The organism is Nosocomiicoccus sp. HMSC067E10, assembly GCF_001810835.1.
GTDB classification, from domain to species: domain Bacteria; phylum Bacillota; class Bacilli; order Staphylococcales; family Salinicoccaceae; genus Nosocomiicoccus; species Nosocomiicoccus ampullae_A.
Window position 1 is genome coordinate 1 of the sequence record NZ_KV802761.1, and the last position, 115343, is coordinate 115343.

General features: G+C 35.8%; 123 protein-coding genes, 2 tRNA genes, 1 pseudogene and 1 riboswitch (1 of these 127 running past the window's edge). Of the genes and pseudogenes, 25 read left to right on the top strand and 101 right to left on the bottom strand.

The window, feature by feature from the left end; genetic code table 11:
• Positions 1–68: 68 nt before the first annotated feature.
• Both HMPREF2767_RS08735 and HMPREF2767_RS03050 read right to left on the bottom strand, forming a co-directional pair.
• Positions 69–230: a hypothetical protein gene (locus tag HMPREF2767_RS08735; RefSeq protein WP_168162116.1), complete on the bottom strand. Its 162-nt coding sequence runs from the start codon at positions 228–230 to the stop codon at positions 69–71.
• A 598-nt stretch (positions 231–828) separates the two neighbouring features.
• A complete protein-coding gene (locus tag HMPREF2767_RS03050) occupies positions 829–1578 on the bottom strand; it encodes a hypothetical protein (RefSeq protein WP_148128995.1) in 750 nt (249 codons plus the stop codon).
• Positions 1579–2498: 920 nt separating this feature from the next.
• Here HMPREF2767_RS03050 and HMPREF2767_RS03060 point away from each other — a divergent pair.
• Positions 2499–3628 (top strand): IS3 family transposase gene (locus HMPREF2767_RS03060; protein WP_148128996.1). Its coding sequence is split into 2 segments (ribosomal slippage): positions 2499–2745 and positions 2745–3628, totalling 1131 coding nucleotides; the frame shifts between segments, so codons are not numbered across the junction.
• 463 nt (positions 3629–4091) lie between these two features.
• Here HMPREF2767_RS03060 and rpsI (HMPREF2767_RS08930) read toward each other — a convergent pair.
• The 5 genes from rpsI (HMPREF2767_RS08930) to HMPREF2767_RS03080 all read right to left on the bottom strand — a co-directional run bounded on the left by rpsI (HMPREF2767_RS08930) (position 4092) and on the right by HMPREF2767_RS03080 (position 8610).
• Positions 4092–4157, bottom strand: coding sequence for a 30S ribosomal protein S9 (gene rpsI / locus HMPREF2767_RS08930; protein ID WP_083302051.1), 66 nt, complete (start codon positions 4155–4157; stop codon positions 4092–4094).
• Positions 4158–4384: 227 nt separating this feature from the next.
• The gene (locus HMPREF2767_RS03065; RefSeq protein WP_070622593.1) at positions 4385–5287 is read right to left on the bottom strand and encodes an ABC transporter ATP-binding protein; all 903 of its coding nucleotides are present in this window, start codon (positions 5285–5287) and stop codon (positions 4385–4387) included.
• Positions 5288–5299: 12 nt separating this feature from the next.
• A complete protein-coding gene (locus tag HMPREF2767_RS03070; RefSeq protein ID WP_070622594.1) occupies positions 5300–6493 on the bottom strand; it encodes a tetratricopeptide repeat protein in 1194 nt (397 codons plus the stop codon).
• Positions 6494–6497: 4 nt separating this feature from the next.
• Entirely contained in the window at positions 6498–7628 is a 1131-nt protein-coding gene (locus HMPREF2767_RS03075; RefSeq protein ID WP_070622595.1) for a hypothetical protein, read from the bottom strand.
• Positions 7629–7653: 25 nt separating this feature from the next.
• The gene (locus tag HMPREF2767_RS03080; RefSeq protein WP_070622596.1) at positions 7654–8610 is read right to left on the bottom strand and encodes a lanthionine synthetase LanC family protein; all 957 of its coding nucleotides are present in this window, start codon (positions 8608–8610) and stop codon (positions 7654–7656) included.
• 290 nt (positions 8611–8900) lie between these two features.
• On the opposite strand from HMPREF2767_RS03080, the gene HMPREF2767_RS03085 reads away from it, so the two are divergent.
• A complete protein-coding gene (locus HMPREF2767_RS03085) occupies positions 8901–9245 on the top strand; it encodes a tyrosine-type recombinase/integrase (RefSeq protein ID WP_070622597.1) in 345 nt (114 codons plus the stop codon).
• Between the two features lie 109 nt (positions 9246–9354).
• Here HMPREF2767_RS03085 and rpsI (HMPREF2767_RS03090) read toward each other — a convergent pair whose 3' ends face one another.
• From rpsI (HMPREF2767_RS03090) to HMPREF2767_RS03265, 36 genes are all read right to left on the bottom strand, one after another.
• Complete coding sequence (gene rpsI / locus HMPREF2767_RS03090) at positions 9355–9747, bottom strand: 30S ribosomal protein S9 (protein ID WP_040929559.1); 393 nt, start codon at positions 9745–9747, stop codon at positions 9355–9357.
• 19 nt (positions 9748–9766) lie between these two features.
• On the bottom strand, positions 9767–10204 hold the full coding sequence (gene rplM, locus HMPREF2767_RS03095) for a 50S ribosomal protein L13 (RefSeq protein WP_040929560.1): 438 nt from the start codon (positions 10202–10204) through the stop codon (positions 9767–9769).
• A 155-nt stretch (positions 10205–10359) separates the two neighbouring features.
• A complete protein-coding gene (truA, locus tag HMPREF2767_RS03100; RefSeq protein WP_070622598.1) occupies positions 10360–11130 on the bottom strand; it encodes a tRNA pseudouridine(38-40) synthase TruA in 771 nt (256 codons plus the stop codon).
• Positions 11127–11924, bottom strand: a complete 798-nt coding sequence (locus tag HMPREF2767_RS03105; protein ID WP_070622599.1) for an energy-coupling factor transporter transmembrane component T family protein — start codon at positions 11922–11924, stop codon at positions 11127–11129. Before HMPREF2767_RS03105 ends, truA begins: the two co-directional genes overlap by 4 nt.
• Positions 11917–12771 (bottom strand): energy-coupling factor transporter ATPase, encoded by an 855-nt coding sequence (locus tag HMPREF2767_RS03110; protein ID WP_070622600.1) that lies wholly within the window; start codon positions 12769–12771, stop codon positions 11917–11919. The genes HMPREF2767_RS03105 and HMPREF2767_RS03110 overlap by 8 nt, the downstream gene beginning before the upstream one ends.
• A complete protein-coding gene (locus tag HMPREF2767_RS03115) occupies positions 12768–13556 on the bottom strand; it encodes an energy-coupling factor transporter ATPase (RefSeq protein WP_070622601.1) in 789 nt (262 codons plus the stop codon). The genes HMPREF2767_RS03110 and HMPREF2767_RS03115 overlap by 4 nt, the downstream gene beginning before the upstream one ends.
• 139 nt (positions 13557–13695) lie before the next feature.
• Positions 13696–14073 carry a 50S ribosomal protein L17 gene (rplQ, locus tag HMPREF2767_RS03120; protein WP_040929565.1) on the bottom strand — a complete coding sequence of 126 codons (378 nt, stop codon included), beginning with the start codon at positions 14071–14073 and terminating at the stop codon, positions 13696–13698.
• Between the two features lie 19 nt (positions 14074–14092).
• Positions 14093–15037 (bottom strand): DNA-directed RNA polymerase subunit alpha, encoded by a 945-nt coding sequence (locus tag HMPREF2767_RS03125; protein ID WP_068129220.1) that lies wholly within the window; start codon positions 15035–15037, stop codon positions 14093–14095.
• A gap of 61 nt (positions 15038–15098) precedes the next feature.
• Positions 15099–15494, bottom strand: coding sequence for a 30S ribosomal protein S11 (gene rpsK, locus HMPREF2767_RS03130; protein ID WP_068129219.1), 396 nt, complete (start codon positions 15492–15494; stop codon positions 15099–15101).
• Between the two features lie 27 nt (positions 15495–15521).
• Entirely contained in the window at positions 15522–15887 is a 366-nt protein-coding gene (gene rpsM, locus HMPREF2767_RS03135; RefSeq protein WP_070622602.1) for a 30S ribosomal protein S13, read from the bottom strand.
• 21 nt (positions 15888–15908) lie between these two features.
• On the bottom strand, positions 15909–16022 hold the full coding sequence (rpmJ, locus tag HMPREF2767_RS03140; RefSeq protein WP_029091518.1) for a 50S ribosomal protein L36: 114 nt from the start codon (positions 16020–16022) through the stop codon (positions 15909–15911).
• Between the two features lie 28 nt (positions 16023–16050).
• The gene (infA, locus tag HMPREF2767_RS03145; RefSeq protein WP_040929569.1) at positions 16051–16269 is read right to left on the bottom strand and encodes a translation initiation factor IF-1; all 219 of its coding nucleotides are present in this window, start codon (positions 16267–16269) and stop codon (positions 16051–16053) included.
• Between the two features lie 108 nt (positions 16270–16377).
• On the bottom strand, positions 16378–17025 hold the full coding sequence (locus HMPREF2767_RS03150; RefSeq protein WP_070622603.1) for an adenylate kinase: 648 nt from the start codon (positions 17023–17025) through the stop codon (positions 16378–16380).
• 28 nt (positions 17026–17053) lie between these two features.
• Positions 17054–18349 (bottom strand): preprotein translocase subunit SecY, encoded by a 1296-nt coding sequence (secY, locus tag HMPREF2767_RS03155; protein ID WP_068129215.1) that lies wholly within the window; start codon positions 18347–18349, stop codon positions 17054–17056.
• Entirely contained in the window at positions 18349–18786 is a 438-nt protein-coding gene (gene rplO, locus HMPREF2767_RS03160; RefSeq protein ID WP_068129213.1) for a 50S ribosomal protein L15, read from the bottom strand. The genes secY and rplO overlap by 1 nt, the downstream gene beginning before the upstream one ends.
• Positions 18787–18814: 28 nt before the next feature.
• A complete protein-coding gene (gene rpmD, locus HMPREF2767_RS03165) occupies positions 18815–18994 on the bottom strand; it encodes a 50S ribosomal protein L30 (RefSeq protein WP_040929573.1) in 180 nt (59 codons plus the stop codon).
• A 15-nt stretch (positions 18995–19009) separates the two neighbouring features.
• Positions 19010–19513, bottom strand: a complete 504-nt coding sequence (rpsE, locus tag HMPREF2767_RS03170; RefSeq protein WP_040929574.1) for a 30S ribosomal protein S5 — start codon at positions 19511–19513, stop codon at positions 19010–19012.
• A gap of 22 nt (positions 19514–19535) precedes the next feature.
• A complete protein-coding gene (rplR, locus tag HMPREF2767_RS03175; protein ID WP_040929575.1) occupies positions 19536–19898 on the bottom strand; it encodes a 50S ribosomal protein L18 in 363 nt (120 codons plus the stop codon).
• 24 nt (positions 19899–19922) lie between these two features.
• The gene (rplF, locus tag HMPREF2767_RS03180; protein WP_070622604.1) at positions 19923–20459 is read right to left on the bottom strand and encodes a 50S ribosomal protein L6; all 537 of its coding nucleotides are present in this window, start codon (positions 20457–20459) and stop codon (positions 19923–19925) included.
• Between the two features lie 21 nt (positions 20460–20480).
• Complete coding sequence (rpsH, locus tag HMPREF2767_RS03185) at positions 20481–20879, bottom strand: 30S ribosomal protein S8 (protein WP_040929577.1); 399 nt, start codon at positions 20877–20879, stop codon at positions 20481–20483.
• A gap of 32 nt (positions 20880–20911) precedes the next feature.
• Entirely contained in the window at positions 20912–21097 is a 186-nt protein-coding gene (locus HMPREF2767_RS03190) for a type Z 30S ribosomal protein S14 (RefSeq protein ID WP_040929578.1), read from the bottom strand.
• 15 nt (positions 21098–21112) lie between these two features.
• The gene (gene rplE, locus HMPREF2767_RS03195; RefSeq protein WP_040929579.1) at positions 21113–21652 is read right to left on the bottom strand and encodes a 50S ribosomal protein L5; all 540 of its coding nucleotides are present in this window, start codon (positions 21650–21652) and stop codon (positions 21113–21115) included.
• Between the two features lie 26 nt (positions 21653–21678).
• Positions 21679–21987, bottom strand: a complete 309-nt coding sequence (rplX, locus tag HMPREF2767_RS03200) for a 50S ribosomal protein L24 (protein ID WP_068129209.1) — start codon at positions 21985–21987, stop codon at positions 21679–21681.
• 33 nt (positions 21988–22020) lie between these two features.
• Positions 22021–22389 (bottom strand): 50S ribosomal protein L14, encoded by a 369-nt coding sequence (rplN, locus tag HMPREF2767_RS03205; RefSeq protein WP_040929581.1) that lies wholly within the window; start codon positions 22387–22389, stop codon positions 22021–22023.
• Between the two features lie 32 nt (positions 22390–22421).
• The gene (gene rpsQ, locus HMPREF2767_RS03210) at positions 22422–22685 is read right to left on the bottom strand and encodes a 30S ribosomal protein S17 (protein WP_070457125.1); all 264 of its coding nucleotides are present in this window, start codon (positions 22683–22685) and stop codon (positions 22422–22424) included.
• A 19-nt stretch (positions 22686–22704) separates the two neighbouring features.
• Entirely contained in the window at positions 22705–22914 is a 210-nt protein-coding gene (gene rpmC, locus HMPREF2767_RS03215; protein WP_068129207.1) for a 50S ribosomal protein L29, read from the bottom strand.
• Positions 22904–23338: a 50S ribosomal protein L16 gene (gene rplP, locus HMPREF2767_RS03220; protein WP_040929584.1), complete on the bottom strand. Its 435-nt coding sequence runs from the start codon at positions 23336–23338 to the stop codon at positions 22904–22906. The genes rpmC and rplP overlap by 11 nt, the downstream gene beginning before the upstream one ends.
• Before the next feature lie 18 nt (positions 23339–23356).
• Positions 23357–24004 carry a 30S ribosomal protein S3 gene (rpsC, locus tag HMPREF2767_RS03225; protein ID WP_040929585.1) on the bottom strand — a complete coding sequence of 216 codons (648 nt, stop codon included), beginning with the start codon at positions 24002–24004 and terminating at the stop codon, positions 23357–23359.
• Positions 24005–24022: 18 nt separating this feature from the next.
• A complete protein-coding gene (rplV, locus tag HMPREF2767_RS03230) occupies positions 24023–24391 on the bottom strand; it encodes a 50S ribosomal protein L22 (protein WP_070457126.1) in 369 nt (122 codons plus the stop codon).
• A gap of 21 nt (positions 24392–24412) precedes the next feature.
• Positions 24413–24688: a 30S ribosomal protein S19 gene (rpsS, locus tag HMPREF2767_RS03235; protein WP_040929587.1), complete on the bottom strand. Its 276-nt coding sequence runs from the start codon at positions 24686–24688 to the stop codon at positions 24413–24415.
• Between the two features lie 61 nt (positions 24689–24749).
• Positions 24750–25580 (bottom strand): 50S ribosomal protein L2, encoded by an 831-nt coding sequence (gene rplB / locus HMPREF2767_RS03240; RefSeq protein ID WP_068129206.1) that lies wholly within the window; start codon positions 25578–25580, stop codon positions 24750–24752.
• A 39-nt stretch (positions 25581–25619) separates the two neighbouring features.
• A complete protein-coding gene (rplW, locus tag HMPREF2767_RS03245; protein WP_040929589.1) occupies positions 25620–25892 on the bottom strand; it encodes a 50S ribosomal protein L23 in 273 nt (90 codons plus the stop codon).
• Positions 25892–26515 (bottom strand): 50S ribosomal protein L4, encoded by a 624-nt coding sequence (gene rplD / locus HMPREF2767_RS03250; RefSeq protein WP_068129204.1) that lies wholly within the window; start codon positions 26513–26515, stop codon positions 25892–25894. The genes rplW and rplD overlap by 1 nt, the downstream gene beginning before the upstream one ends.
• Before the next feature lie 20 nt (positions 26516–26535).
• The gene (gene rplC / locus HMPREF2767_RS03255; RefSeq protein ID WP_068129202.1) at positions 26536–27192 is read right to left on the bottom strand and encodes a 50S ribosomal protein L3; all 657 of its coding nucleotides are present in this window, start codon (positions 27190–27192) and stop codon (positions 26536–26538) included.
• A 26-nt stretch (positions 27193–27218) separates the two neighbouring features.
• A complete protein-coding gene (gene rpsJ / locus HMPREF2767_RS03260) occupies positions 27219–27527 on the bottom strand; it encodes a 30S ribosomal protein S10 (RefSeq protein WP_040929592.1) in 309 nt (102 codons plus the stop codon).
• A gap of 266 nt (positions 27528–27793) precedes the next feature.
• A complete protein-coding gene (locus HMPREF2767_RS03265) occupies positions 27794–29128 on the bottom strand; it encodes an NCS2 family permease (protein ID WP_070622605.1) in 1335 nt (444 codons plus the stop codon).
• A 146-nt stretch (positions 29129–29274) separates the two neighbouring features.
• On the opposite strand from HMPREF2767_RS03265, the gene HMPREF2767_RS03270 reads away from it, so the two are divergent.
• The 5 genes from HMPREF2767_RS03270 (at position 29275) to HMPREF2767_RS03285 (ending at position 31975) form a co-directional block, all read left to right on the top strand.
• Positions 29275–29928 carry a PepSY domain-containing protein gene (locus HMPREF2767_RS03270; RefSeq protein WP_070622606.1) on the top strand — a complete coding sequence of 218 codons (654 nt, stop codon included), beginning with the start codon at positions 29275–29277 and terminating at the stop codon, positions 29926–29928.
• A gap of 107 nt (positions 29929–30035) precedes the next feature.
• Complete coding sequence (locus tag HMPREF2767_RS08740; protein WP_168162117.1) at positions 30036–30206, top strand: SE1832 family protein; 171 nt, start codon at positions 30036–30038, stop codon at positions 30204–30206.
• Positions 30207–30214: 8 nt separating this feature from the next.
• Positions 30215–31378 carry an MFS transporter gene (locus HMPREF2767_RS03275; RefSeq protein WP_070622680.1) on the top strand — a complete coding sequence of 388 codons (1164 nt, stop codon included), beginning with the start codon at positions 30215–30217 and terminating at the stop codon, positions 31376–31378.
• Positions 31375–31689 carry a hypothetical protein gene (locus HMPREF2767_RS03280; protein WP_070457129.1) on the top strand — a complete coding sequence of 105 codons (315 nt, stop codon included), beginning with the start codon at positions 31375–31377 and terminating at the stop codon, positions 31687–31689. Before HMPREF2767_RS03275 ends, HMPREF2767_RS03280 begins: the two co-directional genes overlap by 4 nt.
• Before the next feature lie 13 nt (positions 31690–31702).
• A complete protein-coding gene (locus HMPREF2767_RS03285; RefSeq protein WP_070622607.1) occupies positions 31703–31975 on the top strand; it encodes a hypothetical protein in 273 nt (90 codons plus the stop codon).
• A gap of 17 nt (positions 31976–31992) precedes the next feature.
• Here the strand turns inward: HMPREF2767_RS03285 and HMPREF2767_RS03290 are convergent, their stop codons facing one another.
• A complete protein-coding gene (locus HMPREF2767_RS03290) occupies positions 31993–32916 on the bottom strand; it encodes a hypothetical protein (RefSeq protein WP_070622608.1) in 924 nt (307 codons plus the stop codon).
• Positions 32917–32956: 40 nt separating this feature from the next.
• Entirely contained in the window at positions 32957–34189 is a 1233-nt protein-coding gene (locus tag HMPREF2767_RS03295; protein WP_070457131.1) for a lipid II:glycine glycyltransferase FemX, read from the bottom strand.
• Between the two features lie 63 nt (positions 34190–34252).
• Here HMPREF2767_RS03295 and HMPREF2767_RS03300 point away from each other — a divergent pair, with 63 nt between their 5' ends.
• The gene (locus HMPREF2767_RS03300) at positions 34253–34504 is read left to right on the top strand and encodes a hypothetical protein (protein ID WP_040929601.1); all 252 of its coding nucleotides are present in this window, start codon (positions 34253–34255) and stop codon (positions 34502–34504) included.
• On the opposite strand, the gene HMPREF2767_RS03305 is transcribed toward HMPREF2767_RS03300, so the two are convergent.
• Positions 34501–35343, bottom strand: a complete 843-nt coding sequence (locus HMPREF2767_RS03305) for a DUF368 domain-containing protein (RefSeq protein WP_068129185.1) — start codon at positions 35341–35343, stop codon at positions 34501–34503. The genes HMPREF2767_RS03300 and HMPREF2767_RS03305 overlap by 4 nt on opposite strands.
• Positions 35344–35487: 144 nt before the next feature.
• Here HMPREF2767_RS03305 and HMPREF2767_RS03310 point away from each other — a divergent pair, with 144 nt between their 5' ends.
• A complete protein-coding gene (locus tag HMPREF2767_RS03310; RefSeq protein ID WP_070457132.1) occupies positions 35488–37155 on the top strand; it encodes a Na/Pi cotransporter family protein in 1668 nt (555 codons plus the stop codon).
• A gap of 53 nt (positions 37156–37208) precedes the next feature.
• Here HMPREF2767_RS03310 and HMPREF2767_RS03315 read toward each other — a convergent pair whose 3' ends face one another.
• The 4 genes and pseudogenes from HMPREF2767_RS03315 to HMPREF2767_RS03330 form a co-directional block, all read right to left on the bottom strand.
• Complete coding sequence (locus HMPREF2767_RS03315) at positions 37209–38420, bottom strand: metal-dependent hydrolase family protein (protein WP_070622609.1); 1212 nt, start codon at positions 38418–38420, stop codon at positions 37209–37211.
• Between the two features lie 10 nt (positions 38421–38430).
• Positions 38431–39585 carry a hypothetical protein gene (locus HMPREF2767_RS03320; protein ID WP_070622610.1) on the bottom strand — a complete coding sequence of 385 codons (1155 nt, stop codon included), beginning with the start codon at positions 39583–39585 and terminating at the stop codon, positions 38431–38433.
• 125 nt (positions 39586–39710) lie between these two features.
• On the bottom strand, positions 39711–42068 hold the full coding sequence (locus tag HMPREF2767_RS03325) for an FdhF/YdeP family oxidoreductase (RefSeq protein WP_070622611.1): 2358 nt from the start codon (positions 42066–42068) through the stop codon (positions 39711–39713).
• A 94-nt stretch (positions 42069–42162) separates the two neighbouring features.
• Positions 42163–43404: pseudogene (locus HMPREF2767_RS03330) on the bottom strand (OFA family MFS transporter).
• A gap of 106 nt (positions 43405–43510) precedes the next feature.
• Here HMPREF2767_RS03330 and fdhD point away from each other — a divergent pair.
• Positions 43511–44305 carry a formate dehydrogenase accessory sulfurtransferase FdhD gene (gene fdhD, locus HMPREF2767_RS03335; protein ID WP_083302039.1) on the top strand — a complete coding sequence of 265 codons (795 nt, stop codon included), beginning with the start codon at positions 43511–43513 and terminating at the stop codon, positions 44303–44305.
• Positions 44306–44314: 9 nt separating this feature from the next.
• Here the strand turns inward: fdhD and HMPREF2767_RS03340 are convergent, their stop codons facing one another.
• From HMPREF2767_RS03340 to HMPREF2767_RS03365, 6 genes are all read right to left on the bottom strand, one after another.
• Positions 44315–45100 (bottom strand): N-acetylglucosaminidase, encoded by a 786-nt coding sequence (locus tag HMPREF2767_RS03340; RefSeq protein WP_070622613.1) that lies wholly within the window; start codon positions 45098–45100, stop codon positions 44315–44317.
• A gap of 41 nt (positions 45101–45141) precedes the next feature.
• Complete coding sequence (aroF, locus tag HMPREF2767_RS03345; RefSeq protein ID WP_070622614.1) at positions 45142–46155, bottom strand: 3-deoxy-7-phosphoheptulonate synthase; 1014 nt, start codon at positions 46153–46155, stop codon at positions 45142–45144.
• Positions 46156–46272: 117 nt separating this feature from the next.
• Positions 46273–47067 (bottom strand): hypothetical protein, encoded by a 795-nt coding sequence (locus HMPREF2767_RS03350; protein WP_068129165.1) that lies wholly within the window; start codon positions 47065–47067, stop codon positions 46273–46275.
• A gap of 113 nt (positions 47068–47180) precedes the next feature.
• Positions 47181–48656 (bottom strand): malate dehydrogenase (quinone), encoded by a 1476-nt coding sequence (gene mqo / locus HMPREF2767_RS03355; RefSeq protein ID WP_070457139.1) that lies wholly within the window; start codon positions 48654–48656, stop codon positions 47181–47183.
• An 87-nt stretch (positions 48657–48743) separates the two neighbouring features.
• On the bottom strand, positions 48744–49073 hold the full coding sequence (locus tag HMPREF2767_RS03360) for a hypothetical protein (protein ID WP_068129161.1): 330 nt from the start codon (positions 49071–49073) through the stop codon (positions 48744–48746).
• 12 nt (positions 49074–49085) lie between these two features.
• A complete protein-coding gene (locus HMPREF2767_RS03365) occupies positions 49086–49748 on the bottom strand; it encodes an HAD family hydrolase (protein ID WP_068129159.1) in 663 nt (220 codons plus the stop codon).
• Between the two features lie 129 nt (positions 49749–49877).
• Between HMPREF2767_RS03365 and HMPREF2767_RS03370 the strand changes: the two genes are divergently transcribed.
• Positions 49878–50858 carry a YeiH family protein gene (locus HMPREF2767_RS03370; protein ID WP_070622615.1) on the top strand — a complete coding sequence of 327 codons (981 nt, stop codon included), beginning with the start codon at positions 49878–49880 and terminating at the stop codon, positions 50856–50858.
• Positions 50859–50922: 64 nt separating this feature from the next.
• On the top strand, positions 50923–51270 hold the full coding sequence (locus HMPREF2767_RS03375) for a DoxX family protein (protein ID WP_070457141.1): 348 nt from the start codon (positions 50923–50925) through the stop codon (positions 51268–51270).
• A gap of 44 nt (positions 51271–51314) precedes the next feature.
• On the opposite strand, the gene HMPREF2767_RS03380 is transcribed toward HMPREF2767_RS03375, so the two are convergent.
• The 4 genes from HMPREF2767_RS03380 to HMPREF2767_RS03395 all read right to left on the bottom strand — a co-directional run bounded on the left by HMPREF2767_RS03380 (position 51315) and on the right by HMPREF2767_RS03395 (position 55349).
• A complete protein-coding gene (locus tag HMPREF2767_RS03380; RefSeq protein ID WP_070457142.1) occupies positions 51315–52187 on the bottom strand; it encodes a DegV family protein in 873 nt (290 codons plus the stop codon).
• Positions 52188–52322: 135 nt separating this feature from the next.
• A complete protein-coding gene (locus tag HMPREF2767_RS03385) occupies positions 52323–53078 on the bottom strand; it encodes a class I SAM-dependent methyltransferase (RefSeq protein WP_070622616.1) in 756 nt (251 codons plus the stop codon).
• A gap of 47 nt (positions 53079–53125) precedes the next feature.
• Entirely contained in the window at positions 53126–54571 is a 1446-nt protein-coding gene (locus HMPREF2767_RS03390; protein ID WP_068129147.1) for an amino acid permease, read from the bottom strand.
• A gap of 178 nt (positions 54572–54749) precedes the next feature.
• A complete protein-coding gene (locus HMPREF2767_RS03395) occupies positions 54750–55349 on the bottom strand; it encodes a TetR/AcrR family transcriptional regulator (RefSeq protein WP_070622617.1) in 600 nt (199 codons plus the stop codon).
• Positions 55350–55487: 138 nt separating this feature from the next.
• Here HMPREF2767_RS03395 and HMPREF2767_RS03400 point away from each other — a divergent pair, with 138 nt between their 5' ends.
• Positions 55488–57182, top strand: a complete 1695-nt coding sequence (locus HMPREF2767_RS03400) for a YhgE/Pip domain-containing protein (RefSeq protein WP_070622618.1) — start codon at positions 55488–55490, stop codon at positions 57180–57182.
• A gap of 35 nt (positions 57183–57217) precedes the next feature.
• Here the strand turns inward: HMPREF2767_RS03400 and HMPREF2767_RS03405 are convergent, their stop codons facing one another.
• The 4 genes from HMPREF2767_RS03405 to HMPREF2767_RS08905 form a co-directional block, all read right to left on the bottom strand.
• On the bottom strand, positions 57218–57604 hold the full coding sequence (locus tag HMPREF2767_RS03405; protein ID WP_068129141.1) for a YolD-like family protein: 387 nt from the start codon (positions 57602–57604) through the stop codon (positions 57218–57220).
• Positions 57605–57685: 81 nt separating this feature from the next.
• Entirely contained in the window at positions 57686–58090 is a 405-nt protein-coding gene (locus HMPREF2767_RS03410; RefSeq protein WP_070622619.1) for an HIT family protein, read from the bottom strand.
• A 64-nt stretch (positions 58091–58154) separates the two neighbouring features.
• Positions 58155–59768, bottom strand: coding sequence for an aryl-sulfate sulfotransferase (locus HMPREF2767_RS03415; protein WP_070622620.1), 1614 nt, complete (start codon positions 59766–59768; stop codon positions 58155–58157).
• A gap of 99 nt (positions 59769–59867) precedes the next feature.
• Positions 59868–59999, bottom strand: a complete 132-nt coding sequence (locus HMPREF2767_RS08905; protein WP_256388417.1) for a hypothetical protein — start codon at positions 59997–59999, stop codon at positions 59868–59870.
• Between the two features lie 192 nt (positions 60000–60191).
• Here HMPREF2767_RS08905 and HMPREF2767_RS03420 point away from each other — a divergent pair, with 192 nt between their 5' ends.
• Positions 60192–61607, top strand: a complete 1416-nt coding sequence (locus HMPREF2767_RS03420) for a pyridoxal phosphate-dependent decarboxylase family protein (RefSeq protein ID WP_070622621.1) — start codon at positions 60192–60194, stop codon at positions 61605–61607.
• An 88-nt stretch (positions 61608–61695) separates the two neighbouring features.
• Here HMPREF2767_RS03420 and HMPREF2767_RS03425 read toward each other — a convergent pair whose 3' ends face one another.
• The 9 genes from HMPREF2767_RS03425 to HMPREF2767_RS03465 form a co-directional block, all read right to left on the bottom strand.
• Positions 61696–63120 (bottom strand): sodium:solute symporter family protein, encoded by a 1425-nt coding sequence (locus HMPREF2767_RS03425; RefSeq protein ID WP_070622622.1) that lies wholly within the window; start codon positions 63118–63120, stop codon positions 61696–61698.
• Between the two features lie 17 nt (positions 63121–63137).
• Positions 63138–63806, bottom strand: coding sequence for an ABC transporter ATP-binding protein (locus HMPREF2767_RS03430; protein WP_070622623.1), 669 nt, complete (start codon positions 63804–63806; stop codon positions 63138–63140).
• A gap of 9 nt (positions 63807–63815) precedes the next feature.
• Complete coding sequence (locus HMPREF2767_RS03435; protein WP_070622624.1) at positions 63816–64865, bottom strand: ABC transporter permease; 1050 nt, start codon at positions 64863–64865, stop codon at positions 63816–63818.
• Between the two features lie 18 nt (positions 64866–64883).
• Complete coding sequence (locus tag HMPREF2767_RS03440; RefSeq protein ID WP_070622681.1) at positions 64884–65246, bottom strand: YbgA family protein; 363 nt, start codon at positions 65244–65246, stop codon at positions 64884–64886.
• Positions 65236–66120, bottom strand: a complete 885-nt coding sequence (locus tag HMPREF2767_RS03445) for a TIGR01777 family oxidoreductase (RefSeq protein ID WP_070622625.1) — start codon at positions 66118–66120, stop codon at positions 65236–65238. Before HMPREF2767_RS03445 ends, HMPREF2767_RS03440 begins: the two co-directional genes overlap by 11 nt.
• Before the next feature lie 167 nt (positions 66121–66287).
• A complete protein-coding gene (locus tag HMPREF2767_RS03450) occupies positions 66288–66584 on the bottom strand; it encodes a rhodanese-like domain-containing protein (RefSeq protein WP_068129133.1) in 297 nt (98 codons plus the stop codon).
• 43 nt (positions 66585–66627) lie between these two features.
• Positions 66628–67827: a 3-phosphoglycerate dehydrogenase family protein gene (locus tag HMPREF2767_RS03455; RefSeq protein ID WP_068129130.1), complete on the bottom strand. Its 1200-nt coding sequence runs from the start codon at positions 67825–67827 to the stop codon at positions 66628–66630.
• 3 nt (positions 67828–67830) lie between these two features.
• Positions 67831–68910 carry a 3-phosphoserine/phosphohydroxythreonine transaminase gene (gene serC / locus HMPREF2767_RS03460; protein ID WP_070622626.1) on the bottom strand — a complete coding sequence of 360 codons (1080 nt, stop codon included), beginning with the start codon at positions 68908–68910 and terminating at the stop codon, positions 67831–67833.
• An 18-nt stretch (positions 68911–68928) separates the two neighbouring features.
• On the bottom strand, positions 68929–70083 hold the full coding sequence (locus HMPREF2767_RS03465; protein WP_168162119.1) for an HAD family hydrolase: 1155 nt from the start codon (positions 70081–70083) through the stop codon (positions 68929–68931).
• Positions 70084–70231: 148 nt separating this feature from the next.
• Between HMPREF2767_RS03465 and HMPREF2767_RS03470 the strand changes: the two genes are divergently transcribed.
• Together HMPREF2767_RS03470 and abc-f are read left to right on the top strand one after the other, a co-directional pair.
• A complete protein-coding gene (locus HMPREF2767_RS03470) occupies positions 70232–71368 on the top strand; it encodes a tyramine oxidase subunit B (protein WP_070622628.1) in 1137 nt (378 codons plus the stop codon).
• 20 nt (positions 71369–71388) lie between these two features.
• Positions 71389–72861 (top strand): ribosomal protection-like ABC-F family protein, encoded by a 1473-nt coding sequence (gene abc-f, locus HMPREF2767_RS03475; protein ID WP_070622629.1) that lies wholly within the window; start codon positions 71389–71391, stop codon positions 72859–72861.
• 151 nt (positions 72862–73012) lie between these two features.
• A riboswitch (SAM riboswitch) is annotated at positions 73013–73110 on the top strand.
• A 33-nt stretch (positions 73111–73143) separates the two neighbouring features.
• On the opposite strand, the gene HMPREF2767_RS03480 is transcribed toward abc-f, so the two are convergent.
• The 4 genes from HMPREF2767_RS03480 to HMPREF2767_RS03495 are packed head-to-tail and all read right to left on the bottom strand — an operon-like array spanning position 73144 to position 76507.
• A complete protein-coding gene (locus HMPREF2767_RS03480; RefSeq protein ID WP_068129121.1) occupies positions 73144–73245 on the bottom strand; it encodes an SE2200 family small protein in 102 nt (33 codons plus the stop codon).
• A 21-nt stretch (positions 73246–73266) separates the two neighbouring features.
• The gene (gene lqo / locus HMPREF2767_RS03485; RefSeq protein ID WP_070622630.1) at positions 73267–74763 is read right to left on the bottom strand and encodes an L-lactate dehydrogenase (quinone); all 1497 of its coding nucleotides are present in this window, start codon (positions 74761–74763) and stop codon (positions 73267–73269) included.
• Between the two features lie 2 nt (positions 74764–74765).
• The gene (locus tag HMPREF2767_RS03490; RefSeq protein WP_070622631.1) at positions 74766–75299 is read right to left on the bottom strand and encodes a GrpB family protein; all 534 of its coding nucleotides are present in this window, start codon (positions 75297–75299) and stop codon (positions 74766–74768) included.
• Positions 75300–75346: 47 nt separating this feature from the next.
• Positions 75347–76507: a GNAT family N-acetyltransferase gene (locus HMPREF2767_RS03495; RefSeq protein ID WP_070622632.1), complete on the bottom strand. Its 1161-nt coding sequence runs from the start codon at positions 76505–76507 to the stop codon at positions 75347–75349.
• Between the two features lie 205 nt (positions 76508–76712).
• On the opposite strand from HMPREF2767_RS03495, the gene HMPREF2767_RS03500 reads away from it, so the two are divergent.
• On the top strand, positions 76713–78518 hold the full coding sequence (locus tag HMPREF2767_RS03500) for a M3 family oligoendopeptidase (RefSeq protein ID WP_070622633.1): 1806 nt from the start codon (positions 76713–76715) through the stop codon (positions 78516–78518).
• Between the two features lie 106 nt (positions 78519–78624).
• A complete protein-coding gene (locus tag HMPREF2767_RS03505) occupies positions 78625–79359 on the top strand; it encodes a glucose 1-dehydrogenase (protein WP_070622634.1) in 735 nt (244 codons plus the stop codon).
• A gap of 216 nt (positions 79360–79575) precedes the next feature.
• On the opposite strand, the gene HMPREF2767_RS03510 is transcribed toward HMPREF2767_RS03505, so the two are convergent.
• The 24 genes from HMPREF2767_RS03510 to dnaA form a co-directional block, all read right to left on the bottom strand.
• The gene (locus HMPREF2767_RS03510; protein ID WP_246828763.1) at positions 79576–80874 is read right to left on the bottom strand and encodes an NtaA/DmoA family FMN-dependent monooxygenase; all 1299 of its coding nucleotides are present in this window, start codon (positions 80872–80874) and stop codon (positions 79576–79578) included.
• Between the two features lie 488 nt (positions 80875–81362).
• Positions 81363–81842 (bottom strand): 23S rRNA (pseudouridine(1915)-N(3))-methyltransferase RlmH, encoded by a 480-nt coding sequence (rlmH, locus tag HMPREF2767_RS03515; protein ID WP_070622635.1) that lies wholly within the window; start codon positions 81840–81842, stop codon positions 81363–81365.
• Positions 81843–81954: 112 nt separating this feature from the next.
• Complete coding sequence (locus tag HMPREF2767_RS03520; protein ID WP_371440757.1) at positions 81955–82755, bottom strand: MBL fold metallo-hydrolase; 801 nt, start codon at positions 82753–82755, stop codon at positions 81955–81957.
• Complete coding sequence (gene yycI, locus HMPREF2767_RS03525) at positions 82752–83504, bottom strand: two-component system regulatory protein YycI (protein ID WP_070622636.1); 753 nt, start codon at positions 83502–83504, stop codon at positions 82752–82754. The genes HMPREF2767_RS03520 and yycI overlap by 4 nt, the downstream gene beginning before the upstream one ends.
• Positions 83504–84814 carry a YycH family regulatory protein gene (locus HMPREF2767_RS03530; protein WP_070622637.1) on the bottom strand — a complete coding sequence of 437 codons (1311 nt, stop codon included), beginning with the start codon at positions 84812–84814 and terminating at the stop codon, positions 83504–83506. The genes yycI and HMPREF2767_RS03530 overlap by 1 nt, the downstream gene beginning before the upstream one ends.
• Positions 84807–86654: a cell wall metabolism sensor histidine kinase WalK gene (walK, locus tag HMPREF2767_RS03535; protein ID WP_070622638.1), complete on the bottom strand. Its 1848-nt coding sequence runs from the start codon at positions 86652–86654 to the stop codon at positions 84807–84809. The genes HMPREF2767_RS03530 and walK overlap by 8 nt, the downstream gene beginning before the upstream one ends.
• A complete protein-coding gene (gene yycF / locus HMPREF2767_RS03540) occupies positions 86655–87353 on the bottom strand; it encodes a response regulator YycF (protein ID WP_068129103.1) in 699 nt (232 codons plus the stop codon). It lies immediately after the preceding gene.
• A 188-nt stretch (positions 87354–87541) separates the two neighbouring features.
• Positions 87542–87614: transfer RNA gene (locus HMPREF2767_RS03545), tRNA-Asp, on the bottom strand.
• Positions 87615–87641: 27 nt separating this feature from the next.
• A tRNA-Glu gene (locus HMPREF2767_RS03550) sits at positions 87642–87713 on the bottom strand.
• A 167-nt stretch (positions 87714–87880) separates the two neighbouring features.
• Positions 87881–89167, bottom strand: a complete 1287-nt coding sequence (locus HMPREF2767_RS03555; RefSeq protein ID WP_070622639.1) for an adenylosuccinate synthase — start codon at positions 89165–89167, stop codon at positions 87881–87883.
• A gap of 107 nt (positions 89168–89274) precedes the next feature.
• Positions 89275–90681 (bottom strand): replicative DNA helicase, encoded by a 1407-nt coding sequence (gene dnaB, locus HMPREF2767_RS03560; RefSeq protein ID WP_070622640.1) that lies wholly within the window; start codon positions 90679–90681, stop codon positions 89275–89277.
• An 11-nt stretch (positions 90682–90692) separates the two neighbouring features.
• Complete coding sequence (gene rplI / locus HMPREF2767_RS03565; protein ID WP_068129086.1) at positions 90693–91139, bottom strand: 50S ribosomal protein L9; 447 nt, start codon at positions 91137–91139, stop codon at positions 90693–90695.
• Entirely contained in the window at positions 91136–93112 is a 1977-nt protein-coding gene (locus HMPREF2767_RS03570; protein WP_068129083.1) for a DHH family phosphoesterase, read from the bottom strand. Before HMPREF2767_RS03570 ends, rplI begins: the two co-directional genes overlap by 4 nt.
• Positions 93113–93115: 3 nt before the next feature.
• Positions 93116–94036: a DUF2232 domain-containing protein gene (locus tag HMPREF2767_RS03575; protein ID WP_070457163.1), complete on the bottom strand. Its 921-nt coding sequence runs from the start codon at positions 94034–94036 to the stop codon at positions 93116–93118.
• 62 nt (positions 94037–94098) lie between these two features.
• Complete coding sequence (serS, locus tag HMPREF2767_RS03580) at positions 94099–95376, bottom strand: serine--tRNA ligase (protein ID WP_070622641.1); 1278 nt, start codon at positions 95374–95376, stop codon at positions 94099–94101.
• 296 nt (positions 95377–95672) lie between these two features.
• A complete protein-coding gene (gene hutI / locus HMPREF2767_RS03585) occupies positions 95673–96911 on the bottom strand; it encodes an imidazolonepropionase (RefSeq protein WP_070622642.1) in 1239 nt (412 codons plus the stop codon).
• The gene (hutU, locus tag HMPREF2767_RS03590; protein ID WP_070622643.1) at positions 96911–98569 is read right to left on the bottom strand and encodes a urocanate hydratase; all 1659 of its coding nucleotides are present in this window, start codon (positions 98567–98569) and stop codon (positions 96911–96913) included. The genes hutI and hutU overlap by 1 nt, the downstream gene beginning before the upstream one ends.
• Positions 98570–98622: 53 nt before the next feature.
• Positions 98623–100119, bottom strand: a complete 1497-nt coding sequence (gene hutH, locus HMPREF2767_RS03595; protein ID WP_068129073.1) for a histidine ammonia-lyase — start codon at positions 100117–100119, stop codon at positions 98623–98625.
• 94 nt (positions 100120–100213) lie between these two features.
• Positions 100214–102685 (bottom strand): DNA gyrase subunit A, encoded by a 2472-nt coding sequence (gyrA, locus tag HMPREF2767_RS03600; protein WP_083302045.1) that lies wholly within the window; start codon positions 102683–102685, stop codon positions 100214–100216.
• A gap of 13 nt (positions 102686–102698) precedes the next feature.
• Entirely contained in the window at positions 102699–104618 is a 1920-nt protein-coding gene (gene gyrB, locus HMPREF2767_RS03605) for a DNA topoisomerase (ATP-hydrolyzing) subunit B (RefSeq protein ID WP_070457168.1), read from the bottom strand.
• Between the two features lie 14 nt (positions 104619–104632).
• Complete coding sequence (recF, locus tag HMPREF2767_RS03610) at positions 104633–105730, bottom strand: DNA replication/repair protein RecF (protein ID WP_070457169.1); 1098 nt, start codon at positions 105728–105730, stop codon at positions 104633–104635.
• Complete coding sequence (gene yaaA / locus HMPREF2767_RS03615; RefSeq protein ID WP_040928956.1) at positions 105717–105944, bottom strand: S4 domain-containing protein YaaA; 228 nt, start codon at positions 105942–105944, stop codon at positions 105717–105719. Before yaaA ends, recF begins: the two co-directional genes overlap by 14 nt.
• Positions 105945–106120: 176 nt before the next feature.
• A complete protein-coding gene (gene dnaN / locus HMPREF2767_RS03620) occupies positions 106121–107254 on the bottom strand; it encodes a DNA polymerase III subunit beta (RefSeq protein ID WP_070622644.1) in 1134 nt (377 codons plus the stop codon).
• Positions 107255–107420: 166 nt separating this feature from the next.
• Positions 107421–108749 carry a chromosomal replication initiator protein DnaA gene (gene dnaA / locus HMPREF2767_RS03625; protein WP_068129066.1) on the bottom strand — a complete coding sequence of 443 codons (1329 nt, stop codon included), beginning with the start codon at positions 108747–108749 and terminating at the stop codon, positions 107421–107423.
• Between the two features lie 447 nt (positions 108750–109196).
• On the opposite strand from dnaA, the gene rpmH reads away from it, so the two are divergent.
• From rpmH to HMPREF2767_RS03660, 7 genes are all read left to right on the top strand, one after another.
• The gene (gene rpmH, locus HMPREF2767_RS03630) at positions 109197–109334 is read left to right on the top strand and encodes a 50S ribosomal protein L34 (RefSeq protein WP_040928948.1); all 138 of its coding nucleotides are present in this window, start codon (positions 109197–109199) and stop codon (positions 109332–109334) included.
• Between the two features lie 106 nt (positions 109335–109440).
• Positions 109441–109776: a ribonuclease P protein component gene (gene rnpA / locus HMPREF2767_RS03635; protein ID WP_068129064.1), complete on the top strand. Its 336-nt coding sequence runs from the start codon at positions 109441–109443 to the stop codon at positions 109774–109776.
• 14 nt (positions 109777–109790) lie between these two features.
• Entirely contained in the window at positions 109791–110648 is an 858-nt protein-coding gene (jag, locus tag HMPREF2767_RS03640) for an RNA-binding cell elongation regulator Jag/EloR (protein ID WP_070622645.1), read from the top strand.
• A 12-nt stretch (positions 110649–110660) separates the two neighbouring features.
• On the top strand, positions 110661–112037 hold the full coding sequence (gene mnmE, locus HMPREF2767_RS03645) for a tRNA uridine-5-carboxymethylaminomethyl(34) synthesis GTPase MnmE (protein WP_068129060.1): 1377 nt from the start codon (positions 110661–110663) through the stop codon (positions 112035–112037).
• 11 nt (positions 112038–112048) lie between these two features.
• Entirely contained in the window at positions 112049–113929 is a 1881-nt protein-coding gene (gene mnmG, locus HMPREF2767_RS03650) for a tRNA uridine-5-carboxymethylaminomethyl(34) synthesis enzyme MnmG (RefSeq protein WP_070622646.1), read from the top strand.
• A 42-nt stretch (positions 113930–113971) separates the two neighbouring features.
• Entirely contained in the window at positions 113972–114688 is a 717-nt protein-coding gene (rsmG, locus tag HMPREF2767_RS03655; protein ID WP_070622647.1) for a 16S rRNA (guanine(527)-N(7))-methyltransferase RsmG, read from the top strand.
• Between the two features lie 13 nt (positions 114689–114701).
• A protein-coding gene (locus HMPREF2767_RS03660; protein ID WP_068129056.1) for a ParB/RepB/Spo0J family partition protein crosses the window boundary here: on the top strand, positions 114702–115343 show its 5' portion. The gene runs 168 nt beyond the window's last position; only the first 642 of its 810 coding nucleotides appear in the window; the start codon lies at positions 114702–114704; its stop codon lies off the right edge, out of view.

The window sequence follows — 115343 nt, forward strand, 5'->3', positions numbered from 1 at the left end:
AGTGGCTAACTTAAACTTGAAATTTAAGATTATTTCGTATGATAAATATCATGAATAAAAAATATATTCTATTCCATCTCCATATCACTTTCTCTTTGTTTGTGTAAATATTGATTTTTAAATAATGGTTTTGATTTTTCAAAATCTGAATAAGATTCTCCCTCTCTCTTAATCAGTAAATCGTTCCAATCTTTCACATGTTCGGATTTTGAAGGTATGTCAAAATACATAGGTACTTCTCCTAATTCATGATGCACAGCTTTATAGCTGTTTTAAGTCTAATGTTGCGAATTGCCTATACATATCTTATATAGCTATAATCAAAAGTGGCAATTGCCCCAAAAAGGGTGGACCTCATGATTTACAATATTCTAAGCATGTTTGTAGCACCAATTATTGTCGGTGTCATCTTGCTATTGATAGAGCGTTAACTAGACACGCATCACAACAAGTAGACAGTTGCCGTAAATTTAGGCACAAAAAAACCCATCGGTACCAACTACCGATGGGTTTTGTGTTCCTCATGAACAATATTCTAAGTCTTAATTACATTATAACACGAATTATTAGTTTTTAAAATGAAATATATATTTCTCGTCTAGATATTGATATTCACCTTCCTTATTTAAATAATCATTAATCAGTTTTACTTTAATTTCAAAACTGTGTTGTTTACTCTTCATACAAAAACACCCCTAAAGTTGGATTTTAGTGTCCAACTTTAGGGGTGCAGCTCAATACAGTGAGATATCAATTTTGCCTATCGACAGCTTTTGTGTTTTTAAGGTCGCCGTTGGTTCACACCAAAAGGAAATTGGAATAAAATAGTTATATTTGAATTGGACAGTTTTTAGTTTCCCAGTAGCCTCTTGCACAAACTTTATATTTAGGTACATAACAACCTATTAAGTTAGTTCCGTAACATATTAAACTCCCCACTTTTGTGAAAGCGCCTATGAATGCACAGGCTGTACCAGCAAGCATTGCACAGTTACCACTATAATCTCCGCCACCAGATATATATTGTTGGCAAATCCAATAGCTACAACCAGGACGATATCTTGGACTCATTTCTTCTGATTTGTCAGGGATATTGCCAGATGCTATCTCTTGAGAAGCTTGTGCCATTGTTTTTTGTTGATTAGTTTCTATTTCATTTACGATTTCTGCTAATTCTTCATTTTGTGTTTCAGATACTGATATTACATCGACAGTATCACTTGTTAGATTTCTTAGATATATATTTTCTTCTAATTCTATATATGAATAATCAATCAATAGTACTTCCATGACATTCTCTTCTTCGTTATATAAAAATGTTAAAAGAGAAGTTATTGTGGTTTCTAGATAAATTTCGCCTTCTTCTGTGTTTTCAATAGTTTGTTGATCGCTTACTAGTTCGACTTCATATTGTGCTAAATAACCTTTCTTTTGTTCGTTTTCATCTAATAAATCATTAAATATGTATGGATCTGTAGATAACATTTGGCTTTCATATTCTTTGAAAATAGAATGTGTTTCTACTTCTCTTAAGAATAATCTTTTTGCTAAATCATCGTTTTCATTTGTTTTAGCCATACTAATTGGTTGTAAAAAAGTTATGATAATAATGCTCAAAGTCATAAAAGATAAAATAATTTTTCCATATATTTTTACCCCTTCTCTAATACTTTTTTTTGTTGTGTAGAAATAAAGTAATTAACATAAAAATTATTGTAACCGGTATGAAAAATGAAGGTTTTATACCTTCTGGCGATAAATAATGAGCGAAAGTTATAATGATGAGATAAATGATACTGCTGATGAGATAATAAAAATTAAAGATTGATAACAACTCCTTAATAATATAATTTTAAAAAAATTGAAAATTCTGATTTATATACTTATATAATATCATAATTAAAGAGATTATAAAATGATTCGCTTAAAATCCATCGGTATTATTCTTAGCATCACAATAATGAGCAGTCCCCTCCCAGAGTGGCACACTATATTTAACACGCTTTATTAAGTATATTACAAACAAAAAAGTGTTAAGAATATTTACCAGAATTCTGAGTTATACATGACGGTTGTGAGTTATTGTAACAAAAAGAAAGGAAACTAATTATTTTTATGAAAGTGATACTAATAAATTCTATCAGCAACAGACAATATAATTCTAAACTGGAGTGTTACAAGAGATTCATCTACAAAAAAATAATATTACAATTAATATGGCCGTTAGAACTGATATTATTAATATAATAAAATAAGTCAAGTGCAATTAAACAATTCAGCAAACTAAATTTGTATATGATTTTTTCTTCAATGAAATCCTAATTTTTTATGTAGCACTTCACTCTTATTAGAATTTGAGTCTTATAGGCAAACATTCATAATTATAATACAATGAGTGTAGTTTGATAAAATAATGCACTCATTGAATCGTCTACACTTAATTGGACAACTCCCCTGAGGGGATTTATTGTTAAATTAAGAAAGTAGGCGATTTATTTATGGCTAGAGCTAGAAGAACATTTACACCAGAATTTAAACTTCAAATGGTACGATTATTTGAAAATGGAAAATCTAAATCTGATATTGTTAGAGAATATGATTTAACACCTTCGGCGTTAGATAAATGGATTAAGAATCATCAAAATAGTGGTTCGTTTAATGCTGCTGATAATCTAACCTATGAAGAAAAAGAGCTCCGAAAATTGCGTAAAGAAAATCAACAATTAAAGATGGAAAATGATATTTTAAAGCAAGCAGCGCTGATCATGGGACGAAAATAGAAGTCATTCAACAGAATGCACATCAATATTCTGTATCAGCAATGTGCAAAGTCCTAAAAATACCAAGAAGCACTTATTATGATTCAATAAAACGAACTCCAAATAAACTAAAGAATGATGATTCAGAATTAGAAAAAACTATTGTTAGTACTTTTAACTCAAATAGAAAGAGCTTTGGTACAAGACGAATTAAAAATGAGTTAAATAAATTAGGTATTATTGTATCTAGACGAAAAATAGGTCGTATTATGAAAAAATATAATTTAATTTCAGTTTATACAAAAGCTAAATATAAAAATCATCAGAAAGAAATAAATGAAAAATTAATAAAAAACCACTTGAATCGTTCATTTACAAAGGAACATCCATTAGAAGTTTTAGTCAGTGATTTAACGTATGTTAAAGTCGCAGGAACATGGCATTACATATGTTTATTTATTGATCTCTTCAATAGAGAAATCGTTGGTTACAGTGCAGGTAAAAATAAAGACGCCCATTTAGTGACGAAAGCAATGAGTACAATTAATCATAATTTAGAACAAATAGAATTATTCCATACAGATAGAGGTAAAGAATTCGACAACAAATTGATAGATGAAGTATTAAAAACATTTAACATCAAAAGATCATTAAGTACAAAAGGCTGTCCTTATGATAACGCCGTTGCAGAAGCAACGATGAAAGCAATAAAAACTGAATTTGTAAAACAAATGAAATTTGAAAACTTGAACCAGTTAGAAACCGAATTATTTGATTATGTGAATTGGTACAACAGTTTTAGACCACATTCTTCATTACATTATTTAACGCCTGTGGCGTTTAAAAATTTACACATGAAAAGTGTCTAATAAACTGTTGACATTCCAGTATTAGCAAACGCTGAGTATGTGGACCAAATATCTTTTGGTAATTCACCCTTACCAAGTTTACATTCTAGCTGACTATGTTCTCCGAATTTGATTAACTCTAAGATATCTTGTTCTTTCAATGCACATCACCCACTTTTACTCTTAATAATTTAATTATAAACTAAAAGTTCTTGTTATATGAACCGTAGAAATAATTAATTATATTCTTCACTTTATACTTTTGAATAATATTACATGTTTACTTATGTATGAATCCCAGAGAAAAACCAGGTCATTTCATATGCTCTCATACAGTTTCACATAATTGGATTTTAAACAGTTTACAAACAAAACTGTTCCCCTAGGGGTAACTAAAAGGTAACTGAATCTATAAATAAAAATGCAAAAAAGCACTCTTTGGAATAATCCAAAGAGTGCTGTAAACATTGATATAACAAGCATATTAACGTTTAGAGAATTGTGGTGATTTACGTGCTTTCTTAAGACCTGATTTTTTACGCTCAATAATTTTTGAGTTTCCGTATTAAATCATAGATTTCATTATCCTTGATATAACAATGTTTCTATCGATTATTAACATCATATAATTTCGTACTGTTTCAACAAAGGGTATTAATTAGGTATTAAAATTTATGCTGGTCGGCAGTTACTATTTATTACAAAACTATTTTAATAGCACTATTTAAAGCTCATTATAAGAAATAGAGTTTTAAAATCTCTACATTAGTAAAACGATTATGAATTATATTCAATACTATAATGATCTAATAAATCTAATGGACCGATAATATAGCTCAATTTATATTTTTCTGTAATGATGTTTTTTAGGTATTCTATTTCTTGTTGTGATAGTTCATTAACTTTCACAATAAGACGTTCATTACTTAATTCTTTCAGGTTAATCTTAGGATATTCTTTATGAATGTCCCTAACAATATCTTCATTTTGTCTTGAAGAAAATTTTAAATAATAATCTTCATTATTTATCTTGTTATAATCTCTTTCATAAACAAAATGTCCATTATTTAAGAAAAGAATGCGATCTGCATACTTCTCTAAATTCTCGAGTAAGTGAGAAGCAATTAAAATGACTTTGCCTTCTCTCTTTTTTTCTTCCAATAATTTCGAAATGAGTTCCACATTATCCGGATCCAAGCCATTCATCACTTCATCCATCAACATATATTTAGTGTTTGCGACCATTTGCATTGCGAAACATAGTCGCTGTTTCATTCCGAGTGAGTAAGTTCTCGTTTTATTATTAACATAATGTCCCATTTTCAGTCTTTCTACAACTTTGCTTGGATCTATAGAAGTCTCTTTCCACATATCTGCATAAATCTTTAAATGATCTATCCCACTTAAGTGTGGATACAAATCACTCTGATCTGCCATCATAGTAATATGCTTTCTTATTAAGGCTTCTCTACTTTTACTTGTATACTCTAAAGATTCCCCAATAATAACTTTTCCAGAAGTCGGAGGTAAATAATTCATCAAAACATTCAGTAACGTTGACTTTCCCGTCCCGTTTGGCGCAACTAACCCGATAATCTCTCCATCATTAAATGTAGCACTTATATTATTTAAAACTTTTCGGTCTCCAAATTGTACAATTATGTCTTCTATTTGAATCATTTATATTCCTCCTTACGTCAACTTTTTCGTGAATTTAACCAATATAATATCTATTAAGATAATAACTAATAGTGTTAATCCTAGAATCAATACACCAAATTTAAACGATGGTGTATCTAAATAATAAAGATAATTTGACTTTCCTATAACGATATTGCCAATATCTGCATATGTTGTGAAAAAATAGCTAACATATTCATTAATCATCGTCCCACGCTGTAAATAAGCACTTCCTATAAATAGAACTGAGATGAATATTAAATTTACATATTCATTTTTAAATAGAATACTGGACAAGATAACTAGTCCAATAATAATTCCGACCCATATTAAAAATAATGAGAATACTTGAACTAGGTAGTGTCCCATCGAAATAGTATAAAAGTTTCCTAGATTTAGAAATTCAAAATCATATACAACTACTGGTAATTTTAAATTACCAAATCCATTCTTAATCCCAATTAAAATAAATGCCGGAACCATGAGAATAAGTAGAAATAATGTTCCTATGAATGCTACGAGGCTTTTGTACAATAACTTTTTAAATGACGATATTGGAAACCCCTCTACAATAGAAGGATAGAGTCTATCTTTTGTAACAATATCATTTGTTAATAAAAACGTTAGTACGAGTAAAATGCTAATTAGTCCTTGATTTAATAAGCGTTCTAGCGTTTGAAGTGCTGTTTGTTTATTAAATATATCAATTGAAAGTGGATAATCTGCTTTTGCATAAGCTTGATATTCTGTTGCAGACACATTATATCCGTAATGCCCATCATATTTTGCGAATCGATTTCCATATGAATAGTATTTTGGATTGTATCTCAAACTATCAAATTCGTTAAAATAAATAATTTCATCCATGTAACGATACCAATTGGACGTCATTTTTGAATACTTTGTATAATCTTTATCCTTTAAAGCATCTAGTCTTCCCTTATCATATTGATTTAATTCTGGAAATACATGTGCAGCAAAGGCTGTCATAGGATGAGTTCCTTCTCCAACTTCTACATTATCTAGAAATTCTTTTTGATCTTCATAACGCGTCAAAATCTCAGACTCATTAACACGTTCGATGGGTTTGTAATCACTTGATTGAAAGAAAGCATAATAGAGACTGACTGAAAAAAATAATACGTAAATCAAAAGATTTTTCTTGTTTCTTAAAAAATCTTTTAACTCCCATTGGATGTACCCCATACTATCACACCTCTTTCTTTCTTATGTTCGTACTTGATAGATGGAAACGAATATAAATAAATACGACAAGGAATATGCATGTAATCATTAAAGACAGTCCGCCAAATAGAATATTTGCTTGTATAGGATTTGTTGTTTCAGCAACAATACCATTAAAAACGTTTGTATAATTTAGATAATGATATGGTAGCATCCACGTAAACCTCGAAAATATACTGGATAATCCCCCTAGAAAAAAGAATCCCATATGAATAAAAATAATAATGTAAATATTTTTGATGAAATAGTTTAAGAGAATTGAAACTAATACTGCTGTGATTGTTAATATAACTAAATATCCCCAACTGATTAATATAAATGTCATTACATCAACTGTTTGATACTTCGTTCCGAGTATAGCAATAGGATAACTAAAATCAGCATTATACTTGATTAGCCCTAAAATCATCGATAAGATAATGCCACCAGTTAGAAAGCTTACTAATAATAAAATATAGTTCACAGTTTTAGATAGTAATTTTTGTCCAATACTGTACGGATAATTATTAACAATAGAACTATGTCTATCGTCGTTAATTAAAATATCAGAACTTAATATCCCACAATATAAATACCAAAAATATCCAAATGTTGTAATGACGAGAAGAATATAAGAAGGTAAATTATTATTTTTTATGTAAACACTTCTATTTTCCTTCTCAAGTGTTTGATATTTCACCAGATCTAATTGGTTCTTGCGTGTTGAAGGGATATATTCTTCTATTTCTTTAAAACCCCTTAACTGATATATGTTTTGACGCTCTTTTGCGAGTGCAAGAGAGCCTTCTATTATAGTATCACTATCATTAAATTTCATTCCGAGGGTACGAGTTCCAAGATGACTTGTTTGTTGAATCAGATTGCGATAAATAGGAGATGATTGTTCCGTGTCCGTTGCATCGACTTTTCTAAATTGATCTAGTGCCGAATTCATTGCAATGACTTCGCCCGCAGCACTTTCTTCCAAATCATTAAATGAAGCTCTATCTAGATAGAAGATACATCCAACAATCGTAAATAGTAAAATAATAAAAGCCGCTTTAAACTTGATATTTTTAGCTTCAACTTTTAAAAAAGTTTTAAGCATATTTTTCATAGGCTGTTCCTCCTTACGATTATTATCAATAAAATACCCAATCTGCTTTGAATCTTTCCTTCTTTATATAACTTATTAATACAAGATATACTCCGAGATTGCCTACTAGTAATCCGTGTTTTACAATTGATTCCTCCCCTGGGATTTCAGAAGTATCTTTAAAACTGCAATATTCTATATCTTTAAGTAATTCTTCAAATAAAATTTTTGGTAACTGACCTGTTTCAAAATTAAACTCATTTATCAACAAACTGCTATAAAGTATTCCTGCTTTACCATGACAAAAAATGTCACTGTTCATATCTATCGTATTTCCAATTTCTTTAAGATTCCATGTAGCTAAGCTTTTCTTAACCCCCTCCCTTAGGGTTAAATTGTTAGAATAAATTAAACTTTTAAGAAGAGCTGGTAATATACCAGGTAACCCATAACACCACGAATTGTTAACTCCTAAATTATAATTACAATCATTATTATTCAGAATAACAAAAGCGTTATTTTTATTTAAGGTAAACGTATATTCTTTTTGTAAAAGAGTTAAGCTTTTTTTAAGCATTTGCTCATTAATCAATTCCCTTTGGTATAAGGATATTAATACACTTATGAAACTGGCTATCCCATGCGCTGCACCTAAAATTATGCCCCCTTCTTTAAAGCTGTTTTTTAGATTCCCAATCATATTTTTGTTTGAAATAAAAAACTTTTGCTTTCCGTCTAAACATTCATCATTTATAAAATTTATAAATATATTTTTTCCTCTTTCTAAAAGTTTTATATCTTTTAATATGTTTTTTTGATTTGAATATAACAAATACTTTAAAATACCAGTTAAACCGCTAAACAAATCAAAATCTCCATAATTTATTTCTTGACAATCTTTAGATTCCAGATAATTAAAAAAATTTTCACACTCATTCTCTATTACTTGCTGCAAATCGGAAATGACATCTTCAAGATCATTAAAAGAGTTTAATAAAATCAATGATGTATTTATTCCGCATAATCCAGACCAAAGCCCGTTTTACCTTACGGACGGATTGGGCATGGCGGATTAACGCATGAACATGATGAATAAGATGTATAAGCCGAACCTTTAGTAGGTTTTTCAACTTTTACTTTCTCAACATCCAATTTGAGTTCTAACTTCATGACCTTTCTCTCCTTTCTAATGGATTAAATTCAATATTATACAAATAATCAAAAAATGCAAACGCTTTCTTACAATCACATATTATTGATGTAGTTTTCGATATACTAATTATTTTATTTTTATTGTATTATGAAGAATTTGGTTTTAAAATCAATAGTGATTATCAACAACCAATATTTACTACTTATCATCAAAAGCTCCATAAAATGAATTACATGAGAGTGTCTACCCCAAATGATAAATTAGATGCCTTTTTAAAAAGACATCAAGATATACACAGAATTAAAGTTCATGGGTTTAGACACACTCATGCTTCACTATTGTTTGAAGCAGGTGCGACTATTAAAGAAGTACAATCAAGATTAGGTCACAGTGACATTAAAACTACAATGGATATTTACACTAATATAACTACTTCATCTAGAAAAAGATTAGCTAAAAAGTTTCAAAATCACATCGATTTTTAAATTAATTTCATAAAAGGGTATTAAAGGGGTATTATTTTCTATCACAAAACAAAAAAGCACCTCTCGAATTTTTTCGAGAAGTGCTTGTAACCCTTGATAAAAAGGGATATTAACGTTTAGAGAATTGTGGTGCTTTACGAGCTTTCTTAAGACCTGGTTTCATACGCTCTTTCATACGTGGGTCACGTGTTAAGAGACCAGCACGTTTTAATTCAGCGCGGTGTTCAGGGTTTGCTTCTAATAATGCACGCGCAATTCCGTGACGGATTGCTTGAGCTTGTCCTGTGAATCCACCACCGTGTACGTTTACTAATACATCATAGTTACCTTCTGTTTCAGTAACAGCGAATGGTTGGTTTAAGTCTAAGATTAAGCTTTCAAATGGAAGGTATTCTCTCATGTCACGATTGTTGATCGTTACGTTACCTTCACCTGGTACAAGACGTACACGTGCGATTGACTTTTTACGACGTCCAGTTCCTCTATATTCTACTTTAGCCAATGTGTTTACCTCCTAATCCTTAACCACGTAACTCGTAGTTTTCAGGTTGTTGTGCCGCATGTGGATGCGTGTCTGCTTCATATACGAATAATTTGCTAAGTTGTTTGTCACCTAAAGAGTTTTTAGGTAGCATACCTTTTACAGATTTTTCGATTAAACGAACTGGGTAAGTTTCTCTTAACTCTCCAGCTGTTACTTCTTTAATTCCACCTGGGTGACCAGTGTGTCTGTAGTATACTTTTTGACTTAATTTGTTTCCTGTTAATTCAACTTTACCAGCGTTGATGATGATCACGTAGTCACCAGTGTCAACGTGTGGCGTGTATGTTGGTTTATGTTTACCACGTAAGATTGATGCAACTTCTGTTGAAAGACGACCTAATGTTTGTCCTTCAGCATCAATTACGTACCATTTACGCTCAATGTTTGACTCGTTAGCCATAAATGTTTGACGCATTGTTTTGCCCTCCAAAATAAAAAAAGTTTCTAATTTTCTAATTTAATTGTTCATGTTATATCTTACAAAAGATAAGTTCCGGGGCTTATCAGTGTGTGATATAAATTTATACCGTTAGTAATTATAACGCACCTTTACGTTAAAAGTCAACGGTATCACGTGTTTTCTTTTAAATAATCGCCTTGTTCTTCTTCTGTTAAAAATATACGCTCTAAATATAACCCACCTGCTGGTGCAACTTTTGGATTTTGCGTTCGGTCTTTGTTTTCAATGTTTTCTTTTGTAGATTCCGGATTTCTATTACCTTTACCAACTTCAAGTAAATAAGATACGATAATTCGCACCATGTTATATAAAAAACCCGACCCCATAATGACGATTTCTAACCCATTTGTTGTCTCGATTATATCGAGTTTGTATATATGTCTCACTTTGTTTTCAATGACAGTTTTTGCACTCGAGAAACTTGTAAAGTCATGTGTACCGATAAAGTACTCGGCCGCTTCACGCATTCTGTCGATGTTTAATTCATCTTTCACATGTGTTTCTAACCCGTATTTAAAAGGAGATGGTTCTCCGAAGTACATTTTGTACCGGTATACTTTTCCTTTCGAATGATACCTTACGTGATACTCCGGGTCGATCTCTTTTGACTCTATAATACGGATGTCTCCTGAAAGTTTGTTGTTTAATATAAACGACCACTTCTCAGGATCGATATCGAGTGTCGTGTCAAAGTGTGCGTATTGTTCAAGTGCATGAACGTGCTTATCTGTACGTGACGCTGGGTGAATTCTTATAAATTCACGGTGTACAGATTTTAATGCACGTTCAATTTCACCTTGAACAGTACGACGGTTTTGCTGATACTGCCACCCATCAAACTCTTTACCGTTATACGTTATTTTTAATAATATACGTGTCATGTTCTTAACACCCACAGTAGTACTCCAAATAGTACTAATATAATAAGCGCAATCGTGTCTCTTTTATGCCATATAAGGAGCCGGTAGTGCGTACGTCCTTCGTCTCCCTTATAGCCTCTTACTTCCATTGCAACTGCCATATCTTCTGCTCTTTGAAACGCAGATATAAATAGCGGTATGACGATAGGAATGAGTGCTTTTATACGGTCTTTTACTGGACCTGTCATAAATGTCGATCCTCTAGATGATTGTGCTTTTATAATTTTGTCTGTCTCATCCATTAACGTCGGTATAAATCTTAAACTAATCGACGTCATCATCGCGATTTCATGGACAGGTACTTTAAACATTTTTAACGGTGATGCGAGTTTTTCTAAGCCGTCCGTTAATGAAATCGGACTTGTCGTCAGTGTCATAATCGTCGTTACGATGACGAGCATGATGAGTCTCGTTGATATATATAAACCTCTGATCAACCCTTCTAACTCAATCGTAAATATTTTAGCATCGACGAGTACCGGACCACCTTTTGTTAAGAATAGGTGCATTAAAAACGTAAATATGAGTAGTACGAGTATAATCTTAAGTCCGTTTAATACGAACATAATACCGAGTTTTGCGAGCTTTAAAACGATGAGTACAAAGGCAATTAAAAGTAAGTACGTCACTAAGTTATTCGCAAAAAAAACGATAATCATAAATAGTGCCGTCGCGATTAATTTCGCGCGTGCATCGAGTTTATGAATGACACTATCTCCAGGAATATAACGACCAAGTAGCATCGAATCAAACATCGAATACCCCCTTATACATACGTATGAATGACTGTATGTTTTGAGGCATTTCGTCTAACGTATATCCTTTTTTACGTAAATCATGAACGAGGCGTACGACGTTTGGAACTTCTAGTTGATACTCTTTTAAGAGTGCTTCATCTTGTAAGAGTTCATGCGTATTCCCTTCAGCGACGAGATGTCCTTTAGAGAGTACTTTCACCTCATCAGTATAGTTAAACACGTCGTTCATATCGTGCGTGACGAGTATGACTGTAATCCCGAGCGTTTCGTGTAACGATTTAAATAACTCCATCGTTTTAATATGGCTGAGTGGGTCTAGTCCTGCCGTTGGTTCGTCTAATATAAGTACGTCTGGTTCCATCGATAGTATACCTGCGAGCGCAATTTTACGCATTTGCCCACCAGATAAATCAAACGGTGACTGATCAAATAATGATTCATCAACGTTTAGCAGTTCTAAATATTTTTTAGATATCGCTTCTGCTTCTTCTTTAGACTTTCCCATATTCATCGGTCCAAATGAGACGTCTTTAAGGACGGTTTCATCGAACAGCTGGTGTTCAGGGAACTGAAAGACGATCCCAACACGTTTTTTAACGTCGTGAATGATTTTATATTTCGCTTTTCTAGTTAATACATGGTCACCGACATTGACTTCTCCTTCTGTTGGTAAAATAAGTCCGTTTAACATTTGTACGAGCGTTGACTTCCCACTACCTGTATGTCCGATGACACCGTAAAATTTACCTTGTTCAAATTGTGTCGTGATGTTATTTAACGCTTTAAATTCAAATGGTGTTTTCCTTTGGTAGACTAATGTCACGTTCTCTAGACTTATATTCATAGACGTTCCACCAACTCTTCGTATGACATATATTCTCCGTTCATTAACGCTTCGGACAACTCAATATTAAATGGAAGCACTAAATTACTCTCTTTTAACACATCCGTGTCTTGATAGATTTCATACACTTGACCTTCGCTACGAATTTTACCATCACGCATCACATATGCGTAATCACTGTCTTCAATTTCAGTTAAGTCATGCGTAATGTAAATGATCGTCGTCTCTCTCGTTTTATGTATGTTTTTAAGTAAAGAAAAAATATCCCTTCTACCAGTCGGGTCTAACATCGACGTCGATTCATCCATAATTAACACGTCTGGGTCCGTCACAAGCGCTCCAGCAATCGCAACACGTTGCTTTTGACCACCAGAAAGACGATGGGGTTCATGTGTTCTAAACTCCCACATACCGACTTCCCTTAAAGCAGATTCAACTTTATCTTTCATTGTTTCATGTGGAACACCACGATTTTCTAACCCAAACGCAACATCATCTTCGACTGTTGCTCCGACAAACTGGTTATCCGGATTTTGAAACACAATCGCAAATTTTTCGCGAATGTCTTGGAAATTGTCTTCTGTCACTTTTTCTCCATCGATATACACATCCCCTTCAGTTGGAGTGAGTATACCCATTATGATTTTTACTAACGTACTTTTACCAGAACCGTTATGTCCGATAATCGACACAAATTCTGATTTTTTAAAGTCGATAGAAATATGATTTAATGCGTATCGACTGCTGTGGCTATATTTGTATGAAACATTTTTAAGTGAAATCATATTTCCACCTTCTTTAAAATAGTTAAATAAAAAAGCGCGTACCCTGCAAAAGAGTCGCGCAATTCATAGTTTTGCAGGATACTTAAGAGCTAGACAGAAGTAAATCTATCGTAACACTCATACTGCTTTAATAAGAGGTTTAAGCACCCTCAACAAATTCAATAATCACTTGTTCTGCACCGTCTCCACGACGCTCACCAAGTTTTTTAATGCTTGTGTATCCACCTTGACGTTCTTCAAAACGAGGTGCGATATCATCAAATAATTTTTGTAATGCAGTTGTTGTTGAACCATCTTCGTTTACTAACGTAACGTTTTGTACCGTTTCAGCAGCACGACGTCTAGATGCTACGTCTCCACGCTTACCTAAAGTTACAAGACGATCTACAACTTTACGTAGCTCTTTAGCACGCTTTTCTGTTGTAACGATGCGTTCTTCAACGATTAATGATGTCGCAAGGTTTCTAAGCATAGATTTTCTGTGTGCTGAGTCGCGACCGAGTTTTCTGTAAGCCATTCTTATACCTCCTCTTTAATTAATCTTCTTGGCGTAATTCTAATCCAAGGTCATCTAATTTATTTTTAACTTCGTCTAAAGACTTACGTCCTAGATTACGTACTTTCATCATGTCTGCTTCTGTTTTCTCTGTTAACTCTTGAACTGAGTTAATGCCTGCACGTTTTAAGCAGTTGTAAGAACGTACAGATAAGTCGAGTTCTTCGATAGACATTTCAAGTACTTTTTCTTTTTGGTCTTCTTCTTTTTCCACCATAATTTCAGCATTTTGCGCTTCGTCTGTTAAGTCGACAAAGATGTTTAAATGTTCAGTTAAGATTTTTGCACCAAGTGAAATAGATTCAAGCGGTGTAATTGATCCGTCTGTCCATACATCTAATGTTAACTTATCGAAGTTCGCATTTTGACCGACACGTGTACTTTCTACTGTGTAGTTGACACGTTTTACTGGTGTGTAAATAGAGTCTACTGGAATTACTCCGATTGGTAGGTCGCTTTTGTTGTTCGCTTCAGATAAAGCATAACCTCGTCCGCGTCCAGCAATCATGCGTACTCTTAGGACTCCACCTTTTGCTACGGTTGCGATTTTTAACTCTGGGTTTAAAATCTCAACGTCACTGTCGTGGATAATATCTCCTGCAGTTACAACACCTTCGTCTGTAACATCAATTTCTAACGTTTTATCTTCTTCTGAATAGATTTTTAACGCTAAACTTTTAATGTTTGTGATGATCGTTGTAACATCTTCGATGACGTTCTCAATTGTTGAGAATTCATGTAGTACGTTTTCGAATTCGACTGTCTTTACTGCCGCACCAGGTAAAGATGATAAAAGAATGCGACGTAAGGAGTTCCCAAGCGTTGTTCCATATCCTCTTTCTAGAGGCTCTACAACAAACTTACCAAACTTAGAATCTTCCGTTAGTTCTACTGTTTCAATTCTAGGTTTTTCGATTTCAATCATTGTTTACTTTTTCCTCCCTATTACCGCCGTTTAATTGCGCAATGTGTTTTATCATCGTTAATTATACACGACGACGTTTTGGTGGACGACAACCGTTGTGTGGAACTGGAGTTACGTCTTTAATAGATGTAATCTCTAATCCAGCTGATTGTAATGCACGAATTGCAGATTCACGTCCTGCACCAGGTCCTTTTACTGTTACTTCTACAGTTTTAAGACCGTGTTCCATTGCCGCTTTAGAAGCAGTTTCAGAAGCCATTTGTGCTGCGAATGGAGTAGATTTCTTAGAACCTTTAAATCCTAATGCACCAGCAGATGACCATGATAGTGCGTTTCCGAAATCATCCGTGATCGTTACAATTGTATTGTTGAATGTTGAACGAATGTGTGCAATTCCTGATTCAACATTTTTCTTCACTCTACGTTTACGTGATGTACGTGATTGATTACGAGCCATTTATAATACTCCTCCCTTACTTGTTAATTACTTCTTCTTGTTCGCGATTGTTTTCTTAGGACCTTTACGCGTTCTCGCGTTGTTCTTAGTCTTTTGACCACGAACTGGTAAGCCACGACGGTGACGGATACCTCTGTATGATGCGATTTCTAAAAGACGTTTAACGTCTAAGTTTTCATCACGGCGTAAGTCACCTTCAAGTTTGTAGTTGTCTACAACTTCACGAATTTTGTTTAACTCATCTTCTGTTAAGTCTTGTACACGCCTGTCTTCGTTAACGCCTGCTTCTTTAAGAATTTCAGAAGATCTCGATTTACCGATACCGTAAATATAAGTTAATGAGATTACTACACGTTTATTACGTGGAATGTCAACTCCTGCTATACGAGCCATTATTTACACCTCCGTTATTTATTATCCTTGTCTTTGTTTATGCTTAGGATTCTCACAAATTACCATTACTTTTCCTTTACGACGAATGACTTTACATTTTTCGCAAATTGGTTTTACTGATGGTCTAACTTTCATTTTGTTACCTCCTTAATAATTGGAGTCCTTATTTAAAACGATAAGTGATTCTTCCTTTAGTTAAGTCATACGGTGACATTTCAACTGTTACTTTATCTCCAGGAAGGATTCGAATATAGTTCATACGAATTTTACCAGACACATGAGCTGTAATCTCATGGCCGTTTTCAAGTTCTACTTTGAACTGTGCGTTTGGTAATGTCTCTTTTACAAGACCTTCTAATTCAATAACGCCCTCTTTACTCACTTTATATTCCTCCTTTACAGTTTAAACTCTTTGTTTTGCTTGTCTTCAGGTGAAACCACTTATATTTAAGGACTGATGAGATATTCACCTAAAGACTCAAGGTGAATATTAAAGTGTTTCGAGTATCTTTTCGACATCAGCAAACACTTCATCGATATCTCTCGCACCATCTACTTTAGATAAAATACCTTGTTTCTCATAGAAATCAAGTAGTGGTTTCGTTTGCTTGATGTTTACACTTAATCTTTTTTGAACCGTTTCTGGGTTGTCATCTTCTCGTTGGTATAATTTACCACCTTCAAGATCACATACACCGTCTTTTTTCGGCGGGTTAAACACTAAGTGATATACCGTGCCGCATACCTCACAGATACGTCGACCTGTTAGGCGGTTCATGAGTTCCTCTTCAGGAACATCGATATATAATGTGCTATCAATCTGAGTGCCAAGATCAGCCATGATTTCATTTAAAGCTTCTGCTTGTGAGACAGTTCTTGGGAAACCATCTAATAAGAAACCTTCTTTAGCATCACTTTCAGATAATCTTTCTCTTACAATTCCAATCGTTACTTCATCTGGAACGAGTTCTCCACGATCCATGTAAGATTTTGCTTCTTTACCGAGTTCAGTTTCGTTTTTAATTGCTAAACGGAACATATCACCAGTAGAAATATGTGGAATTGGGTATTTTTTAATGATTTCAGTAGCCTGTGTACCTTTACCTGCTCCAGGCAATCCCATAATTACGATATTCATGAATATCCTCCTACTAATCTATACGTGTTTACCTATTGCGTCTAAACCCTCTGTACTCTCTTTGTCCTGCTTGAGCTTCGAGTTGTTTCATAGTTTCTAGCGCAACCCCGATAACGATGAGTAGGCTTGTACCACCGATCTGAATCGTTTGTGGTAAATCCATTAATCGAGTTAGCAGTATTGGTAACACTGCAATAAACGCTAAGAATATTGAACCTACAAATACGAGTCTATATAAAACATTTGTAATGTAAGTCTGCGTGTTTTTACCTGGACGAATACCAGGAATGTAACTGCCTTGGTTTTTTAAGTTATCTGCCATCTTCTCAGGGTTTACTTGTACAAACGCATAGAAGTACGCAAACAAGATGATGAGAATGATGTAAATCACTAATCCGATATTAGACGCTGGATTCGCAGCTTCAGCAAATTTAATTGCCCATTCTTTATCTTGGAAAAATAGTGATATAGATTGCGGTAACATTAAGAATGCCATCGCAAAGATAACTGGGATAACTCCTGCAGGGTTAACTTTTAGCGGTAAGAAAGTTGCTTGTGGTGCAAGCATTGCTTGACGACCTTTACCTCTTGCATATTGAATCGGAATTTTACGAATCGCTTGTAAAACGTAAACCGCAAATGCAGTAAGAAGTAATAAACCAACAACCATACCAACTACTGTTAACACAGCCATCGTATTGTCTTGTGCGCCAACAAATTGTTGTTCATAAAATTGAATTAATGCACTTGGTAATGATCCTAAAATACCAGCGAAGATAATGATAGAAATACCGTTACCTACACCTTTTTCAGTGATTTGTTCACCAAGCCATAATAGAAACGCAGTACCTGTTGTAAGTACGATAGCGATAATTAGGTATGAACCAACTGAGTTATCACTAATTAACGTACCACCAAACATTTGGTTGAATGCAAATGACATACCAATTGACTGAATAAATGCTAAAACGATTGTAAAGTAACGCGTAAACTGAGCAATTTTACGTCGTCCGACTTCACCTTGTCGCGCCCATTCAGCAAACTTTGGTACAACGTCCATTTGCAATAACTGCGTAACGATTGACGCAGTGATGTAAGGCATAATCCCCATTGCAAAAATAGAGAAGTTTTTAAGTGCCCCACCACCGAATGTGTTCATGACGTCTAGTACGCCACCTTGAGCTTGTGTGTCAAACACACTCGGATCTACGCCAGGAACTGGTATATACGTACCAATTTTAAATATTACAAGCATTGCAAGTGTAAATACAATCTTCTGCCTGATTTCTTTGATCTTAAAGAAATTGACAACGTTGCTGATCATTAGATCACCTCTACAGTGCCGCCTTGAGCCTCAATCGCTTCTTTAGCCGTAGCAGAAAACTTGTGTGCTTGAACAGTTAACTTAACATTGAGTTCTCCGTTACCAAGAATTTTAATTGCTACATTCTTTTTAACTAATCCTGACTCAACGAGTAATTCAGGTGTAACTACAGTTCCAGCATCAAATTTATTTAAATCGCTAATGTTAACGACTGAATAACTTTTACGGTTAATATTTGTGAAACCACGTTTAGGAATCGCACGGAATAGTGGTAATTGACCACCTTCGAATACTAATCCTACGCCACCACCTGTACGAGCGTTTTGTCCTTTATGTCCACGGCCAGAAGTTTTACCATGACCTGATGACATACCACGTCCAACACGTTTACGTGATTTACGTGCGCCCTCAACTGGTTTAAGTTCGTGTAATTTCATTGTTGCACCTCCTATTTTATATTACTTATTAAATATTCTCTACTTTAACTAAGTGTTTAACTTTTTCTACTTGTCCTCTTAATTGAGCAGTATCTTCAAGCTCGATTGAAGAATTAATTTTCTTTAGACCGAGTGAAGCGACTGTCTTCTTTTGTGTTTCCGGTCTACCGATAACACTTCTTACGAGGGTAACTTTAACTTTAGCCATCTTGAATACTCCCCCTTAATTTAAGATTTCTTCTACAGTTTTTCCACGCAGTCTAGCTACGTCTTCAACGTTTTTAAGTTCTTCTAAACCTGTCATCGTCGCACGTACTACGTTTACTGGAGTACTTGTTCCGATCGATTTACTTAATACGTCTGTAACACCTGCTAACTCTAACACCGCACGTACCGGTCCACCTGCGATAACCCCAGTACCTGGAGCAGCTGGTTTCATGAATACGTGACCAGAGCTGAAGCGTCCGTTGATTTCGTGTGGAATAGTTCCGTCTACGATTGGTACTTCAACAAGGTTTTTCTTAGCAGCTTCAATTGCTTTTTTGATTGCTTCTGGCACCTCTTGTGCTTTACCTTGACCGAATCCTACGCGACCTTTTCTGTCCCCTACTACTACTAAAGCAGAGAAACGGAAACGTCTACCACCTTTAACTACTTTCGCGATACGGTTGATCGTTACTACGCGTTCTTCAAATTCTTGTTTTTCTTCTCTACGATTACGAGCCATTTTATTGTTTCGCCTCCTTCAATTAAAACTTAAGTCCGTTTTCACGTGCAGATTCTGCTAATGCAGCTACACGTCCGTGATATAAATAACCTCCGCGGTCGAATACAACTGTTTCGACGCCCGCTGCTTTACCACGTTCAGCAATTAATTTACCAACTTCTGCAGCTGCTTCTTTGTTAGAACCATTTTTACCGCTGAAGTCTTTATCTTGTGTTGAAGCACTTGCTAATGTTTTATAGTTCACATCATCGATAAGTTGTGCATAGATATTTTTATTAGAACGGTATACGTTAAGACGTGGTCTTTCAGGTGTTCCTGAAATGTTTTTACGTACACGTAAGTGTCTTTTACGACGTACCGCATTTTTATCGATTTTAGAAATCATTTATGTTCCTCCTCACTTATTTAATTATTTACCAGTTTTACCTTCTTTACGACGAACGTACTCATCTTTGTAACGAATACCTTTACCTTTGTACGGCTCAGGCGGACGTACCTTACGAATGTTTGAAGCTAATGCTCCAACTTCTTCTTTGTCGATACCTTCAATTTTAAGTTTTGTGTTTCCGTCAACTGAAATTGAAAGTGTATCTGATGATTCGAATTCAACTGGGTGAGAAAGTCCAACGTTTAATACAAGTTTCTTACCTTGCATTTGTGCACGGTAACCAACACCGATTAATTCTAATTCTTTAACAAAACCTTGTGATACACCTTCGACCATGTTGTTTAGTAAAGAACGTGTTGTTCCGTGAATCGAACGCATCGCGATTGAATCGTTTGGACGCTCAACGACGATTGTGTTGTCTTCCATTTTATAAGTTAAGTCATCATTTAAAGTCTTTTTAAGTTCACCTTTCGGTCCTTTAACTGTAAATGTAGATCCATCAACGTCTACTGTAACGCCAGATGGAATTTCAATAATACGGTTACCAATTCGGCTCATGTTTGCACCTCCTAATTGTTATTACCAAACGTAAGCGAGTACTTCTCCACCAACGTTTTTGTTACGAGCTTCTTTATCTGTAATTACACCTTCAGATGTTGAAATTAAAGCAACACCTAAACCGTTAAGTACTTTTGGTAATTCATCTTTTTTAGCGTATACGCGAAGTCCTGGTTTAGAAATTCTTTTAAGTCCAGTAATTACTCTTTCGCCATTTTCACTATATTTTAAGAACACGCGGATGATATTTTGCTTGTCATCCTCCACATATTCTACGTTTTTGATGAAACCTTCATTTTTAAGGATTTCAGCGATATCTCTTTTGATGTTTGACGCTGGAATCTCTAATGATTCATGTTTAACAATGTTCGCATTTCTAATGCGTGTTAGCATATCTGCAATTGGATCTGATATAGTCATCTAAAATATGCCTCCCTTCAATTTATATAGAATTACCAGCTCGCCTTTTTGACGCCTGGAAGTTGACCTTTATATGCGAGTTCACGGAAACAGATACGGCAAAGTTTAAATTTGCGAAGTACTGAGTGTGGACGTCCACATCTTTCACAACGTGTATATTCTCTTACTTTGAATTTTTGCGGTTTTTGTTGTTTCGCAATCATTGATTTTTTAGCCATGAATATGCCTCCTTTTTACTTTTTGAATGGCATACCAAATTGTGTTAACAGTTCACGAGCCTCTTCGTCTGTGTTTGCTGTTGTAACAATAACGATATCCATACCTCTTACTTTTGTTACTTTATCGTAATCGATCTCTGGGAAGATGATTTGTTCTTTAACACCTAAAGTGTAGTTCCCACGACCGTCGAATGCTTTTTTAGATACACCTCTGAAGTCTCTCACACGTGGTAATGATACTGAGATAAGTTTATCTAAGAAATCATACATTCTGTCGCCACGTAAAGTTACTTTTGCACCGATTGGCATACCTTCACGTAAACGGAATGTTGCTACTGATTTTTTTGCTTTTGTAATTTGTGGTTTTTGACCAGCAATTGCTGTTAATTCTTCTACAGCAGTGTCTAATACTTTAGCGTTTTGTACAGCTTCACCAACACCCATGTTGATTACGATTTTATCGATTTTAGGTGCTTGCATTACAGAGCTGTATTCAAACTTTTTAACGAGTTCATCTTTGATTGTCTCGTTGTATTTATCTTTTAAACGAATCACGAAATGTGTCCTCCTTCCGAGTTACCTTATTTAATTTCTTTACCTGATTTAACTGCTACTCTAATTTTCTTTCCGTCTTTTTCTTCATAACGGATTCTAGTGCGTTCACCTGAATCAGGATCAACGTGCATAACGTTAGAAACGTGAATTGCTGCTTCTGTTTCTAAAATCCCTCCGTCTGGATTTAATTGAGAAGGTTTTTGGTGTTTCTTAACCATATTTACTCCTTCAACTACCACACGTTCTTCTCTAGGGATAGCTTTTAAAACAGTTCCCTGTTTACCTTTATCTTTACCGCTAATGACAATAACTTTGTCGCCTGTTTTTACGTGCATCGTCTTATCGCACCTCCTTAGTTAATATTAAAATTATAATACTTCTGGTGCCAATGAGATAATTCTCATAAAGTTGCCGTCACGTAATTCACGTGCTACTGGACCAAATATACGAGTTCCTCTTGGACTTTTATCGTCACGAATAATGACACATGCGTTTTCATCAAATTTAATATATGAACCATCTTCACGACGGATACCTGTTTTAGTACGAACGATGACTGCTTTAACTACGTCACCTTTCTTGACAACACCACCCGGTGTTGCATGTTTTACTGTTGCAACAACAACATCACCAATGTTCGCTGTTTTACGGCCAGTACCACCAAGTACTTTGATCGTTAAAACTTCACGAGCTCCAGAGTTGTCGGCAACTTTCATACGAGATTCTTGTTGAATCATGCGTGGTTACCTCCCTTTATATATCTACACGATTAGATAATTACTGATTCCTCTACGATTTCCACTAAGCGGAAACGTTTAGTAGCTGATAATGGGCGAGTAGCTTCGATTTTTACGATATCGCCTAATTTAGCTTGGTTGTGCTCGTCATGAGCTTTGTACTTTTTAGAGTATTTTACGCGTTTACCAATAATTGGGTGTCTTTTGTGTGTTTCAATAAGTACAGTGATTGTCTTGTCCATCTTATCAGAAACGACACGGCCTTGATAAACTTTACGTTCATTTTTCTCTGCCATTATATAAACCTCCTATAAATTATTGATTCGCTTTTGCTTCTTCAATTTCTCTTTCACGGACTGTCGTTTTTAAACGCGCAATCGTTTTTCTAACTTCCTTGATACGAGCAGTGTTTTCTAGCTGACCAGTAGCTAGTTGAAAGCGTAGGTTGAAGAGTTCTTCTTTAAGTTCTTTAATGTTATTTACGATTTCTTCGTTTGTAAGTTCACGGATTTCCTTAGCCTTCATTCGTATCACCACCTAATTCTTCTCTCACAACGAATTTTGTTTTTACTGGAAGTTTGTGACTTGCAAGACGTAGAGCTTCACGAGCTACCTCTTCATCTACACCTGCAACTTCAAACATGATGCGTCCTGGCTTAACGTTTGCGATCCAGTGCTCTACTGCACCTTTACCAGAACCCATTCGAACTTCTAATGGCTTTTTAGTAATTGGCGTGTGCGGGAAAATGTTGATCCATACTTTACCGCCACGTTTCATGTAACGTGTCATAGCGATACGTGCAGCTTCAATTTGACGTGCAGTAATCCATGCAGACGTCGTAGCTTGTAAGCCGTAATCGCCGAAGTTTACTTCATTACCGCCTTTTGAACGCCCTTTAGAATTTGGACGGTGTTGACGACGGTATTTTACTCTCTTTGGTAATAACATTCTTCTTGTACTCCTCTCTTAGTTATTCTCGTTCTTTACTGCTGGTAAAACTTCACCGCGGTAAATCCACACTTTAACACCTAACTTACCGTAAGTAGTGTCTGCCTCTTCGTGTGCGTAGTCAATGTCTGCACGAAGTGTGTGTAGTGGTACTGTTCCTTCACTGTACCCTTCTGCACGTGCGATGTCCGCTCCACCTAAACGACCTGCAACAGAAGTTTTAATACCTTTAGCTCCTGCTCTCATCGTTCTTTGAATCGCTTGTTTTTGAGCTCTACGGAATGACACACGGTTTTCAAGTTGACGTGCGATGTTTTCTGCTACTAATTTCGCATCTAAATCGATATTTTTAACTTCGATAACGTTAATGTGCACACGTTTACCTGTTAATTTCACAAGTGCTTCACGTAATTTTTCGATCTCACTACCACCTTTACCGATAACCATACCTGGTTTACCAGTGTGTAGTGCAATGTTTACTCTATTTGCAGCACGTTCAATGATAACTTGTGATACTGCTGCATCTTTAAGGTTTTCATCAATGTATTTACGGATTTTTAAGTCTTCGTGTAATAAGTCAGCAAAGTCGTTCTCTGCGTACCATTTTGCTTCCCAATCTTTGATTACACCAATACGTAATCCCGTTGGATTAATCTTTTGACCCAAAGTAATTCCCTCCTCTTATTAGTTCGCTTCTTCAGCCTGTTCTTCTACTGCTTCTTCTTTTTCAGTAAGTACAACAGTGATGTGGCTCGTACGTTTGTTGATTCCAGTTGCACGTCCTTGTGCACGTGGACGGAAACGTTTAAGCGTTGGACCTTCGTTTGCATAAATTTCAGAAACGATTAGGTTATCAACATCCATGTCGTAGTTATGTTCAGCGTTTGCCGCTGCTGATAAAATGAGCTTCTCTACTACTTCAGCAGCTCTTTTATTAGTAAGCTTTAATAGTGCGACTGCTTCGCCAACTTCTTTACCTCTTACGAGATCAACCACTAAACGTACTTTACGTGGAGCGATACGCACTGTTCTAGCTGTTGCTTTCGCTTGCATGTATATTTCCTCCTTTAGGTGTTATCGAGTTACAGCGTCTTTACCGCCGTGTCCTTTGAAAGTTCTTGTTGGAGCAAACTCTCCGAGTTTGTGACCAACCATATCTTCAGTAATATAAACTGGTACGTGTTTACGGCCGTCATATACAGCAATCGTGTGCCCGATGAATTGTGGGAAGATTGTTGAACGACGTGACCAAGTTTTAATTACAGTCTTTTTATTTGATTCGTTAAGGTTTTCTACCTTTTTCATTAAATGATCATCTACAAAAGGTCCTTTTTTAATACTACGTGCCATTTTGGCGCCTCCCTTCAAGAAATCAGTGCGGCGAAAACCGCACACGATTTAATGATGTTGATTATTTTTTACGTTTTCTAATGATTAACTTAGTAGACTTCTTCTTGTTTCTACGAGTTTTCTTACCAAGAGTCTTTTTACCCCATGGAGAAAGTGGAGACGGCATACCGATTCCAGTTCTACCTTCACCACCACCGTGTGGGTGATCGTTAGGGTTCATCGCAGAACCACGAACTGTAGGTCTCTTACCAGCCCATCTAGAACGACCAGCTTTACCTACGTTTACAAGTTCATGTTGTTCGTTTCCTACAGAACCGACTGTTGCACGGCATGTAAGTAAGATCATGCGCATTTCGCCTGAGCTTAAACGAACGATTGCGTATTTACCTTCTTTACCAAGTAATTGTGCTGATGTACCAGCAGAACGAGCGATTTGCCCACCTTTACCTGGTTTAAGTTCGATGTTGTGGATAGTTGTACCAACAGGCATATCGCCTAACTCTAATGCGTTACCTAATTTGATATCCGCATCTTTACCACTCATGATTTCTTGTCCAACTTCAATTCCTTTAGGTGCAAGGATATATCTCTTTTCACCATCTAAGTATTGAACAAGTGCAATGTTTGCTGAACGGTTTGGATCGTATTCGATTGTTTTGATACGTCCTGGTACTCCATCTTTGTTACGTTTAAAGTCAATGACTCTGTATTGACGTTTATGTCCGCCACCTTTATGACGTACAGTAATTTTTCCTTGTGCGTTACGGCCAGCTTTTTTCGGAAGTGGCTCTAATAATGAACGTTCTGGTTTAGTTTTAGTTAAATCTTTATAATCCAGACTCGTCATATTACGACGACCATTTGTTGTTGGTTTATAATGTTTAATCGCCATTTAACTGTTTACCTCCTTATTGGTAACTTTCGAATATTTTTAGAAGAATTCAATAGAACCTTCACTTAATTTTACAATCGCTTTTCTTCTTCTGTTCGTATAGCCTTGATAACGTCCCATACGCTTTTTCTTAGGCTTTACGTTCATAATGTTAACTTTCTCAACTTTTACATCAAAGATTTCTTCAACAGCACGTTTAACTTGTGTTTTAGTTGCTCTAACATCTACGTCAAACGTGTATTTGTTCTCTGACATTAAATCTGCTGAACGCTCAGTGATTACTGGGCGTTTAATAACGTCTCTAGCTTCCATTACAGAAGTACCTCCCCTGCTTTAGTAATTGCATCTTCCGTGAAAATTACACGATCTGCAGAAAGGATATCTAATACGTTTAGGCCTGAAGCAGTGATAACTGTAACTCCAGGGACGTTACGTCCTGATTTTAGAACGTTGTCATCTTGTTCACCTAATACGATGAGTGTCTTTCTACCTGCATCTAAGTTATCTAAAGCTTTAACTAATTCTTTTGTTTTAGGTGCATCGAATGTGAATGCATCTACAACTGTTAATGCTTCTTCGTTTACTTTTACTGATAATGCAGAACGTAACGCTAAGCGTCTAACTTTTCTTGGCATTTTGAATCCGTGATTTCTAGGAGTTGGACCGAATACTACGCCCCCGCCTCTCATGTGTGGTTCACGAATCGAACCTTGACGTGCGTTACCTGTTCCTTTTTGTCTGAATGGTTTTCTACCACCACCGCGAACTTCTCCACGGTTTTTAACTTTGTGATTACCTTGTCTTAATGATGCACGTTGAAGCGTTACTGCTTCGAATAATGCATGTTGGTTTGGTTCAATTCCGAAAACTTCTTCGTTTAATTCGATTGTTTTTACTTTTGAACCATCAATAGATAATACATCTACGTTTGCCATTGTATATCCTCCTTTCTATATTAGTTGTCACCTTTAATTGCTGATGAAATTTGTACGTAACCTTTTTTAGGTCCAGGTACGTTACCTTTTACTAAAATTACGCCGCGCTCGTTGTCAACCATAACTACTTCTAAGTTTTGAAGCGTTACTCTTTCGCCACCCATTTGTCCTGGTAAGTTTTTACCTTTTAGAACGTGTGATGGGTCAACCATACCCATTGAACCTGGGCGTCTGTGGTAACGCGAACCGTGACTTGATGGTCCTTTAGCTTGGTTGTGTCGTTTAATGTTACCTTGGAAACCTTTACCTTTAGAAGTTCCTGTAACATCTACGATGTCTCCAGCTTCAAATGTATCTACGTTGACTTCTTGACCTACGTCGAATTCATCTACGTTTAGGTTGCGGAATTCGCGTACGAAGCGCTTAGGGTTTGCACCTGAAGCTTTAACGTGGCCCATTTCAGGCTTAGTTGCGTATTTGTTAGTACGTCTAGTTGGTTTATAGTCTTGCTTGTCATCAAAACCAATTTGTACTGCATTATATCCGTCTACTTCTTCTGTTTTCTTTTGAAGGACAACGTTACCTGCCGCTTCAATAACTGTTACTGGAATTAGCTCTCCGTTCTCTCCGAAGATTTGAGTCATTCCTACTTTTTTACCTAAGATTCCTTTGGTCATCGAAAGTCGCACCTCCTGATATTAATTTATAGTTTAATTTCGATGTCCACACCAGATGGTAAGTTTAAGCTCATTAAAGCATCTACCGTTTTTGGTGTAGGGTTTAAAATGTCGATAAGACGTTTGTGCGTACGTTGTTCAAACTGCTCACGTGAATCTTTGTACTTATGAACCGCACGTAAGATTGTGTAAACAGTTTTCTCTGTTGGAAGTGGGATTGGCCCAGAAACTTCCGCGCCAGAGCGTTTTGCTGCTTCAACGATTTTCTCCGCTGATTGATCAAGCACTCTGTGCTCATACGCTTTTAAACGAATACGAATTTTTTGTTTTGCCATTATTTTAACCTCCTCGGTCGTCATCATTATTGATAGACTTCTCCACGAAAATTTTCTCACGCACCCGCCATGACAATGGGGCCGGGTGTGTCAGTAACCTCTCGCTTCATCGATTTAACAAGAAAACCCTTATTTATCAAGGGTTTCGCAATGTTCTTGACAGTTTTTCTGTCACTTTTTGAGTCCAACGCTATATATAATACATTAAAAGAGTGAAGAAATCAAGGGTTATCCGAGATTTTTTCACTCTTTTTATCAAGCATATCTTATCTTAATATAAATATAAAATAGAGAATAAATATAACTGCTAATACATACATGATCGGGTGGATATCTTTCTTTCTTCCAGCAACTAACATTGTAATAGGATAAAAGATAAAACCAATCGCGATTCCTGTTGCGACACTATAAGTGAGTGGCATCATTATTACTGTTAGAAACGCTGGTACTGCCACTTCGAAACGCGTCCACTCTACTTTGCTTAAGTTCGATGCCATTAATGCGCCTACTATTATAAGTGCAGGTGCAGTCACTTCAGATGTGAACACGACAATTAATGGGCTAAAGAATATCGCGAGTAAAAATAGTAGTGACGATACGATACTTGCAAATCCAGTTCTCGCACCAGCTGCAACTCCTGCTGTCGATTCGACATAAGACGTCGTCGTTGACGTACCTAGAATCGCTCCTGAAATTGTTGCGAATGAGTCTGCAGCAAGTGCACGACTTGCACGTGGTATTTTATTATCTTTAATTAAATTCGCTTGTGACGCGATTCCAACTAATGTACCCGCCGTGTCAAAGAAATCAACAAATAAAAATGTTAATACGACGACTAAAAACTGTACATTAAAAAGCTCAGACGGATTTAAAAATCCTTCAAATGCTGCACCGAACGTTGGTGCAATGCTCGGCACTTTACTCACGACCGCTTCAGGCATCGGTAATAAGTTAAACACGAGTCCGACGATCGCGGTAATAATCATTCCGATAAAAATTGCTCCTGGGACTTTACGCGCCATTAATATGACTGAAAGCACTAATCCAAATATTGTAAGGATAACGTGTGCATCATGAATGTTACCAATATGTACGAGCGTGTTTTCATCTGCAACGATGAACCCGGCACCTTTAAATCCAACGAACGCGATGAAAAAACCAATCCCGGCACTAACGGCCATCTTCATTTCCATCGGTATCGCATTGATTACGTACTCTCTAACACCAGATGCTGTCAGTATTAAAAATAGTACACCGGATACGAGTACACCAGATAGCGCTGTTTGCCATGGGATTCCCATTCCAAGTACAACAGAGAACGCGAAAAATGCGTTTAACCCCATCCCAGGAGCTAAAGCGATTGGATATCTCGCCCAAACACCCATAATAAACGTTCCGATAAATGCCGCGAGACACGTCGCAACAAATACTGCGTTAATATCCATACGCATATCATCTGGAATACCCTCAACTCCTGCAAGACTAAGCATTGCAGGGTTAACTGCTAAAACATATGCCATCGAAAGAAATGTAGTGATCCCACCAATAGTTTCACGACGGTAATTTGTACCTAACTCATCAAATTGAAAATATCGTTTCATCTTATACTCTCTCTATTCTATTTATAGTAGAAATTAAATTATTTATAAATTTTATCGTTAAAAGACGCACAATGCAATAAGTTTAATATGAATTATGTTTATATGTTCAATACTGTGGCAATAGTTAGTCATAGGAGGAATGCCTAATGAACACTAAATTTAAAATCACATCATTATTAATCGCAGCGTCACTAACACTTGCAGCATGTGGCAACGATAATAATGAAGAAACAACTAACCAAAGCGAATCAAAACAAACTGAAACAACAGAGTCAACAAGCGATAACAAATCTGAAAACAACGACTCTGAAAACGACAACTCATTAAATGAAAATTCAAATAATGCTTCATCAAACGAAGGCGATGAACTCGATATGGCGAGCTTTAGTAAGTCCATTGAAGATGCGATCGAAGAAGCAAAATCTCGTTTTGATGGACAATTAACTGACATTGGCGTATCGAAAGAAAATAACCAATATGTCTATAAAATAGAGCTCGAAAGTGATACTGAAGAATATGAAGTGAGTTTAGACGTCAATGATTTATCAGTAGTAAAAGAAGAAACTGAAGCAGAAGACGATGAAAACGATAATAAGTATTTTAATTATAGCGACTTAGTTAAAGTTGAAGATGCGATTCAAACTGCAAAAGATAATGTGAACGGTAAAGTAACAGAATGGTCTACCGACTTTGACGACGGTAATTTATATTATGAAATCGAAATCGTTCAAGACAACGGTAATAACGTCGATGTTAAAGTCGATGCTTATACAGGAGATTTCGTAGAAAGCGATGACTAATTTATAAACGTTTAACAGCAGGGAGTGATTCCCTGCTTTTTTTACATAGAGCTGTAAAGCGCTTTTGTGCTATCATTAACTATAACTACATAATTAGAGGTGAGAGCATGGATTTAAAACAACATTTAGAAACTTTAAAATATGATTACATCCGAATCCAGGGTGATTTAGAAAAAATTGAATCCACTGGACAAGCTCCAGATAAGATGCTGAAGCAGTTAGAGTCTCTTGAACGTGAGATCAAAGAGATAAAAGATAAAATTAAAAAAGGCAGTTGATGTTAACGATGACAGAGAATTTAAAAGAGAAGATTTTATTTATTATGCTCATCCAGTTTTTAATTTATTTTGGGTTTAGTATGATTATTCCTGTTATGCCGGAGTTAGTCGTCGTATTTGGTGTGAGCACTCTGCACTTAGGTTTCATTATCGCAATTTATTCGATTGCAAGTTTTATATCTGCACCGTTTTTTGGAACGTTATCTGACCGTATCGGTAGAAGACCGTTATTAATCGGCGGACTATTTGTCTTTATGTTAAGTTTTTTAGTATTTGCGATATTCTCAAATAGTCTCGCGATCCTTTACATCAGCCGTTTCATTGCAGGTATGGCGTCAGGTGCATTATATGTTGCGACAACTTCAATGGTCGCAGATATTACATCTATTGAAACACGTACTAAATACATGGGACTTATCGGTATGGCAATGGGTATCGGATTCGTATTCGGCCCTGGTATCGGTGGTCTACTTGCATCTGTTTCTGTCTCAGCACCATTTTTTATGACTGCAATTATTATTTTTATTGCGCTTATCTTTTCGGTGTTGAAAATACAAGAAACATATCGTTCGAATACAGATATTGAGCGTGGGATCACTGTCCAAAAGGAATATTTTATTCAACCTGTTGGTATACTTCTCGTTACGACGTTTGTCGTCATGTTTATGATGAGTGGTATGGAGAGTACATTCCAACTACTCGGTAAAGAAAAAATTGATATCACACCAGGAGAGATGGGTGTCCTGTTCTTTATCGGTGGAATTTTTAACGCGATCATTCAAGGTGGCGTGATTCGTAAGTTAAAAGATGGCCAAGAATATGGTGCGATGATCATCGGTCAAGCGATGGCATTAATTGCATTTATTATGTTGCCGTTTATGACGGGGTTATTTTACGCGGGAATTTGTATCGTCTTATTAATGTCAGGTAATGCACTCGTTCGTACGTTAATGACATCTCAAATTACGAAAGAAGCAAGACATCATGAAGTTGGTAAAATGACAGCTACAACGTATTCTCTCGATAGTCTCGGGCGTATTGTCGGACCGATATTTTTCAACATACTATTCTTAATTCACTACGGTGTACCGTTTGTGTTTGGTGCACTTCTCGTGTTATTATCGACGTTCTTCATTTACCAGTATTATAGAAAAAGAGGTCAAGTTGCATGACATTTTTAACAATAATGATGTTAATTAGTTATTTACTCGTGGCGTTTGTCACAATATATGGATTACGTGCGAAATTTTTAATTGTCATAAGACTGTTGTCTGGACTCGGATTTTTAAGTATGTTGGTTTCTAACATATTACCTGTCCAAGGCATTGATGATTATATGATGTTATTACTCGCAATCTCTATTATTTTTTCTGTAGAAATTACAGCATTTAAAGTGAGACATGATAACCGACACTTATATTTAATACACGCCTTTACAGTAGCGATGGCGATCGCTTTAGTCGTGTATTTATTCGTAGTTTAAGAGGACCTCTATTATGACTCGAGTTATATTGATGTTACTTACTATGATTCAAGCGATATTTTTTGTGAACATCATTTTAAATAAAGGTGTTATTTTCTTCACTATATATTCTTGGTCTATAGTCGCGTTACTTTCTCTCTATATAAGCGTAAAAGCTTTTAATACGAGTTCAAGTAATTCTGACGACGAGTTAAATAACTATTTCTCTCTAACGTTAATGACAATTTCTCTCGTCTCTATTGGATTTATAGCATATTTAGCAATATTTAAGCCGTTCTACCTATAAAGTAGAACGGCTTATTTTTATGCTTCAATATATTCAATTTCATCGTCTAAGTTTAATCTTGCGCGGTTTTCTTTATAAAACGTGACATAACTTCCGTAAATGAGATAAGTACCAAGCAAGCCGATAACGATCGAAACTATGATGATAATCGGTACTATAAAGAACATCGCGATATCATTATTTAGTGCCATGCCAATTGCCACACCACTAATGATTATTACACCGATGACAATCGTTAGTAGCAGGCCGATTAAGAAAACTGAAAACACTAGTTTTAAAAACTGCTTAAAGTTTTTAAATACGACGTTAATTCCAGTCGCAAGCTTATCTCCTAGAGTTGACATTGGTGCTTCTAAATGTCTAAACCAGATGCTTAACGTCACACCCTCAATCATAAATCCAACAAAAATTGAAACAACCATTCCGATGATTGAAAGGATGATTAAGGTAGGTGTGAAGCTAGCCGAAACATCTCCACTAATCATTATCTCTGGATCTAATGCTAAATTTAACGGTAAAGTAACAAAACTAAGTGCAAAGTTCGTTGCGAAAGCAATGATAGAAATGATGATGACAAGTCCTAATGACTTTAAGTAACGTCCTTTTTTAAAGGCGAATAATCCATGATTAAATTTTGATTCTTTTTCTTCATATGCTAAGAAGAAGTAATTGTAATATCCGTATCCTAATAGTAATAAGACAAATATTACTAATGCAAATAAATATAGTACTGCTAATATGATTCCTATAATACCGAGTGCTCCTGGTCCACTTTGTGCACTTGTCCAGCTAAATATTGTACCCCCGATTACAGCGAATCCTAATCCAATTCCAATTATTGAAACGATACTTGAGAAAATGACGTAAAGTACGATGTTTAACACGACTTTAAGGTGTTCGCCGCGTAAATGATTCCAATATAAACGTTGATATTCAAACACAGTTGATCCCTCTTTAAGAATACTTGTATTCAATATACCACTATTTTCTAATTTTATTTAAAAACATTTTAGATTTTTGATACAGCGGTACGGCTGTATTGAGTAAGTGATACAATGGTCGGTTTAATACGTAATCAAATTCACCGATCTTATTAGATACTTCTGTCCCCCACTGACTTTTAAATTGCCATAGCCCAAAATACTCTGAGTCTTCTGGCGGTGAAACACTCGTCCCTCCAAAGTCATAACTTTTTGCGCCGTGTGCTCTTGCATATTGCATCATATGAAACTGCATATGATGGTTCGGTAAAAAGTCACGGTAATCGTTAGATGACGCGCCGTATAAGTAATATGATTTTTCACCACATTGCGCGTATAATGCACCAGATAATACTTCTGTCGATTTAATCTCTTTTATTTCTTCAAGTTGCGTATTTAATTTGCTTAAACGGTTGTTTAAATTATCTAACTGGTTTTGTTTTTTCGTCTCGTCGGCGATTTTATCCGCTTTTTTAATATCTTTATTAACTTTTAAAATGTCTTTTTCAATATTTTCTTTTACGTTTTTAGGATTTAGTTCGACTAAAAACAGTTCCATATGCCCGTTGTCGTGGAGTGCATCGTACATCGATTCAAAATACGTAATGTCGCGTGTTAAAAAGCCGTCTCGTTCGCCGGTGATTTTCATCAGTTCGTGAAACGTTTTTAAATCTTCACGAGATGCACGTTTTACAACTGTCCCCATGCGTAACGCACGTCGGACTCTCGTACGGTTATTTCTATCGAAACTTTGAAGTAGTGCTTTGTCGTCGACCGAAACGTCTGTCACCATCGTTTGACGTGGTTGAATCGCGTCTTTACTCATACCATCTAAAAATCCGTGGTGTCTAAATCCGAGGGACTTTAAGAGTTTTAATGTATCCTTTTCATCTTCAGGAATGTCTGGATCGATTTTAATGACGTAACTATTTTCTTTTAATGCGACGTCTATCGTTTCGGATAATAACGTCTTTACAGCCGCTTCATCGGTATAATCGACGACAAATCCCCTCGATATGTAGCAGAGCGTAAACTTTGTTTTTGGAATTTTTTTAAATTGTAACGTCGCTGCACCTACAATTTTTTCATCGTTTCCAATAGCGATACGCTTATAGTACCAACCTGTTAACTTTTTAGATTCCGCCCAATCGGTTAACTGAAGTAAGTCGCCATTTTTATGTGTCTCAATAAACGTGTTATAGTCGTTTTCGTTCACATTTAATTTTTTATACATAATATGTGCTCCAATCATTCGTTTAAAAATTTTGCTATAATTTCTAATGAAGGTGATGAAATTATGAAACAATTACTACTTTTAATTTTTATATTATTTAATGCATGGAGTGCATTCGATATATACGCAAACTACTCAGCTGATGAATTAATCGACTGGTTAAGTATCCGAATTATTTTACTCGTCGTTTCCGGCGCGTTAAGTGTTATTTATATACTCCTCGGCAGTAAAAAACTGACGAATATACTTGCTGTAATTAACATTGTACTCGCACTGACTCACTTTTATCGAATTCTTTTAATTTACTTTACTTAAATAGTGTCTGAGTTGTTTTTTATCGACATATAGTAGCTGATAAATAACCCAAGTACAAACGCTATAAGTGAAATTACCCACTCTGTTGGACGACTCGGGAGACCATTAAATATCGGGAAGACTGAGCCAGCTAACAATCCGATTATAAGTGCGTACATTAAATACGGATAAACGCGTAGTAAATAATGTAGCACTCGGCTCGTTAGTAATACTCCCGCGATAATACCGAGCCCAACAGCCACTAATACCGGTGTTACTGTAAAGTTAAATGATAAAAATTCAGATATCGAATACATGAGTATCGGATACGCACCGAGCATAAGTAGTATCACTGACCCAGATAACCCAGGTAATATTAAAGCACTCGCTCCTAAAAAACCACATATAAACAGCCACATTAACATCGTCGTGCTCATTTCAACTGACGTTACATCTGACTTTTCTAATACAAAATAATCCATTAAAAATAGTAATGCTGTCACTACTACGATAATAGAATAATGTACTGTTTTAAACTCCACTTTATAATTACCTAATTTAAACATCATTGGTATGACACCAATTACTAGTCCTAAAAAGAAAAAGTGGGTAATTATAGGGTGCGTATTTAACATGTAGTTTATCAGTGATGACATCGTCACGATCGCAATTCCCATCCCAATGAAAAGTGGGATTAAAAACATTAATGACTTCTTATATCGTTTTGTAAATAATTCGTTTATTGCTACGAGTGTTTGATCATATATTCCGAGTAATAACATTAACGTACCACTACTAATACCTGGCAACATTTCTGTAATACCCATAAAGAACCCTCGAATAACGTTACTCCATCTCATAATTTAACCTCTTGCTTTTTATTGATAATATATTTTACCATATGTTCATAAAATTTTATTATTTTGCAATGAAAAATGGTATTATAATACTTATATACATAATTTAAGGGCTATAAATCTTAATGACTTATCGGAGGATTAATTATGGATGCTACTCCAATGCAAATTATCTTCTCGTTCCTCGGGGGACTCGGGATATTTTTATATGGGATAAAATCAATGGGAGACGGTTTACAAGCAGCTGCTGGTGACCGTTTACGTGAAATATTAAACCGTATGACAGCAACACCAATACGTGGAATTTTAGCAGGGATGCTCGTTACGATACTCATACAGAGTAGTTCGGGGACGACTGTAATTACAATCGGTCTCGTATCTGCAGGCTTTATGACATTAAAACAAGCAATTGGTGTCATAATGGGTGCAAACATCGGTACGACCGTCACAGCGTTTATTATCGGTTTAGATATTGGTGAGTACGCACTACCAGTACTTGCTGTCGGAAGCTTTCTACTATTTTTCTTTAACAAAACATCAATTAATAATCTTGGACGTATATTATTTGGTTTCGGTGCGTTATTCTTCGGACTTGAACTCATGGGAGAGGGTGTGAAACCTCTCGCAGACTTAGAGGCATTTCGTAACTTAATGTTAGAAATGAGTGATAACAGCTTCTTAGGTCTAGGTGTAGGGGTTATATTAACAGTCATCGTACAAAGTTCGAGTGCGACGATCGCGATTTTACAAAACTTTTATTTAAATGACCTCGTTGACTTAAATGCTGCTCTACCAATATTACTAGGAGATAATATTGGTACGACAATTACAGCAATACTTGCAGCACTTGTTGGATCTCTCGCAGCTAAACGTGCGGCTGCCGTACACGTTATCTTTAACGTTATCGGTGCGATTATCTTTATGATATTAATGCCTTTATTCGTCATGTATGTAGATTTCTTACAGTCTGCATTAAACTTAAATAAGCCAATGACAATCGCATTTGCACACGGTTCATACAACGTAATTAACACGTTAATTCAATTACCATTCATCGGTGTACTTGCTTGGATTGTAACTAAAATTGTACCTGGTAAAGATCTCGTAGAAGATTATAAACCAAATTTCTTAGACCCTATTTTACTTAGACAATCACCTCAACTTGCAACACAAAGTGCACAGAGTGAAGTGAAAAACCTAGGGTTAATTATTTCTGATACGTTTAAAGATTTGTTTAAATACGTTGAAAACCCGACCGATAAACGATATCGAAAAATTATCGAAAAAGTTCAACTCGTAGATAATGTACAAGAGAGTATCCGAAAGTACTTAATGGATATACTTGAACTTCAAAACCAGCGTAATATCGATAGTGAAAATATCGCTGCACTACTTGAAGTTACACGTATTTACACGAATACAGCTAAATTCATCGAAGACTTTGCTAACGAGTATAAAATAAAAGAAGAAGATCGCATCAAAATCTCAGATGCTGCTTTCGAAGGTCTTGAGACAATGATGAAACACGTCAAACGTTCACTTGATATGACGGTGGATTCTATAGATATTTACAATCCTTCAGGACTTGAAAGAATCATTCAACTAAGTAATCAATCGAATAAAATCGAACATAAATTACGTCAAGACCACGTGTCACGCCTTAACGATGGTACGTGCTCACCTGAATCTGGTGCTGTCTATGCTGAACTGATCGCATTACTTGAGCGTATCGGTTATAACTCTAGAAACATCTCAGAAACAATCCTTTACTCAACAAGACATGAGTTACCAGAAGAATTTACAATTTATGACTAATTAAAATCCGAAGTACAGATCGTACTTCGGATTATTTTTTATCGTATATCTTTTTAAACTTTTCCTTCTTTCGCAACGACGAGTATGTTGTCATTGTCTTTTAGACTTCCGATATTTTCTAGTGGGTTCTCTTTTAATAATACGAAGTCTGCTAAAAATCCAGGTGCAATTTGACCGACGTTATCGAGTTCTAAGCATTCTGCAGCTGTCTTTGTAGACGCGATAATTGCTTCCATCGGTGTCATTCCATGCTCGACCATTAGTTCTAACTCTCTTAAGTTCGTCCCGTGTTTAAACACACCTGCATCTGTACCCATTGCGATTTTCACACCACTTTTATGCGCCTTCTTAAAACTCTCTACATGTGCATCTAATACTTCTTTTGATTTCTTTAATCCAACTTCGCTCACCCCAAGTTCTTCTGCAAATTCAATCACAGACACTGGTGCGAGCAATGTCGGCACTAAAAATGTCCCTTGCTCTTTCATTTGATCAATAATTTTATCCGTTAAATAAATCCCGTGCTCAATTGAGTGGATACCCGCATCTAAACATTGCTGAATACCTTCTTCACCTTGAGCATGTGCCATGACTTTAACGCCATTTCTATAGCGTGCTTCTTCGACGATGACATTCAGTTCTTCTTGAGAATATTGTGTAAATCTCGGATGATCTGTCGGCGTAGAAACACCACCTGTAGCCATAACTTTAATAACGTCTGCGCCTGCACGTAATATTTCACGTGTTTTTTTACGTACTTCTTCAACGCCATCTGCGATATTCGATGGTAGTCCTGGATGTGGTGTAATAAGTGGTACATCAATACCAGAATAGTTCGTTGAATCACCGTGACCGCCAGTAATAGATAATGCAGATACCGAAATTACCATTCTCGGACCGACGACGAGTTCGTCTTCAACCGCTTTTTTAAATCCTAAATCTGCACCATACGCATCACGTACTGTTGTAATACCTGCGTTAATTGTATTTCGCGCGTATTCAATCGATTTAAAAAAGTTATAAGAAAATGGTTGTGCAAGTTTTTCAGCAAGTGGCTGAAATTCTGTCGCGAGATGGACGTGTGAATCAATAAAGCCTGGTACTAAATATCTTCCTTCACCATCTAGTACTTCGACAGAATCATCGACTGATTTTGGATTCACTTCTACAAACTTACCATCTTCAACTAGGACACTTGTATTTTCTAATACGTCTTCGTCCGATCCATTGATAAGATTTACATTTTTAACTAATAATTTACTCATTCTAATCCCCCTAAATTAATCCCATCACAAAGCTTGCGATTACTGCTGATGCGATAGTTACTGTCACAAATCCACCGATTAACATCGGCGATACGAGTTCATCGAATAATGCTTCTTCATCTTGGTCGTTACTCGCTTCACTTCTCGATACCTCTTCACAAAGAATGTAGTCCGCTGGGAAACCAAGTAATGCTGTTAAAGCGACTGGTATCCCTTTCGTATGATGCCATCCGACGAGTTTTGAACCGATGAATCCACCGAGTAAGAGGCCGATGACACCGACTGCTAAAATTACAACGACTGCTGGGAAGTGATTGACGACGTCTTTTGGTGTAATACCTCCCATCGTATTAATAATGACGATCATTAACGCTGCCATTAAAAATGAGAATGAGTTCGCTTTTTCTAATGCTGCTTTTGGTAAAATACGAAGGTTAACTAAAATAATACCGAATAGTAACGAATATAACGTATAGTGAATCGGAGTATATTTAGCTAATAGTGTAGCTACTGCACCGAATCCAAAAATAATTGTTAGTAAAACTAAGTTGTTTTTTAGAATATTAAACCTTGCATGCTCGTAACGTTCCTTATTTTCTAAATCTTGTTGCTTTTCCGCATCTGTTTTATGTTTTAAGAAGTAACGACTGTACTTTCTCATAAAATAAGTCGTGATTGGCATACCAACTGGTGTTTGGAATGCAGCAATCATGACAGGAACGACGATTAAGCTCGTTAACCCAAGTTCTTGTAGACGCTCTGTCGTAATGAGTAGTGCAATTACTCCTCCAGAAATAGGACCGATACCACTCGCTGCTACTGAAAAATCAAACGCAAGTGTTCCGATAGTAAGTACGAGCACTACAGCACCTACTAATCCAAATAATGCAATGACGACTGCACGCCATTGTTTCTTTAAAATATCATAACTCATTAGTGTTCCCATATGTACGATAAGTGCCGGTATTAATACCATCCCGAGCGAAGGTATTAACGTTTGCTCTGTCATATTTTCTGGGAACAATCCAGACCATACGAGTAGCAAATATAAAATCATCGCTGTCATCAGCATTGGCACTCTCGCATGAGTCACAATCGAAATCAATTCGCCAATGGTGAGAATTAAAAGAATTAAAACTGTTGCTACAATTGGATCAAAAGTCACTTTACTCACCTCAAAATTAATTAATGATTTGATTATGGACCATCCAAACTTAAAAGTAAATGAATTTTCTGAATATTCAATATATAAAAATATACCTGAGGTGTAAAACCTCAGGTATTTGTAAATTAGTTCGGATTATCTTCTAAATCCGGTACTGGTTTTTCTAAATATTGTCTGTCTTTATTTGCATTGAAGAAGTCTGCTTTTTCTACTTTAACGTTTGCGTTATAATCCGGCATTTCAACGAAGCTCTCGTATACACCGATTTGTGCTAAGAAGTTTCCTTCTGGGAATAACGTACCTACGTTACCTTCACGGATATCTGCATATCTCGCATGTCCTTGGAATACTCCATTTTCATTGTAAAGTACGATTGCTTCTCCGTCTTCAATCGCTTGACGCTTAGCGTCTTGTGGGTTAATCAGTACATCGTGACGACCCATGTGGTTAAAGTTATCTAAGTCACCGTAAACCATTGAGTTAAACTGTGCACCACGGCGCATTAAGAGTTTATACTCTCCAGCTTTTTCATTACTCTTTGGAATCTCCATCGTAATTAAGTTCGCACGACCGTCTGGAGTTGGACATACGCCACCTTCACATAACCAAGCACCACCATATTGGTAAACGTCTCCTGCTTTAGTTAAGTACTGTACCCCATCATATGCAGGGTTACCTTTTGCGATTTCGTTACGAATCTCTTGTCCTGATTTAAAGTCGATTAAATGACTATCTTCAGGTTTCACACGTTTAGCGAGATCGACATAGATCTGCCACTCACTACGTGCTTCTTCGATTCTATTACGGTTTCCTTCAATTTCAGGGGAGAAGTAAACCATACGCTCTGTAGATGTCGATAAACCACCGCCGTCTTGCTCGTAACGAGTTTTCGCTGGTAATACGATGACTGCTTCTTTTGCATCGACGAGTGTAGACGTATTTAAAATAATATCTTGGTGCACACGAATATCTAAGTTAGCTAAAGCTTGTTCTACAAAGTCAGGGTTTGGCATCGTCTCTAAGAAGTTACCACCTGACATATAGTATAGTTTTAGTTTTCTTTCGTTGTCTTCGTCTAACATTGCGTTTTCAATCGTTACACCGACTGTATCTCCAGGCCAGTTTGGTAAGTCAAAGCCCCATAACTTCTCGATTCTTTCGACGTTTTTATCGTCAAATCCTCCACCAGGAAGTGAGAATGGATCTGCACCCATTTCTCCTGAACCTTGTACACTTGAGTGTCCACGTAGTGGCATTAATCCGCAATGTTTTTTACCTAACCATCCACGTAATAACGCGATGTTCGCAACTTGTGAGATGTTATCTGTTGCGTGTGAGTGCATCGTTAAACCGAGCGCCCAGACCATAACACCTGTTTTTGCGTGCGCAAGTGTTTCAGAAAGTTCGATAATATCGCTCTTAGAAACACCTGAAGACTTAACAATTTCATCCCAGTCTTGAGATTTCACGTTTTCTACTAAGTCTTCGTAGTTATTTACATGGTCTTTAATAAATTCATGGTTAATTGCAGCACCTTCACGTGCTTCCTCCATATCAAACCAATGCTTCATGATACCGTGCATTAAAGCAATATCTCCACCGATATTTACTTCGTAGAATTCATCTGCAATTTTCGTTCCGAATAATGCAGATTCAGCAACTGATGGTACCCAGTAGTTTTCGAGTGCTGGTTCACGGTACGGGTTAATTACGATAATTTTCGTACCACGTTTTTTTGCTTCCATCATGTACTTCGTTGATACTGGTGATGCGTTAGATGCAACAGATCCCCAGAATACTAGTACATCTGTACCTAGCCAGTCTTGATAGTTACAAGTTGAGGCACCAACACCAATTGAGCGCATTAGCGCTGATTTAGATGGTGAGTGACAAATACGTGAGGCGTTGTCGATATGGTTTGTACCTAAGAAACGCGCTATTTTAGCTGCTACATAGTACGATTCGTTTGTAATCCCACGACTCGTTAAGTAAAACGCGTATTGTTTCGGATCTAATTCACGCATTTTATCTGAAATTTGTTCCATTGCCTCATCCCAAGAAATACGTGTAAAACGACGCTCGCCTTTACGGCGGATCATCGGATAAGGAATTCTTCCTTTTTCACGGAGCTCACGACTTGAGTATTTGCGTAACTCATCGATATCTTGGTGTAAAAACTCTGGGTCAATTGGTGGTGCAGTATTTAAACGTAATACGTTAAAACGTGTCGTACACATATGTGGACCGTTTAACGTTTGGTCTTGAAGACCAGACACACCTAATGCACACCCGTCACATACACCTTTTAAAATGATGTTTTTGGCGTAGTTTAAGTTATCTCTATTTTTCCATACGATTTTTGCTGTATCTCTCATATGATGTGGTTTAACTTTAGTTAATCCAAATGGAATTGGACTTACCCATAATTTGGGGTCCCAGCGTTTTGTCTTATTAATTGGACCTGGATGTAATGTTTTGCCCATTATATTTCCCCCTCAAAATATTTCTACCCTATATTATACACAATATAGGGTAGGAATGATGAATGATTTAATTCGTCTAAACTGATTCGCTTGTTTAGTTGTTTAACTCTGATTCTCTTTTAATTTTAGCAATATCTGAGCGGATGAGAATCGAAATGATTAACGCAACGACAAACATCGCAACGAAAATGTATAATGTCATGTCGTAACTTTGTGTTGCTTCGTAAACTTTTGCAACGATAAACGGTCCAACTAAACCTGCAAGTGCCCACGCTGTTAAAATATATCCGTGGATTGCACCGAGTTGTTTAGTACCGAATAAGTCAGCAATATACGCTGGAATTGCTGAGAATCCTCCACCGTAACAAGAAATCATGATGAATAACATAATCATGAATAGTACGCCGTTTGTTGTAAACGGTAGTAACGCAAATACGACGATTTGAATGATGAAGTATACAGTATACACATTTGGTCGACCGATATAGTCTGAGATACTTGCCCAAACTAAGCGTCCTGCACCGTTAAATACTCCCATAATTCCTACCATCAGTGCCGCACTCTTTACAGATAAACCTGCAACTTCTTGTCCCATTGGACTTGCAACTGCTAATATCGCGATTCCACACGTAATATTTATGAATAACATTAACCATAAGAAATAGAATCGACGTGTTTTAATCGCTTCGTTCGCAACAAGTTGAACATAGTCTTTCTTTTGCTCTGGTTGTTCTTCTAATGGAACACCTGATGGGTGGTAACCTTCAGGGGGTCTTTCGATATAGAGACTCGCTGAAAGCATAATTACGAAGTATGTCGCACCCATTATGTAAAACGTGTTTGCGATTCCAACTGAATCGATTAAGTACCCCATTACTGGACTTGCGATCATCGCTGCAAATCCGAATCCCATAATTGCAAGACCTGTCGCCATTCCACGGCGATCTGGGAACCATTTAACTAAAGTTGAAACTGGTGTAATGTACCCGATACCGAGTCCAATACCACCGAGGACACCGTAACCAAGATATAGTAACCAAAGACTTTCAATCTGTACGGCAAACCCAGAAACGATTAAACCAGATGCGAAGAATATCGTTGAGATTAAACCTGATGCTCTTGGTCCTCTCGCTTCAACAAAGTGACCCATAAATGCTGCAGATGTTCCTAAGAAAAATATCGCGATACTAAAAATTAGCGATACTTCACTTAACGTCCAACCAATTTTGTCTTATAATGGTTGAGTAAATACACTCCACGCATAAACAGACCCGATAGAAATATGTAAAGCTACACCGGCCAGTGCTATGAGCCAGCGATTTTTTGTTGTTGACATTGTGTTTCCCCCTTACTTCTTTTCACAAAGTTGTCAATCAAGTATAATAATGATTATATAACTGTAAGTAAGGGTTTATAATATATTTTTTTAGGGGTTAATTAAATTGGATATCATTTCAAATGAAACGATTATAAAATATAAAAATAATGCTTTTGAAACACTAACTGACAAGGTCGCTACAGAGTTTCCATTAACGATTTACATCAATGACACAGAGTTTGCAACGCTCGTTTGTACACCAGACCATCTCGAAGAATTAGTCATCGGTTTTTTAGCTTCTGAAGGAGTAATTCGTTCGTTTAACGATATTAAAACAATGAATATCGACGACCGTGGTGGTTTTTGTCACATTGAAACGACACGTGAAATTCCGATTGATGTGTTCAGCTTTACAAAACGCGTCCTCGGGTCATGTTGTGGCAAAAGTCGACAGTTTTATTTCCAAAGTGATATGGAGATGTCAAAAGTATCGATGTCTAAAACGAAAGTGACACCAGAGCAGATTGTTGACCTTATGGAGACGATGCAAAATACGTCTGACGTCTTTAAAGAAACTGGCGGTATTCATAACGCGAGTATTGCTTCACCTGACGGAATCATCGTACAACGTGGAGATATCGGTCGACATAACGCACTCGATAAACTTTACGGCTATTGCTTAAAAAACGGTATTACCGTTCACGACAAAGTGATTATTTTTAGTGGAAGAATGTCTTCTGAAGTATTAACGAAAGTGTCTAAAATCGGAGTCGGTATCGTATTATCTAAATCTGCACCAACAGACTTGGCGCTTCGCCTTGCTGAAGATTTAAATATAACGGCAGTCGGTTTTATTAGACGTGGTGGATTCAATATTTATAGCCATCCGAATAGAGTGATCGGAGCAAAAGAGGAGTAACGCATAGCGTTACTCCTCTTTATATATGTCTTTCTCTATAAAATCCGGCTTTAATTGTACTGCTTCGTAATGTGATTCTAACACTCTAGCAATAGAATCAGACCATCTAATATCAGTCGCATATAAATGCGTTCCTGGCGAGTTTGGATTCCATCTCATATCGTAGAGCGTTACTTGATTATTATCAAAATAATGCTCTTTAATAAATTTCGCACCACCGAGAATTGCGTTCTCTTTTGAATCCCAATTTGCTTTTTTGGCATAACTGCTTCCTGTTTTTATCGCCCCGATATCAAATGCTCCGATTCCAAAGTAATTATAGTACGTCGTTCCATCAACTTTAATTCCTTTTGCGAGCTCTGACTTTCCGTTACCAGTTTCTATTTTTGCATGTGCTATTAAATATAATGCATTCACATTATATTCTTTTTCTGCCTGAACAAAAAATTCACCAGTATCTTTTAAAACACCTGAGTCTTTTAACAATTCATTAGCATCTTCAACAGAGATTTTTGACTGATTATCTAGTTGTACAAACTGAAATACGCCTTGGTGTTTAGGGTCCATAGCATTTTTAATATCTTCATCTGTCGCAGGTACAAGGTAGCCCGAATCAAATTTTAAATCTTCTGTTCCATTATTTAATTGTAGTTGTAACGCTTCTTCAAATGTATACAAAGGCTCGTCCTCCGATTCCACTAAGTAACTCATCGAAACGATAAATGCGATTATAAATGTCACGATAACGATTAACATCATAATGACCATCGCGTGGCTTTGAATTGATTTATTCATAACTCTCCTTTAATTAAAACATGACTATAGCACTTATAGGCTTATAATGTCTTGCCTTCCATTTGGAGCAATAATTGTATCGTCGACATTAAATCACTAAACTCTTCAGGTGTTAACGATTGTTGACCATCACTCCATGCTTTTTCAGGATTTTGGTGCACTTCGATTTGAAGTCCGTTTGCTCCTGCCATTACCGCTGCTTTTGCCATTGACGGAATGACGTAACGAACACCTGCTGCATGAGATGGATCAACGACGATTGGTAAATGTGACTCTTTTTGTACAACAGGTACTGCTTGAATATCTAGCGTATTACGAGTTGCATCTTCAAACGTACGGATACCGCGCTCACAGAAAATAACGTTTTTATTGCCACCTGCTAATATATATTCTGCACTCATTAACCATTCTTCAATTTTTGCTGACATACCGCGCTTTAAAAGAATTGGTTTATCTGTTTGGCCGATTGCTTTTAATAGATCAAAGTTCTGCATATTACGTGCACCGATTTGAATGACGTCAACCATGTCAACAAATGTATCTAAATGTTCTGTTCCCATAAGTTCTGAAACGATTGGAAGTCCCGTTTCTTTTTTCGCTTCATTTAAGATTTTTAAACCTTCTACGCCAAGCCCTTGGAAACTATAAGGTGATGTTCTTGGTTTAAATGCTCCACCTCTTAACGCGTTCGCACCAGATGCTTTTAGCTGTTTAGCGAGTTCTATTGTATCCGTCTCGTTCTCAACAGAACAAGGCCCCGCACACATTAAAAAGTGTGATCCTCCAACTTTAACACCATCAATATCGATAATACTGTCTTTTTCATGGAATTGACGGTTTGCTTTTTTATAAGGCGCGGTAATACGATATACACCTTCTACGATATGATATTTTTTCAGCGTGTTCACATCTACCTTAGATACGTCTCCTGTTAAGCCTAAAATAATTCTATTTGAACCGTTGGAACGATGTGCATTTAAGCCCATCGACTCAACGAACTGTGTAATTTCATCGATTTGGTTTTCACATGCGTTTTGTGAAATGTGAATAATCACAAACAATCCTCCTATCTAACTGCAAAAAAACTGCCACTAAAAGTGGCAGTCATAATATTACGTCCACACAATAATCTCTTAAGTATTGTAACACGTTTCATGTGAAACAAATAATACTTAACCTCCGAATAATCGTGCGAGAAACCCTTTTTTCTTTTTCTCTGGAGTAAATGTCACTTGAGAAGATTCTTCGTTCTCTTCTTTGTCCGTCTCTTTCGGTTGATAATCATTCATATCGTAACTATCTCGATTATCTTCGCTTTCAGTTTTTGATTCTTCTTGAATTTCTTCTTTTATCTCTTCAGACTCATCTTTAACTTCTTCAGTTTCTTCTACGTCTGATGGCTCTTCTGTTGTTTCTTCTTTTGGAATCGATGCTTCAATTTCTTCTAGCTCTTTATTATCAGATTCTACTTTTTCTGCAGAATGTTGAAGATCCTCTTTAATAGATGATACTTCTGATACGAGGAGTTTTTGTTGCTCTTTCGTATCGAGTAGATTTTCGTCATAACGGTCGAGTCGTGATACGAGCGTTTTAATATTTTGATGAAGTTCTACGTTTTCCTGACGCATTTCTTCTAGCTTATCGACGACGAGTCGTAGTGCTTTTAGTACCTCTTCATTCGACGCAACGTCATTTTTCTCTTCTTTATTTTTTTCTATAATATCATCTGCTTGTTTTAATACTTCATCTGCAGCGAGCTCTAACGTATACCCAGGTTCTTTAGAGATTTTGATCATCTCTTGTAATATAAGCACGTCATTTTGAGAAAATAGACGTCGTTGGTATTCGTCACGTGTCACTTCATATCCACGTTCTTCTAGCATACGGAAGTATTTACGTACGTTTTGATCAGACAATTCGACCATATCTGTCACTTGTGCCGTTGAATAATACACTGGTGTTTGCATTGTCGTCTCTCCTATCGTTATTTCTATCGTTATTATATTATAACCGATAGCGTTATAACTTTCTAGAGAATCCAGTAAAAAAGCCTAGCGACTTAGTATCGCTAGGCGTTATTTTAGTTAATTTTTAGTACTTCACGTACTTCTTTGTCTATGACGTTATATAAGTCTCTTTCGTCTGAAAGTTTTTTACCATAAGACGGAATCATCTTTTTAAGTTCCGCTTCCCACTTTTCAAACGAATCTTTAAATGAGTGTTTTAATACGTTGATCATCGCATCAGTTGATGTTGAAGCACCTGGTGATGCTCCGAGTAACGCTGCGACAGTTCCGTCTTCAGAAACGATTGTTTCTGTTCCGAACATTAATGTTCCTTTTCCTTTGTCTGTATCTTTAATGACTTGAACACGTTGTCCTGCTATGATTGTATCCCAATCTTCTTTTTTCGCTGTTGGAACGAATTCTCTTAACTCTTCAATTCTATCGTTGTCTGATAGTAATAATTGGCTAATTAAATATTTTGTTAATGGAATTTCTTTCGCTCCTGAAGCAAGCATTGTAAACACGTTGTTTGGTTTTACAGAACCAATTAAATCGAAGTATGACCCTGTTTTTAAGAACTTCGGAGAAAATCCTGCGAACGGTCCGAACAGTAATGATTTCTTACCATCGATATAACGTGTGTCTAAGTGTGGTACTGACATTGGTGGGGCACCAACTTTTGCTTTACCGTATACTTTTCCTTCATGTTGGTTAACGATCTCTTCATCTTGACAGACGAGGAAAAGTCCACTCACTGGGAAACCACCGATGTTTTTAGACTCTGGTAATTTTGTCTTTTGTAACAGTGGTAAACTTCCGCCACCTGCACCGATAAATACGAAGTCCGCAATATGGAATTCTGATCTACCAGTCGTTAAATCTTTCACTTGAACTTCCCATTTACTGTCGTCAATTCTCTTTAAATCTACGACTTCATGTTTATATTGTAATGAGGCGCCTTGTTCTTCTAGATTATCGAATAATTGCTTCGTTAACTCTCCAAAGTTAACGTCTGTACCTTTATCGATATACGTTGCAGCGATGTCATCGAATGACTCGCGTCCTCCCATCATAAGCGGCATCCACTGTTCTAACGTTTCCTTATCACTGCTAAATTCCATACCTTCAAATAATGGATGGTCTTTTAATAGTTCTTGACGTTTCTTTAAAAATGCCACGTTTTCTTTACCTTCGACGTAGCTTAAGTGCGGTACTTTTTTAATAAATTTTTCTGGGGCTTTTAACTGACCTGAATTTACTAAATGTGCCCAATATTGTAATGACGTTTGCCATTTTTCATTGACGTTTACCGCTTTAGTAATGTCAACGTTGCCGTTAGCGTCTTCTGGTGTGTAGTTTAACTCACATAGTGCTGAGTGCCCTGTACCTGCGTTGTTCCATGGACTTGAACTTTCTAGAGCAGGAGCTTCTAGCGTTTCAAACATCTTAATATTCCAGCTTGGTTCTAACTCTTTAATGAGCGCACCTAGCGTTGCACTCATAATGCCGCCCCCAATAAGGACTACATTTTTCTTCTCCTCATTTGCCATATTGAATCGATCTCCCTATTTCATATTCAATTATTATTATATATGTCTCAATATCGTTATAAAAGCCTAGAACTTATCTTTTTTAAGTTAACCTAACTTCTTTTTAACATATTCAACAAATGTCTCTTCTTTGCCTGTTTTCGTCTCTACGAGTGCGATTTTCCCCATACCTTCAGGGAATTCAATAAATAGCCCGTGCTCATTCTGATATACGTCTTTAATATCTTTATAATCAAATACTCTGCGGTATGCTTCACCGTTCATATTGACATTCATTATAAGACGTTCATTCGTTGTAATGAATGCACCTTCCCACTCTGCTTGTCCTTGTACATTATAAATTAACGTACCTTCGACCGCTGGTCCGAATGACTCTGTCGGATATAGTTCTGATTCATTGATGTTTATTAATGACATAATTATCATCCTTTAATTTAAAATTTCCCATCCATTTTTATTTGCGATGATTTTAAGGTTCGTATCTGGTTTCACTACGACTGGATGCCCTACGAGCTTTAACATGCTTAAATCCGTCGCACTATCGCTATATGCATGGCTTTTATCCCAGTCGATATTTTTATGTTTTAAATGGTTACGAATTAAATCGATTTTCCTCGCACCAAATACTCGTACAAATGGTATTTTAGTCGATAGGACGCCCTTCTTATTGTAATTCACTTCTGAACCGATAATGTGGCTAAATTCATCTTTAAACATCGCCTTTAACATCGGTTGAAATGCACCTGAAATTAAAATCGTATAGTAGTCGTTATCACGTAACCATTGTAGCCTTTCGACCACCGTTTGGTTTAACTGTTCTCTCATCGCTTCTCCGACTTCACTGAAAAATGTCTCCACTTCATCTTTAGAAGCACCTTTAAATGCATAAATATAGGATTCTAATGCTTTATTTTGAAATTGGAGTTCTGGAACGAGTTTTAATTTGTGCCCAAAATACGTCGGTGCAAAGCGACGAACAAAGTGTTTATAGTACTTTTTATATTTTGGATTGTCACGCATATGGTATCGAAGTGTTTGGAACGTTTCATATGGATAAAGTGTTCCGTCAAAATCAAATAGTGCGACTTTCATATAGATGTCTCCTTTATGAGTGTTAACAGTTCTAGTTTATCATATTAAAGCTACGTTATAACACATTTAACATGTTGACCAAGTATAGATATTATTAGATTATAATATTAAGTATAGGAGGGGGAACCTATGAAAAATAAAAAGTTATTTACATATGGCATTTTATTTACAATACTAATTGCTTCAATCAGTTATATACTCGCTCAACTACCGTTACTTTCGAGTATTGGTGCACTTGCTATTGCGATTATTATCTCTATGATTTACAGAAATACTCTAGGTTACCCAGAACCATTATCCGACGGCATTACGTTCGTATCTAAAAAGTTACTACGTGTTGCGATTATTTTATACGGACTAAAACTTAACTTATATACAATCGCAACTGATGGTCTATGGCTACTCGTCGGTGGTGTTTTCGTAATTCTTTTTAGTGTGTTCCTATTAATGTTCATCAATAAGCTACTTAAAGGTAATGAAGACATCGCGTTATTACTTGGATTTGGTACAGGCATATGCGGTGCCGCTGCGATCGGTGCGGTATCGTCGATTATTAAAAGTGATGAAGAAGACACAGCGATTAGCATCGGTTTAATATCGCTCGTCGGGACGTTTTTCGCACTCATTTACACATTCTTATACCCGGTCGTTTCAATGACAGACACAGTGTACGGCATGTGGGCTGGAATCAGCTTACATGAAATTGCACAAGTCGTATTAGCAGGTGGAGTAAGTGACGATAGTCTCGCGTATGCGTTACTCGCAAAATTGTCTCGTGTATTTTTACTCGTGCCGGTGAGCTTTGCATTAATGTACATATGGTCAAAGCGAAATAACAGCACGAATGATAGACAAAAAGTGAATTTCCCATATTTTTTAATCGGCTTTTTATTACTTGCTGTCGTCAATACGTTTATAGATATTCCGAGCAATGTGTCGAGTATCGTTGACGAAATAGCGAAGTTCTTTATGATTATGGCAATGGTTGGCCTCGGTTTAAACGTTTCGTTTAAAACTCTCTTTAACAAAGCAAAAGCACCGATGGTATCTCTCTTAGTCACATCGTGTTTACTATCGATTATTACATATTTTGTATTAATTTTGTTTTAGAGCGTTTAACATACGCCTGAATTGGATAAATTGTATAATAGACAATTAGAAGGAGTGGACAATTATGTTTAGACATATTATTAACTGGTACGTTGCATCAAACATCTACCAGTCAGGTGTAAATAAAGTAAGAGCGAACGGTGAACTTGGAGAAGACTTCGAGAAAAAATTCAATGTAAACTCTAGAGAAATGTTAATTGCTGGATACTTAGAAAGTGTCGGCGCAGTGTTAATGAGCTTATCACTAGTTAGTAAAACATTCGGTCGCCTTGGTGCGTTAATGGCATCTATTGTTATGAGTGCTGCAGCTGTAAAGCACTACTTAGCTGGAGATAGCTTTGACGAGTCAAAATCATCACTTAAACTTGCATCACTTTCAATTTTAAGTTTCTTAGCATCATTAAGAAAATAATAACAAAGGCACGTTCCCTAAGTTTAGGAAACGTGCCTTTTATATTATTTTTCGTATTGATTTGGAATAAATGCCATACCAATTGCGCCATTACCACCATGTACTCCAAGTACTGATCCTAAGTAATAAACGTGGTATTTAATATCCGGAAACTTTTCTTTAAAGTTTTCCACAATTTTTAATGCGTCTTGTTCCACGTCACCGTGAACAACTACGACATCTAAATTCCCCTTAAAGTGTTCATACTTTTCAACTAATATTTCCACCCATTTTGCCATGACACGACGATCTGTTCGTACTTTTTCATATAACTTAACGCCTTCATCGTTATCAAACTTCATAATTGGACGAATGCGTAATAACGAGCCGAGAACTGCCGATGCAGAACCGAGACGACCACCTTTTACGAGGTTGTGTAAATCTTTAACGAGTAAATATACCTCTGATTCACTTGCCACCCACTTTAAGTGCTCGATAATCTTGTCAATTTCAACACCTGATTCATCAAGTTCCATCGCTTGTTCGACCATACTACCGATGACGTAAGATGTGTTTTCAGAGTTGATTGGATACACTTGAATCTTGTCTTTATATTCTTCCATAATCATCTGCATCGTTTGGAACGTTCCACTAAGTTTTGCAGATAAAGTAATACCAATCACTGCGTCATAGCCTTTTTCGACGATTTTATCTAATACGTCCATAAACGCTTGAGGCGATGGCTGTGATGACTTTGGTGGCGTCTTTTCTTTTTTTAACCTTCTGTAAAATTCTTGAATTTTAGTTTCATCTTTAGAGTCCTCAATCACGTCGCCATTTTCATATGTCACGTGAAGACTCACTCGATAAATATCTGGGTGATTTTCATAAGCTGGATCGAGATCCGCTGTACTATCGATAATGTATGCTATCTTCATAATAATCTCCTTATATTTAAATTCTTTTATGCACTTCAAAATAACTATTGCAAACGAAATATTATATCAATTTCCATTATACAGATTAATATCAATCGATTCTATTATTAAACGTATGAAGGAAAAATAAAGTCTTTATGATGTGAGTAAAACTCCATAATGCGATACGGTGTTTTTACGAATGCATTGCATAAATCCAAATTGTTTAAATAAGGGACTATTATAATGCGCTTTTAAAACAACTCTTTTAGCTGCCACACGTTTTGCCTCTTCAATTATTTCTTCTGTTAAATTTGCATAGTTTGCATGTTGCTTTAATGAGTCTATACCTTCAGATTGTACCGCTTCATCGTACATCGGGTCGAAATAGACGACGTCATAACTATTTTCTGGTTGTTCTTTTAAGTATGAATATGCGTCTACATTATATGTTGTTAAACGCTTTGAAGCCTTCTCTAATTGTTGTAACGTATAGCGATATTTTATTAACCCTATAGACACAGTCAAATATATGCTACGAACGGACTCGAGAGATGTAACACTATCCGTTACATAGGCTGCGATTAAGCTGTCTGATGCGAGTCCCATTGTGCAGTCCAATATTTTATCGTTCTTTCTTAGATTTGTGGCTTCTAAAAATGGATCGTCTTCACCTTTTAGTAAGCGTCGTAATCGGACTTGAGCAAAATTCGGGTGATACGTGAATGTACCTTCTTCTGATATATACTGTACTTTTTCTTTTCCGATAATGAGTATATCGTTACTTCTAGACCTTAGTTGTTTCACGCTTTGTTTATAACGCTCAACAAATTCTATATTGTACTTTTTTCCTAACTCAATAGTCTCATCGCGCAGTGCTGCATCGTACTTTAATGGCGTCGTAATAATCATCGTTTCACCTCTAAAAAAGAGTACTGAAAGATCAGTACTCTTTAAGATTATTCTGTGCGTTTACGTTCTAAGTCTATCTCAGACAGCTTGACCATTTTACTACCTGTTATTAACTTATGAATAACAATTGCTGCTCCAAATAATATAAACGGTAAGAAATGTCCAAAGACATTTTTAAAGTTTAAGTTTAATAAGTGTGGAATAGCCCCACCTGCGAATAGTAAGAGTAGCACTCCAATCACAACTATTTTACCAATCACATACCCTTTACCGACAAATGGTAAGACGTCTTCTACATTTTTTCCTTGTACTTTGATTGCTTTACGTAATCGAATTTGCGCCCAAACGTTAGAGCCCCAAACCACAATGATCAGCGATCCAACGAGTTCTAATAAGAAGAAAATCGCATTTTCTTTGAAGTTAGAAAATACAATAATTAAAAACACGGCAACGATTACTGTAATGACCGCTGAAAGCGGAGAACGTGTACGTTCGTTAACTTTTCCTAAAAATGCTGGTGCTTGCTTATTATTTGCGAGTGAATATAACATTCTACTTGCTGTGTATAACATCGAGTTCGATGCTGAAAGTAATGCTGTTAAAACAACTGCGTTTATGACTGACGCAGCAAATGCAATACCAATTCTATCGAAAACAATTGTAAATGGACTTTGGTTTACTGATCCGGATTCGTTTAATAACATCGGATCTGTGTATGGTAAAATCGCTGAAATGACTGCAATTGAACCGATATAGAATATAAGTATTCTCCAAAACACTTGCTTTACTGCTTTAGGCATCGATTTTTCTGGTTCGTCAGATTCTCCAGCAGTGACTGCAACAACTTCAGTACCTCCGACAGAGAAACCAGCTATAAGTAGTACACTAAAGAATCCAGCAAAGCCACCAACGAACGGAGCTTCTCCAATTGTGTAGTTTTTAAAGCCGTACGTTTCACCACCAAGGATTCCAAAAATCATTAACACACCGAATACGATAAATACAAAAATCGTAGTAACTTTTATAAGAGAAAGCCAATATTCCGCTTCACCATAAAGTTTTACTGTAAATATATTTAGTAATACGATGATAATGAAAAATACGATACTCCAGCCAAATGGTGAAAGAAACTGCATCGCTTCCCAAAACGTAATTACGTTTGCAGCAACGATTATGTCAACCGCAGATACTAATACGCCGATAATTAAATATAACCAACCGATTGCAAACCCAACCGATGGATCGATAAAACGCGTCGAGAACGCACTAAATGCACCTGACACTGGATAAAACGTCGCAAGCTCCCCGATAGTACTCATTAAAAAGTAAAGCATGACACCGATAATTAAATATGCAAGTAAAGCCCCTCCGGGTCCAGCTTGAGATATTACACCACCTGTCGCGACAAACAACCCTGTTCCAATCGCACCACCAATCGCAATCATAGAGACGTGACGTGCTTTTAGACCACGGTCCATTTCATTGTTGGACATATTGACTCCTCCTTTTCTTATTTTTGACATTCATTTTTATAAAATTGATATGAGTCATTTAAGTATCGTATACCTTTTTCTCTCCGTTTACAATACCTTTTCATGAAATAGTTAAAAGATTTTAATTTTTTTGAATAATTAAAATGTATATAAAAAAGAGCACCTTCTAGGCACTCCTTTATATAACTACTTCTTCATTTACTAAAAGTGATTTAAAAATTCCGTTCACTGTAATTTTCTCTACGATATTAGCCATCTCTTTTGGCGATTCTTTACAACCACCTTCTAACCAACGATGTATAATACCGATATGTGCATTGGACATATACGTAATAAGATAATTTCTAAAATTATCTTGAGCGATTGTAATACCATACTCTTTTTGTTTCGCCTCATAAAATTTATACGTATATTTTGAGAACTCCTCTATAAATTGTAATCGACCGACTGCAATTGCCGTTGCGAATATTTTATCTTTATGGTCTTCGATATATACAAATAACCCTTCAAGTATCTTTTTCATTTCTTCTTCTTTTTGAGTTACTTCCTTACTTCTATATAGCACATCCTCCACACCAATCATTAACTCTTTTTGATATGAGTCAATGAGATCGTATTTATCTTTATAATGGCTATAAAATGTTCCACGGTTAATCATCGCATGTTCGCAAATGTCTTTTACCGTGATATCTTCAAAACTTTTCTCACGAAGTAGCTCGACGATTGATTCATCGATACGTTTTAACGTTTTGATCACTCGCAAATCCATTTTTTTCATTTCTATCGCTCCTGTTTTATTCTTTGTATAATATTATACACTATGTTGATTAAAATTCTTGTAATTCGACTCACTGCGTATTATAATGTTTTATTGTACTCATCATTTTGACGGAAATTAAAAAGTAAAGGTGATTAAATGTTAAGAGATTTTAAGTTTATACGGAAAACGCCTGTGTTATTAATTTCTCTTCTAGTCGTTTCAACACTTCCATTTATATATGCTGTTATCTTTTTAGGTGCAATGTGGAATCCATATGAAAATACTGAAGAGATGAAATTTCACATCGTAAACGAAGACAAAGGTCACGAGGAAATCCATGTCGGTGATTCTTTAATAGAAGAATTAAAAGAGGAAGATCGTTTAGATTGGCAGTTTACTGATTTAGATACTGCGAAAAAAGCGTTACAAAAAGGAGATACGTACGGATATATCTTGATTCCTGAAGACACGTCTAAAAAAGCGATGTCCTTCTTAACGGATAATCCTGAGCAAGTTGAAATGTCTCTGAACTTAAACCCTGGACATAACTTCATCGGTTCTCTCATGTCAGAGCAAGTAGGACATTTCATTATCGAAGAAGTACGTAAAGAAATTACTGATAATTATATTACAGCGATTGTCGATCAACTAAACTCTGTAGAGTCAGACAGTAAAGGCGCGCAAGATGCAATTCAGCAACTGACAGATGGAGCAGATGAATTAAATGCTGGTCTTATTGAAGCACATAACGCTTCAGGACAACTATCTCAAGGAGCAAATGAATTAAACAATGGTATCGGACAACTCAATGATGGTGCAAATCAGTTAAGTGGAGGAGCTGGTCAGCTCTACCAAGGTGAGCAACAAATGACTGCACAACTAGAGCAAATTGCACCAAACTTAGGTCCTGCAGGACAACAGCTCGTCCAGGCACAAGGTCAATTAGAGCAAGGTGCTGGCGAAATAAGTGGTGGAGCAAATCAACTTGCTCAAGGAGCAAACGAAGCAGCAACTGGCGCGAACGAATTAGCTAATGGAATGGGACAATTAAATAACGGTTTAGGTGAGTTACAACAAGGTTCACAACAGCTTTCAGACTCATTAAACGAAATTAATACGCAATTTAAAAAAGTACTCGATAAAATCGAGGAAGAAAACCTAGCGTTTACTGAAGCGGGTGCAAAAGATATCGCACAACCCGTTCATTTAGAAACGAATAACGTAGTTAAGACTCAAAACTACGGACAAAGCTTTGCACCGTTAATCGTTGCAATTAGCTTATTCATTGGATCAATTACGTTTAACGTCGTCTATCCAAACAACAAAATATTTGATGAACATACTGGTGTATTTAAAGCATGGGTCAGCCGTATGCTCCTATATATGGTACATGCATTAATCATCTCATCACTCATTACGATTGTCGTTGACTTCATTATGCAAGTCGATATCGGTAGTAACTGGAGATTCTTCCTACTCAACTATGTATGGGCATTATTATCTATTACGATGATTGGTGCGTTAGTTACATTATTCGGTAACTTCGGTAAATTCTTAAGTATCATCTTACTCATCGTTCAATTATCAGCGAGTGGGGGAACATTCCCAATCGAAACGACAAACGCGATTTACCAAAAACTATATGAATTCTTACCAATGTCTTATACAGTCATCGGTTACAGAACAGCAATATTCAACCAGGCATTCGATCACGAATTCAGTACAGTCATATACGTATTACTCGCAATGCTTGTGAGTGCGATGTTATTTATCTTATTACTATTCTGGATAAAAGAAAAATCACCAAAATACAAAGCTCTTACAAGTCGACTAAGTCGATTAGAGTCATAGAACCAATTAAGTGGCACCTTTCAGGCGCCACTTTTTTATGCCCATAAATTACTACCTTGTTCAACCTCATAAATGTGATAAAAATAAATCGGGAGTAGAGAATTATCTTTATTCACCATAATCATATTCGTTTCTTTGATAATACTTTCTACCGTACATTCAATCATCATCTCATACCCATTCGCCCAATACCGAATAATGGCTCTTTTACCGAGCAATGATTGCAGCATGCGCTCATTATGTTGAAGTGCGTCATCCGTTAACTTTGGATACTCTTTTTTTAATTGATTTTGAATCATTTGATTTACATTTTCGTATTGTTCAGGCATCGTTGCAAACGGCATCCACTTAATCATCCCTCGGCCAATAGGGATGTTTGAATCGAGTTGTTCGTATGGAATATTTCTATAATCGAGGATCATCTTTACCATCTCCTTGATTTTATTATACGAACGTATGTTCTGTTTTTCAACAAAAATAAAACGAGAAGGGTTTCCTTCTCGTTATTTTAATTTTTCTGCTCTTTTCACTTTTATATCTTCTAAAACCTCATCTACATTAATTGAAGTGTTATGAGGTAGATCAAAGTTTAAATTATCTTTGTCATCTCTTGGGATAAAGTGAAAGTGTACTTGTGAATCCGTTTGGCCAGCAGATTCACCGTTATGGCACACGATCGTATAATCTTTATCCATATCTTTCGTCGCGACTTTATGCATGAGTGCCATTAGATCTCCGCGTACGACTTTATTATCGATATCGCCAAATGTTTCAATCGGCATCTTCGGCATGACTAAAATATGGCCTTTTGTCGCAGGTCTTTTATCTAGTATCGCGATACTATAAATACTTTCTCTAATTAAATGATAATCCTTATTTTTAATAAATTCGTATAGTTCATTATTCATATAATCACTCCTATGTACCAATATACTAAATTTTGTCATTCCAATTATTAAATTTGCTTATAAATCACTCTTCAGGCTCAACTAATACATCAACTATATAGTTTTCTGATAGTAACGGCATGCGATACACACGATAGATAGAATCATGATTATCGTCTTTCTCTCGTTCAATACGCATTTCAGATGTAACATCATTATTTTCTTGACTAAGTTCGACAATGTTAGAAGTGATATGGTTCTCTTCACTCGACATTGAAGACGTTACGAATACACGATTATTTTCATCTTCAAAGTATACGTTACCTCCGTTGTTATAAAACGGCTCACGATACGAGTCAATTTCCTCAATTCTATCTTCTAATTGGTATATACGATATTGAACTACTCTACTATATTGATCTATATCGCTCTCGTAATTATCAAATACTAATACATCTATTGTAGATACATTATTATCTTGATCCGGTAAAACTTCGACACTATATGGATACATTGGTAAGTCGACACCTTCAGCACTTAAAATCTTTTCACCTAACCCATCGTCTTCTTTCGGCCAATTATCGTCTCGTGTGATTATCCATTCTATTTTATTTTCTGGATAACTCATTTTTGCAATGATATTTTGATTTAAGAAAGAAATGATTAATGAATCGTCCGATACGTCGACGTTATTTACGTGTAACCAATCATCACCGACGTGATACTTATATAACGCTTCAGGGAATACTTCTTTAAAATTAACATTATTCACAATCTCACCGTTGTCCCAGTCAACTTCTATCATAGCATCATAATTATGCTCATCAACATTATTATGAGTAAGTAGCAGTACATTGCCATTTTCAAGCGTTATAACGTCGTCATGAAGCGGTCGATCTCCATCATAATTTGACTGCGAGTACGTATACGCACGATATATTTTTCCAACCGGATCAATCTCAATCAGCTCGTTGAATATCGTATTTGTATCGTCATGCGTTACATTTAATATAAAGTGCCCCGTTTCTTCAATGACTTCAAATAGTTCTGTCGAAATATTTGAAAGTACGAAACGAATATCCCCTGCATGATCTACTCCGAACAATTCTCCAGTTGTTGCTTTTACATACGTCAGTTCATCTGTTCTTTTTATTTGTTTTTCTTTAACAGTATCAACAGTGTAGAAATCCTCATCTAACTCATCTGTTTCAATTTCTATTTGGTGCTCAAGTTCTTCGCCATTTTCATTTGTTACAGTAATTAAAACATCATTCACCGTTCCTGCATACAAACCAACAATCGGTATTTGATGACGTACTTCGTAGTTTGATGACTCATAAGTAAAAGACGTGTCTTCTGTTTTCCCTGTAACGGTATACGTTACTTTCGTCGGTTCATCTGTATTAAACATTACATATGCGGATAACGGACTATTACCGTACGGATTAACTCGTATAAAAGGGTTATCGTACGTATAATTATCGCTATAATATGATTCGTTAATTTCTTTGTCGATCTCTTTTATAGATTTAAGCGTATCTTTGTTTTTCTCTAATTGATAAAAATCTTCTTCAAGATCAATAATTTCTTCAACAATTGATTCATTTTTTTCTTCAGGTGTTTCTTTTGGTTTCTCGTCCGGTTGTGCTGAACAACCAGCGATGAGTATTAAACACATTGATAATAGAATTTTTCTCATCGTTTTCTCCCGAATTTTTAATATAAAAATACTCCCCGTAAAGCAATACAGCATACTGCATGTTTTATGGGGAGTATCTTCTAACTTTAGTTAGACAGATTATTTATTTTTCTTCTTATTGTAACTATTTTCCTCAAGCACGAGTGCGACTAGGAAAAAGAGCATGAATACCGGAATTGCAATAAAGAATCCCATAACAAGCCAATCTGTTACTGCACCTAAAACGAACAATTTCATTACTCCTTTACAATATATTAATTATAAAACATACAGTCTTATTTCTATTCTAGCATTTTTTAGCGTATCTTCCTATAGTTTTTAGTAAAAACAGAATGATTACAACTATTATACATCTTATTATTAATAGATTTAACAAATCATAGTCAGTTATAATCAACTTATGACTACGAAAGGGTGAATGTAATGACATTTAATGAAAAGAACCTTGATCTAGAAACGATAATTCGAGATGAGGTCAACAAATACTTAAATCGAGATGTCAGTCAGTTACCAGCGACTGTACAAGCACCAAAAGAATTAACTCAAAAGTATGAAAAGATGGAGGTTCCAAAAGTCGGAAGAGATATTTATGAGGTTCTTTCTGAGTTAAACAACGAAGTATTAACTTATCTATATCGTCCAAATCATAAACGTGCATTTTCGTTTATCCCAGGACCAGCATCACGATTATCATGGTTAGGTGATATTTTAACAACTGCAAATAATATCCATGCTTCGAACTTTAAAAACGCGACGTTACCAATAAGTATCGAGCGTAATTTAATTAACTATCTTGCAGAAAAAGTTGGATATGAAGTGAAGCCAAGCGGAGGCGTCTTTGTATCGGGTGGGTCAATGGCGAATCTAACGGCTGTCGTTACAGCACGTGATGCAAAAGTAACGCTAGACAAACTCACTCAAACTACCGTTTACTTAACGTCTCAAACGCACCACTCAGGTCGTAAAGCGTTACATGTCGCAGGTTTTCCAACTGATAACATACGTATCATTGACCATAACGAAGACTTTACAATGAATGTTACTCATTTAAAAGAAACAATCGAGGAAGACGTGAAAAATGAATTTATACCGGCACTCGTTATTTCAACTGCCGGTACAACGAACACAGGTGCAGTAGATGATTTCGATGCGATTGCTGATATTTGTGAAGATCATAATATTTGGCAGCACGTCGATGGGGCATACGGTGCATCACACTTACTATCTACTAAAGGTAAGGCGTTATTTAAAGGTATCGAACGTTCTGATAGCGTTACCTGGGATGCACATAAACTTCTCTTCCAAACGTATAGTTGTGCAATGATTATCGTAAAAGATAAAGACAACCTCATTAACAGTTATGGTGAAAAAGCAGAGTATCTTGACGACATCACATCAGACGATGACGTTATCGATCCAGAGATGCTCGGTATCGAACTGACACGCCCAGCACGCGCTGTAAAATTATGGCTAACGTTACAAGTTGTTGGTGAAGATGAGTTTAGAAGACGTATTGACTATGGTCAAGAACTTGCAGAATACACAAAAGATTACGTAGAATCACTCGAAAACTTTGAAATTATCTCACAGCCGAGTCTATCTATTTTAAGTTTCAGATATTATAACGACTCATTTACTGATGAAGAAAATGATCATCTAAATAACCTTGCAGCTAAAAAACTTGCCGACTCAGGATACGGTGTTGCATATACAACGACTCTAAACAATAAAAAAGTGTTCCGTCTGTGTACGATTCATCCGGAAACGACAGAAGATGATATTAAAGAAACGATCGATCGACTCAGACTGTATATTTTAGAAGAGGCAGAGAATTTATAACGCTATGCGTTACATTAATTGACGAGGTCAAATATAGTTAAATATTGCTATCTGGAAGGTTTTTAACATATAACAACGCCTACCATTATCAATTGGTAACGGTAGGCGTTGTTTTTTTATTCATTTTTGAAACTAATATAAATACAATTAGTGATACTGGTAGTCCTATCATAATTGGGTGAAGTTCAAATGGATGGCCAAGTATCTGCCAAATGATTGCAGTTATGAGTCCAGCCCACATTGAGTAAAGTCCTGCTACTTTTGATACACGTTTCATAAATAATCCTGCTGTAACTGGTACAAGTAATCCTGATACTGACATTGCTGTCCCTGTGACCATTAAGTTGACAAGCCCAGGTATCGTTAAAGCCATGATAAGAGATATCACAGAAACGATAACAACTGAGAATCTACTATATTTCAGCATCTTTTTATCATCTTTTGTTTTGACGTTCGGTTTAATTATATCGTTCGCAACAGATGAAGATCCTGCAATAAAGAACGAATCCGCACTTGAAATCACAGCGGCAAGTAATATTACAATCATAAATATAACAAGAGAGAACGGAAATACCGATTGTACGACATAATAGAATGTCAGCGACGTTTCTTCTACTTCTAAGTGTAAACCATATTTACTATAAATACCGATTAATATCGTAATAGCACCTAAAAGAATCGCAATAACCATTGAGATCCAATACGCATTTTTCGCTGTATTTAAACTTTTAGCTGCCCATATCCTTTGCCATACGTCTTGTCTAATAAATTGATAGCATGCAAGTGTTAATAAGTAAATGAGTATTTCTTTCGGCGTTATATTCATAACGCTAAGCATTGCTTTTTCACCCATTGAATCTGCATTTATAATCATTTGACTATAACTGCCTGATTGTTGTAGTACCCCTATAAGCAATATAAAAATACCGACTGTAAGTAGTAACCCTTGTATAACATCTTGCCATACGACTACTTTTAATCCACCAATATATGTTTTAAAACTTAAGAATAACCAACCTATAATAATCCCTAAAGTCATATTTAAACCGATGGTTAAGTTTAAAATAGATGCAATCGCAACAAACTGCATTCCTGTCATTGAACAATATGCAAACAAGAAACTAATTGCTGTTGGGATTCTTGCCGTTTCACCGTATTTCAAAGCAGTGAAATCTCCAATTGTGACCATATTGTACTCTTCTCCGATTAAACGGATCCTCTTTAAAAATAATGAAGCAAGTACAATAACCGCAAATAACATCGTTATATGTATCCACATTTGTCCCATTCCGAGTACACGTCCATTTTCTGTATACCCTAGAAGCGTCGCACCGCCAACTCCTGTTCCAACAAAGGTCAGTATAAGTGGAAACATCGATACATTTCTACTTGCGATATTATAATCTTCGTAAGTCTTCACCTTACGACCAAGAAATATCGTCATCACTAATAACAATAGAAAGTATATAGCGATTACTATTTTCAAGGTCAAAGATTCATCAACACTAAACATTCTATATCCTCCATATACTACTGTTTTGTCTCTGTTAGCTTACCATCAATCATTTCTAATACACGGTCTGAATATTGAATGAGACGATTATCATGCGTCACAATAATCGTTGTTTTATCGTATTCTTTTGTAAGTTCACGTAAAATCTCCATTACTTCTAAAGCATTATTTGTATCCAGCGATGCGGTTGGTTCATCTGCTAATATAATCGCAGGATCTGTATATAAAGCTTTAGCAATCGCAACTCTTTGTCGCTGTCCACCGGATATTTCTGATGGTAATTGATTTTTTGTTTTGTCTAAATCGAGTCGTTTAAGTAACTGGTCTAACTTTTCGTCAGATATAACATCTTTTTTATATTTCTTTAACAACTCGAATTGCTGTGACACTGTTAGAAAATCCACTAAGTTTGACGTCTGAAGTATAAACCCTATTTTCTGTAATCGCAACTTTGCGAGTTCTTTATCATTTAAATTAGTGATTTTTTCATCATCAATTGAAATTATACCTTTTGATGGCTTTTGTAGTGCGCCTGCCATCGTTAAAAATGTACTTTTTCCTGAACCAGAGGGTCCAATAATTGCGACTAATTCTCCTTTATTTAAAGTTAAGGAAACTGGTTGAACCGCTTCAATAATTTCTTTACCATCTTTAAATTCTTTTGAGACTTCTTCAAATTTTAACATAATATTCTCCTATCCGATCGCTTCTAAGGGGTCGATATTTCTTATTGTAAATATTGAAAATAGACTACCGAGTAAAGAAACGACGATTAAAATTGCTCCGTATAACGCAAGCGTTGAATATTCAAATTTAATTGGAACAATGTCAGGAAGTACTAGCGCTGTGATGAGTGTAAATATTAATCCGATAATTGTACCAATTGCTGATAGAATAAACGTTTGTGATATCATCACTTTTGCGAGGTCACCGTTAGTAAACCCTTGTGCTTTTAACACTCCAAATAAATTAATTTTTTGTAATGTAATAACATATAGAAATACACCGATAACTGTCATCGATATGACAAATAGAAAACCTATCATAAAGTTTAATGTTAAATTTTGCTCTTTATAGCCTGGGAGCTCTTCAATAAAATCTTCAATTGCTAAAACTTCTAAATCATTATCTAATTTCACATCATTAAAATCTTTATCTTTAACGACAACTGCATTGGTTTCACCTTCACTTAACATTGGGTTAATTTTTAAAAAAGTATCAAAATCTCCAAAAATTACAGGGGAGGCATTAAATTTTGCACTTTCAGTTACTCCAACGACTTTTAATACCTCATCCACTTGTGTCAGTTCTAGATTATCTCCAACTTTAAATCCTTTTTCTTTTAGAGATTTATCAATTAATACTTCGTTTTCATGCTGTGGAGTTTCTCCCTCAATTATCTTCGGTACTAAAAATGAGTTCTCTTCTGTACCAAAGAAAATAGCATTTTCTTCTTTATCGTTATTCGAAACAATGACACCTGTTTGTTTGAGTCGTGCACTTTCTTTAAACTTATCATCAACAAGCGAGACATTAAATTTTGATTGTTGAATCGTCTCGTTCGCGTTTTTATTTAATACGATAGCGTCCGCCTGCCAGTCATCTATTCCTTCAGTATTCATATTGATAAGCCCTTTTGCGAGTCCTGAAAGCAAGAATAGTAAATAACTAATTAAAACGAGTACGCCTATTATTAAACTAAATTTTAGTTTATTTCTTTTAATTTCATTCCATGCTAGAAACATAATTTTTCTCCTGTTCGATCACTTGCCATTTAGTATCGTACTATCGGTTAAATATTTAACTTTATACTTTTTTGCAAGGTCATATAGATATATTTTTATTGCTTTGTCATCTTTAGCATGTTCAAGTAATGCAAAAAACTTTTTCTTCTCTTCAGTAGTTGCGCGCTTTTTAAAATAACCCCACATATGTTCATACGCGTTTGTTTTAGAACCCGTTGTCGGCATCAGTGAATAAGCTTCTTTAATATAACTTTCAAGTTCTTCCATACTTGGATTGCCTTTTAACAACTCTCTTATTAAATTATAATGGCGCTGGCTGAAGTACATCACTTTATACTTCTCCTCGCGCCATAGCTTTTCTATCTCAAACCTACTTGCCATATAGATCACGGATTGCTTCTTCAACCGTTTCAAATTTAAATTTAAAGCCCTCTTCAATTAAACGTTTAGGTAACGCACGTTGTCCTTCAGTAATAAGTTTAGATTGCTCTCCAAGTGTCATTTCAAATAACAGCTTTGGTGCTGGTATTAAGTGTGGACGTTTAATCGTCTTCGCGATACTTTTACCTACAATTTCTTGGGTCGCTGGATATGGTGCAGTAATATTAAACACACCTGTCAATTCTTTATCTGCTATAAATTCTAAAGCACGGACGAGATCTTCAATGTGCACAAATGCATATGGCTGATGACCATCACCAATATTACCCCCGACAAACAATTTGTACGGCAAAACAATTAAAGGCAATGCGCCGCCTTCTTTTGAAAAGATAATACCAAATCGCGTGTACGCAGTCTTTACACCTGTATCTTCAATTTTCTTTGCTTCATTCTCCCATACATGTACTGTTTCAGATAAAAAATCAAACGGCTCATATTTATCATCTTCCACATAGCGGTTAGTCTGAGAAGTTGGATAATATCCAACTGCACTCGCTGAGATTAAAAATGGTTTTTCATCTTGTCTATCGATAATGTTCTTTAATTTACGTGTAGATTCTACTCGCGACTTAACAATTTTTTCTTTATTTTCTTCTGTCCAAAATTGACTAATACTCGCACCCGCTAAGTTAATGACAACATCAACTTCAGGCACTTCTTTTAAATAATCATCTTCAGACCAGTTTATATAAGTGACGTTATCCGTATTATCTCTATCAGAACGTGTTAAAACGTAAAATTCAGCATTGCTAAAGTTATCTATAATTTTATTTCCAACAAGGCCTGTGCCACCAGAAATCAGTACTCTTCTCATAAGAATTACCCCCATTTATTTGAACATACCCTTAAATGTTATTCAGTCAAACTGAATAACCATCCATAAAGCATAATCTATATTGAAATAAGCGTTATTTTGGTTGTATTATAAAAGCATAAAAATAACGCCCACCGTTATATTTAAAACGATGGGCGTTATTATATCTATTTATTGGTAAACGATCCGTAGCCACCCTTTAAGTTCACTGTCTTATAACCTTTAGCAGCTAATTCTTCACATGCTCTTTGACTTCTCATACCACTTGCACAATATACGTAATACGTCTTATCTTTAGGTCCATCAAAGTTAGAAACCTTCATAAGCGGTACATGCGTTGCACCCTTAACTTTCCCGAAAAAACGTTCTAAAGTAGAACGCACATCAATAACTTGACCATTCGTAGCTAGTTCTTCCAACTCAGCCTTAGTAAAATCATTAATACCTTTAGACTTAACTTTCATATTAATTCTCCTTTTAATAATAAGTAATGCCTAGCGTTACTTATTAGTTATACCATGCATCATGCTCTAAATTCTTAATGAGTCGAACCTTTAGTATTCCGTCCTTTGATTCGATTTCTTGGATGAGGTCTTTTACTTTTTCTTCATCCGCTTCAGTGATATCCACTAACGTATATGCGTAATCTCCACGTGATTTGTTTATGATACGATCAATATTGAGTCCTTCTTCAGACAATAGTTTTGTAAGTGATGCAATGATGTTTTTGATGTTCCTATTACATACCGCAATTCGTAACGGTGACGATAGTGTCATTGAGACTCTTGGATAGTTTACTGAGTTTACGATATTTCCATTTTCTAAATAGTCTTTTAACTCATTTGCTACCATTACTGCTGAGTTTTTCTCAGATTCTCCTGTTGAAGCACCGAGATGAGGGAGTAGTGTTACTTTATCTTGCCCGAGTACTGTTTCATTAGGGAAATCGCTAATGTAGTGACCGAGTCTGTTGTGGTTTAATGCTTTTACAAGTGCATCTTCGTCTACAATTTCAGCACGTGAGAAGTTTAATAATACTGCTGTTGCTTTCATTTGACGAATCGCTGTTGAGTCGATCATATGCTTTGTACTCTCTAAAAACGGTACGTGAATCGTAATGTAGTCCGCTTTTTGTAACACTTCATCGATTGATGATGCTTTTGTAACTGAGCGGTTAATGTTCCATGCAGCATCGACACTAATGTAAGGGTCGTATCCGATAACGTCCATGCCAAGGTTTTCTGCATCGTTCGCAACGAGTAAACCTACTTGACCAAGACCAATAACACCTAGCGTTTTACCTTTAATTTCATGACCTTTAAATTTCTTTTTACCATCTTCGACTTGTGTAGCAATATCATCACCCGTAAGCTCAGTTGCCCATTGCGATGCTTCAAGTGTATTTCTTGCATGTGAGATCAGTGATGTTAATACGAGTTCTTTAACGGAGTTGGCATTTGCACCTGGTGCGTTAAATGCAATAACGCCCGCTTCAGATAATTTATCTACTGGAATATTGTTAAACCCTGCTCCTGCGCGACCTACTGCTAGTAAACTATCGTTAATTGGTTCATCATGTAAATTATAACTACGTAAAATAATTGCTTCTGGATCGTCTGTTTCGTTGATTGTGTACTTGTCTTTTGTAAAACGTTGTAAACCTTCAATTGCGATACTGTTAAATGTTTTTATGTCAAATTGTGACATTGCTTAATTCTCCTCTTCGAATTTCTTCATTAGTTGTACGAGTGCTTCTACACCTTCAATAGGGAATGCGTTATAAATAGATGCACGCATACCACCGACTGAACGATGTCCTTTAATATTTTCAAAACCATTTTCTTTCGTATATGCTACAAATTCTTTATCTAACTCGTCGTTTCCTGTAGAAAACGTGACGTTCATCAGTGAACGCGCGTCTTTATTTGCAGTAGGTACGAATAATGTTGATTCGTCTAAGTAATCATATAAAATACGTGCTTTTTCTTTATTTCTCTTATAAATCTCTTCTAGACCACCAATTTCTAACAACCAATCTGTCACGAGTTTATGAATATAAATAGGGTAAGTCGATGGTGTATTATACATCGAGTTTTTATCGTTAAAGACTTTGTAGTCAAACATTTTAGGAACATCATTTAGCCCAAGTAAGTCTTCTCGAATAATAACGAGCGCTAGTCCTGCAATACCGAGGTTCTTTTGAGCACCTGCATAAATCATTCCAAAATCGTTGATATTAAATGGACGTGAAAGTATATCCGAACTCATATCACAGACTAAAGGAATGCCCTTATAAATCGGGAACTCTTTAAACTGTGTTCCTTCGATCGTGTTATTTGAGCAAATATGCAAGTAATCATAACCTTCTAACGTATCTGGATAGTTTGGTAATGACTTATAACCATCTTCTTTGGATGATGCAACGACGTCGATTTCAAGTCCATAGTCGTCTTTTAATTCTTCAGCAGCTTCTAATGCTTTTTTAGCAAAGTTACCGCTATCGATGTATGCAACTTTACCAGATTGTTTTAAGTTCATAACTAACGTATAGAATGCTTGGCTCGCTCCGCCTTGTAAAAAGAGAATTTTATAATTATCGTTAATATTAAGTAATTCTCTTAAGTTTTTTTCAGCATCTTGGATAATGTCATCAAAGTAACTACTTCTATGACTCATCTCCATTACAGACATGCCTGTCCCGTCATAATCTAACATCTCTTTTTGTGCGCGTTCTAAAACAGATGTCGGTAACATTGCTGGGCCTGCTGATAAGTTAAATGTGCGTTTCACGTGAAACACTCCTTTTATTTATAATTTTGGTTCAGTTTCTCCAAATGAAATCGATGATTGACTCGGTATAAGAACACCTGTATTTTCATCGCGTCCTTGTAATACAAAGCGTGCATCTTTTTGATTATATTGTTCAATTGCGAGATCGATTAACTGTTTAAAGTCATCTGTCATATGACGGTTAAAAATAACGCATAGTGGTGTTTCGGTAAACGTTTGCATCATATCGTAATCACCGATACTGTCACCAAACATCGCAACTGGTTGTTTACCATTATGCTTCGGCATAATCAGCTTTTGTATTGCCTCTGTTTTACCAGGGCCTTTTGTGATTGGTGAGTCAGCTTTCATAACGGGCGTTATAACGCCGTTATCTTCTTCAAATTCCATGGCAACAATATTATCTAACTCTACTGAATGCCCAAGCATTTCAGCTGCGACTTCAACATATACTCTCGGACTTGCACTTACGATATAAGTCGTAATTCCGTTATTCGTAAATGCGTGATATAAGTTTAATAATTCTTCAGGCACTGATAATCCCGATTTAAAATTAGAAGTGACAACACCTGATTTTCCAGGTATATTTTCTGAGCTTTCGTACGTCACTTTTTCAAACGGTTTTTCTAGTGATTCTTTAATACAATTTCGGCATAACTCTTTAAATGAATCGATCGTATGATCTGCAAATAAATACGTCATCCATCTATTAGACGGTCGCCTTGATAATTTGCCGTTAACATGTGTATGGAACAGCCTTAACTTGGCTCTAAACGTTTTGTAGTGGTCTGTCTCTTTAATCTTCTTTAAAAGATCCTCTGAACGATTTTCTAGACTAATGTAATTATCGTATAACCACTGATATTCCTTATAAATATCTTCAGCTAAATTAAAACCTGTCGCATTTTTAAACCGACTATCAAACGTTTGAGATAACTCCTCACGATAATCTGGATTCGTTAACGTTTCATATAACACTTCAGGCGTGAGCCGATATGCTAAATGTTCCATCAAATAAACATTTAAATTGTCTTCAATATCCATAATAATACTTGTATTATCATAGTCGAAAACAACGTAACTATCAGCGTCATTTTTGTAAGTATCAATAACCTCATTCAATCGCTTGTACACAAACGATTCAAAGTTTCCTTGCTTAAAATAGTTGTCCATTTTTTCACCTACAAATATCATATATATCTTCATATTAAGTGTATCATAAAATAAATATCTCCTATCATAATGCTTTAGTTTTTAGAAAATTTAAAAATATGATAAAATAACTCATACATAAATGAAAGCGTTTTAAGGAGGTAAGTAAATGTCAAAAGTGGAGTTTTTATTTTTATCCGAAGAAGATTTAGTTGAAGCAGGTGTGTTAGATGCAAAAAAATGCGTCGACACAATCGAAGAAGTGTTCCGTTTACTTGGTGAAAAAGATTACATTATGGGAGGACCGAGAGAAAACAGTCACGGCAGTCAACTATGGTTTCCAAAAGAAAAGCGTACTGAGAATATGCCAGTCGCAGGGCCAGACCGTCGATTTATGTCAATGAACGCATATTTAGGTGGGAAATATAATATTACGGGACAAAAATGGTACGGATCAAACGTAGCAAACAAAGAAAAAGGATTACCACGTTCCGTTTTAATGATCACGTTAAACGATGCAGACACTGGTGCACCTTTTGCATATATGAGTGCAAATTTAATCAGTGCGACACGTACAGGTGCAGTCCCAGCAGTTGCTACAAAGTATCTTGCTTCAAAAGAAGCACATACTCTCGCAATTATCGGAGCAGGGGTCATCAGTTGGTCAAGTACACTTGCAATTTTAGAAGCAAATAAAAATATCAAACAAGTCAACATCTTCGACATTAACGAACAACAAGCAGAAAAATTCTCAAATAACCTTAAAAAAGAACACGACGTAGAAACAGTGATATCAAGCTCCATAGAAGATGCAGTCAAAGAAGCAGACGTCATAAACGTCGCAGCATCAGGTGCTGTTCGTCCAGAAATTAAAGAAGAGTACTTAAAAGACGGATCTCTTCTTTTACTTTCCGGAGAAGCAAACCTCAGTGATGACTTCATACTAAATAACACAGTCGTTATGGATAACTGGGAAATGCACAAAGAAACAGGTGAAGAATGGGAAGAGTGGGAATACCTACAAAGCGGTACAAAAGGAGTTTCTAAAGACTTAAACTACGGTATCGGCGGACAGGTATTTAGACTCGTAAAAGAAGAAAAACTCGACGAAAAAAGCATCACAGATCTTGGTGACGTTGTCAGTGGTAAAAAAGAAGGGCGTAAAGACGACAAAGAAAAAATCGTCTTCCTCGCAGGAGGAATGGCTGTAGAAGACATATCATGGGGATATGAACTCTATAAATCAGCACAAGAGAAAAACTTAGGACAATCATTAAAAGTATGGGATCAACCTTTCTGGTCTTAAGTTAGAAAGAAGGTATGGATATGACTAAAGTTCTCGTTAAATTAAACAAAATCGCACTCGACTTTGGCAGTTACTTATTATTCGACACTGATGAGTTAGAAATTAAAGAGAGTAGTCGAATTGGTTTAATTGGTGAAAACGGTGCAGGTAAATCATCTTTAGCACGATTAATTTTAGAGGAAATTAAACCGACACAAGGTCATATCCAGTTAAACACCAATAACATAGGCTACTTAGAACAAGTATCTGATAATATTCCATATGACTTCAATTTTGATGGAAGATTACTTAGTGAATTAAACATACCTTATGGTACATCAGAGTTTAGCGGCGGAGAACTATCAAAACTACGTATATTAGAAGTATTCTCTTCGCACTATGATTTACTTATACTTGATGAACCGACATCTCATTTAGACAAAGAGGGTATCGAATTTTTAATATGTACAATTAAAAATTATGACGGTGCAACTTTAATAATTTCACACGATAGACGTCTATTAAATGAATGTGTAAATGAAGTATGGTCAATTGAAGAACAGTCAATACATGTATTTAGCGGAAATTATGATGATTATAAAAGAGAAATCGAAAAAGAGCGTGAATCACTCTATCATCAAAAAGAAATACAAGATAAAGAAATCAAAAGATTGGAAGCATCAATAAGTGACGCAAAAATACATGCTGAAAAAATATTAATCGGTAGAAAAGGAGCAGATCATCGTTCTCTATCCTCACGAATGACAAAAGAAAAAGGGACGGTACAAAAAGGAATTATGCAATCTGCGAAAAACATGCAGAACCGTATCGATAGTATGGAAGAAATAAAGTTACCTGAAGAAAAAGTACTACCGATATTTGAAGAAGCTGACATCAAGACAGATCATAACCGTTTTCCAATTATATTTAACTATATTGATATTACAGCAGGAAACAAATTACTTATAGAATCTCTAAACTTACAAATCAGTCGTGGAACAATTACGGCATTAAAAGGGAACAATGGTACGGGTAAAACGACTATTATTGAATATGTAAAAGAAGCTTTTAATAATAAACTTGATATCATCACATTTTCTAAAAATGCAGAGCTTGGTTTCTATAATCAATTAAGTTATCTAGAATTTAAGCATCGCACAGAGCCATTATTAGAATACGTATCAAAACATACGTCTGTTTCAAAGTACTTACTAAAAGAAATGCTCAAAGACTTAAAATTCACAGACAACGATTTTGAAAGAAGTATTTCAACATTAAGTGGAGGAGAAGCAGTACGCATATCGTTATTTCTAACATTAATATCTGGAGATAACGTACTAATACTAGATGAACCAACAAACTATCTAGATATTGATACAATAAATGTTCTAGAAACATATTTAAACACATATCCAGGCACAGTACTTCTAACATCGCATGATGAAGAATTTTTAGAAAATATCGCAGACGAAGTATATAAGATAGAAAACAAAAAACTTAAAAAGATAAAATAAGAAGTAACGCCATACGTTACTTCTTATTTTCATCCTTTAGATAATATCCTAATGCTTCAACATTATTTTACGTAACGGTAAGCATCACATTTTTAGTTTTACTTCTAAAACACATATAATATGCTATATATTTTTAATCAATAGAATAGTTCTCTTATTAAGAGTGAGTGGAGGGATTTGGCCCTGTGAAACTCCGGCAACAGCTTTTAGCGATGTGCCATTCCAACAGTTTATACTGAATGCAAAGAGGCCGTGATAAAAATTATCACGGCCTCTTATATATTAATATTCTATATTTGGCGTTTCATTGACCTTGTCTTGATATAACTTAAACGCTACGAGTAACGCCGAAATAACGCCTAAAATAACGATTGTTTTTTTCATGAATATAACCTCTTTTTAAAATTAATTATAATAATTTAAATTCAAGTTTTCAGATGTTTCTTTACGCGTTTCCCTCATCAGTTTTTCGTCATCAATCAGTGATTTGCCATATGATGGAACTAACTTTTTAACTGCAGGTTCCCAGAGCTCACGGTCTTCTTTAAAGTTTTTCTCTAATGCTTCAAGCACTACAGAGAATGATATTGAAGCACCTGGTGATTCTCCTAATACTGCAATAACAGAATGATCATCAGAATTCACGACTTCTGTTCCGAATGCGACGTAGCCTTTCCCGTATTCATCATCGTCTTTAATCACTTGAACACGTTTACCAGCAGTATATAATTCCCAATCTTCATCTTTTGCATCAGGTATGAATGTTCTTAAGTAGTTCATATAACCTTTTTTAGTCATAACCATTTGGTCAATTGAATATTTAATAAGTGGTATATTTTTAGCCGCTGATGATAATAATGTCGTAATGTTATAAGGTTTTACTGAGCCAAATAAGTCTAAGAACGAGCCATATTTTAAGAATTTAGGATCAATATTCGCATATGGGCCGAATAGTAACGTACTTTCACCATTGATATAACGTGTATCGAGGTGCGGTACAGTCATTGGCGGCTTACCTAGAGGCTCTTTACTGTAAACTTTCGCGTGATGTTGTTTAATAATATCTTTATTTTTACACGCTAAGAATTGACCAGTAATAGGGAAACCTCCGACATTTTGCCTTTGAGCAATGCCACTCTTTTGAAGTAGTGGAATAGAGTAACCCCCAGCACCGATAAACACTTTATCAGCTACTTTTACGAACTTCTCTTTCGTCGCTCTATTTCTTACGAGAACTTCCCATTTGCCGTCTTCTCTTTGAGTTAAGTCGATTACTTCATGGTTATATTTTAAAGAGACATTTGATTGCTTTTCTAAATATGCCGCTAATTTACGTGTTAAAGCACCATAGTTTACGTCAGTTCCTTCATCGATCTTACTCGCTGCCATTAACTGACCTGGTTTACGATTTCGCATCATCAATGGCATCCATTCTCTCATCGTTTCAATATCTTCTGTGTACTCGATATTATCAAACATAGGAATCGTTTTAAGTTTTTCATAACGTTTACGTAAAAACTCAACATTCGTTGGGCCCATTACAAAACTAATATGCGGTAGTGGCTGAATAAACTCTTCAGGGTTAGAAATATCCCCATTTTTCACTAAACTGCCCCAGAACTGCTTAGACAGTTCAAATTGCTCATTGATCACTTCTGCTTTAGAAGCATCGATAGAGCCGTCCTTTTGTTCCACAGTATAGTTTAGCTCACAGAGTGCAGCGTGACCTGTACCTGCATTGTTCTTTTCGTTCGAACTCTCGATTCCCGCTTCATCTAATCTTTCATACATATCGATATTCCAGTCCGGGCTCACTTTTGAAAGCATTGTCGCTACCGAAGTACCGATAATACCCGCACCAATCACAATAATATCTTTATGCTGATTGTCTGCCTCAGTCATAATTAAAAATCCTTTCTCTTTTTATAAATTTCTTTCACAAATTCTTCCTTATAGTTAGTATATTCGATAATATCTTTCGAGGCGTTGCTTAGATATTTATTTTTAACATCTAAATATTCTTCTCTAGCTTCTCTATTACTATTTAAATAATCCCTAAAGAATATTAAATCATGCCATAAATCTCCTTTATACTCAACTAAATGGATAAAATGTGTTTTTACTTTGTAAGAATCATCTAAAAATTTTGCAAGTACAACTTCATTAGGACGATTCACTTTTAACCTAAAAAACCCTGCTTTTTCTAATTCTTTAAACAAAGTTTTATCAACCTTTTCTAAATCATCTACTCCTATAACAATATCTATTATAGGCTTTGCTGACATACCGATTATTGATGTACTACCAATATGCTCGATTCTATTTTTTTGAATATGAGTATGATCTAATATTAAATTTTTAGACCTTTTAAATTCATCTTTCCACTTTGGCGAATACTTTACTAATCTAACTTCATTATTTTTAAGTCCTAAATTCAAAGAATCACCTCAAAAACTAATTTCCTAATTACCATAAAAAAAGCATCCTAAATATAGCGATACACTAACTCATTGTTTGTTATATAAGGTTTGTATTTATCGCTATTTTCTACTCGATATCCTGACTTTATTATCATCCTTTGTGCTACAATATTCGTTTTATCAGTAATTGCAATGATATCTTTTGAAGGGTATTTTCGACTCACTTCAGCAGTTATTTTAGAGAATAATAATGAACCATACCCTTTATTTCTAAAGTTCTTATCACCAATTGCAATACCTAGTTCTATTATATTTTCGTTATGTATATATATATCATAATAGCCAATGGTCGTTTTATTTGAGATCAGCATTTTTCTTTGAAAACTATCTGATTGTGATTCAATTACATAATTCCACCATTCAAAAATTGCTTCGTTTGTACGATTTAACGGCCAACCATTAGATAAACAAAAATGAATATCTTTAGACCAATTTAGAACGTAATTAATACCATCGTGTTCTATATTTCTACTGGAGAGTTTGGTCATTTTAGATTTATAAATTAAAGTTTTCATATACGCTGTAGAATCATCAATAAAAGCACCAAAAATTTCATATGCATATTTGTCGGTAGTATCAACTTCGGTAACTATACTGTGTATTCCTTTATTGTTTAAAAATATTAAACGATTGAAAAGTATTTCTAACAATTGTTGCTTAGATTTAGTATCTTTAAAATAGACGTATCCAACTTCTTTTGTATCTTTAGAATCATCATAAATCAGAGCATATGCAATTATTTCACACTGAGTATTAAAAATAACTATAGAATTCTCAAAATCTAAACCCTCAGCTAATTTCTCTTTAAACTCTTCTAAATTAAAACTCTTCACAGGATTAACTTTATGAGTTTTTTTATATATCTCGTACCATTTTTTTATCAATTGGTTCGACAACGTAAATGGAGTAGAAGCCCGTTGAACGATGTTCTCTTTGTTTTCAAAGAAACAATTTAACAATCTATTGAGTTCAATATTTAAATCATAAGTTCGACGAAACTCGATAAATCCATAATCGGAGTAGTTATTAACTTCATAATCTCCTATATTTAAAATGTAGTCATGATAAGGAAATTTTCTTTTAAGTTCTTCAAAATAGAGATTAAATTTTTTATTTTCGCTTATTAAATATATAGAGTTTGGATGGAATGGATTAACTCGGTACATACTATAAAACTCCTATTTTTTGATCGTTTATAATAATTTGCTACGTATTCCTCAAATAATAATTTTTAAAATAGACGTTCCAATAATATTATTCTATCATTTCTAACAAATTTATATTCAAATTATGGAAGCGATTTATATCACTTCTCCATTATTTCCTGTATGATAAATGTAACTACATTTTACTTTGAAAGGAAGGAATTTGATGAATTACAAAGATAATTGGGATATGGAAAGTGTGTTTCCTGGTGGAAGTGAATCTTCTGCTTTCCAAAATCGTTTAGTAGAAGTGAGTAACAGTATTAGAGAGTTCTCTGAAAAACTAGGGGAGTGGAATTCTGACGAAAGTTCTAATGATTTTACACCGCTAAAGAGTTTATTAGAGCAATACGAAAAAATTTCAAACGCGCTTGGCGAGATGGGAAGTTTCTCTAACGGATTAGCATCTGCAAATATTACGGATCAAAAGGCATTAAAAAATACAAATGCTGTAGCTAATTTACGTAAAGATTTCTCATCTGAGATTATTATTTTAAATAAAAAAATCAGTGCACTTACTGAAAATCAATTTAACACGTTATTAGAAGATGACTTCTTTAACGCAATGCGTTTTCCTTTAAAAGAAATTCGTAAAAACGAAGCGGATTTACTATCGACAGAAGAAGAAACAATTATCAATAGCTTATCACTCGATGGCTTACACGGTTGGGGCAATATGTACAACCAACTCGTTGCATCAATTCAAATCCCAGTCACTGAAGACGGTGAGACTAAGTATTACTCAGCAGGGCAATTTGAAAACAAAATGGGATCAGAAGAGAATCCAGAAAAACGTGAAGAACTGTTAAAAATTTGGGAAGAAGAGTGGAATAAAAAAGCAGATTTATTTGCTACAACGTTAAACCATCTATCAGGCTTCCGTTTAAATAACTATGAACTTCATGACTATAAAGATTATATGAAAGTACCGTTAGACTACAACCGTATGGAAGAAAACACTCTCGATACAATGTGGAATACGATTGCTAAAAATAAATCACCTTTAAAGAAATACTTCGAGAGAAAAGCACAGCTTCTTGGTGTCGAGCAATTAGGGTGGCTCGACGTGCACGCAAGTGTAGATGTCGGAGACTATAAGAACAAAAAATATACGTACGATGAAGCGGCAGAGTTTATTATCGATAACTTTAAATCATTTAGTCCAAAGATGGCAGAGATGTCTCGTCGTGCATTTGAAGAGCAGTGGATTGAAGCGGAAGATCGTCCAGGAAAACGTCCAGGTGGATACTGTTCAAACCTTCCGGAATCAAAACAGTCACGTATTTTTATGACGTTTGCAGGTAGCACAGGTAACGTCTCAACACTCGCACACGAACTCGGACATGCGTTCCATAGTTATGTCATGCGTGATTTACCGTTACTTAACCAGCGCTATGCTATGAACGTTGCTGAAACAGCATCTACATTCGCTGAGCTCGTTGTTTCAAACGCAACGATTGAAAACGCGGCGTCAGAAGCAGAGAAAATCAATTTAATCGATGAAAAAATTTCTAGAAGTGTGGCATTTATGATGAATATCCACGCACGCTATATCTTTGAACGTAATTTATATGATGAACGTCAAAAAGGAACGTTAGACAGCAATAGACTAAAAGAACTGATGAAAGACGCACAAGAAGAAGCATACGAAGATGCGCTGAAATCTTATCATCCGATGTTCTGGGCAACAAAATTACATTTCCATATTACGGGTGTACCGTTCTATAACTTCCCGTACACATTTGGATACTTCTTCAGCTTAGGTATATACAACCGCTTCTTAGAAGATGAAAACGTAACTGAAGATGATTACATCGCACTTCTACGTGATACTGCGAGCATGACAACAGAAGATCTAGCTGAAAAGCATTTAAACGTTGATCTACGCAAACCAGATTTCTGGCAAGACGCATTAAATTCAGTTCATAAAGACATTGAAGAATTTTTAGAACTGACAGAGTCATATATTTAAGTTAAAAAAACCTTTATAAATATAAGTGACTTTTTTAGCTTCTGAAGTGAGTTAAATATACAATAATATTATGAACAATATTAATTTAGAGGAAGGATGTTTTACAATGGGAAAATTACAAGATAAAGTCGTCGTTATTACTGGTGGCGCACAAGGTATGGGAGAACTTCATGCCAAAAAAGCGATAGCTGAAGGCGCAAAAGTTGTGATAACTGATATTAATGATGAATTAGGTCAAAAAACAGCTAATTCTCTTGGAGACGATGTTTTATTTATCAAGCATGATGTATCTAAAGAAGCAGATTGGAATCATGTCATTCAAGAAGTAATGAACAAATGGAATCGAATTGATGTATTGGTTAATAATGCTGGAATCACATACAATAAAACAATTGACCAAATATCATTAGAAGATTATATGAAGATTGTAAATATTAATCAAGTATCTGTTTTTTTAGGCATCAAAACTGTATCTGAAATTATGAAAAGTCAAAAACAAGGGTCAATTATCAATATTTCTTCAATAAATGGTCTTGTTGGTGGTGCAATTGGCTATACAGATACAAAATTTGCGGTCAGAGGTATGACAAAAGCTGCAGCTAAAGAATTGTCTCCATACAATATTAGAGTTAACTCAGTACACCCAGGTGTTATAAAAACAGCAATGTTAGAGCAAGAAGATGTTAAAGAAGCTGTTAAAGAATTCGAAAAAACAATTCCACTGCGTAGAGTGGCGCAGCCAGAAGAAGTATCTAACCTTGTATGTTTCTTAGCGTCTGACGATGCTTCTTATTCTACAGGATCAGAATTTGTTATAGATGGTGGTATTACAGCACTATAAATGATAAATCACTTAAAATATAAATGATTCTTTTGAATAAATTTTAGGCGAAGTGCTGAGGAGCACTTCGCCTTTATTTAAATCCTCTTTTACCAATACATAAATACATTTTATATTCAGTAACCAATTAGTTCTTAATATTTACCATATAATACCATAATTCTATATCTTTTCTGATATTACATATGTAAAATTGAATAAATTAAATATTGATTTTTAGTTTTTTATACCCAAATGATTTTTTAACAGATGACTCTCATAATCTCTTCTAAACACTCCACGTTCTTGAAGAATTGGTATCACTAAATGAATAAATTTTTCAAATGATTCTGGATACGTCGGGGCCATCAACATAAAACCATCGCACGCTTCTTTTTCAAACCATTCGATCATTTCATCCGCCACTTGTTCAGGAGTTCCTACTATTGTCTTATGCCCTACCCAAGTACCAAAACGATCTAATAAATCTCTTAATGTAAGTTGCTCAGTCTTAACGGCACGTTGTATGGCTTTATACATAGATTTTACAACTTTTTTCTCTAATGCCTCATAAGGTGGTAATGATGGCACGACTTCATCTAGTGTCCACTCACTTATATCTAGACCAATGGCTTTAGATAATTGTTTCTTGCGTTTTTCAAGTGGAATCATATCATCTAATTGTTGCTTAAGTTTATAAGCATCCTCTTCATTCTCATCAACATAAACGGTGAGACCTGGTAATACAAGAGGGGGTTGACGATTTGCTTCCATAGCCCGTTGATGAATGTCTTGTCTGAACTGTTGGCCATCTTGTATATTCCATGCAATTGAAAAAATAGCATCCACGTGTCGTACTGCTAAATCACGACCTGGAATGGAAGTTCCTGCTTGAAATAAACGTGGTCGACCATATTTTGGTGTTGGAATGTTAATAGCTCCGGCAACTTGAAAATACTTTCCTTGATAATGAAGTGGATGAATATACTGATGATTTAAGCCAATCCCTGACTCTTTGTGATTAACGATAGCCTCTACAGTAAATGACTCCCATAATTTTTTCATTACATTAATAAATTCGTCTGCTCGTTCATATCGTTTTTCAAGATGTGGTAAAGCTTGCATCGAATAGTTTTGTGCTTCTAAATCAAATTGAGATGTTACAATATTTGCCCCAATACGTCCATGAGATATTTGATGTAAACTTGAAAGCATACGAGCTGCAAGATAAGGTTCATAAAAAGAAGAAGAAATGGTACCTATCAGACCAATTGAATGTGTTTCACGTGAAATTGCGGCAAGCGCCGTTAGTGGTTCAAAATAATAAGAGATATGTCCCGTTTCTTCTCCAGAAATATATTGACCATCACCTAAGAAGAATCCATCCAGTTTACCTTTTTCAGCTAATTTTGCTAACTTAATTTGAAAATCAATATCTCCAACTTCTTCAACATATGAATGTGGTAGTCTCCAAGAGGCAGGATGTAGACCTGTACTATAAGCTAAAACGGATAAATGCATGTGTTTCATTGTCATTAACCTCTCCACTATAAGATAAAAATAATCTTTTAATTTATATTTATCGTAAATAACTTAATGATATTTTACAACATTTATTAGATACTTTATATTTGAAATATAAATTTATTGCATCATTAACTAATTATTTTATTGAAAAATTACATCATGATCATTAATTATTGCGGTCCAACGTGTTGATGACACGTTGGACCTTTATTTGAACTTATTCATAAATATATATTATCTTCGTGGAGGTGAATACTATGGTCAAAGCCATTGGTTATGTACGTCAAAGTACATTAAAACAACAAAGCTTAGCTACTCAGAAATCTCTCATTTTTGGAATGCCGCTTCATGATCATATTTATTATGGTTAGCAGATATTAACCAATATTGAGTCATTTACATGCACCTCATAAACTTTATTTGAATTCAATAAACTAATTGTATGATAAAGAATCTTCAAAGTAATGAATAATGTATGTTTATTTTAAGTAACCACATCACTTATGATAACTCTCATTATTCAAAATCTTATTCACCCTAAATAACTGCTCGAGTAGTATAACTTTCATCATTTGATGAGGGTAGGTCATTTTTCCGAAGCTGATTGCTTCGTTTGATCGTTTTAACACGTCTTCTCCAATTCCGTTACTTCCTCCAATGACGAATACGACATTACTTTTACCTTGTGTTTTCCAGTTATTATATTGTTTTGCAAAACTTTCTGACGAGTGTGCTTCTCCGTTTATTTCTAACGTGACGACGTGTTGGTTTGGTTTTACTTTTGATAAAATACGTTCCGCTTCTTTATGTTTAATGTTTTCTATATCTTTTTCACTCGCGTTATTTGGTTCCGGCTCGTCTTTTACTTCAATGAGTGAGACGTTCGCATATTTACTGAGTCTCTTTTCATATTCTTTAACCGCTTCACGCCAATATTTCTCTTTTAATTTTCCAACAGTGATAATCGTTATTTTCATATTTTCACCTTCTTTTTAAACTTATTCACAGAAAAGGACCAAGTATTCCACACTTGGTCCCCAAGTTATCCACATTATTCAGTAGTTATACACATATCTCTGTGGATAACTTTTATAATGTATATATTCTCGTTGGTTCGTCTTTATCTGTATCGTGTAATTCCACATGTGACACTGTATCGACATCATGATGATTTAACACTTGCTCTACACTCATTCGTGCGAGTTCTTTGATGTTGTTGTCTTGACTTAAATGCGATAAATAAATTCGTTTCGTTCGATCTGTAATAACGTCTTTCATCGCATGTGCGGCGTCTTCGTTTGATACGTGTCCAACATCACTTAATATACGTTGCTTTGTTACCCATGGGTATCTACCCGCACGAAGCATATCGACGTCGTGGTTAGATTCAAATACGAATACGTCGCTATCTTTTATAATACCTTTCATCTCATCTGAGACGTACCCGGTATCTGTAATGACGGATAGTTTTTTATCATTTTGTGATAGGGTGTAAAACTGTGGATCTACCGCATCATGTGAGACGTTGAATGATTCGACATCTAAACCGATAATTTCTTTATAGTTTAATGCGTTAAATTCAAATTTTTGCTCTCTATTGACGTGAATATTTTTAGATTCAATAGCTTGCCATGTCTTTTTATTCGCGAATATCGGTATGTTATAACGCTTTGCGATGACTTTTAAACCTTTTATATGATCGCTATGCTCATGTGTGATTAAAATAGCGTCAATATCGTTTAATGATCGCTCTATTTTATTTAACGCAAGTTCTGTTCGTTTACATGTAAGACCCACATCGATTAAAAGACTACCTGATTCGGACTCAACATATATACAATTCCCTGTCGAGCCGCTCGCAAGTACGCTCATTTTCATTGTGGATGTCACTCACCTTCAATTATTTCTTCAGATGCATTGATTGCATCTACGTATATAATACGTGTTCTATCATCTTCTTCAATGACAAGTTTCCATTTCGGTCGTAACAACACTTGTTGATCTTCATCGTTTAAAAGTATGACGTAATGACCGAGTGTACTCGATTTTAAAACCGCTTCTTTTGAAATTACCTTTTCTTTAGCAAGTTCTTCAGCAAGTTTTATCGGATCATTCACTTGAACTTTTTTTGAATATTCGTTTACAGAGATATTAGAGATATATCCCTGTTCAAAGCGCAATGCGCCATCACTCTCTTTAACTACTTTAATACGGCCTACGCTATTATTGAATATCGGAAGTGAGTCGTACATTTGATTATAGTAAATCGTATCTGAAATACTATTTTCTGAATCATACGTGTACTCACTTCCTCTAAATACTTCTTTATCGATATATTCTTTAATTTTTGTTGAATCTAATTCTAAATCTTTAACTTCAAAAACATTTTGTGTTATTCCACTTTGATCCATACTAGTTTCAGATTGAAACTCATGTTGCATACCGTTTAATACAGATAGTTTTATATTTTTTAGAGCATCGACGTTTGTTTTATAATCTGCACTTTTACTAATAGACTGACTTCTACTCGATTCATGTCGTTCTTGTACATTATATTGATTATATAAAACTATCAACAATACGATATTGATGATTAAAAACACTGTAATATATATAGATTTACTTAGTTTCCAATCCATTACGCTTCCTCTCCAATATCGTATTTTATCCATTCTCCATCATATAAAATATACCAACTCGGTGTATACTCAACTACGTTTAACTCACTTTGATCTGTATTATGCTTTAAATCATATGCGATGACTATTTTACTAACTTTTGATAACTCATAATCTTCGTGTAATACAATTTGGTAACGTACTTTTTCAATATCTTCTAACGTCACACTTAAATCAGAAGGAATGTTTGCGTTTAACTGAATCATCGGTCGACTATATTCTGTGATTGTCGTCTTACCGATTTTCACGTAAATTTCACTCATAATTTCATCGCTAAAAACAATATAGTTATTTATAAGTGGTCGATACACTACGAGATTATCGTCGCTATCATACTCAAGTAGAGTATATCTTGACGTTAAGCCCATATGTCCATTTAAAAAGATGAATGACTTTTCAATCGAACGATAGGGGGACAGTTCATTAACGTCTGATCCTTTTAAATTCATAAACGTATATTGATAATTACTCGATGTATACGTCGCGATTTCAGTATCTGCTTCGTACACTGTAATATCTTTTGTTTGTTTTTGTTCTATATTTGATTGAGTAAACAGAGTTTCGTTCATTGCAGAAACACTGATTGTCGATGGTATAAATTGGTGTACAGTCTTTTTACCTGGCGACTTTGGACCGTATATCGCTGTCAGTCTGTTTGATGTCGCTTCGTTTGTAATCACCATCGAATAATCTGTAAATTTGTCGCTATTTCGATTGATAATCTGTATAACTTCATCTTTACTAACATCAATTCTATACGGTATAAACATCGTACGTTCACTGTTAAAAAAGTTAAAAACGACGTAATTGTCGTGCAACTCTAAAAACACACGATCAAACTGAAAATCTACAAAATTCTCATCGATTTCACTTTTTAACATCGTAAAAAATGTACGTGCAGGTATCTCTGAGTAATAATCAATTAAAAGCATCTCGCTACCTTCAATAAGTGCATCTGCTTTTAACTGATTAATGCTTTCTGGATGATTTAAAAATTGAACCTCTTTTTCGTTAAATAACTTCCCAATTTCAGCAATTACGTCTTTATCGACTGTTCCAATTTCTTCTTGTTCTGTTGCATAGACAACTTGATACGCTCGTATCACATCTCCAAACGTCACATCCTCACCTTGAGAGGCCATCGGTGACGGTGAAAGTGTTGTATCAATAGTTTCGAATTCTGCAGTATAACTCCAGCTTTTATATGTGAGTATACAACTTATAATGACGAGTAACGTTAGCACTACTGTTTTGACGTGTTCTTTATTCATCCCACTCATCCTCTTCAATATCTAAACAAGGTAAGTTAATGAAAATTGTCGTGCCTTCACCTTCAATACTCGTCGCCCAAATTTTACCGTCGTGCGCTTCGACAATCTCCTTAGAAATTGCGAGTCCAAGTCCGGTACCACCCATTTGACGTGTACGTGATTTATCGATTCTATAAAATCGATCGAAGATTTGATTGACATTTTTACCCGGTATTCCGAGACCGTGGTCTTTAATTCGTAACGTCATGCGTTTGTATAACGTGTTCTCTTGTAAGTGGAATTCAACCTTTTTTGGTGTACGTGTTTGATATTTTATAGCGTTAGTTATAACGTTATCAAGCACTTGCATCATCTTATCTATTGCGATTTCAGAATAGATTGGTTTGTTCGGTATATTTTTAGTAAATACAACCTCATCTTTAAATGTTACTGTGAATCGCTCGATAATATTTTCTAAGAACATATTAAAGTTCACAACTTCTTTATTGATTTCTTCGACTTCACTGTCCATACGTGAAAGTTGAAGTAAGTCTTCAACGAGTCGGGACATACGCTCTGTTTCTTCACGTGTAACTTTTAAAAATCGTGGCGCGATTTCGTCATCTTGCCATGCACCGTCTTCTAAAGCTTCGATATAACTGTGCATCGAAGTGAGTGGGGTACGAAGCTCGTGAGATACGTTCGCAACGAATTCTCGACGCTCTCTTTCGAATTCTTCTTGTTCTGTAACGTCATGCATTACAGCGATAAATCCACTGACAAATCCAGTATCTTTAACGATAGCACTAAAGTTCACACGGACGATGCGGTTACCTTCTTTAGATTCTAAAAATATTAAATGAGACGTATCACGATCATCTAGTATATCGGATAACTCGAGTTCATCTTCAAGTCCGAGTTCTGTAATCATATTTTTATTTAAAATATCCTCGTACTTAACATCTAACATATATAACGCTGTGTCGTTTGCGAGACGTATTCCACCGCGTCTGTCAGATGAAATAATACCGTCTGACATATGTGTGATAACAGAGTCTAGTCGGTTCTTCTCACTTTCAGTATTCGCTTGTGCTTCTTGAACGCGTTTAGACAAGATATTGAACGATTCAGCAAGTTGACCAATTTCATCATCACTATATATTTGTACGCGAGACGTATAGTTACCCTCAGACATGAGAAGTGCTTGGTTTCTCATACTAATAATCGGTTTTGTAATCGTACGTGCAACAAATATACCGAGCACTGTCGTAATAATGAGTGATATCGCAGTTGCGATAATAAATGTATTGTTAATTTTTTCGAGTTGCGAATATACGTTCTCGATGTTTGATGCAACGTATAGACTTCCAATTACTTTATCGTGTGCAATAACAGGAGAGTTCACAATCCACATACGTTTGTTATCATCCGCTTTACTTACGAATATATCATCATTTTGAGTGCCGGTTTCTAACGCTTCGTTTAACTCTTTTATGTTCACTCGAGAGTTTAACGTCGATTCGTTAGAAATCTTGCTCGTTGCAAGAAGTATTTGATCGGAGTTTACGTATCGAATTTCATTAATATCTGAACGATTACCATAATCATCGATCACTTTTTGTACTTCTTGCTGAAATTTATTACGATTGTTTTCATGTTCGCTATCGAGCTCGACGATACGCGTTTCGATTAAGTCAATTTGTGACTCGATGTTACTTTTAAAGTTTTCTGTTAAATCTCTTTCTAATACGTTTGTAAAATATAATCCGATAATTTGCATACCGATAATGATTAATAAAACGTATATAACGACGAGTTTAACTTGAAGAGATTGAATGTTTCGACGCCAATAGTTCAGCATTTAGTCGTCACCTTTTAAAAAGTATCCGACACCACGGCGTGTTAAAATGTACTCTGGATGACTAGAATCTGTTTCAATTTTCTCTCTTAAACGACGGATTGTTACGTCTACAGTACGTACATCTCCGAAGTAGTCATAACCCCAAACTGTTTCAAGTAAATGTTCACGTGTCATCACTTGCCCTGGATACTGTGCTAAATATTTTAATAACTCAAATTCACGTTGTGTAAGTTCGACTTCAACATCATTCTTTTTAACGAGATATGCATCTAGATCAATCGTAATCTCACGATTTGTGATGATGTTTTCATCTTTTTTAGCCTCTTCAGTTGACGGTGTTTTACGGCGTAAGTTTGCCTTAACACGTGCAATTAATTCACGTGCTGAAAATGGCTTCGTAACGTAATCATCCGCACCAAGTTCTAAACCGAGTACTTTGTCGATTTCGTCATCTTTTGCTGTTAACATAATAATCGGCATATCATGATATTTACGTACTTCTTTACAAATATCCATACCATCTTTACCCGGTAACATAATATCGAGCAAAATAAGATCTGGTACTTCTTCCATAATTAGTTCAAGGGCTTCGTTACCTTCGTGCGCAATTAAAACTTCGTAACCTTCTTTTTGTAAGTTAAATTCTAAAATCTCTGCGATTGGCTTTTCATCATCAACTACAACTATTTTAGCTGGCATTGTTTTCCCCCGTTCTAGAGAAAATAATATATCTCTATTTCTAAAATATTTATGTACATATTATTATACTATAACTATAAATTATACCACGAAAAATCCCACAGTATTAAACTGTGGGATACTCTTATGATCATCTTATTAATATATTATAAAAAATCCTCTAGCGATATTTCACTAGAGGATACTTACGGTCCCGACGGGAATCGAACCCGCGATCTCCTGCGTGACAGGCAGGCATGTTAACCGCTACACCACGGGACCAATTCAGATAAGTAAACAAAATAAAAATGACCCCTACGGGACTCGAACCCGTGTTACCGCCGTGAAAGGGCGGTGTCTTAACCGCTTGACCAAGGGGCCAGTTATCTGAACACAAGACTTATTATAGCATGGTGGTAATTTAAAGCAAGGTTTTTTTGAATATTTTTAAAAGTTTTTTTCTAATTAATCTTTTGATTAGATTTTTTATTGAAAAATTTGGTATGAATAAGAAAAGGGCTATCTCGTTTTGAGATAGCCTTTAAATATTACTCCCATAAATCTGAGAGTAGATTTGTTTGTTCTCTGTCTGGTCCTACTGAGAATATTGAAATTTGAACACCACATAGACGTTCGATTTCTTTTAAGTAATTTAGTACGTTCTCAGGTAGATCTTCTAAACGACGTACTCCTGTAATATCTTCTTTCCAACCTGGATATTCTTTATAGATTGGTTTTGCTTTTTGTAATTCTTCAAGTGTTGCAGGATACTCTGTAATTTCTTTTCCATCGATTTCATAAGCGACACAAATTTTAACAGTATCTAATCCACTTAATACGTCAATTGAGTTTAGTGATAAGTCTGTAATCCCACTTACACGGCGTGAGTGACGTACTACAACTGAGTCAAACCAACCGACACGTCTTGGGCGTCCTGTTGTCGTACCGTATTCACGACCAATTTCACGAATATGATGACCATCTTCGTCGAATAGCTCAGTAGGGAATGGACCATCTCCAACACGTGACGTATATGCTTTACATACGCCGATAATATGCTTAATGAATGTCGGTCCAACACCACAACCAACTGTTACGTTACCTGCGATTGGATTTGATGACGTGACGAATGGGTATGTACCGTGGTCGATGTCTAACATAACACCTTGAGCACCTTCAAATAATACACGTTCATTTGCTTTAAATGAATCGTCTAAAATTTTTGCTGTGTCACATACATATGGACGTAAGCGATCAGCTGCTTTTTTATATGTGTCATAAATTTCTTCAAATTCAAATCCTTCGTGATTGAAGAGTGATTTTAAATAATGGTTTTTATATTCAATATTTTCTTTGAGGCGTTTTTTAAACACTTCATCGTTCACTAAATCAGCCATACGAATTCCAATACGTTGAACTTTGTCTACGTAACATGGTCCGATTCCTCTTTTTGTCGTACCAATCTTATTGTCACCACGTGCTTCTTCTTCTAATTCATCTTGAGCGATATGGTAGGGTAGGACGACATTTGCACGGTTTGAAATTCTTAAGTTATCAACTTTAATACCACGTGCTTCTAAACCGTCGAGCTCTTTAATAAGTGATAGTGGATCAATTACAACACCGTTACCGATTAATGCGATTTTATCATCTGCAAAAATTCCAGACGGTACTAAATGTAATTTGTATGTTTCTCCACCAAATTGAATCGTGTGACCCGCGTTATTTCCTCCAGAGAAACGAGCGATGACTTTCGCTTCTTCAGCTAAAAAGTCTGTAATTTTACCTTTACCTTCGTCTCCCCATTGTGTTCCGACTACTACTGTTCCAGACATAAAAAAAGCCTCCATTAAGTCTAATTTAACCGTATTATACTTTATCACTAAATGCAGCTAAAATCAATTAAAATAAGCACTTCTAAACGTTTAGAAGTGCTTTAATGTTAGCTCCCCGGTGGGATGTATCCATCTTCAAATTCTTGAACCGCAAGATCTATAAAGTTACTATGTTGTTTATTAAACATTAATTTAACTGTTCCAGTCGGTCCGTTACGATGTTTTGCAATGATGATTTCTATTTCATCTTGAGTACTTTGTGCGCCTTCATCGTCTTCACCTTCACCGCGATTGTAATAATCATCACGATATAAAAATGCAACGATGTCCGCATCTTGCTCAATCGATCCAGATTCACGTAAGTCACTCATCATCGGACGCTTATCTTGCCTAGATTCAACACTACGTGAGAGCTGAGACAATGCAATGACTGGACATTCCATTTCACGTGCCAGAGCTTTTAACATACGTGAAATTTCAGATACTTCTTGTTGTCTATTTTCACTATTTCTTCGACTAGATCCTTGAATTAGTTGTAAGTAGTCGATAATAATTAAATCGAGACCGTGTTGTGCTTTTAGCTTAATACACTTTGAACGAATCTCATTTACACGTATACCTGGTGTATCATCTATGAAAATATTTGTATCTGATAATTTACCAGTAACGTGTGCTAAGTTGTCCCATTCTTCTTGGTTGAGCTGTCTATTTCTTAAACTCGATGAATCGATATGTCCAACACTTGAAATCATACGTGTCGCGAGTTGTTCTGCACCCATTTCGAGTGAGAATATTGCGACTGTATTTTTATTAGTGCTAGACATCCCTACGTTTTCTGCAATGTTTAATGCAAAAGCTGTTTTACCCATCGACGGACGCGCTGCGAGAATGATTAGATCATTCGGTTGTAGACCACTCGTCATTTTATCGAGTTGTCGATAACCTGTTGGTATCCCTGTAATACCTTTGTTATCGAGTTTAGAGTATTCATCGATTTCTGTGAAAATATCGTAAACGACATCTCTCATCGTTTTAAATCCGTCACGTCTACGGTCTTTTTCGATATCCATCATCGATTTTTCTGCTTCAGCAATTAATTCCTCGACATTAGTCTCAGGGTTGAAACTATCTAATGATAGACGCTCTGCTTTTCGAATTAGAACACGTCTCAACGAATTTTTACGTATAATATCTGCATATTCTTCCCAATTGGATGACGTCGGTGACATTTCAAATAAATTTGTTAAATACGATAATCCACCGACATCATTGACGATATTTTTTACTTTAAAGTGTTCCATGAGTAGTAGTGGGCTAATCTTTTTATTCGCTTGATTTACCTCGAGCATACTACTATAAATGAGTTGGTGTGCGCGTTCATAAAAATCATCGACTTCTAACGTCGTCTCGACGTCTATCATAATCTCTGGATCTATTAAAACCGCACCGAGTAGTGCTTGTTCTGCATCGGTACTATGTGGCATTTGACGCGGAAAATGATTGTTATTTTCCATGACGACACCTCTTACTGTTCTACGACGTGAATTTTAAGTACTGCAGTAACTTCTTGATGTAACTTCACATCTACTTTATGATATCCAAGTGCTTTTAGTGGTTCAGGCATATCTAATTTTCTACGGTCGAGTTTAATGTCATGTTCTTTTTTATACGCTTCAATAACTTGTTTAGAACTCACTGAACCGAATAGACGACCATCTTCACCAGATTTCATTTTAATCGTAACTTCTAACTGTTCTAATTTTTCCTTTAACGCTTTTGCGTCCTCAAGCTCTTCACGTGCTGCTTCACGTTTTTGTTCTTGTTGAGCTTCTAATTTTTTTAAGTTAGCTGGAGTAGCTTCTTCTGCAAGTCCTTTTTTAAATAAAAAGTTTTGTGCATAACCTGCAGCAACTTCTTTTACTTCTCCTGCTTTACCGATATTCTTAACATCTTTTAATAGAATGACTTTCATTCTTCTTCACTCCTAATATCTTTCATTTGGTCTATGACATGTTTTAACTCGTCATATAACTCGTCCATCGTCACATCTGTACGTCTCGTTGCAGCGTTTGTTAAATGCCCACCGCCGCCGAGCTCTTCCATAATAATTTGTACATTAATATCTCCTAAAGATCGTGCAGAAATTCCAATTGAATCATCTTCCCGTGTCGCAATAACAAACGATGCACGTACACCTTCAATTTGAAGTAGAGAGTCAGCTGCTTGTGCGACAGTGACTGGATGATATGTCATCGTTTGGTCTGCTTTAACGATCGCAATACCATCAGAGTCTATCTCAGCAGATTTTATGAGATCACTACGTGCGATAAACGTATCGATATCATCTTTTAAGAACGTCTGAGCGAGTACTGGGTCAGCACCGTTTGAACGTAAGTAACTCGCTGCATCAAACGTACGACTACCTGTACGTAACGTATAGTTTCTCGTATCGACGATAATACCCGTCAACATAATCGTCGCTTCTAAACGTGACATTTTATGTTCTTGATACTGATACTCAAGTAGCTCTGCGACAAGTTCACATGCACTAGATGCATATGGTTCCATGTACACAAGTAGTGGGTTAGAAATCATTTCATCCGCACGTCTATGGTGGTCGATAACAACTTTACGCGTTGCTTTATTTAAAATATCGGTATCGAGCACCATCGATGGTCGATGCGTATCAACGACGACGACTGTCGTGCCTGGCGTCATTAAGTCAAATGCATCTTCTGATGAAATAAATGTTTCATATATATGTTCGTGGTCACGTACTTCGTTCATCATACGTGTTAACGTATCGTCTAAGTCTGACTCATTTAATACAATATGTGCATCGATTCCGTTTGATTTTGCGATTTTCGCAACACCAATACTCGCACCGATTGAGTCGACGTCAGGATTTTTATGCCCCATAATTAAGACATTTTCACCTTCAAGTAACAAGTCACGTAGGGCATGCGCCATAACACGAGCTTTTACGCGTGTACGTTTTTCCATCGGATCTGTTTTACCACCATAAAAACGTGCTGAACCGTTCACTGCTTTAATTGCTACTTGGTCACCACCGCGTCCGAGCGCTAAGTCTAACGCAGATTGTGCGAGTTGTCCGATTTCAATGTAATCTGTCGATCCTTCACCAAGACCAATAGATAACGTAACCTGTGCGCCCATTTCTTGAGTAGATTCACGCACTTTATCGAGTAGTTGAAAACGTGTGTCCTCGACCGCTTCAAGACTGACATTTTCCATAACAATCATAAAACGGTCATTTGAAAATCTACGAATGTACACATGGTGTTCTTCAGCCCATTCGTTAATCGTTGACATAATGAGATTATTTAACTCACTTTTTAAGTTTTCTGTCATGTTTTGAGTGACATCATCATAGTTATCTAGAAACAAAATACCAATGACAGGTTTTCTATCATCAAGTTTTTTTCTTAATTTCTTTTCATTTGTAATATCAATAAAATGAAGCATCGATAACTCTTCTTCATAAAAAACTTTGTATGACTTACCTTCATAGACTGTTTCCGTCTGAGTTAAATTGTTTGTTTTAATCATCGTTAACAAATTCGGAAATACTGTATTAATCGGTTCGTTATACAGTTCTTCTGGCATTTTCTCTTCCATGTAGGCGTTCATCCATATAATTTCGTCGTCATCATTAATCATAATCATGCCGACTGGCATATGGTCTGCCGTATACTCTTTTCCTTTTGCGATATCATCTGCTAGCACTCTTAAATTTTTCTCTGATAATGTTAGCCAACGGTTGGCATATATATATACGAGTGCTAATAAAATCCCACTTACTAAGAAACTCAGTACTCCAAAACTAAAGTGGTTGATAAATATAAATGTACTCAATATCACGATGTGTAAAAGAATAATACTAAACGGAATGAGTATGAGTTTTTTATCGAGTACTTTAAACATGTGCTATTTCCCCCCTGTCTCAATACGTCGTCTAAATCTAAATAACATATCTATAAATCCAACAAATAATGTAATTGGTTTAAGAATGACTGAAACAATCATAATGAGTACGATCCATACAATGTTAAGTTCTTTATGTTTTAAAAAGTATAAAACAAATGCTAAACCATGTATGTATATAATCCACTCTAAAATTACCATTGAGTTCATGACAATCGCATAAACTGCATCACCTAACGTATTTTGAAATAGCGTTAAGATCATAAATCCAAAATAAATATAAGCGATATTTCTCGGGAAAACCCATTTACTAAATGGTACATATGTCCAAAGTTGAGATTTGTCTGTGACTAATACTCGAATCATTAGTACCGTATAGAGTGCAATCACAAAACTCACTACAAAAAATTGCGATGGAATTAATGTGAAAAATCCTTTTACAGATTGAATAATCATTTCTGTATCAAATGTTTGACCAGTAATGCTCGATACGTCATTTAATTGTTCTGTGTACCACGCAATCATTCGTGACTCTATATTTCCAAAAGATGGTATTACCTTAAATGCTTGAAGAATAAGCACACTAGATAACGATAGTATACCCATTAAAAACGTTAAATATGTAAGTGTAACTTCTTGTGTGAAACGTTGCTTCAACGTACCTTCAAGTAATAAGACTGAACACACGATAACGATAAACATCACAAATGATAGTATTGAAAATCCGTATAGTGTTGGAATCCATATGATGAAAACCGTTATAAAGAATGTACGATCAGATTTGAACTTAATATCTAATAATAAATAGATAACAAACGGAACGATTAAAAATCCGAGTATAAATGTAAAGTCAGTAAGTATAAATAATATTAAACTCACAGCGATTGCTGATACGACTTTTAAATAAGGTATATCTTGTTTCAAAATTACACACCCTAAGCTTATAAAAATATGCTCCTATGAAATAGGAGCATTCAATAATATTATTATACCTTTTCGATGATAGATTGACCACCCATGTACGGTCTTAGTACCTCTGGGATAGTTACTGTCCCATCTTCATTTTGATAATTTTCAATAATTGCTGCCATCGTACGTCCAACAGCTAAACCACTACCGTTTAACGTGTGTACATATTCAGGTTTTGAATCTTTGTCACGCTTGAAGCGGATGTTTGCACGGCGTGCTTGGAAATCTGTCATATTTGAAATTGAGCTAATTTCTCTGTAGTCACCGTATTGTGGTAACCAAACTTCAACGTCATACGTTTTTGCTGAACCAAATCCGATATCACCCGTACATAAAATAACTGTGCGGTGTGGGATTTCTAATAAGTTTAAAATATTTTCAGCATGACGTGTCATTTCTTCTAACACTTCAAATGAATCTTCTGGCTTTTCAAAGCGCATCATTTCAACTTTATTAAATTGGTGAAGTCGGATAAGTCCTCTCGTATCACGACCAGCTGAACCCGCTTCACTACGGAAACATGCTGTAGCTGCTGCAAACTTTGTCGGCACATCTTCACTTTGTAAGATTTCATTCGCAAAATAGTTTGTTAATGTTACTTCTGAAGTTGGAATAGTGTACATTGATTCATCTTGAATTTTAAATAAATCCTCTTCGAATTTTGGCAACTGTCCTGTTCCGTACATTGCGTCTCCACGAACGATTTGTGGTGTCATCATTTCTTTATAACCATTTTCTCTATGGACATCTAACATAAAGTTAATTAATGCACGCTCTAAACGTGCACCTTCACCTGTTAAATATACAAAACGTGAGCCTGATACTTTTGATGCACGTTCAAAATCAGCCATTTTAAGCTCTTCAAGAAGTTCCCAATGCGCTTTTGGTTCAAAGTCAAATGTTTTCTGTTCACCTGTACGACGTACTTCAACGTTTTCTGAGTCATCTTTACCAACAGGTACTTCATCGTCAATTAAATTTGGAACACGGTCTAAACGATAGTGTAATTCGTATTCGACTTCTTTTAACTCATTATCGATTTCAGAAATACGTTTACCGACTTCTTGCATTGCTTGAATATCCGCATCTGCATCTTCTTTGTTACGCTTTTTTTCTGCGATGTTTTGAGATACGCTATTACGTTCTGCTTTTAACTCTTCTGTTTCTTTTAATAACGTACGGCGTTTTTCATCGTACTCAATAATCTCATCGATAATGACTGGATCCATTTCACGTTTTTTTGTTTTGTCTTTTACAATGTCTGTGTTGTTACGAATAAACTTAATATCTAACATTTATTTTCCTCCTAAATTTACTTGTAGATACAAAAACCACGCCCCAATATACAAAAGGGACGTGGTTATATACGCGTTGCCACCCTAATTACATACGTTTAACGTATGCATCTCATTTTAAAACGAAGTGAACTTCGTTTACTTGCTGTAATAGAGATAGAAATTCACATCGCTTACTAACTATTCTCACCAACCATAGTCTCTCTAAAAGTAGGGCGAATGTTACTGCATCTCACAAGTAAATTTTATTTGATTACTTTTATTATAATAATTTTCTTCGTTATTTTCAATAATGACTATAGGTTAAGTCCAGGTTGCTCAAAAACGACTTGACCATTAGCAATTACTTTTGATGCATGGTTTACACCATAATGATACGGTACGTATTCGTGGTTTGGTGCTTTCCAAATGACGAGGTTCGCATCATCTCCAGCATCTAACGTACCACGATCTGTTTTAATTGCGTGTGCTGCGTTTACTGTTACTGCGTTCCATACTTCTTTTGGTGTCATTCTAAGTTTGATTGCACCGATTGTCATAATCATTTGTAAGTTATCTGTCACACAGCTTCCAGGGTTAAAGTCCGTCGCGAGAGCTACAGCTCCACCGTTATCAATCATTCCACGTGCATCAGCATAATCGTCTTTTCCTAAATAGAACGTTGTACCTGGTAGAAGTACAGCGATTGTGTCGCTATCTTTCAATGCTTTTTTGTCTTTATCTGAAGCGGCGACTAAATGATCTGCACTGACTGCACCTTGTTCGATAGCGAGACCTAAACCACCGAGTGGATCGATTTCATCTGCATGAATTTTTAAATCGTATCCCGCTTCTTTAGCTGCTTCCATATAACGTCTTGACTCCTCAACGCTGAAAACTCCTGTTTCAGTAAATATATCTGCAAAATCAGATAGCTTTTTAATTTCATCGTTTTGAAGTAAATCTGTCATCTCTTGTAAAAATTCTTCGTTTTCTCGGCCTTTAGGTACTGCGTGTGGACCTAAGTACGTATGTTTCATTGTGATTGGAAACTTTTCTTCAAGTGCGTGTGATACTTTTAATTGTTTTAATTCATTTTCTAAATCGAGACCATATCCACTTTTTGATTCTACTGTTAATACACCGTGCTGAATCATACGGATAATGTTTTTCGATGCTTTTTCTAACAACTCATCAAACGATGCTTTTTTAGTCGCTTCAACAGTATTTAAAATACCGCCACCTTGTTCTAAAATCTCTAAATAATCGACACCCTGAATTTTTAACGCTAACTCGTGCTCACGTGATCCACCATGAACGACGTGTGTATGAGGGTCGACTAGAGCAGGTGTGACAAGCTTTCCTTCAGCATCAATTTCTTGATCTGCTGTATAATCATCTGTCTTTTCACCACTATAGATGACTTTACCGTCTTCAATGACGACCATACCGTCTTTCACGATTAATAACTCGTCCATCTCTTTTCCTTTTAATGCACGTGTTGATTTCTTTGGTAATACTAACTCACCAATATTTTTAATAATTGTTGTCGACATTATTTATTCTCCTTTAACATTGGTATATTCATGTTGTATTTTTTCGCTGTTTCGATTGCTATATCATATCCAGCGTCAACATGTCTTACTACTCCCATACCCGGATCTGTAGTTAATACTCTTTCTAATCGTCTCGCTGCTCTGTCTGTTCCATCTGCAACGACGACCATTCCTGCATGTAATGAGTATCCCATACCAACACCACCACCGTGGTGGAATGAAATCCATGATCCTCCTGCTGCCGTGTTCACTAACGCGTTTAATACTGCCCAGTCACCAACTGCGTCACTTCCGTCTTTCATCGACTCAGTTTCACGGTTAGGACTTGCAACTGAACCAGAGTCTAGATGGTCACGTCCAATAACGATTGGTGCGCTAATTTCTCCTGTACGAACCATTTCGTTTAATGCTAACCCCATTTTCGCACGTTCACCGTATCCTAACCAAGCGATACGTGATGGTAATCCTTGGAAATGAATACGTTCTTCAGCCATATCTAACCAACGAATTAACTTTTCATTATCTGGGAATAATTCACGCATTTTTTTATCTGCCGCTTCGATATCTTTAGGGTCTCCAGATAACGCCGCAAATCTAAATGGTCCTTTACCTTCACAGAATAATGGACGAATGAATAGTGGCACGAATCCTCCAAAGTCAAATGCATTTTTTACACCGTAATCATACGCAACTTGTCGAATATTGTTTCCATAATCGAAAACAACTGCGCCTTTTTCTTTAAATCCGAGCATCGCTTCAACGTGTTTTGCCATAGAGGCTGTAGATAACTCAACATACTTTTCAGGATTTTCTTCGCGTAGTTTTTTTGCTTCTTCTAACGAGTATCCTTCAGGTACATAACCGTTTAACGGGTCATGCGCACTCGTTTGGTCTGTAACGACGTCGATTTTCGTATCGCTATTTAAAATTTTAGGTAAAATTTCTGCAGCGTTTCCTAATAATCCAATCGATAAATTACGTCCTTCATCTCTCGCTTCTTCAGCGACTTTTAATGCTTCGTCTAAGTCTTCAATCATGACGTCACAATAGCCCGTTTCAATTCGTTTTTCAATTCGAGATTTGTCGACCTCAACAGTAATCGACACACCATCACAAAACGATACCGCAAGTGGTTGCGCACCACCCATACCACCAAGTCCAGCAGTTAACGTAATCGTTCCTTTTAAACTACCGCCGTAGTGTTGGTTTGCGAGTTCTGCAAATGATTCGTACGTCCCTTGAACGATTCCTTGAGACCCGATATAAATCCATGAACCAGCCGTCATCTGGCCGTACATCATTAACCCTTTTTTATCGAGCTCATTAAAGTGTTCCCAATTTGCCCACTTAGGTACGAGTACTGAGTTAGATAAAAGTACGCGTGGTGCCTCGTCATGCGTCTTAAAAACCGCAACAGGTTTACCAGACTGAACGAGCATCGTTTCATCGTCTTCAAGATTTCTTAACGTATCGACAATCGCATCAAATGCTTCCCAGTTACGCGCTGCTTTACCGATACCCCCGTATACGACTAAATTCTCTGGATGCTCAGCAACCTCAGGTTCTAAGTTGTTATATAACATACGTAAAGCTGCTTCTTGTTCCCATCCTTTACACTCAATTTCTAAACCTTTTTTAGCTCGAATATTTCTTGACATAATTTAACACTCCTTGAAAATTAAAATAGTTCATGACATAAAAAAAAGACCGATTAAATACTTTGAATAGCACGTAATGCGAGTGATAGTTGTTTGATATCATCTGAGAATTTACGGTCTTGGTCGATAAACGCCGCAACTTTTCTATATTCGTCAAATTTCTCTTTCGTTTTTGGTGATAGTTTGTCCACACCACGAATTTCTACAGCACTTAGTGCGATGAACAACTCAGTTGCAAGGACGTTTCGAACGTTTTCCACGATGTCTCTAGCGTGTCTAGCACCAATTGTTCCCATAGAAACGTGATCTTCTTGGTTTCCACTAGACGGTATTGAATCAACAGATGCTGGATGTGCGAGTGTTTTGTTTTCAGAAACTAAACTTGCCGCCATATATTGTAAAATCATTGCACCTGACTGTAGTCCATCTTCTGGACTTAAAAATGCTGGTAATCCGTCGTTTAAATCTGGGTTTACTAATCGCTCGATGCGTCTTTCTGAAATATTTGCAATTTCTGCAACACCGATTTTTAATAAATCCATCGCGATAGCGATCGGTTGTCCGTGGAAGTTTCCACCAGAGTAGACTTCGTTTTCACTAAATATTAATGGGTTATCATTTGCAGCGTTCATTTCAATTTCTAACTTTTCTTTTACATATTTTAACGTTTGGAAACTTGCGCCGTGCACTTGTGGAATACAACGAAGTGAGTATGCATCTTGTACACGTAATTCACCTTGATGTGTAGTCAGTTTTGAGTCTTTTAAATACTCTCTCATTTTTTTCGCAACGTAAATTTGCTCATCGTATCCACGTGCAATGTGAATTTTTTCATCGTATGCGTCTGTAATACCATGTAAACTTTGATGTGTTAAAGATGAAATCCATAAACTATCTTCCATCAGCTTTTCTGCTTCGATATATGTAATGACACCAACTGCTGTCATCGCTTGTGTACCGTTAATTAAAGCGAGACCTTCTTTTGCAGCAAGTTCAATTGGTTCGATTTGTTTTTCTTTTAACACTTCAATAGTCGGAGTCACTTTACCGTCTTTTAACACTTCACCTTCACCAGTTAGTGGAAGTGCCATATGAGATAACGGTGCGAGATCTCCTGAAGCACCTAAAGAACCTTGTTCTGGAATGGCTGGAATAATTCTTTCGTTAATAAATGTTTTTAACTGATCGACGAGAATTGTTCTCACGCCTGAATGTCCTTTTAACATTGTATTTAAACGTAATACCATCATGAGTAGTGCAGTATTTTCACTTAAATAATTTCCAACACCAACCGCATGAGAGCGAATAAGATTTGTTTGAAGCTGTGATGTTTTTTCTTTTGAAATTAAGACGTCACTAAACAGTCCAAAACCTGTTGTAATCCCGTAAATTGTACGTTCATTATCGATGATGTTTTCAACGATTTGTCTTGATGCATGAACTCTTTTATACGCGTCTTCGGTCACTTCAATTTTAGAATTTTCATGTTGTAAAAATGATTTAATATCCTTAATTTCTAAAGCGCTTCCATCTAATTTTAAAACTACCAACTCAATTCCTCCTTAAAACTCTGAATTTAACAACAGTATAACGTTTACATTTTTTAAAATCAAAAAAAGTTGGAGAAAATCTCCAACTTTTAATTTATTCTTCGGTATTTTCTACTTCGTCTTCAATATCCGCTTCAACATCTTTAACAACCGCTACAGTAACAACGTTGTTAGAGTCATCTAAGCGCATTAGACGAACACCTTGAGTACTACGTCCCGTAATCGATACATCACTAATCGCGAATCGAATAATGACACCACGATTTGTAACGACCATTAAATCTTCGTTTCCGTCAACCGCAGCGATAGACTCGAGTTCTCCGATTTTTTCAGTTAAGTAAATCGTTTTAACTCCGAGACCGCCACGTTTCGTTTGACGATACGCACTTTCAATCGTCTGTTTACCGTAACCTTTATTTGTCACGACTAACACGTGTTGATTTTCTTTTAATATATCAATTCCAACGACTTCATCACCTTCACGTAGACGCATTCCAAGTACACCTGCTGCCGTACGTCCCATAGAACGAACGTCGTTTTCATCGAAACGAATGAGTTGTCCTTGTTTAGATCCAATGATTACTTCTGATTGACCGTCTGTAAGACGAACTGCGAGTAATTCATCGTTATCTCTAAACGTAATTGCGATTTTACCGTTACGATTAATACGGTTAAATTCTGATAGTTTCGTACGTTTCACAAGACCATTACGCGTAACGAATAGTAGGTGATAGCCATCCGTATCTCCGTCTTTATCTTTAACCGATAACATCGTCGTGATTTTTTCGTCTTTATCGACTTCAATCATATTAACGATTGGAATACCTTTAGATTGACGCGATAATTCCGCAACTTCGTATCCTTTGAGTCGGTATACACGACCTTTATTCGTAAAGAATAATAAATAATCGTGTGTCGACATCGCTACGATTTTTTCAACGAAGTCATCTTCCACCGTATTCATACCTTGAATACCGCGTCCACCGCGTTTTTGTGCGCGATACGTGTCAGCTGGGAGACGTTTAATATAGTTTTTATGAGATAACGTGACGACGATTTGTTCTTCTGGAATTAAATCCTCATCTTCGATATCTATTGCGCCTGCAGTGATTTCTGTACGGCGCTCATCACCATATTTATCGCGAATTTCAATTAATTCTTTACGGATAAGCTCTAACAGTTTATCTTCAGAATCTAAAATCGCTTGAAGTGATTCGATAGTTTTCATAAGCTCATCGTACTCTGATTGGATTTTGTCGCGCTCTAAACCTGTAAGGCGACGTAATCTCATATCTAATATCGCTTGTGCTTGCTTTTCAGATAAATTAAATTGCTCCATTAAGCCTAATTTAGCTTCTTCATCTGTTTCTGACGCACGAATTAAAGCGATGATTTCATCGATATGATCGAGTGCAATCATGAGTCCTTCTAAAATGTGTGCACGTGCTTTCGCACGATCTAAATCGAACTCTGTGCGTCTTGTTACGACTTCTTTTTGGTGCTCAAGATAGTGATATAACATCTCTTTTAACGTGAGTGTTTGAGGTTCACCATTTACAAGAGCGAGCATGTTGACACCAAACGATAATTGTAGAGGTGTTTGTTTATATAAGTTGTTTAATATAACGTTCGCGTTTTGATCGCGACGAATCTCAATGATGATTTTAACGCCTTCTTGAAGTGACGTTTCATCACGTAAATCTGTAATACCTTCGATTTTTTTATCGCGTACAAGTTCTGCGATTTTTTCGACTAAACGTGCTTTGTTTACTTGGTATGGAATTTCAGAAACGACGATACGTTCTTTACCGTTTTTCATTTCTTCAATCGTACATTTCGCACGCATAATAATCGAACCACGACCTGTTTCATACGCTTTTTTAATACCAGAGCGTCCCATAATCAGTCCTGCTGTTGGGAAATCAGGTCCTTTAATAATATCCATTAACTCTAGCGTCGTAATGTCTGGATTTTCTGAAAGAGCAAGGACACCATTAATAGATTCTACTAAGTTATGTGGTGGTATATTTGTCGCCATACCGACTGCAATTCCTGACGCACCATTGACGAGTAAGTTCGGAAAGTGTGCCGGTAATACGACTGGTTCCCGTTCTGTTTCATCGTAGTTTGGTGCGAAATCGATCGTATTTTTGTTAATATCTCTTAATAGTTCCATCGCGATTTTCGACATTTTTGCTTCTGTGTAACGCTGTGCAGCTGCTCCGTCACCGTCCATTGAACCAAAGTTCCCTTGTCCATGAACGAGTGGATAACGCGTTGAGAAGTCTTGTGCGAGTCTCACCATCGCTTCATAAATTGAAGAGTCACCATGTGGGTGATATTTACCCATTACGTCTCCGACGATACGTGCTGATTTTTTAAACGGTTTGTCGTTCGTCATACCGTTATCATACATACCGTATAAAATTCTACGGTGTACTGGCTTTAATCCGTCTCGAACATCTGGTAACGCACGTGATACGATAACACTCATCGCATAGCTCAAGAAGGAACTCTTCATCGTTTTACTAATATTTACGGGTTGAATATTACTATGTTCAGCCAATTAAATTTCCTCCTTAAACATCTAAGTTTTCTACATATCTTGCGTTTTCTTCAATGAATTCACGGCGTAACTCTACGATGTCACCCATTAACATCTCAAATACTTGGTCCGCTTCAATCGCATCTGACAACTCAACTTGTAAGAGTGTACGATTTTCTTCGTCCATCGTCGTTTCCCATAATTGGTCTGCGTTCATTTCACCGAGACCTTTGTAACGTGAAATTGAGATTTTTGGTGTTTCTGGTAGTGTACGACGTAGTTCTTCAAGCGCTTCGTCATCATAGACATAATGTTTTTTCTTACCTTGCTCCACTTTATAAAGTGGTGGTTGTGCAATGTAAATATATCCTGCTTCAATTAACGGACGCATAAAGCGATAGAAGAACGTGAGTAATAGTGTACGGATATGTGCACCATCAACGTCTGCGTCTGTCATAATAACGACTTTATGATAACGTGCTTTTTCTAAATCAAATTCTTCTCCAATTCCAGTACCGAGCGCTGTGATAATCGCACGAATTTCGTTATTTTCTAATATACGGTCGAGTCGCGCTTTTTCAACGTTTAAAATTTTACCTCGTAACGGTAAAATAGCTTGTACTGTCGAGTTACGACCAGATTTTGCTGAACCACCTGCTGAGTCACCCTCAACGATAAATAGCTCAGAAATACTTGGATCTTTTGATGAACAATCTGCTAGTTTTCCTGGTAAACTTGATACTTCTAAAGCAGATTTACGTCGCGTCATTTCACGTGCTTTACGTGCTGCAACACGCGCATGTTGTGCGGTAATTCCTTTTTCGACAATCATTCTTGCTTCTTGTGGGTTTTCTAGTAAATAACGTTCAAACCCTTCAGAGAATAATTGATCTGTAATCGAACGTACTTCAGAGTTACCTAACTTAGTTTTTGTCTGTCCTTCAAACTGAGGATCTGTATGTTTGATGGACACAACTGCAGTCAGACCTTCTCTAACATCTTCACCTGATAAACGTTCGTCGTTTTCTTTTAAAATATTTTGACTAAATCCGTAGTTGTTTATGACACGTGTTAACGCACGTCTAAATCCTTCTTCGTGCGTACCACCTTCATAAGTGTGGATATTGTTTGCATATGTTAAAACGTTCGATGAAAAACCTCTATGATACTGCATAGATATTTCAACTTCTACGTTTTCTTTGTCACCATCTAGATAGATGACTTCTTCAGTTAAGATTTCTTTATTTTTGTTTAGTTCTTCAACATATGACTTTAAACCGCCTTCATAGTGGTACTCATATGTTTCACCGTCTGATGTACGTTCATCTTTTAGACGAATTGTTAAACCTTTATTTAAAAACGCGAGTTCTTTTACACGTTTTTCGAGTATTTCAACTTCATATTCTTGTGTCTCTGTAAATATTTCAGCATCTGCTTTGAAACGAATAACAGTACCTGTTTTGTTTGTTTTATCGATGACTTCTAAGTCAGCATCAGGCACTCCGCGCGTATAACTTTGGAAATGCACTTTTTTATCTCTATGAACATATACTTCTAATGACTCAGATAAGGCGTTTACTACTGAAGATCCTACACCGTGTAGACCACCAGATACTTTATATCCACCGCCACCGAATTTACCTCCTGCGTGAAGGACTGTTAAAATAACCTCTACCGCAGGACGTCCCATCGATTCTTGAATATCGACTGGAATACCACGTCCATCATCGATAACTTTTACCCAGCCATCTTTCTCTAATATAATGTCGACTGCTGATGCATAGCCAGCGAGCGCCTCGTCAATAGAGTTATCGACGATTTCCCACACTAAATGGTGTAACCCTCTAGAAGACGTCGAGCCGATATACATACCCGGACGTTTTCTTACTGCTTCCAAACCTTCAAGTACTTGTATTTGGGTTGCATCATAAGATTCATGTCTTTGTTCTGCCATTTTGTCACCTTCCGCTATTTTTTAACCGTACCTTCTTCAATCGTGTATAAATTCATTTCATCCATAATTTGATGGTTAATATCACTAATTGAAGTCGTCGTTACAAACGTCTGTACACGGTTACGTATCGACGTTAGTAGGTGTGCTTGACGGTGCTCGTCAAGTTCACTGAGTACATCATCTAACAGTAAAATTGGATACTCTCCAATTTCATTTGCGATAACATCGAGTTCTGCAAGTTTTAAAGACAACGCAGTCGAGCGTTGTTGACCTTGTGAACCGTATGTCTGCACATCCATATCATTAATATAAAACTTTAAATCATCTCGATGTGGACCGATTAAACATTGTCGACGTTCTATTTCGTTATCGATTACAGATGCATAAGTTTCTTTTAAAAACTGTAATCGTTCTTCTTTTTTAAGTTCTAAACATTTAATATTTGGACGATATTCAACTGTTAAATTTTCTTGATTATTTGAAATGTCGCTATGTATTTGTTTTGCATACTCATTTAAGGCTTCAACAAATGCTTCGCGCTTATTAATGATTTCTAATGCTGCTTCAACGAGTTGATCGTTAAAGATTTCGACCATCATTTTATCGACGTGTCTTTCTTTTAAATACAAGTTTTTTTGTTTTAAGACACGTTTATAGTCTGATAAGCTTTGTAAATATATTTTAGAAATTTGACCACACTCTACATCGATAAAGTTACGACGTACTTCTGGTGCACCTTTAACAATCTCTAAATCTTCTGGTGCAAATAATACACAGTTCAGTGCCCCGACATACTGAGATAATTTAGCCATCTCAATATGATTGATTTTTGCACGTTTTCCACTTTTAGAAAGTAAAAGTGATATCGGTATTTCACTAAATCTATTTTGTACATATCCAGAAATTAATGCTTCATCTTGATTCATTCGAATTATTTCTTTATCGCGCGTCGTACGATGACTTTTTGTCGTTGCGAGACAATAGATCGACTCGAGTAGGTTGGTTTTTCCTTGTGCATTCTTTCCGATAAAAACGTTCAACTTGTCGTGAAAGTCGAGTGACAATGACTCGTAATTACGAAAATTTTCTAAATGTATACTAGATAGTTTCATCTACATACTCTATTCGATATACTCCAAACTCACCTAAATCGAGGACGTCACCATGATGAAGCTTTTTACCACGACGATTTTCGGGTTCATCGTTTAAATACACTTCATTCTCTGCAAGAAACCACTTTGCTTCTCCACCAGACTGAATAATAGACTGGTGTTTTAAAAATTGACCGATTGTAATAATTCCATCACTTAATTGAACGATTTCCATCTGTTTTTCCTCCTCGTATTGTTTATATTATACAGTATTTTCGGTGTATTTTCATCTTAATCGCTATTTTAAGGGTCATAGAGGGCTTTTATATTATTTTGTACTCCACCTACTTAATAACAATTAAAAAAGCTATATGCTCATATTTTAAAACATGAGGCATATAGCTTATAAATTTAGTAAGTTCTAATTGGTAAAATTAATTGAACAACATCGTTTGATGTACTTGATTGAATCGTAAATGGTTTCATCGTTCCAAAGAACTCAATTGAAACTTCTTCTTCAGGGATTGCACGTAGCGCGTCCATCATATATCTTGAGTTGAATGAAATTTGTAGCGGTTCACCTTCTAAATTTAGTGCACCGACTTCTTCTTCTACGTTTCCAATTTCTGGACTATTTGACGATAAAAGAACACGACTATTGTCGATTGTCATTTTAATCGCGCTATTTCCACCCTCAAGTGCAAGTAATGACACTCGGTCAATCGCTTTTAAAAATTCATTATTATTGATTACTAACTTTGTCTCGAAGTTTTCTGGGAACAATCTTGACGTGTCAGGATAATTTCCTTCTAGTAAACGAGAGATAAATCTTAAATGACCGTATTTAAATAATACTTGGTTTTGTGAGAAGTTAATTTCCACATCTTCTTCACTATCTTCGATAATTTTATTTAGTTCGTGTAATGCTTTACCAGGAATAATCGCATTACTAATTTCGATAGAGTTTTCTTTGTCATTTAACTTACGTAGCGCAAGTCTATGTGAATCTGTCGCTGTAAAATGCAGTGACTCATCAAAGAATTGCCAGTTAACACCTGTTAAAACTGGGCGAGTTTCTGAACTTGATACTGCAAAGTTTGTCTCGTTAATAATCGTTTTTAAAACAGATGCTGCGATTTTAATACTTTCTTCGTTATTCACTTCAGGAAGTAGTGGGTAGTGATCTGGATTTGATCCACTAATGACGAAATTAGATTTACCTCCACTCAATTGAATTCCAAATTGATCTGTTGATTTTAATTGGACGTAATCTCCATCTAATTTTTTAACGATATCTGTGAAAAATCTTGCAGGTAAGACTGCTTCACCAGGTTCAGTAACTGTTAAAATTTCTTCGTTATCTACTTCTGTTGGAATTGTGATTTCGATTGAAATCTCTCCGTTACTTCCTATTAGTACTAATTTGTCAGAAGATACTTCTACTTTAATTCCTGACAAAATAGGAAGCGTTGTACGATTTGATATTGCTTTTAATACGTCGTTTAGTTGTTCTGTGAAATAAGCACGTTGAATTTGTATTTGCATATGATAACTCCTTTTATTCTATATATTATATATAAAAATAGTAAAAGTCGTAGTAGGCACTGTGAATATGTGGATAAGTGGAAAACACGTTGATATATCAAAGTTATTCACATGTGTATAAACTGTTGATATTAGTGTACCATTTATCCACATTACTCACATAATATTAACCGAGTTTATTTTCGATTTCTTTTAATTCCTCTACGAATTCTTCGTCAGTTTGTAGTAATTTAGAAATTTTTTCGTGCGCATGAATAACCGTCGTATGATCTCTACCGCCAAAAATCTCTCCAATTTTTGGTAAAGAGTTATCTGTGAGTTCACGCGATAAATACATTGCGACGTGTCGTGGAAATGCGATAGAGCGCGTTCTTTTTTTAGAACTAAAATCATCTATTTTAATGCTGTAATGTTCAGCGACAACTGCTTGTATATCTTCTATACTAATTTTTCTTTGTTTTGGCTCTTTGACAATATCTTTTAGAGCTTCCGCAACAACTTCTGGAGACATTTCTTGATTTGTTAGTTTTGCGTATGCTGCGACTCGTGTTAAGGCACCTTCTAGTTCACGAATATTCGTATCAATTTGATTTGCGATGTACAGCATCGATTCTTTTGGAATGACGACGTTTGCTTCTTCACATTTTTTCTTTAATATTGCAATTCTCGTTTCAAGGTCAGGTGGAGTAATATCTGTAATTAACCCCCAACCAAATCGTGATCGTAATCTATCTTCTAATGTAGGGATTTCTTTTGGCGTACGATCACTTGTAATTACGATTTGTTTATCTTCATCATGAAGTGCGTTAAATGTATGGAAGAACTCTTCTTGTGTTTGCTCTTTTCCTGCTAAAAATTGAATGTCATCGATTAATAAGACATCAATATTTCGATATTTATTTCTAAATGCTTCAGGTTTGTTATCACGAATCGAGTTGATAAAATCATTCGTAAAACGTTCGCTTGATAGGTATGCGACTTTAGCATCTGGACGTGTTTTTTGAATATAGTTACCGATTGCGTGCATTAAATGGGTTTTCCCTAATCCAACACCACCATATATAAATAGTGGGTTATATGCTTTTGCAGGTGCTTCAGCGACTGCGAGTGAAGCAGCATGTGCAAATCGATTTCCATTTCCAATAACAAATGTATCGAATGTGTTTTCTTCGTTAATATTAAATACACGTTCTTCAGTAGGTTCAACTGGTTTTTCATCTTTAACTATAGATGAATTTACTGATTCTTCACCAGCGACAATGAGTGTAATCTCAGGCGATTCACCGACTACTTTAAAAATAGATTCTGCAATGAGATCTTTATAATGATCTTCTAGCCAGTTACGATTGAATTCTGAACTTGATTCAATCACTGCATTTTCTTGAGAAAGTTCTACTAATTTTAAGTCTGCGAACCAAACACCAAAACTTGCACTAGACACATTTTGTTCGATTTCATCTAAAATCTTTTTCCAAATTTCTCCTAAACCATCCATAAATTTAACCTCACTTTTAAGATAATTCACATACTGTGGATAAAAATATAAACAATGGTGATAAAAGTTATCCACAACCTTTCCACAAATGTGGATAAAACACTTATGTTTTTAGTTATTCACATAGAATTCAATAAAAATTATAATAGATAAACGTTAATATATCAATGTTCCAACAAAAGTATCCACAAATCCACAAGTTATCCACATAAATAATTAAATGTGTGTTATTTTGTGTATAAGTTATGCACAATGTGGTGGAAAACTAAAATTCATTGAAAAGTTATCCACATTTTTACGAAGAAAACATCTAATTTAATCTGTTAGAATACGTAATAATGCCAAAAAAATAATTGAAATGGTATTTGGATTCTGTTATTATGTAGTAGTTGCTAAAATTATTGACAGAAAAATTCATATAGCATTGGATTACATGGAGGTGTAGTTATGCCTAAACGTACGTATCAACCAAATAAACGCAAGCGTTCAAAAGTACACGGATTTCGTGCGAGAATGAGTACTAAAAATGGACGTAAAGTACTTGCGCGTCGCAGAAGAAAAGGTAGAAAAGTATTATCTGCATAATATGAAGATCATCTAGTCATAGGTGATCTTTTTTTGTGTCAATTCATAAAGTGTCATATCATGTCTATATTTTGTATAATATGTAATCATAAAGAGGTACAGTTGTATGAAAAAAGAGTATCGTATTAAAAAACAAAAAGATTTTCAGTATGTCTTTAAAAAAGGTAAGTCTGTTGCGAATCGACAATTCGTTATTTATACGAAAGAAAAGTCTGATGAAACACATTTTAGACTCGGTATCAGTGTTTCGAAAAAATTAGGCAATGCCGTAAAAAGAAATCAAATTAAACGTCGAATCCGCGCATTTTTCACTCAACATAAAGACACACTTAAAACAACAGAATACATTGTGATTGCAAGACAGCCTGTTAAAGATATGGACTATCACGACATTGAAAAGTCTTTATTACACGTTTTGCGAATCGCAAAATGCATAAAATAATGGAGGATAGACACATGTATAAAGTTTACAGAGGTGAAACTGTAGAAGACGCGCTGCAAAAAGGTTTAAACGATTTAAATGTCGAAGAGTCAGACATCAGTATTGACGTACTACAACAAGGTTCTAAAGGTTTCTTAGGTTTAATGAAAAAAGAAGCTGAAGTTAAACTTACGATTATTAATCCGGAGTTAAAACAATTAAATACAATTGAAGCAGTTCAAATGAGGCACCTGGAAGATTCTATAGAAGAAACTACAGAATTAGAGGTTACTGAACAAGAATTTGTAGAAGAAGAGACAGACGTTAATCAAGTAGATACTGTCGAAGAAGTTGTAGATATGAAAGAAGATACTGTTGAACAACACGAAGAGCAATTAGACGATTCATATGAAGAGACTGATGTACAAACTCCGAAATTTACGTTCGATGAAGCAGTCGAAAGTACAGCGAATTATATTCAATCTGTTGTTAATGAAATGGGTATTTCTAACTATACAGATTATACAGTCGACGATCGTACAGTAATGATTAACGTATTTGCAGATAAAGCGGCAAAAGTCATCGGTAAACGTGGATCGACATTAAATGCGTTAAGTGAAATTGGCCAGCATTACTTCAATAGAATATATAAAGGTTACGGAAGAATTATTATCGATACAGAAAACTATCGCGAAAAACGCGAAGAAATACTTGAAAATCTTGCGATTAATATGTCGAAAAAAGCAGTACGTACAAACCTACCAGTACACTTAGAACCGATGCCAGCATATGAAAGAAAGATCATTCATAACGCTCTTTATAACGTTACAAACATCAAAACTTACTCAGCTGGTAAAGAACCAAATCGTCATATTGTTATTGAAAGAGAATAGAGGGATAATCCAATGAAATTTGACACAATTTCGAGTATATCAACACCGGTTGGTGAAGGAGCCATCGCAATTGTCAGACTTTCAGGAGATGAAGCAATCGCCATCGCAGACCGACTATATAAAGGTAAAAAGAGTTTAAAGGAAGTAGACTCTCATACGATCAATTACGGTCATATCGTCGATCCAAAAACGAACGAAGTAATCGAAGAAGTAATGGTAGCCGTTATGCGTGCACCAAAAACATATACACGTGAAGATATCGTTGAAATTAACTGCCACGGTGGTATTCATACAATAAATCATATCCTTCAGTTAACATTACAAAATGGCGCTGAAATGGCAGAGCCGGGAGAGTTTACAAAACGTGCATTTTTAAATGGACGTATTGATTTATCTCAAGCAGAAGGAATTATGGATTTCATACGATCAAAGACAGATGACGCGTCTAAAATTGCGAACCAACAAATGCAAGGACGCTTAAAAGAGTATATTGAACATTTACGACAAGAAATATTAGTAGTACTTGCTCAAGTTGAGGTTAATATCGATTATCCAGAGTATGATGATGTCGAAGAAGCAACGACGCGTCAATTACTCGAAGCATCGCGCACGATTAAAACAGAAATCGAGGACCTATTAAAATCATCACGTGAAGGACGTATTTTACGTGAAGGATTAAATACAGTAATCGTCGGAAAACCAAACGTTGGTAAAAGTTCTTTATTAAACTATCTCATTCAAGATAACCGTGCAATCGTTACTGATATCGCAGGAACAACGCGAGATATTTTAGAGGAATACGTCAACGTCAATGGTATTCCGTTAAAACTCACAGACACTGCAGGCATTCGTGAAACAGAAGATATCGTTGAGAAAATCGGTGTCGAACGTTCACGTGAAGCGTTACAAAATGCAGAATTAATACTTTATCTATTAGATCATACGACTGGTTTTTCAGAAGAAGATAAAGATATATTAAACAATTTAAAAGAGCGTAACGTCATCATTATCGTCAACAAGACAGATTTAGAAGGTACAATTGATATCGATACTTTAAAATCAGATTATGATTTTCCTGTCGTGTTAACTTCTGTTACAGAGGGCACAGGGATTAAAGATTTAGAAGAAAGTATTAAAGAGTTATTCTTTAGTGGTGGTATTTCGATACAAGATTCAACTTACGTATCAAATAATCGTCATATTCATCTACTAGAACAAGCGCATAGAAGTATTATTGATGCGATCGAAGCTGCTGAAATGGATATTCCAGTAGATATGATCCAAATAGATTTAGTAAAAACGTGGCAATTACTCGGAGAAGTAATTGGTCAAGATGTTTCAGAAGAATTGATTGATCAGCTATTTAGTCAATTCTGTTTAGGAAAATAGGAGGAAAAATTATGGAGCATAATAAATACGATTGTATCGTCGTCGGTGCAGGACATGCGGGTATTGAAGCGGGACTTGCAACGGCTCGTAAAGGGTTAAAAACTTTAATGCTGACAATCAACCTAGATAATATTGCGTTTATGCCATGCAACCCGTCAGTAGGGGGTCCAGCTAAAGGTATCGTCGTAAGAGAAGTGGATGCTCTTGGCGGAGAAATGGCAAAAGTTGTCGATAAAACAAATATTCAAATGCGTATGTTAAATACGGGTAAAGGACCTGCAGTTCGTGCATTACGCGCACAAGCAGATAAATTAGATTATCAAAAAGTGATGAAGCAAGTATTAGAAGATGAAGAAAATCTAGATATCCTTCAAGCGATGGTCGATGCTTTAATTATCGAAGATGATGTCGTAAAAGGTGTCCGCACTAATATTAACACTGAATATTATAGTGATGCAGTGATTATCACGACAGGTACATTTTTACGTGGAGAAATTATTTTAGGAAACTTAAAATATTCTTCAGGACCAAACCATCAAATGCCTTCATTAAAACTTGCAGATCAATTAAAAGAACTAGGATTTGAAATCGTTCGTTTTAAAACAGGTACACCGCCACGCGTGAATTCAGACTCAATCGATTACGAGGAAACTGAAATTCAACCTGGTGACGATGTACCACGTGCATTTAGTTATGACACAACAGAATTTAATATGAATCAACTCCCATGTTGGCTGACTCACACGAATGAATTTACACACGAAATTATAAACGATAACTTACATCTTTCAGCAATGTATTCTGGACTTATTGAAGGTACAGGGCCGAGATATTGTCCATCTATCGAAGATAAAATCGTCCGATTCAACGATAAACCACGTCACCAAATATTCTTAGAGCCTGAAGGTAGACATACAAAAGAAGTCTATGTACAAGGGTTATCTACGAGTATGCCAGAACATGTACAACAAGAAATGTTAAAGACAATTCCTGGACTTAAAAATGCACGTATGATGCGTACAGGTTACGCAATTGAATACGATGCGGTCATACCGACACAATTATGGCCAACACTTGAAACTAAAAAAATAGAAAATTTATTTACAGCAGGACAAATTAATGGAACAAGTGGTTATGAGGAAGCGGCTGCACAAGGTATTATCGCGGGTATTAACGCAGCAAACAAATTACTTGGTAAAGAACCATTAATTTTAAGTCGTACAGATGCGTATATCGGTGTGTTAATCGATGACCTAGTAACAAAAGGAACAGAGGAACCATATAGATTATTAACGTCTCGTGCAGAACACCGTTTAATTTTACGTCACGACAATGCAGATTTACGATTAACTGATATTGGATACCGTGAAGGACTTATATCAGAAGAGCGTTATGAGAGATTCCAAAGTAAAAAAGCAAGAATTGAAAATGAACTTGAAAAACTCGAATCGATTCGTATTAAACCAAATGAACATACGCAGTCTATTATTGAAAATAAAGGTGGATCTCGATTAAAAGACGGTATTCTCGCTAGAGATTTACTGCGTCGTCCAGAAATGAATTACGATGATATTATGGAAATTCTAAACGAAGAATCCGTACTTTCACCTGAAGAGAAAGAACAAATTGAAATTCAAATTAAATACGATGGCTATATTAAAAAATCTTTAACGCAAGTTGAAAAAATGAAGCGTATGGAAAGTAAACGTATTCCAGATAATATCGACTACGATCAAATTCATTCACTTGCGTCAGAAGCGCGCGATAAGTTAAAAGAAGTAAGACCGTTAGATCTCGCACAAGCGTCTAGAATTTCTGGCGTTAACCCAGCAGATATTTCTATCTTACTCGTTTATATCGAACAAGGGAAAATAGCGAAAATACAAGATTAAAGGCTTATTTAAGCCTTTTTTCTTAAATTCAGAGGGATAATGATGACAAGAGAAGAGTTTATAAGTTATTTAAAAGACGAAGGTATTGAAGTGACAGATTATCAGCTCGAACAATTCGATATATACTTTAAAATGTTAGTCGAATGGAACGAAAAAATGAATTTAACAGCAATTACAGATGAAGAAGAAGTGTATGAAAAACATTTCTATGACTCAATTACGCCGTTATTTTACTTAGATATCGAAGAAGGTGCATCAATTTGTGATGTTGGTGCAGGTGCAGGGTTCCCCTCATTACCGATGAAAATCATTCGTCCAGATTTAAAAATAACGATCGTCGATTCATTAAAAAAGCGTATTACTTTTTTAAATGAATTAACAGCAAACTTAAAATTAGATAAAATTACATTAGTACATGACCGTGCAGAAACATTCGGTCAACATGGTCAACGACATATGTTTGATATCGTAACAGCACGTGCAGTTGCACGCTTAAATGTATTACTAGAATTATGTTTACCACTCGTTCGTACAGGTGGGCGTTTAATCGTATTAAAAGGTCAAAAGGCAGAAGAAGAATTAAGAGAAGCGGAATTTGCTTTAGAATTACTTGGTGGAGAATTGAGTCAAGTGTTCTCGTTATCATTACCACATGAAAATAGCGAGCGTTATATTATCGAATTCGATAAAAAACGAAAAACTCCGAGAGATTTCCCGAGAAAACCAGGTACACCGAATAAAAAACCATTAGTAAAGTAAAGGAGGAATCACGTTGAAAAAGCCATTTTCAAAGTTATTTAATCTACTCGATAAAACGGATCGTCACGTTGAAGATAAGATTGAAAAAATACCGGTTGAAAAAATCGTACCGAACAGATTCCAGCCGAGAAAAGTATTTGATAACAAATCGATCAAAGAACTTGCCGATTCTATTGAAGTTCATGGTCTACTTCAACCGATTACGTTACGACCAATCGAAGAAGGTATGTATGAAATTATCGCAGGCGAACGCCGTTTTAGAGCAATAAAATCATTACATTTTGAAAATGTCGAATCGATTATTCGCTATTTTACAGATCAAGAAGCAGCAGTTATAGCGATTATTGAAAATATTCAACGTGAAGACTTATCTCCTTACGAAGAAGCACTTGCATATAAAGACTTATTATCTATGGATGACATTACACAAAAGGATCTCGCGCATTCACTTGGAAAAAGTCAGTCCTTTATCGCGAATAAATTACGATTATTAAAGCTATCATCACCCGTTATAACGGCGTTACAAAATAATGATATAAGTGAAAGACACGCGAGGGCAATGCTTTCTTTAGATAACGCTATGCAGTACGAAGTGTTAGAAAAAGTAAAAGACAAAGATTTAACCGTTAAAGATACCGAGCAGCTCGTTAAAAAC

Bases quoted from the DNA above. Each gene is read 5' to 3' on its own strand.
- HMPREF2767_RS08735 (WP_168162116.1), bottom strand. From the start codon at position 230: ATGTATTTTGACATACCTTCAAAATCCGAACATGTGAAAGATTGGAAC.
- HMPREF2767_RS03050 (WP_148128995.1), bottom strand. From the start codon at position 1,578: ATGGCTAAAACAAATGAAAACGATGATTTAGCAAAAAGATTATTCTTA.
- HMPREF2767_RS03065 (WP_070622593.1), bottom strand. From the start codon at position 5,287: ATGATTCAAATAGAAGACATAATTGTACAATTTGGAGACCGAAAAGTT.
- HMPREF2767_RS03070 (WP_070622594.1), bottom strand. From the start codon at position 6,493: ATGGGGTACATCCAATGGGAGTTAAAAGATTTTTTAAGAAACAAGAAA.
- HMPREF2767_RS03075 (WP_070622595.1), bottom strand. From the start codon at position 7,628: ATGAAAAATATGCTTAAAACTTTTTTAAAAGTTGAAGCTAAAAATATC.
- rplM (WP_040929560.1), bottom strand. From the start codon at position 10,204: ATGCGTCAAACATTTATGGCTAACGAGTCAAACATTGAGCGTAAATGG.
- truA (WP_070622598.1), bottom strand. From the start codon at position 11,130: ATGACACGTATATTATTAAAAATAACGTATAACGGTAAAGAGTTTGAT.
- HMPREF2767_RS03105 (WP_070622599.1), bottom strand. From the start codon at position 11,924: ATGTTTGATTCGATGCTACTTGGTCGTTATATTCCTGGAGATAGTGTC.
- HMPREF2767_RS03110 (WP_070622600.1), bottom strand. From the start codon at position 12,771: ATGAATATAAGTCTAGAGAACGTGACATTAGTCTACCAAAGGAAAACA.
- HMPREF2767_RS03115 (WP_070622601.1), bottom strand. From the start codon at position 13,556: ATGATTTCACTTAAAAATGTTTCATACAAATATAGCCACAGCAGTCGA.
- rplQ (WP_040929565.1), bottom strand. From the start codon at position 14,073: ATGGCTTACAGAAAACTCGGTCGCGACTCAGCACACAGAAAATCTATG.
- HMPREF2767_RS03125 (WP_068129220.1), bottom strand. From the start codon at position 15,037: ATGATTGAAATCGAAAAACCTAGAATTGAAACAGTAGAACTAACGGAA.
- rpsK (WP_068129219.1), bottom strand. From the start codon at position 15,494: ATGGCTCGTAATCAATCACGTACATCACGTAAACGTAGAGTGAAGAAA.
- rpsM (WP_070622602.1), bottom strand. From the start codon at position 15,887: ATGGCTCGTATAGCAGGAGTTGACATTCCACGTAATAAACGTGTAGTA.
- rpmJ (WP_029091518.1), bottom strand. From the start codon at position 16,022: ATGAAAGTTAGACCATCAGTAAAACCAATTTGCGAAAAATGTAAAGTC.
- HMPREF2767_RS03150 (WP_070622603.1), bottom strand. From the start codon at position 17,025: ATGAATATCGTAATTATGGGATTGCCTGGAGCAGGTAAAGGTACACAG.
- secY (WP_068129215.1), bottom strand. From the start codon at position 18,349: ATGATCAGCAACGTTGTCAATTTCTTTAAGATCAAAGAAATCAGGCAG.
- rplO (WP_068129213.1), bottom strand. From the start codon at position 18,786: ATGAAATTACACGAACTTAAACCAGTTGAGGGCGCACGTAAATCACGT.
- rpmD (WP_040929573.1), bottom strand. From the start codon at position 18,994: ATGGCTAAAGTTAAAGTTACCCTCGTAAGAAGTGTTATCGGTAGACCG.
- rpsE (WP_040929574.1), bottom strand. From the start codon at position 19,513: ATGGCTCGTAATCGTAGAGAAGAAAAACAAGAATTTGAAGAACGCGTA.
- rplR (WP_040929575.1), bottom strand. From the start codon at position 19,898: ATGATTTCTAAAATCGATAAAAATGCGGTACGTCGTAAAAGACACTTA.
- rplF (WP_070622604.1), bottom strand. From the start codon at position 20,459: ATGAGCCGAATTGGTAACCGTATTATTGAAATTCCATCTGGCGTTACA.
- rpsH (WP_040929577.1), bottom strand. From the start codon at position 20,879: ATGACTATATCAGATCCAATTGCAGATATGCTAACACGCATTAGAAAT.
- HMPREF2767_RS03190 (WP_040929578.1), bottom strand. From the start codon at position 21,097: ATGGCTAAAAAATCAATGATTGCGAAACAACAAAAACCGCAAAAATTC.
- rplX (WP_068129209.1), bottom strand. From the start codon at position 21,987: ATGCACGTAAAAACAGGCGACAAAGTTATTGTCATTAGCGGTAAAGAT.
- rplN (WP_040929581.1), bottom strand. From the start codon at position 22,389: ATGATTCAACAAGAATCTCGTATGAAAGTTGCCGACAACTCTGGAGCT.
- rpsQ (WP_070457125.1), bottom strand. From the start codon at position 22,685: ATGGCAGAGAAAAATGAACGTAAAGTTTATCAAGGCCGTGTCGTTTCT.
- rpmC (WP_068129207.1), bottom strand. From the start codon at position 22,914: ATGAAGGCTAAGGAAATCCGTGAACTTACAAACGAAGAAATCGTAAAT.
- rplP (WP_040929584.1), bottom strand. From the start codon at position 23,338: ATGTTATTACCAAAGAGAGTAAAATACCGTCGTCAACACCGTCCAAAT.
- rplV (WP_070457126.1), bottom strand. From the start codon at position 24,391: ATGCAAGCGAAAGCAACAGCTAGAACAGTGCGTATCGCTCCACGTAAA.
- rpsS (WP_040929587.1), bottom strand. From the start codon at position 24,688: ATGGCACGTAGTATTAAAAAAGGACCTTTTGTAGATGATCATTTAATG.
- rplB (WP_068129206.1), bottom strand. From the start codon at position 25,580: ATGGCGATTAAACATTATAAACCAACAACAAATGGTCGTCGTAATATG.
- rplW (WP_040929589.1), bottom strand. From the start codon at position 25,892: ATGGAAGCTAGAGACGTTATTAAACGCCCAGTAATCACTGAGCGTTCA.
- rplD (WP_068129204.1), bottom strand. From the start codon at position 26,515: ATGGCAAACGTAGATGTATTATCTATTGATGGTTCAAAAGTAAAAACA.
- rplC (WP_068129202.1), bottom strand. From the start codon at position 27,192: ATGACCAAAGGAATCTTAGGTAAAAAAGTAGGAATGACTCAAATCTTC.
- rpsJ (WP_040929592.1), bottom strand. From the start codon at position 27,527: ATGGCAAAACAAAAAATTCGTATTCGTTTAAAAGCGTATGAGCACAGA.
- HMPREF2767_RS03265 (WP_070622605.1), bottom strand. From the start codon at position 29,128: ATGAAACGATATTTTCAATTTGATGAGTTAGGTACAAATTACCGTCGT.
- HMPREF2767_RS03270 (WP_070622606.1), top strand. From the start codon at position 29,275: ATGAACACTAAATTTAAAATCACATCATTATTAATCGCAGCGTCACTA.
- HMPREF2767_RS08740 (WP_168162117.1), top strand. From the start codon at position 30,036: ATGGATTTAAAACAACATTTAGAAACTTTAAAATATGATTACATCCGA.
- HMPREF2767_RS03275 (WP_070622680.1), top strand. From the start codon at position 30,215: ATGACAGAGAATTTAAAAGAGAAGATTTTATTTATTATGCTCATCCAG.
- HMPREF2767_RS03280 (WP_070457129.1), top strand. From the start codon at position 31,375: ATGACATTTTTAACAATAATGATGTTAATTAGTTATTTACTCGTGGCG.
- HMPREF2767_RS03285 (WP_070622607.1), top strand. From the start codon at position 31,703: ATGACTCGAGTTATATTGATGTTACTTACTATGATTCAAGCGATATTT.
- HMPREF2767_RS03295 (WP_070457131.1), bottom strand. From the start codon at position 34,189: ATGTATAAAAAATTAAATGTGAACGAAAACGACTATAACACGTTTATT.
- HMPREF2767_RS03300 (WP_040929601.1), top strand. From the start codon at position 34,253: ATGAAACAATTACTACTTTTAATTTTTATATTATTTAATGCATGGAGT.
- HMPREF2767_RS03305 (WP_068129185.1), bottom strand. From the start codon at position 35,343: ATGAGATGGAGTAACGTTATTCGAGGGTTCTTTATGGGTATTACAGAA.
- HMPREF2767_RS03310 (WP_070457132.1), top strand. From the start codon at position 35,488: ATGGATGCTACTCCAATGCAAATTATCTTCTCGTTCCTCGGGGGACTC.
- HMPREF2767_RS03315 (WP_070622609.1), bottom strand. From the start codon at position 38,420: ATGAGTAAATTATTAGTTAAAAATGTAAATCTTATCAATGGATCGGAC.
- HMPREF2767_RS03325 (WP_070622611.1), bottom strand. From the start codon at position 42,068: ATGGGCAAAACATTACATCCAGGTCCAATTAATAAGACAAAACGCTGG.
- HMPREF2767_RS03340 (WP_070622613.1), bottom strand. From the start codon at position 45,100: ATGAATAAATCAATTCAAAGCCACGCGATGGTCATTATGATGTTAATC.
- HMPREF2767_RS03350 (WP_068129165.1), bottom strand. From the start codon at position 47,067: ATGCAAACACCAGTGTATTATTCAACGGCACAAGTGACAGATATGGTC.
- mqo (WP_070457139.1), bottom strand. From the start codon at position 48,656: ATGGCAAATGAGGAGAAGAAAAATGTAGTCCTTATTGGGGGCGGCATT.
- HMPREF2767_RS03360 (WP_068129161.1), bottom strand. From the start codon at position 49,073: ATGTCATTAATAAACATCAATGAATCAGAACTATATCCGACAGAGTCA.
- HMPREF2767_RS03365 (WP_068129159.1), bottom strand. From the start codon at position 49,748: ATGAAAGTCGCACTATTTGATTTTGACGGAACACTTTATCCATATGAA.
- HMPREF2767_RS03370 (WP_070622615.1), top strand. From the start codon at position 49,878: ATGAAAAATAAAAAGTTATTTACATATGGCATTTTATTTACAATACTA.
- HMPREF2767_RS03375 (WP_070457141.1), top strand. From the start codon at position 50,923: ATGTTTAGACATATTATTAACTGGTACGTTGCATCAAACATCTACCAG.
- HMPREF2767_RS03380 (WP_070457142.1), bottom strand. From the start codon at position 52,187: ATGAAGATAGCATACATTATCGATAGTACAGCGGATCTCGATCCAGCT.
- HMPREF2767_RS03385 (WP_070622616.1), bottom strand. From the start codon at position 53,078: ATGATTATTACGACGCCATTAAAGTACGATGCAGCACTGCGCGATGAG.
- HMPREF2767_RS03390 (WP_068129147.1), bottom strand. From the start codon at position 54,571: ATGTCCAACAATGAAATGGACCGTGGTCTAAAAGCACGTCACGTCTCT.
- HMPREF2767_RS03395 (WP_070622617.1), bottom strand. From the start codon at position 55,349: ATGAAAAAAATGGATTTGCGAGTGATCAAAACGTTAAAACGTATCGAT.
- HMPREF2767_RS03400 (WP_070622618.1), top strand. From the start codon at position 55,488: ATGTTAAGAGATTTTAAGTTTATACGGAAAACGCCTGTGTTATTAATT.
- HMPREF2767_RS03405 (WP_068129141.1), bottom strand. From the start codon at position 57,604: ATGATCCTCGATTATAGAAATATTCCATACGAACAACTCGATTCAAAC.
- HMPREF2767_RS03410 (WP_070622619.1), bottom strand. From the start codon at position 58,090: ATGAATAATGAACTATACGAATTTATTAAAAATAAGGATTATCATTTA.
- HMPREF2767_RS03415 (WP_070622620.1), bottom strand. From the start codon at position 59,768: ATGAGAAAAATTCTATTATCAATGTGTTTAATACTCATCGCTGGTTGT.
- HMPREF2767_RS03420 (WP_070622621.1), top strand. From the start codon at position 60,192: ATGACATTTAATGAAAAGAACCTTGATCTAGAAACGATAATTCGAGAT.
- HMPREF2767_RS03425 (WP_070622622.1), bottom strand. From the start codon at position 63,120: ATGTTTAGTGTTGATGAATCTTTGACCTTGAAAATAGTAATCGCTATA.
- HMPREF2767_RS03430 (WP_070622623.1), bottom strand. From the start codon at position 63,806: ATGTTAAAATTTGAAGAAGTCTCAAAAGAATTTAAAGATGGTAAAGAA.
- HMPREF2767_RS03435 (WP_070622624.1), bottom strand. From the start codon at position 64,865: ATGTTTCTAGCATGGAATGAAATTAAAAGAAATAAACTAAAATTTAGT.
- HMPREF2767_RS03440 (WP_070622681.1), bottom strand. From the start codon at position 65,246: ATGGCAAGTAGGTTTGAGATAGAAAAGCTATGGCGCGAGGAGAAGTAT.
- HMPREF2767_RS03445 (WP_070622625.1), bottom strand. From the start codon at position 66,120: ATGAGAAGAGTACTGATTTCTGGTGGCACAGGCCTTGTTGGAAATAAA.
- HMPREF2767_RS03450 (WP_068129133.1), bottom strand. From the start codon at position 66,584: ATGAAAGTTAAGTCTAAAGGTATTAATGATTTTACTAAGGCTGAGTTG.
- HMPREF2767_RS03455 (WP_068129130.1), bottom strand. From the start codon at position 67,827: ATGTCACAATTTGACATAAAAACATTTAACAGTATCGCAATTGAAGGT.
- HMPREF2767_RS03465 (WP_168162119.1), bottom strand. From the start codon at position 70,083: ATGGACAACTATTTTAAGCAAGGAAACTTTGAATCGTTTGTGTACAAG.
- HMPREF2767_RS03470 (WP_070622628.1), top strand. From the start codon at position 70,232: ATGTCAAAAGTGGAGTTTTTATTTTTATCCGAAGAAGATTTAGTTGAA.
- abc-f (WP_070622629.1), top strand. From the start codon at position 71,389: ATGACTAAAGTTCTCGTTAAATTAAACAAAATCGCACTCGACTTTGGC.
- HMPREF2767_RS03480 (WP_068129121.1), bottom strand. From the start codon at position 73,245: ATGAAAAAAACAATCGTTATTTTAGGCGTTATTTCGGCGTTACTCGTA.
- lqo (WP_070622630.1), bottom strand. From the start codon at position 74,763: ATGACTGAGGCAGACAATCAGCATAAAGATATTATTGTGATTGGTGCG.
- HMPREF2767_RS03495 (WP_070622632.1), bottom strand. From the start codon at position 76,507: ATGTACCGAGTTAATCCATTCCATCCAAACTCTATATATTTAATAAGC.
- HMPREF2767_RS03500 (WP_070622633.1), top strand. From the start codon at position 76,713: ATGAATTACAAAGATAATTGGGATATGGAAAGTGTGTTTCCTGGTGGA.
- HMPREF2767_RS03505 (WP_070622634.1), top strand. From the start codon at position 78,625: ATGGGAAAATTACAAGATAAAGTCGTCGTTATTACTGGTGGCGCACAA.
- HMPREF2767_RS03510 (WP_246828763.1), bottom strand. From the start codon at position 80,874: ATGACAATGAAACACATGCATTTATCCGTTTTAGCTTATAGTACAGGT.
- rlmH (WP_070622635.1), bottom strand. From the start codon at position 81,842: ATGAAAATAACGATTATCACTGTTGGAAAATTAAAAGAGAAATATTGG.
- yycI (WP_070622636.1), bottom strand. From the start codon at position 83,504: ATGGATTGGAAACTAAGTAAATCTATATATATTACAGTGTTTTTAATC.
- HMPREF2767_RS03530 (WP_070622637.1), bottom strand. From the start codon at position 84,814: ATGAATAAAGAACACGTCAAAACAGTAGTGCTAACGTTACTCGTCATT.
- walK (WP_070622638.1), bottom strand. From the start codon at position 86,654: ATGCTGAACTATTGGCGTCGAAACATTCAATCTCTTCAAGTTAAACTC.
- yycF (WP_068129103.1), bottom strand. From the start codon at position 87,353: ATGCCAGCTAAAATAGTTGTAGTTGATGATGAAAAGCCAATCGCAGAG.
- HMPREF2767_RS03555 (WP_070622639.1), bottom strand. From the start codon at position 89,167: ATGTCTGGAACAGTAGTAGTCGGAACACAATGGGGAGACGAAGGTAAA.
- dnaB (WP_070622640.1), bottom strand. From the start codon at position 90,681: ATGGAAAATAACAATCATTTTCCGCGTCAAATGCCACATAGTACCGAT.
- rplI (WP_068129086.1), bottom strand. From the start codon at position 91,139: ATGAAAGTCATTCTATTAAAAGATGTTAAGAATATCGGTAAAGCAGGA.
- HMPREF2767_RS03570 (WP_068129083.1), bottom strand. From the start codon at position 93,112: ATGTTTAAAGTACTCGATAAAAAACTCATACTCATTCCGTTTAGTATT.
- serS (WP_070622641.1), bottom strand. From the start codon at position 95,376: ATGTTAGATATTAAGTTTATTCGTAACAACACAGACATTGTAAAAGAC.
- hutI (WP_070622642.1), bottom strand. From the start codon at position 96,911: ATGTCGACAACAATTATTAAAAATATTGGTGAGTTAGTATTACCAAAG.
- hutU (WP_070622643.1), bottom strand. From the start codon at position 98,569: ATGTCAAGAAATATTCGAGCTAAAAAAGGTTTAGAAATTGAGTGTAAA.
- gyrB (WP_070457168.1), bottom strand. From the start codon at position 104,618: ATGGCAGAACAAAGACATGAATCTTATGATGCAACCCAAATACAAGTA.
- recF (WP_070457169.1), bottom strand. From the start codon at position 105,730: ATGAAACTATCTAGTATACATTTAGAAAATTTTCGTAATTACGAGTCA.
- yaaA (WP_040928956.1), bottom strand. From the start codon at position 105,944: ATGGAAATCGTTCAATTAAGTGATGGAATTATTACAATCGGTCAATTT.
- dnaN (WP_070622644.1), bottom strand. From the start codon at position 107,254: ATGCAAATACAAATTCAACGTGCTTATTTCACAGAACAACTAAACGAC.
- dnaA (WP_068129066.1), bottom strand. From the start codon at position 108,749: ATGGATGGTTTAGGAGAAATTTGGAAAAAGATTTTAGATGAAATCGAA.
- rpmH (WP_040928948.1), top strand. From the start codon at position 109,197: ATGCCTAAACGTACGTATCAACCAAATAAACGCAAGCGTTCAAAAGTA.
- rnpA (WP_068129064.1), top strand. From the start codon at position 109,441: ATGAAAAAAGAGTATCGTATTAAAAAACAAAAAGATTTTCAGTATGTC.
- jag (WP_070622645.1), top strand. From the start codon at position 109,791: ATGTATAAAGTTTACAGAGGTGAAACTGTAGAAGACGCGCTGCAAAAA.
- mnmE (WP_068129060.1), top strand. From the start codon at position 110,661: ATGAAATTTGACACAATTTCGAGTATATCAACACCGGTTGGTGAAGGA.
- mnmG (WP_070622646.1), top strand. From the start codon at position 112,049: ATGGAGCATAATAAATACGATTGTATCGTCGTCGGTGCAGGACATGCG.
- rsmG (WP_070622647.1), top strand. From the start codon at position 113,972: ATGACAAGAGAAGAGTTTATAAGTTATTTAAAAGACGAAGGTATTGAA.